Here is a 108,155-nt window from a genome sequence, read left to right as displayed (position 1 = left end):
ACCGCCGCCTCCGTGTCGCGACACTGCTCGTCGCGCTCGTCACGGCCGGGTCTCTCGCGGCGTCGATCGTGCTGACCGCCACGAACCCGGAGCCGGCCTACTTCTGGCCGCACACCCGCGCGTGGGAGTTCGGCGCCGGAGCCCTGCTCGCGCTGACCGGCGCGCGCCTGCCGTCGCGGCTCGCGGTTCCGGCCGCGCTGCTCGGCTGGGCCGCCCTGATCGCCGTCGGCCTGCTGCTGCCCGCCTCGGTGCCCTATCCGGGCCTCGCCGCGGCGCTCCCGGTCGCGGCGACCGCGCTCATCATCGCCGCCCGCGCCGAGACCGGCGCCGTCGGACGTGTGCTGCGCACTCCCCCGGTGCGCGCGCTCGGCACCCTCAGCTACACGCTCTACCTCTGGCACTGGCCGGTCGGCATCCTGCTGCCGAAGGCCGTCGACGGAGCGATCCCGGCCGAGCCTCTCGTCATCGCCGTCGTGTCACTCGCGCTCGCCGCGCTCACGCACGTGCTCGTCGAGCGGCCCGTCCTGGCCCCGCGGATGCGCCGGGTGCGCCCGCGGGTCGTGCTCGCGGCGACCGCGGGCGCGATGGTGCTCGTGCTGGCCGCGCCGGGCGCCGGCTGGGCGGCGATCGCCGGACAGGTCGCCGACGACCGCGGGCTCGCCGGCCGGCTCGCGGTGACGCAGGCCGACTGCTTCGGGGCGGCGGCGATCGCGCATCCCGAGCAGTGCGCGCTGAACGGCGACGCCGCGCTCGGCTTCACGCCCTCGACGCTGACCGCCGAGTACGACATCTCGCCCACCTGGGACGAGTGCCAGGCCCGCGACGACAAGCCGGTCAGCTGCGTGATCGGCGTGCGCGGCGGCACTCGCGTCGCGCTGATCGGCGACTCGCACGCGCACCACTGGGAGTCGGCGCTCGCCCGTCTGGCCGAGGAGCGCGGCTGGGAGCTGCACCTCTTCGTCAAGGGCGGCTGCGAGTTCTCGCACATCGACTGGAGCGACGTGGACGCGGCGGAGAAGCGGCGCTGCGACGCCTGGAACCAGAAGGTGGATGCGGCCCTCGCCGACGAGGACCCCTACGGTCTGGTCTTCACCTCGGCGCGCGCCGACCTGCGCGGGCAGCCGGTCGGGCTCGCCGGCGACGCCCCGGACACTGATTCCGGCACGACCGACGCCGCCGCCCTCGACCCCGACACCGCCGCCGGACGCACCGCGATCGCCGACGCCGGCTACCTCGCCTCCTGGCAGCCGCTGATCGACCGCGGCACGACCGTGCTCGGCATCCGCGACACCCCGGCCGTCGGCACCGGCAACCGCGCGTGCCTCGACGCGAACCCCGACGACGTCGGCACCTGCGAGATCAGCGCCGACCGCGCGTTCGCGGCGACCGACCGGCTGGCGGCGGCCGCCGCATCCACCTCGGGCGCGCACGAGCTCGACCTGACGTCGTCGCTCTGCCGCGACGACTCGTGCCCGGCCGTGATCGGCAACGTGCTCGTGTTCCGCGACTCGCAGCACCTCACCGCGACCTACTCGGCGACGCTGGCCCCTGCGCTCGGCCGGGCCGTGGATGCGGCGCTCGAGTCGCCCGCGCCCTGACGTCCGACGCGTCCTGGTCGCGCGATCGTGCGCCGGTTCGCGCCCGCGCCCTCAGCGCCGCAGCTTGTCGAGCGTGTTCATGTTGCGGCTCGTCAGCCACGGCTTGAAGCGCGCCTTCGCCTGCGCCTTGCCCATCACGCTGTCGAGCGTCGAGCCCTTCTGCACGGTCCAGTAGAGGACGCCGTGCGCGAGCTCGGCCCTCTCGAGCTCGGGGTCGAGGCCCTGGATGCTCTGCTCCAGCTCGGCGCGGGTGTCGGCGTGCTCGGCGATCACGACGTAGTCGTGCCAGCCGTCGCGCCCGCGCTCGAAGGGGTAGTCGTCGATCACCCGCGCGAGCTCGGCGTCGTCGAGCACGTGCACCCAGGCGTCGTAGCCGAAGCGCTCGCGCAGCGCCGCCTCGAGCTCGCTCTTCACGGTCGCGGCCGCCTTGCTCGTCTTGAGCACGACGTTGCCGCTCGCCAGCACCGTGCGCACGCCGTTGTAGCCGAGGCCCTTCACGCACGCGGCCAGATCGGCCATCTTGATGTTCACTCCGCCCACGTTGACTCCACGGAGCAGGGCGACATAGCCGGTCATGCGCTCAGGCTAGGCCCCTCCGCCGACAGACACGGAAGGGCCGGCGGGAACTCTCCCACCGGCCCCTCCGGCCGTTCAGCTGAGCTCAGCCGCCGCGCGAGGCGCAGTCGGCACGAGGTCAGTGGTTGTGACCGGCGTGCTCGTCCTCGTCGGCCAGCGTCGCGTCGGCGCCGATGAGCGGGCTGTCGTCGCCGTCGCCGAGCGCGGTGGCGGTGAAGGCGCTGACGTCGACGGGCTTGCCGTCGGCATCCACGACCTTGGCCTTGCTCAGCACGACCGCGAGGGCCTTGCTGCGGGCCACGTCGGCGACCATGGCCGGGATCTGACCGCCCTGGTCGAGGGCCTTGATGAAGTCGCCGGGCTCCATGCCGTACTGCGCCGAGGCCTGCACCAGGTAGGTGGTGAGCTCGTTCTGCGAGACCTGGATCTCCTCCTTCTCGACGATGCCGTCGAGGAGGACCTGCTGGCGGAAGTTCTTCTGCGTCGACTCGGTGACCTCGGCGCGGTGCTCGTCGTCCTCGAGACGGTTCTCCTGCTCGAGGTGGCGGTGCACCTCGTCTTCGACCATCTTCTCGGGAACCGGGATCTCGACGCCCTCGAGCAGCACGTCGACGATCTGGTCGCGCGCCTGGGCGCCCTGACCGAAGACCTTCGACTTGCCGAGCTGCTCGCGCAGGTCGGCCTTGAGCTCGTCGATCGTGTCGAACTGGCTGGCGATCTGGGCGAAGTCGTCGTCGGCCTCGGGCAGCTCGCGCTCCTTGACGGCGTTCAGCGTGACGGCGATCTGCGCGGTCTCGCCCTCGTGGTCGCCGCCGAGCAGCGGGGCCTCGAAGGTGGTCGACTCGCCGGCGGTGAGGGTGTCGAGGGCCTCGTCGATGCCCTCGATCAGCTCGCCCGAGCCGATCTCGTAGGAGACGTTCGAGGCGGTGTCGACCTGCTCGTCGCCGATCGTGGCGACGAGGTCGAGCTGCGCGAAGTCGCCGGTCTTGGCCGGACGGTCGACGGTCACCAGGGTGCCGAAGCGGGTGCGCAGGTTCTCGAGCTCGGTCTCGACGTCCTCGTCGGAGATCTCGGCGTTGTCGACCTTGAGCTCGAGGCCGTCGTAGGCCGGCATGTCGAACTCGGGGCGCACATCCACCTCGACGGCGATCTTCAGGTCGCCCTGGAAGGTCTTGGCGTCGGGCCACTCGAGCACGTCGGCCTCGGGGCGGCCGATCGGCTTGACGTCCTCGGCCTGGGCGGCCTCGCGGTAGTAGCGGTCGAGGCCCTCGCTCACGGCGTGGTTGAGCACCTCTTCGCGGCCGACGCGCTGGTCGATGATGGGCGGCGGCACCTTGCCCTTGCGGAAGCCGGGGATGCTGACCTGCTCGGCGATGTGCTCGTAGGCGTGCGCGATGGCGGGCTTCAGCTCCTCCGGCGTCACCGAGATGGTGAGCTTGACGCGGGTGGGCGTGAGCTTCTCGACGGTCGTCGTGACCATAAGGGGGTTATCTCCTGCTGTCGGTGGTCTGGTTGGTCGGGGCGACAGGATTCGAACCTGCGGCCTCCCGCTCCCAAAGCGGGTGCTCTAGCCAAGCTGAGCTACGCCCCGCGGATTCCGATCCGCTCGGGGGAACCGCGGTGTCGCTCTCGCTTCACCGCGGGTGCCTGGCATTGCCCGGAAAACGGCCGCGCGACAGTCTAGCGGAGGGGATGCGCGGGTTCCTGCGTGCGCGGAATCGCTGCTTCTCATCGCTGCCGGCTCGGCGCTGACGGCCCGCGTGTGACGCGCCCGGCCGTGTCACGGGTTGCGGATGAGACGCACGTCCGAGGCCTGTCTCGGCTCGCGACCTCTCCTCATCCGAAACGGCGTGCGCCACGCGGCGCTTGTCGCGTCCCGCGCGTCGCTCCCGCGGATGTCGGTGGTGAGGCGCACCCTGTCTGCATGGCCGACATCGACATCCGCGAACTGCGGGCATACGAGCCGTACTGCGTCCGCTGCGGCGAGTCCGGTCCGATCGAGACGAGCAGCTTCCTCGCCTTCGCCTGGGAGCAGTCGCACCAGTGCGCCGAGGATGCACTCGACGCCCGCGACGGCGAGGAGCTCGAGAGCGAGCTGCGCCGCAGCGCCTGAGCTCGCGGGCTGGGTTCGGCACACCGCGCGACTTGCGTCGGCGCTCGGTGACCAGCCCGCTCGATGGCCGACCTGCTCCGTGGGCCCGCGGATTCTCGCGCCGCTTCCGTGCAGTAGGCTGTCTCCCGGTTCCGGCTCGCCCGGAATCACGGGGATGTAGCTCAATGGTAGAGCCTCAGTCTTCCAAACTGATTACGCGGGTTCGATTCCCGTCATCCCCTCCACATCACCATCTCGCCCCGAGATCTCGGCGGCCGGCGACACTCGCTCGGCACCGTCGCGTCACGCCGACCGCGGCTCGCTCGTGATCAGCAGCACGTTGCCATCGGGGTCGTCGATCATCGTCGCGTAGGGCTGGAGCAGGTGGCCCGGCACTCGGCGCTGAACGCCGCCCGCGGCCGGCGCGCCGGCCCAGAGCGCATCCACCGTCGCATCGTCGTCGACGAAGAACTCCGTCACCTGCTGGTACTCGTCGTCGCCGGCGGCCGCCGCCGAACGCTCCCGCGACGGATCGAGACGGCGGGCCGTCTCGTCGGTCGTCAGCAGCAGCGTCACGCCCTCGGCCAGGCGGCAGCTGATGACCGGCCGGTCCGGGTTCGGGTCGGGCACGTCGAGGCCGAGGGCGCGGTAGAACGTCGCCGACCGCGCGAGGTCGCGCACGTACAGCACGACCATTCCGAATCGGATGCTCATAGGGTCTCCTTGATGGTGAATTCCGGTAGATCATCTACCACGGTAGACGAAATGGAGATGGATCGCATGAGCGCCGATCTCGGAGCGCTGCTCCGCCGACTCCTCGACGAGATCGTCGAGCGCGAGACGCCGATCCTGCGCGAACGCGGACTCTCGATGTGGGAGTACGTCGTGCTCACGGCGATCGCGAGCAGCCCCGGCCTCAGCCAGAGCGATCTCGCCGAGCGCAGCCGTCGCGACGCGACCCGACTCATCCGGCACCTCGACGACCTCGCCGAGCGCGGGCTGATCGTGCGCGCGGTCGATGCGGGCGATCGCCGCCGCCGCACGGTCGAACTCTCCCCTGCCGGCGTGGAGCTGCTCGCCGCGACGCGTCGCGACATCCGCCGCATGGAGGACGCGCTGCTCTCGGCCCTGCCCGAGCATGACCGGGATGCGCTGCGCACGTCGCTCGAGGCGGTCACGCGCGCAGAGTGAGCAGCTCCCGCTCAGCGCGCCTGCTCACCGCCGCCCGAGCCGCCTCGCTCAGCCCCGCTGCGCGGCCGCCTCGAGCGTCCTCTGCAGCGTCGCCGGCAGGCGTCCGGCGCCGAAGTCGTAGAAGCGCGCCCAGGTCGGCGTGATCGTGATGCGCACCATCTGCTCGTAGCCGGCGGTGACGGCCTGCTCGAAGCCGGCCACCTCATCCGGGCTCATCGTCTTCGCCGCCGCGTCGATGTACTCGCGCGGGATGCCGTCCAAGGTCTCGAGCGACGCCGGCCCGCGCACGAGCAGCGATTTCGAGTCGGCCGGGCTGTGACCCGAGTCGATCGTGACCGCGACGGACGGCCGCCGCCGCAGCGCCGCGTTCTTCGGGGCGTCGACGATCGTGCAGATCACGATCGCCGTGCCGTTCCAGAGGAAGCCGATCGGGATGACACGGGGCGTGCCGTCGAGCCCGCGGTAGGCCAGGTGCAGCAGCGGCGCCGAGCGCAGCAGCTCCTGCGCTCCCGGCTGCTCGAGCTCGGACCTCATCTCGTCGTCGCGCATGGCATCCCCTTCGATCCGGATGCCGCCCACGCTACGACCGCGGGCCCGCCCGCGCACCCGTGCCGGCTGCACCCGGCCGCCCAGAACGCCGCCTAGTGCGGCGACACCACCAGCTTCACGCCGAAGCCGACGAGCACCGTGCCGGTGACGCGGTCGATGATCCTCGTCGCGCGCGGGTGGCGCAGCCAGCGCGCCGCGAACGACGACGCCGCGATCAGCCCCGCGAACCAGACCGCGCTGAGCAGGTTGTGCACGAGCGCCAGCACGAGACCCATGAGGATCGGCGACGACCCGTGCGGGATGAACTGCGGGATCGTCGCGATGTAGAACACGCCGACTTTCGGGTTGAGCAGGTTCGTGGTCGCGCCGGTCAGCCACGCGCGCAGCAGCGGGTGACGTCCGCGGGTGTCGACCGCGGGCACGTCGGGCTCGGCCAGCCCGCCGCGCCGGAACGTCTTCACGATGAGCGAGATGCCGAGGAAGACCATGTAGAGCGCGCCCGCGAGCGTCAGGAGGCGGTACGCCAGCTCCGACGCGGCCAGCAGCGCCGACGCGCCCACCGCCGCCGCCACGCCCCATACCATCGCGCCCGACGCGATGCCGCCGCCGGTCGCGATCGCGACCGCACGCCCCTTCGTCAGCGCCGAGCGCAGCACAAGGGTCGAGTCGAGCCCGGGAATGATCGTGAGCAGCGCCGCCACCACGGTGAAGCCGGCGATCGCCTGCCAGAAGGTCATGCGCGGAGTCTAGGGATGCGCGGGGCGGGCACAAACGCACGACGCGAGTCGCGCATCCACCCTGCACGGCACCCCCACGGCGCCCCGCGCGTCAGCTCCGATCGGGATGCTTCTTCACCGTGCGCACCGAGCCGTCGCGCTCCCAGTGGGTCCACTCGCCCGAGCGCTTCCCGTGCACCCAGTCGCCCTCGTCCATGAGCGCGCCGTCGTCGTGCCAGCGCCGCCAGCGGCCGTGCTGCGCTCCGGCGACGAATCCACCACGCTGCAGCAGCTCGCCGTTCTCGCGCCACCACGTCCAGTCGCCGGTGAACTCGCCGTCGGCGAACCGCCCTTCCGCCTTCTTCTGGCCGGAGCGGTACCAGTACTCCGCCGCACCGCTCTTCACGCCGTCGGCGTAGTGCTCGACCGAGTCGAGCGACCCGTCGGCGAAGTGGATGCAGTGCTCGCCGTCGCGCGGAGGCTCACCGCCCCGCGGACTCACGCGACGCCCTCGCCCGTGAACTCGCCGGCCGCCGCTCCGGCCCCGGCCCCGGCGGAGCCGTCCGCCACACCTGCCGCGCCGTCGGCCGCGATCGGCCCGGCGATCTCCCACACGTGCCCGTCCGGGTCGCGGAACGCCGCCGTGCGGATGCCCCACGGCCGATCCATCGGCCCGTTGAGCAGCTCGACGCCGCGCGAGCGCAGCAGCTCGGCGCGCGCATCCACGTCGTCGACATCGAGGGTGAACTGCACGCGCACGCCGGCCTCGGCGTCGCCGACCGGCGCCGGCCCGACCAGGTCGGCGGCCTCGCCGACCTGCAGCAGGTTGATCATCGTCGGCCCGAAGACGAACACGACCGAGTTCTCGTCCTCCCAGTGCACCGGCAGCTCGAAGACGCGGCCGTAGAACTCCTTCGCGGCGGCGACGTCCTCGACGAAGAGCGTCACGGCCGGGATGCGGGCGGTCCAATCAGTCATGTGAACACCGTACACATCCGCACCGCGCCGCTCCATCCCCGGGATGCCGAACGCAATTCAGCACGAATCGCCTCCGACGCCCCGCGCCGGCCATCGGGCGCGATTCGTGCTGAATTGCGAAAAGGGGTCGCGCGGATGCGGGTGCGAGGATCGGAGCGTGGATGACGCGGGCGGCACGGCGGGCGGCGACGCCTGCGAGCAGCTCGCCCGCGTGGCCGAGCGCCTGGCCGAGCGCACCGACGAGCCGCACCGCTTCCTGCGCGGGCTCGCCTGGAACTGCGCCGGCATCCGCCTCGACCCGCGCGGCCTGCTCGATCTCGCCCGCGGCGGACGCAACCGCTTCCGCGGCGGCGGCTTCCGCTCCGAGTTCGACGACGGCACGACCGGCCAGGTGCGGCACTTCACCGGCATCGCCGTCGCGCCCGTGCTGATCGGCGAGTCGGCGACCCGGTGGGCGATGCGAACGGTGCTGCGCGACCCCGAGACGAGCGCCGACCACCGGCTGAGCATCGCGGCGCTCGAATTCTCGGCGGCGCTGCGGGAGGCGCGCATCCACCCCGCGGATGCCGGCGCCTGGATCCGCGAGCACCTCGCGACACGCGCAAGGTGAGCCGGGTATGACGCCGAAAAAGATCACGATCAGATAACGGCCGGGGTACGCGAGATGCGAGCGGATCTCGGGCGGATTTCTCGATTTCGACCAGCGGTCAACAAAACGCCAGTTCAGGACCGTGTTATGCGCAGGCCATGACCCCCGAGCGCGGGACGCAGCTCTGTCCGCACTATGGAGGACAGACGCGTCGGGAACGTCTACCCCCTAAGAGGGGGCAAACCCCCCGAAACGGGGGGACGTATATTTCCAACAGCCGTCGAGCTTGTCCCCGCAGAATCGACGGCCACCCCGAAACCCGTATCCCCTTATGTAACCCCGATACATAGGAGCCCCTCCGATGACTCTCGTCACCCCCACCACGACGGCCGCCCCCGCCGGCTGGTACCGCGACCCGCTCGGCCTCCCCCAGCTGCGCTGGTGGAACGGCATGACCTGGACCAACACGATCCAGGAGACCCGCCCGGAGGTGCACATCGGCGACACCGCGTTCGCGAGCGCATCGGAGCCGCTGGTCGGCACCTACGTCGCCTAGCGACACCTGCCCCACAGCTGCAGGCCCGCACCATCGGAGGGATGGTGCGGGCCTGTTGTGTGTGCGGCGTCCGCCGCGCCGGCACGGCGCCGACAGCGCCGCCTCAGCGACGCGGCGTCAGCCCGCGCTCGACTGCAGCCAGGCCAGCACGGCGAGCACCCGTCGGTGGTCCGAGCCCGAATCGTCGAGGCCGAGCTTGCCGAAGATCGCCGACACGTTCTTCTCCACGGCCCCGACGCCGATCGTGAGCGCCGCGGCGACCCCGGCGTTCGTGCGTCCCTCGGCCATGAGCTGCAGCACCTCCCGCTCCCGCCGGGTCAGCGATTCGAGCGGATCGCGGCGTCGCCCGAGCAGCTGGGTCACGACCTCGGGATCGAGCACCGTGCCGCCGTCGGCGATGCGCGTGATCGCCGCATCCAGCTCATCGAGCGAGGCGACGCGGTCCTTCAGCAGGTAGCCGACGCCGCCGGCCCCGGAGCCGAGCAGCTCCTGCGCATAGGCCACCTCGACGTACTGCGACAGCAGCAGGATGCCCACCTCGGGTCGCGCGCGGCGCAGCGCGATCGCGGCCCGCACGCCCTCGTCGCGGAACGTCGGCGGCAGGCGCACGTCGAGCACGACGAGCCGCGCATCCACCTCGCCGACCCGATCGACCAGGTCAACTGCGTCGCCGAGCGCGCCGACGACCTCGTGCCCCGCCTCCTCGACGACGCGCACCAGGCCCTCGCGCAGCAGCACGGAGTCGTCGACGACGAGGATGCGCAGGCCGGCCATGCCCTCCACCGTAGGGGCGGGCACGGCCGGCACGGCGCTCACGGGCGTCGCCGCGCTCACGACGCTCGAGGTCATCGCGTCAGCGGCAGGTGCGCGATCAGCTGAGTGCCGCCGCCGACCGGACTGGTCAGGGTGAGCAGCCCGCCCACACCGCGCAGACGCTCCTCGATGCCGGCGAGACCGTGGCCGGGAACGCTCAGCGCTCCCCCGCGCCCGTTGTCGGTCACGCTGAGATCGAGCCAGCGTTGCTCGGCGGCGGCGTCCGTCGACGCCGCCGGATCGGGCGCGCGCCGCAGCTGCAGCGCCACCGTCACGCCCGCGGCGCCCGCGTGCTTCGCCGCGTTCGTCAGCGCCTCGGCGGCGATGAAGTAGGCGTTGCGCTCGACCTCGGTCGGGATCTCGAGATCGCTCGGCAGCTCGTCGACGAACCGCGTCGGCACGACCGCGCGATCGCAGAGTCCGGCGAGCGCCGCACGCAGGCCCCGATCGAGCAGCAGCGGCGGGGCGAAGCCGCGTGACAGCGCCCGCAGCTCCTCCAGCGCCTCGCGCGACTGGGCGAGCGCCTCGGCGATCAGGGCGCGGCTGCGCTCGGGGTCGGCCTCGAGCTGGCGGTCGGCGGCGGCGAGATCCATCTGCAGGCGCACGAGACGCTGCTGCGGTCCGTCGTGGATGTCGCGCTCGAGCCGGCGCAGCGCCTGCCCCTCGGCCGAGGTGGCGGCCTCGCGCGACGCGGTGAGCGTCTGCACCTGCACGCGCAGCCGATCGCTCGACCAGGCGCCGAGCATCCCCTTCGCCACGGCCCAGTGCATGAGCGTGAGCCCACGGGTGACGAGCGGCAGCGTGGCCAGGAAGAGCAGGCCGATCACGAAGTGAAAGATGCTGTCGAGCACCGGGTTCGGCTCGCCGCCGAGCAGCGCCGAGAGCTGCCCCGCGAAGTTGCGACTGCGGTCGGCATCCGGGAAGGCGAGCACCCAGATCCAGTAGGTGACGCCGCCGATCGCGCTCGCCAGCCAGGTGATGACGATCGACCAGCTCAGCACGCCGAGGACGAGGTTCACGATCATGCCGTGCACCAGGTGCACCCAGTAGTGCGGGTCGGCGTAGGGGCCGAAGACGCGCGAGATCCAGCCGGTCGGGGGCTTGCGCTCCCAGTCGACGCGCGAGATCGCGGGCCGCCCGGCGGCGCGCAGCCGCAGCAGCTCGAAGTCGCCGAGCCCGCGGGCGACGTAGAGCGCCGCCAGCACGATGAAGAAGCCGACGAGCAGGGTGATCATGCCGACGCCGGTCCACAGCAGCGTGCTCAGCAGCGACGTCGCGACCACGACGATCGGCAGCAGCGGCAGCAGGAAGCCGAGCTCGGGCAGCACGGTGCGCCAGAGATCGAGGTACCGGCGGCCGAGGGGCGGGGTGGATGCGGCGGCCGGCGCGGGCGGCACCGGTCCGGCGGGCGCGGCGGCGGCCTCCTGAGGTGGGATGTCGTTCGACAACGTCGTGGTCATGCTCCGAGTCTCGCGAGCGCGCGGGCGTCTGAGAATGACGTGCGCATCCGGGTCCGACGGGGGGATAACCCCCGAAAATACAGGGGTAAGTGGAGCCTCAGCTTGCTTGCGGAATACGTGCAGGTGCGTAGCGTTGACCCCGTCAGCAGGCCGAAACGGCCCCGAGCCTCAGGTTCTGAGGCCGACTGCGAGGAGATGAAGTGACTGACGTCAAGGCTGTTCCCACCACCACTCTCAACCCCGATGCCGTCGCCGGCACCGCCCAGTTCCTCACCCCGATCGTCGTGGGCCTGACCGCCCTCAGCGTCGACGGCAAGCAGGCGCACTGGCACGTGCGCGGCGCGAACTTCCAGGCCGTGCACGAGCTGCTGGACGACGTCGTCGACCACGCCCGCGAGTGGGCCGACACCGCCGCCGAGCGCGTCGTCGCCCTGGGCCTGCCGCTCGACGGCCGCATCCAGACCGTCGCCGCCGCGACCAAGACCCCCGAGCTGGCCACCGGCTTCCAGCAGGCCGACCAGACCATCGCCCAGATCGTCGCGCAGATCGACGCCGTGCTCGTGGATGTGCGCACCGCGATCGACGAGCTCGGCGAGATCGACGCCTCGAGCCAGGACGTCGCGATCGAGATCGCCCGCGGCCTCGAGAAGGACCGCTGGTTCCTCTTCTCGCACATCGCGGCCTGATCCGCAGCGCTCCTCGTCAGAAGGCCCGTCCCGTTCTCGGGGCGGGCCTTCGGCGTGTCCGGGGTGCGGGCGGCGCCGCGAGCCGTTCCGTGCCTCAGAGCGTGCGGTGCGTGAACTCCCCGGCGAGCAGCGTCGCCGCCACGGGCAGCCCGCGCAGCGCATCCCCGGTCGCATCGGCTGCCGCGGCGACCGGATCGGCGTCGAGGATCGCGAGGTCGGCCGGCTGCCCCGCCGTCAGCGAGCTGCGCACCGACGCGGCGAGCGCAGCTGCGAAGGGCACGGTCTGCTCGGGATGCCAGGCCTCGCGCCCGTCACGCGCCCGCGTGACCGCCGCGGCCATCGTGACCCACGGATCGAGCGGCGCGACCGGCGCATCCGATCCGAACCAGAGCCGCACGCCCGCATCCTGCAGCGCGCGCCAGGCGAAGGAGCGCTCGGTGCGCCCCGCCCAGAGCGCGTCAGCGACATCGCGATCGTCCATGGCGTGCTCGGGCTGCACGCTCACCTCGATGCCCAGGCGGGCGAAGCGGGGCAGGTCGGCGGGATCGACGAGCTGGGCGTGCTCCATCCAGCCGCCGCGGCTCAACCCGTCGCGGTCGAGGCTCTCGTAGACGTCGAGCGCGCGCGTGACGGCGAGATCGCCGATGCCGTGGATGGTCGGCACGAGTCCGACCGCGAGGCCCTCGCGCGCCCGTGCCTCGAGCTCCGCGCCCGGGTTGACGGCGAGGCCGTGCGCCTCGGCTCCGGTCATGCCGTCGTAGGCGTGCACGCAGTGCGCCGTGCGGGTGTTGAGCGAGCCGTCGGCGAAGAGCTTGAACTCGCCCCCGACCACGAGGCTGTCGGCGCCGGCGAGCGGGGCGTCGGTGCGCATCCCGCGCTCGATCGCGAGGGCGAGATCGTGCGGATAGACCGCGGCGCGCACCCGGATGCGCGGGAACGCCGCATCGGCACGACGCCGCAGCCACGACCCCGCCGCGTCGGACATCTCGAGATCGCGGATGCCGACGACCCCGCGCTGCGCCGCCGCGGTCACCGCGTCGGCGACCCAGCGATCGGTCACCTCGACCGGCAGCGCGCTGAGCTGAGCGCTCGCGTCGAAGGCGGGCTTCTCGCGCAGCACGGTCCCGGTCTCATCGAGGCCGAGCACCCGCAGTGCGAGCGGGTTCGCCCACACCGTGTGCAGGTCGTGGCTGATCGCCGCGATCGGCTGCGTGTCGCCGAGCAGCGCGGCGTCGAGTGCATCGGGCCAGAGCGCATCGCGGAAGCCGTGGCCCACCAGCACGCTCCCCGACTCGGGCGGCGTGACGCGCGCGTGCTCGCGCAGGATCGCCGCCGCCTGCGCGGCCGTCGTCGCGGCACTCACATCGACGCGGCGCCGCGAGATCGCCCACTGCACGAGGTGCACGTGGTGATCCCAGAGGCCCGGGGTGACGGCGCGGCCGTCGAGATCGAGGCGCTCGGCGCGGGCGGCGTCGGGATGCGCATCCACCTGATCGGTGCCCACCGCGGCGATGCGGTCGTCGACGACGAGGAGGGGCTGCGGGGCTGCGGACGCACCCGCGTCGAGGGATGCCGGTGTCGCCGGGTCGAGCAGGCGCGCGCCGGTGACCAGCAGCGCGCGGGCGGCGTCGCTCACTCGGGCGCTCCGGACTGAGCCGCCTGCTCCGGGGTCTTCGACTTCTCCGCCGCCTCGGCCTGCTCCGCCGGCGCGTCGAGCGCCGCGCGCCGCCGCATCTCCGCGGCGAGCGACGGCTGCGCATAGGGCCCGTCGCCCTCGAGCTCGGCGACGATGCGCTCGTGCACCTCGGGCGCCTTGTTCTGGCTCAGCTTGGCGCGCGCATCCATCCGCTCGACCCGGATGCGGATGCCCACCGTGCCCTTCGAGAGGCGGCGGGCGCCCTCCTCGTCGAGGTCGAGCGAGCGGCCGCCCGGCATGTCCTTCTCGAAGTGGTCGGTCAGGTGCTCGAGCACGCGGTAGTTCTCCTCGAAGCCGAGGATCTCGGGCGTGCCCCAGAGGTGCGCGGTCACGTGGTTCCAGGTCGGCACGTTCTGACCCTCGGGGTACCAGCTCGGCGAGATGTAGCCGTGCGGGCCCTGCACGATCAGCAGCACCTCGTCCGAGCCGAGCCCGTGCAGCTGCTCGTCGGGGCGCCCGACGTGGCTGACCAGCACGATCTCGTCACCCGCCGAGGCCTCCTCGTCGAGCAGGAACGGGTAGTGCGAGGCGACCATGCCGGTCGGCGTCGTCGACACGATCGTCACCCACGGGTTCTCGCGGACCAGCCGCTTCACCTCGTCGCGGTCGAGCAGCAGGAAGTGCGGGGTGTGGCGCATCCGCTCAGGATGCCAGAGTCGGGCGACCTCGCCGCGCAGCCGTCCCGCGTCGCCGATCCGCGCCGATCCCGGTGGATGCGCACCCGGCGCTGCCGCTCAGGCCTGGTCGAGCGGGCACCAGTAGAGCTTGCGCCCCGCCATCTCCTGCATCGCGATCTCGGTGCCGCACACCCGGCACGGCAGACCCGTGCGGTGGTAGACCCAGTGCCGGTCGTCGCGGCTCGCGAGCGCCCGCGCCTTCGCGGCGCCGCGCAGTCCGTCGATCGTGAGCATCTGGCCCGTCTTCACGCCGATGCGCAGCAGGTGATCCCAGTCGGTCCAGAGCGCGCGCAGCACGTCCTCCGGCAGCTCGGCCGCCGTGGCGAACGGCGACAGCCGCGCGCGGAACAGCATCTCGGCGCGGTAGACGTTGCCGATGCCGCTCACGACCGACTGATCCATGAGCACGAGGCCGATCGCCTGGCGCTTGCGGCCGGCCAGCTCGAGGAACCGCCGCTCGCCGCGCACGCGGCCGTCGACGAGCGGATCCGGTCCGAGGCGGGCGAGCACCGCATCAACGCCCTCGCCGTCGAGCACCTCGCACGCCGTCGGGCCGCGCAGATCGGCGACCGCGTGATCCGTCAGCAGGCGCACGCGCACCTGGCCGATCGGCTCGGGCGGGAAGCCCTCGAGCTCGGCGCCGAGCCGCTCGGACTCGGCCATGCGCAGGCGGCGCGGGGCGCCCATCGAGGCAAGCGAGTCGGCGTTGTCGCGCGCCGTGCTCTCGGGGTCGCGCGCGACCGCAGGCACGTCGATGTCGCCCGCGAAGTCCCACGCGCCGTACATGCCCAGGTGCACGCGCAGCCACAGCCCGTTGTCGAACTCGAGGAACATCTGCTTGCCGACCGCGCGACAGCGCACGATCGAGCGCCCGTCGATCAGGCGCGCATCGGCCGCGAAGCGCCCCTGCGGGCTCGACACCGCGACCGGCACGCCCTCGAAATGGCGCGCGAACTGCGCCGTGATGCGGTGGACGGAATGGCCCTCGGGCATGTCAGCGGATGTCGTGGCCGGCGATCGCGGCCGTCGCCTCGTACTCGGCCAGCTGCGCGATGCGACGGGCGTGACGCTCCTCGCCGCTGAACGGCGTCGCGATGAAGAGGTCGATGAACTCGATCGCCTCCTCCACGGTGTGCTGGCGAGCGCCGATCGAGATCACGTTCGCGTCGTTGTGCTCGCGCGCCAGCTCGGCCGTCGAGCGGTTCCACACCAGCGCGGCGCGCGCGCCCTCGACCTTGTTCGCGGCGATCTGCTCGCCGTTGCCCGATCCGCCGAAGACGACGCCCAGCGCATCCACCCCCGCCGCCTGATCGGCGACCACGGCGAGCGCCGCGCCGATGCAGAAGCTCGGGTAGTCGTCGAGCGGGTCGTAGCTCTGCGGACCGTGGTCGACGACCTCGTGCCCCGCCCCGGCCAGGTGGTCCTGCAGCGTGCGGCTGAACTCGAGGCCGGCGTGATCGGTGGCGATGTGGATGCGCATCAGTTCTGTTCTCCTGCGTCGCCGACCTCGGTGATCACCCAGGCTCCGGCGGCGTTCTTGGTCAAGCGGTAGACGTTCGTGTAGCTGTCGGGATCGGTCGAGGAGGAGTCGACCTCGTCGACCGTGACCTCGGCGCCGCCGTCGACGAAGCGCGAGCCCACGACCGAGAAGGAGTAGGCGTAGGTGTCGTCGACGCGGTACGACTTCGCGTCGCTCTCGAAGGCGGCGCAGCTGAAGTCGCCGTTGTAGAGGTCAGAGCGGAACGCGCTCGAGGTGACCTTCTTCAGCGCGGCGCAGTCGGCCTTCTCGAAGGCGCGGTCGAAGCCCTGCACGGCGGCGGCCGGACTTCCGGCGCCGCGGGTCGGGCCGTTCAGCGCGCTGATCGCGAGCGGGATGCCGACGGCGGCCGCGACGACGACGAGCAGCAGCACGAGAGCGAGGATCCACGGCCAGACGCGGCGCCGACGCTTCGGGGCGGTGGGCGGGAGGTGCGGGGCCGTCGGGGGCAGCTGCGGCGCGGCGCCGTAGGCGGGCGGGGCGCCGTACTGCGGCGGGACGGCCGGGTTCTGGGGCGGCTGCGGGAACGGCTGCTGCTGGACCGGCTGCGGCTGGACCGGCGGCTGCGGGGCGTACGGCGGCATCCCGTGCGGCCCCGGCTGGAGCGGCGGGTGCTGGTCGACCATCACGCCTCCTCGATCGCTCGCCAGTCTAGGGTTGGAGCCGGACACGATCCGCACAGATTCAAGGGAGCACTGCGTGCCTGGAGAGAACCTCACCCGCCTCGAAGCCCGCGACCGGAAGGCCATCGTCGACGTCGAGAGCTACGACGTCACGCTCGACCTCACGACCGGCGCCGAGACCTTCCGCAGCACCACCGTGGTGCGCTTCACGGCTCGCGGGGCGACCGAGACGTTCATCGACGCCATCACCCGCACCGTGCACGCGGTCACGCTCAACGGCACGGCGCTCGACCCCGCGGCGGTCAGCGACGGCGTGCGCATCCAGCTGACCGACCTGCAGGAGCACAACGAGCTCGTCGTCGACGCCGACGCGATCTACACCAACACCGGCGAGGGCCTGCACCGCTTCGTCGACCCCGTCGACGGCGAGGTGTACCTCTACTCGCAGTTCGAGGTGCCCGACAGCCGGCGCATGTACGCCGTGTTCGAGCAGCCCGACCTCAAGGCCGCGTTCACCTTCCACGTCACGGCGCCCGCCAACTGGGCCGTCGTCAGCAACTCCCCCACCCCCGAGCCGGTGTTCGCGGGCGAGGGCCGCGCGACCTGGCACTTCGAGCCGACCCCGCGCATCTCGAGCTACATCACCGCGCTCATCGCCGGGCCGTACCAGGCCGTGCACAGCGAGCTGACCAGCGCCAGCGGCCGCACCATCCCGCTCGGCGTGTTCGCGCGCAAGTCGCTGTTCCAGTACCTGGATGCCGACTACATCTTCGAGAAGACCCGCCAGGGCTTCGCCTACTACGAGGAGAAGTTCGGCTACCCGTACCCCTTCGCGAAGTACGACCAGCTCTTCGTGCCCGAGTTCAACGCGGGCGCCATGGAGAACGCGGGTGCCGTCACCTTCACCGAGACCTACGTCTTCCGCTCGAAGGTGACCGACGCGATCAAGGAGCGCCGCGTCGTCACGATCCTGCACGAGCTCGCCCACATGTGGTTCGGCGACCTCGTGACCATGAAGTGGTGGAACGACCTCTGGCTGAACGAGTCGTTCGCCGAGTGGGCATCCACCATCGCCACCGCCGAGGCCACCGAGTGGACCGAGGCGTGGACGACCTTCCAGGCCATGGAGAAGAGCTGGGCCTACAAGCAGGACCAGCTGCCCTCGACCCACCCGATCGTCGCCACGATCGACGACCTCGAGGCGGTGCAGGTCAACTTCGACGGCATCACCTACGCCAAGGGCGGATCGGTGCTGAAGCAGCTCGCCGCCTGGGTCGGCATCGACGCGTTCTTCACCGGCGTCGGGCAGTACTTCCAGAAGCACGAGTTCGGCAACACCGAGCTGCGCGACCTGCTCGTCGAGCTCGAGGCCGCCAGCGGCCGCTCGCTCGACGGCTGGGGCGCGAAGTGGCTCGAGACCGCGGGCGTCAACACCCTGCGCCCGGCCCTGTCGGTCGCCGACGACGGCACCATCGCGAGCTTCGCGATCGAGCAGAGCGCGCATCCCGACTACCCGACGATCCGCCCGCACCGTCTGGCCGTCGGCTTCTACTCTCTGCAGGGCGGCAAGCTCGTGCGCACCCACCGCCACGAGCTCGACATCGACGGCGTCTCGACCGAGGTGCCCGAGCTGGTCGGACTCGCGCGCCCCGAGCTGATCCTGCTCAACGACGACGACCTCGCCTACGCGAAGATCCGTCTCGACGACGTGTCGCTCGCCACCGCGATCGCCCACCTCAAGCACATCGAGGAACCGCTGGCCCGCGCGATCGTCTGGGGCGCCGTGTGGGATGCGACCCGCGACGGCGAGGCCAAGCCGAGCGACTACATCCGCCTCGTGCTCGACAACATCGCGACCGAGACCGAGTCGACGACCATCCGCCTGAGCCTCACGCAGCTGGCGCAGGTCGCCCGCAGCTACGTCGCGCCCGCATCGCGCGACGCCGCGATCGCCGAGGTCGGCGACACGCTGTGGACGCTCGCGCAGGGCGCCGAGCCCGGCTCGGACGCGCAGTTCCAGTTCGTGAAGTTCTTCGCGAACGTCGCCTCGACCCCGGCGCACGCCGAGGTGCTGCGCGCGCTGCAGAACGGCACGACCCGCCTCGACGGTCTCGACATCGACACCGACCTCGAGTGGGAGCTGCTCGAGGGCCTCGTGCTCACGGGCGTCGCCGGCGAGGCCCAGATCGCGACCGCCGAGGAGCGCGACAACACCTCGAACGGCCAGCAGGCCGCGGCCCGCGCGCGCGGCACTGTGCCGAGCGCCGAGGGCAAGAAGGCCGCGCTCGACCGGGCCCTGACCGATGAGCAGATCCCCAACGCGATCCTGCGGATGCTCGGCATGGGCTACCAGCACGTCAACGACCCGGCCGTGCTCGAGCCGCTCGTCGCGCCCTACTTCGACGCACTCGAGTCGATTTGGAAGAGCCGCAGCTACAAGATCGCCGAGTACATCGTGGTGTGGTTCTACCCGAGCGCGCTCGCCTCGCAGGCCCTCGTCGACCAGACGCAGGCCTGGCTGGATGCGCACCCCGACATCCCGGCGCTGCGTCGCCTCGTGCAGGAGAACCTGGCGGGCGTCGAGCGCGCCCTGGCCGCGCAGGCGGTCGACGCGGCCTGAGCCGCGGGGCGCGCCGGCGCGCTCGGCGCGCCTCGCGCGGTCCCCGGCGCGCCCCGCGCGGTCCGCGGCGCCCGCGCCACCCGTCCCGTCCCGGAGGGGCGTCGGCCACGGCCGGCGCCCCTCCGCCGTTCCGGCGCTCTGCTCGCCGCGGCGTGGTCGCCCATCGTGCTCGTCCCTCGTTTCGGATGGGAGCGTTCTCGAAGCCGTAGGAGAGCTCGAGCGCGGCTGTCATCCGAAACCGGGTACGTCGAGCGCCTCGCGCCGGCGCCGGCCGTGCCAGTGATGCTCGTCGCGACGCACGATCTCGAGGACCTGGCGCTCCAGCGCCGGCCAGTGGTGGACGACTCGGGTGAACCCGGCACGCAGAGGGAGACAGCCCATCGCGATCAGCGCCGCATCCCGGCGGCGATCAGATTCCCGCGATTCCGGAGTCGAATGCCACTCGTCTCCATCGAGCTCCAGGACGAGTCGATCGCCGATCAGGAGATCGACTCGGCCGACGCCAGGAAACGGGACCTGCGGGCGGACGCGGATGCCGAGCCGCCGAAGGCGCACACGCGGCAGCGTCTCGAGACCAGATTCGCTCCGGGCGTCGCTGCTCCGCAGCGCCCACCGCCCCTCCGATGTTCCGCTGAGGAACCCCAAGTGCGATCGGGTGATCCGACGCTGATGCAGGGCGGAGTCGATCGAGCACAGCAGCGCTTCTCGCCCCATGCACCGCTGCGCGCACAGCAGCGCGGTGGCGACATCGTCGACGCCGTCGAGCGACGTCCCCTGTCCCCAGTGCACGCGCCGCGCACCCCGGAGCGCACCGCGGGACTGATGCCCGCTCTGGTCGAGCCGTAGGTGCTCGGTCCGCTCGAGGACCCAGACGCCCTTACGCTGCAGTGCGGACGCGCAGGTCAGCGTCGCGCCGAACGCGATCGCCGCCTCGAGCGGCTCGTCGTGCGGACCGCTCGCATACTGCCCGACGCGGAGCCGCCGAAGCATGCCGATGTCGACCGCGCTGCGGATCTGACGTGCCGTCATCCCCCGCGAGCGCAGGGTCGAGGTTGTGTGCAGCGCCGTCATGCCCGTCACCTTGGCGGGATCCCCACGTCGGCGGCGCGGCGGGAGGCGGATCTGTGGAGCGTGCTCCGGTCGAGCACGCGGTGGAGGAGAGCTGGCCGCCGCCTTTCCGGTGCATCGTTTCGGATGGGAACAGCATCCAGCCGTCATGGCGCCCTGCGGTCACCCTCCATCCGAATCGCCTGACATGTGGCCCGACCGGTGCGGCGTTTCGGATGGGGACAGCATCTCGGCCTCATCTCGGCTTGAGGACACCCCTCATCCGAAACGGCGGACGGCGGACGGCGCACGGCGGGCTCGCGCAGGGCGCGGGCCGGGGCGGCGGTCGGGCGGCGCGCAGGCGGGGGTCGTTAGCCTGGGCGGATCATGGATCCGATCGACTGGGCCACGTTCTGGCCCTCCGTGTGGGCTTTCCTGCTGGGCGACCCGCTGCAGATCGTCATCATCATCGTGGTGGCGGTGCTGCTGCGCGTGATCGCGACGTTCATCATCCGCCGGGTCGTCAACCAGATCGTCAGCGGCGTCAAGAAGAAGCAGAAGGTCGACGACACGGCCGCCCTCGGGATCGCAGCCTCCCCGCTCGCGGCGGTGCGCACCGTGCAGCGCACGCGCGCGATCGGCTCGGTGCTCAACAACGTCGTCACGGCGGCGATCGTGATCGTCGCCGCGATCCTCATCGTCAACCAGCTCAACTCGAACGCGACGGCCGCGTTCTCGCTCATCACGGCCGCGCTCGGCGCCGGCCTCGGCTTCGGCGCGCAGAACATCGTGAAAGACGTGCTGAACGGCCTGTTCATGGTCATCGAAGACCAGCTCGGCGTCGGGGATGTCGTCGACCTCGGGCCCGCGACCGGCGTCGTCGAGGCGGTCGGCATCCGCGTCACCCAGATCCGCGACGTAAACGGGATGCTCTGGTACGTGCGCAACGGCGAGATCCTGCGCGTCGGCAACGTCTCGCAGGGCTGGTCGCGCGTGATCCTCGACCTGGCGATCCCCTATGAGGCGGACGTGCCGGTCGTGCAGGAGGCGCTGCTCGACACGGCGGTGAGGATGCAGCAGGAGCCGAAATGGAAGCGCCTGTTCCTCGAGAAGCCCGAGATCTGGGGCATCGAGTCGATCTCGTCGGAGGCCGTCGTGGTGCGCCTCGTCGCGAAGACCCGGCCCGGATCGAAGGACGACGTGGCGCGCGAGCTGCGCGGGCGCATCAAGCAGACCCTCGACAGCCTCGAGGTGCGCACGCCGGCCCTCAACGCGATCACGCTGTCGGGGCTCGAGGGCGCGGCGAGCATCCGCGGGGCGAACCCTCCGAAGACGGCGCCGCTGCCGACGCAGGCCGGCACGGCCGCCACCGGCGCGAGCGGCACCCCCGCCAAACCGGGCCGCGCGCCCAAGAAGGACGGATGATGGCCGAGGACTCCCTGACCCTGCGCTCCGGCGCCGGCGGCGAGCCGGTCGGCGGGAACTTCTGGAACGAGGTCGGCGGGCGCCCGACGTTCGAGAAGCTCGTGCGCCGCTTCTACGAGGGCATCGAGGCCGACGAGGTGCTGCGGCCGATGTACCCGGACGACGACATGGAGGGCGCGGTGCAGCGCCTGACCGGGTTCCTCGAGCAGTACTGGGGCGGCCCGACGACGTACAGCCAGGAGCGCGGCCACCCGCGCCTGCGCATGCGGCACATGCCTTTCAAGGTGAATCCGGATGCGCGCGACCGCTGGCTGAAGCACATGCGCGTCGCGGTCGACGAGCTCGGCCTCTCGCCGCTGCACGAGGGGATGCTGTGGGGCTACCTCGAGCGCGCCGCCCACGCGATGGTCAACACCTTCGAGGAGTAGGCGAGAGCGCCCGAAGCCACGAGCGCGAGAACGAGGAACCGAGAGACGAGCACAACGAAGGGGATGCCCGCCGCGAGTCTCGCGGCGGGCATCCCCTTTCTCGGTCGACAGCGCCCCGAGGACGCCGGACTCAGGCCAGGTCGGCGCGCAGCCCGTCGACGAGCGGCGTCGTCGGGCGGCCGATGAGGCCCGAGAGCACGTCGCTCGCCTCGGCGAGGGTGCCCTCGGCGATGTTCGCGTCGAGCGCGGCGACGAAGCCGGCCGTGCCCTCGTCGAGGCCGATGCCGGTCAGCGCCGACACGTGGGTCGCGGTGTCGAGGTCCTGGTAGGCGACCGGCGTGCCCGTGATCTCGGAGATCGCGGCGGCGAGGTCGGCGTAGGTCCAGGCGACGTCGCCGGCGAGCTCGTAGGTCGCGCCGATGTGCCCGTCGCTCGTGAGCACGACGGCGGCGGCCTCGGCGTAGTCGGCACGGCTCGCGCTCGCGACACGGCCCTCGCCGGCGCTGCCGATCAGGGCGCCCGACTCCGACGCGGGCTTGACCTGGCCGGTGTAGTTCTCGGTGTACCAGTTGTTGCGCAGGATGGTCGCGGGAACACCCGAGACGGCGATGAGCTCCTCGGTCGCCTTGTGCTCGGGGGCGAGGATCAGCGTCGACGAGTCGGCGTGCGGGGCGCTCGTGTAGACGAGCTGCGCGACGCCCGCGGCGACGGCCGCGTCGATCACGGCCTGGTGCTGCGGAACGCGCTTGCCCGGCTCGCTGGCGGAGACGAGCAGCACCTTGTCGGCGCCGGCGATCGCGGCCGCGACGGTCTCGGGGCGGTCGTAGTCGAGCTCGACGGCGACGACGCCCTGGGCGGCGAGGTCGTCGACCTTGGCGAGAGTGCGCGCACCCACGCGGATGTCGGCGGGCGCGACCCCGCGGGCGATGAGCGACTGGATGGCGAGGCGGCCGAGGTGGCCGGCGGCGGTGACGAGGATGGTCATCAGTGGTCCTTTCGAAGCGGTTCCAGCATCCCGGAACCGACGACCTCGCGAGATGCTTCCCCAGCGCGGGTACCCACTTTTGAGTAAGGTACCCGCATGCAGGTAAGTCTTGAGCGTTTCCGGGCCCATCAGCCCGAGATCTTCACGGCGGGCTGCCCCACGCGCGACGTGCTCGACCATGTGACGAGCAAGTGGGGCGTGCTCGTGCTGCTCGCCCTCGGCGGCGGCACGCTGCGGTGGGGCGAGCTGCGCCGCGCGGTCGACGGCATCAGCGAGAAGATGCTCGCCTCGACGCTGCGCACGCTCGAGCGCGACGGCTTCGTGGCCCGGGATGCGCATCCGACGATCCCGCCCCGGGTCGACTACAGCCTGACCGAGCTGGGCGCCGACCTGCTCGAGCACCTCGCGCCGTTCGTGCAGTGGGTGGCCGAGCGCGCGGAGGGCATCATGGCGCCGCAGAGCGCGGGCGGCACCGCCGCGGGACTGACCGCACCGGCCGCCGGCAGCGCGCGCGACTCAGCCGACTGACCCCGGCGGCTCGCTAGGCTCGTCGCACCCGCTCACCCCCGAGAGCGGCGGGAGGACGCGATGCCCCACAACTCCGACGCCATCGTCATCGGTGCCGGCCTGGCCGGCCTGGTCGCCGCAAGCGAGCTGCTGGATGCCGGCCGCACGGTCGTGATCCTCGAGCAGGAGCCCGAGCAGAGCCTCGGCGGTCAGGCCTGGTGGTCGTTCGGCGGCCTGTTCCTGGTCGACTCGCCCGAGCAGCGGCGGCTGGGCGTGCACGACAGCCTCGAGCTGGCACGGCAGGACTGGTTCGGCAGCGCCGAGTTCGACCGCGACGAGGACTCGTGGGCCGAGCAGTGGGCCGAGGCCTACCTGCGCTTCGCGGCGGGCGAGAAGCGCGCCTGGCTGCACGAGAAGGGCGTGCGCTTCTTCCCGGTCGTCGGCTGGGCGGAGCACGGCGGCTACACGGCGACCGGCCACGGCAACTCGGTCCCGCGCTTTCACATCACCTGGGGCACGGGACCGGGAGTCGTCGAGCCATTCCTCTCGCGCGTGCGCCGCGGCGTCGCCGAGGGGCGCGCCGAGCTCCGCTTCCGGCACCGCGTCGACCGGCTGACCGTGCGCGACGGAGCCGTGGTCGGAGCATCCGGCATCCTGCTCGCCCCCGACGCCGCCGAGCGCGGCGCCCCCAGCAATCGGGATGCGGTGGGCGACTTCGCGCTCGAGGCGGGCGCCGTGATCGTCGCCTCGGGCGGCATCGGCGGCGACCCCGAGCTGGTGCGGCGCTCGTGGCCCGAGTGGCTCGGCGACGCACCCGAGGACGGGAACCTGCTGGCCGGCGTGCCCGCCCACGTCGACGGCCGGATGCTCGGCATCAGCGAGCAGGCCGGCGCCCGGCTGGTCAACACCGACCGCATGTGGCACTACGTCGAGGGCGTCGCGAACCACTCCCCCGTCTGGCAGCGCCACGGCATCCGGATCCTGCCCGGTCCGTCGAGCGTCTGGCTGGATGCCACGGGCGCGCGGCTGCCGGTTCCCCTCTTCCCCGGATTCGACACGCTCGGCACGCTCGAGTGGCTGCGCAAGACCGGTCACGACCACAGCTGGTTCGTCGCGACGCGGCGCATCGCCGAGAAGGAGTACGCGCTCTCGGGCAGCGAGCAGAACCCCGACCTCACCGACAAGAGCATCGGCGAGCTGCTGCGTCAGCGTCTGGGCTCGGGCGCGACCGACCCCGTGGAGACCTTCCTCCGCGAGGGCGAGGACTTCCTCGTCGCCGACACCCTCGACGAGCTGCTCGACCGCATGGAGCAGGCCTCGCCCGAGGGGGTGTTCGACGCCGAGGCCGCCCGCGCCGAGCTGCTCGCCCGCGACCGCGAGCTCGACAACTCCTTCGGCAAGGACGCGCAGCTCGCCGCCGTGCGCGACGCGCGACGCTACGTCGGCGACAAGCTCATCCGGGTCGCGAAGCCGCACCGCATCACGGCGCCCGAGAGCGGTCCGCTCGTGGCCGTGCGGCTGCGGGTGCTGACTCGCAAGACCCTGGGCGGCATCCAGACCGACCTGCAGGCGCGGGCGCTGGACGCGGCGGGCGAGCCGGTGCCGGGCCTGTACGCGGTCGGCGAGGCGGCCGGCTTCGGCGGCGGCGGGATGCACGGCTACCGCTCGCTCGAGGGCACCTTCCTCGGCGGCTGTCTGTTCTCGGGACGCGTCGCCGGTCGGGCGATCGCGGCGGCGCTCTGAGGCGTGCGCCCGCCCATGCCGCTCGCGGCATGAACCCGATCAGCGCGAGCTCAGCGCGCGAGCGTCCACGGCTTGCGCTTCACGAGCACGTGCCCGCGCTTGGTCGTGAGGCGCGTCCACGGCCCCGACTCGAACACGACGACCTCGTCGTCGCCCAGGAACCCGAGGCTCAGGGCCGCGAAGCCGGCGCCGCCCGGGATGTGGTCGAGCTCGGCGAGCGGGCGGCTCCAGACCTCGCCGCGCACCTTGCGCACGATCGACTCGCCGACCGCCTCGGGAACCGCGGCGGCGACCTCGGCGATGCCCGCATCCGCGGCCTGCTTGAGCGCCGCCGGGTCGAGCGCGCCGCTGCGGTGCCAGCCGCCGCGCGGCGGCGAGATGGCGGCCCAGGTGACGGTGTGCACCTCGATCGGCGTGGTCACATCGACCGGCGCCGCGAAGTGGTCGGGGTCGCGGCTCTCGAGCTCGGTCGTGGCGCGCTCGAGACGCTGCAGCAGCGAGCGCACGGGCACGACCACGTCGAACGGCTCGGTGTCGCTGAGCGCGTAGGTGCGCAAGCCGAGCACGGTCGGGGTGTCATCGAGCAGGCCCACCGGATAGAGCACGGCGGCGTAGGCGGCGAGCACCCCGCCACCCGCGATCAGGCGCACGGAGCCCTCCTCGATGCGCGCGGCTCGCCCGGCGAAGCTGCGCAGATCCTCGAGCGAGGTCGGGTCGGAGAGGGTGAATGGCTTGCTCATCTGCTCCTAAACTACAAGCCATGAGCGACCCGTTGTCGGCACTCCTGAAGGCGCTCGACCTGACCGACACCGGCGCCCGCACATCCGAGGACATCTTCACCGGCCCGAGCCAGTGGATGCCGCAGGGTCGCGTCTTCGGCGGACAGGTGCTCGCGCAGTCGATCCTCGCCGCCACGCGCACGGTCGCCGACGACCGCACGGCGCACTCGATGCACGGCTACTTCCTGCGCCCGGGCGACGTCGACCAGCCGATCACGTTCTCGGTCGACCGCATCCACGACGGCCGCTCGTTCTCGACGCGGCGCACCCAGGCCTATCAGGACGGGCAGCCGATCCTGTCGATGATCGCGTCGTTCCAGGATGCCGACGAGGGTCTCGACCACCAGGCGCCGGCGCCCGACCACGACCTGCCCGATCCCGAATCGCTGCCGACCGCCGCCGAGGCCCTCGCCGGACTCGATCACCCCATCGCGCGCTTCTGGGGCTCGCAGCGGCCCTTCGACATCCGCCACATCGAGGAGCCGGTCTACCTGCGCGCCGACGGACCGCGGGTCGCGCACCAGGCGGTGTGGATGCGCACGATCGGTCCGATGCCCGACGACCCGAAGCTGCACCAGGCCGCGCTCGCCTATGCGAGCGACTACACGATCCTCGAGCCGACCCTGCGGGCGCACGGGGTGCCGTGGGTGACGCCCGGGCTCAAGATGGCGAGCCTCGACCACGCCATGTGGTGGCACCGTCCGGCGCGCGTCGACGAGTGGCTGCTCTACGCCCAGGAGTCGCCGAACGCGGTCGGCGGGCGCGGACTCTCGACCGGCCGGGTCTACGACCGTGACGGGCGGCTCGTCGCGAGCATCGCGCAGGAGGGCATGATCCGCGTTCCACGGTGACGCGGGCGGCGGCGGGCACCGGACGCCGGACGCCGGCTCGTGACAGCCCCCGGCTCAGCCCTCGACCGCGCCCGCCACGGCGAGCGCGCTGCGCGAGAGGAACGCGACGATCTCCTCCGACGGCATGTCGGTGTCGAGGGCGCTCTCGACCAGCGCCTCCTCGGCGAAGGTGACCCACGAGCGCAGCGCGATGCGCAGCAGCGGGCTGTCGGCCGAGCCGAGCTCGAGCGCGACCGCGACGACGCGCTCGGCCTGCTCGTGGCGCGCCTCGTCGACCACGCGCCGCACCTCCGGGTCGCCCGAGGCGACACCGCGCACGAGCGAGTAGAACGTGCCGCGGTGGTCGCGCACGAAGGCGACGATGCGCGTCAGGGTGTCGTCGAGCCGGGCCTGCGCAGCCAGCTCGGGAACCGGCTCGGTGGCCCGCAGCATGCTGTCGCGCGCCGTGCGCACGAGCTCGCGCCGCAGCCCCGCCTGCGAGCGGAAGTAGTGGAAGACGAGGGCGCGCGACACGCCCGCCTGCGCCGACAGGAACTCGATCGTGACGGCATCGAGGGGATGCTCGGCGAGCGCCGCCACGCCGGTCGCGACAAGCTGCGCCCGACGGTCCTCGGGCGAGAGCCGGGTGCGCCGCTCCGCCTGCATGCGCTCCAGCGTAACGACCGTCACGCTATTGACACCCCGTCAATAGGGGGTATCGTGGCCGACCGACGACGCCGGAGGACCGGCGCCGGATCGATCCACCGGATTTCGGAAACCGCGTCATAGCCGACGCGGAACCCGGTCTCCCAGATGGGTCGACCGGCGCCGACAGGCACCGACCGGCCGGGATCAGCACCGTGGATCAAGGAGGATTCATGCCGTTCCGCCCCTCATTCCGTCGCCCGCAGCTGCGCCGCGACTCGCTGAAGAAGGTCACCCGCAGCCACGCCGGGCGCATCGCACTCGTCTCCGTGCCGGTCGCCGTCATCGCCTCGATCACCCTCGGCGGCGTCGCCCAGGGCGCCGTTCCCGTGTCGTTCGCGATCTCGGGCAGCCAGTTCAAGATCAGCGCCAGCCAGCTCGAGGGCACCGGCTTCTCGCAGTACGCCGGCACCGCCAAGGACACCGAGGGCACCGAGCACCCGGTCGCGATCGCCAACATCAAGCAGGCGACGCTCGCGAACCTGTGCCAATCGGTCGCGACCGACACCCCGCTCGGCAAGGTCGGCGTGCGGATCACCGCCGGCGGCGGCGAGACCCCGGCCAGCGCGACCGACCTGCAGATCGGCATGACCGACCTCAAGGGCGACACGAGCTTCGGCAACGTGCGCATCGGCATCGACGCCTCGCAGGTCAAGACGGATGCCAAGGGCACCGCCGGCGACTTCGCTCAGGACAGCGACACCATCTCGATCAAGAACCTGCAGCAGGTCTCGTGGACGACTCAGGCCAGCGTGTTCACCCTCACCGGGATGCACGTCGAGCTGAGCGACCAGGAGTGCTTCTGATGTCCGCGGGGGGAAGCGCAGCAGACGCGGGGGCCGTTTTCGGGTCGGCCTCCGCGCGCGCCGCGGATGGCGCGGCGGGGCGGGGCGTCCAGAGCCCCGGCCGCCGCGCCGCATTCCGGGCCTGGCGTCGTCGCCGCCCCTTCGTCGGCGGCGTGCTGATGATGCTCGGCGGCGTGGAGCTGTTCTTCTCGGGCCAGCTCGATCTGGGCCGCATCCACGTGCAGCTCGGCATCGAGGGCCTGCAGGCGACCGTCATCCCGCTCGCGATCGCCCTGCTGGGCCTGCTCGCGATGCTCACGCCGGCGCACCGCGTCTTCTACGGCGTGATCGGCCTGGCTCTCGCGCTGTACTCGATCGTCGGCGTCAACCTCGGCGGCTTCATCGTCGGGATGCTGCTCGCCGCGATCGGCGGCATCCTCGTCGTCGCGTGGTCGCCGAAGGACTCGGCGCGCGCGGCCGGACGCTCGCGGGCGAAGGCGGCGTCGCGGGACGGCTCGGCGCGAGAGGACGACGCCGCGCGCGAGGAGCTCGCGTGAGCGGCCGTGGCCGTCGCGACGGCGGGTCGCAGCGCGTCCCCGGTCGTCGCCGCGTCGGGATGATCGGCGCCGCGCTGCTCGGCGTGATCGCGCTGCTCGGCCTCGGTGTCGCGCCCGCGCAGGCGGCCGGACCCGAGCGGGCCGAGTTCTGCATCCCGCTGCTGATGGACTGCTCCGGATCCGGCGGATCCGGGGGTTCCGGCGGATCGGGCGGGTCGACGCCCAGCCCCTCCCCCGGCTCGCCGATCCCGGGTCTTCCGACGGTGCCCGGGCTGCCCGGGTCGGGCGGCTCCGGCTCCGGCGGCACGCCGAGCCCGGCGCCATCGACGCCGGCCGAGGCGATCGCCGATCCCTCCGCGCCCGTGATGACGCTGCCGGCGGCTCAGCTCTCCGGCTCCTCGCTGTCGTTCACCGGCCTGAAGGGGCTCAGCCTGGTGACGGTGCCGCTCGCGGACGGATCCCGCACGCCGGTGCTGAAGCTCGAGGTCGACTCGATCGCGATCGACGACTTCGTGCTCGACGTGAAGCACGAGAAGGGCGGGGATGCGCTGGTCACGCAGTCCGGACGCATGGAGCTGCACGGCCACGTCGTCGTCTACCTCGACTCGCTGAGCGCGACCGGGCCGGGCGGGGAGGGCCTCACGCTGGGAGCGCAGACGCCGCTGCCCGAAGACGAGCTGCCGCCGCAGCTGCTGCGCGTGACGCTCGGCATGGTCGGCGTCACCGGCGATCGCATCAGCTTCACGCCCGTGCACCAGTACTTCGGCTGAGGGGGTGCCCGCGCGGCGGGTCGGCGTCAGGGACGTCGGCCCGCCGCGATCGGCACGGATCCGCTCAGCGCCGCCGGAACTCGATCGGCGCCTCGCTGAACGGCGTCCAGGCGGCGCGCTCCGACTCGGTGATGCGGCGCGGGCGACCGCTCGCCGCATCCACGAGCACGATCGTCGTCGCCGCCTTGGCGTAGAGCACGGGCTCGTCGCCCTCGGGCGCGTGCACCTAGTAGCAGACCTCGAGGCTCGCGCCGCCGAGGTGGCCGAGCCAGAGCTGCACGTCGAGCGGACGCCGCAGATACGGAATCGGCGCGAGGTACTCGACCTCCTGCCGCCCGATCAGCGTCATCGTGGCGGCACCGGGACGACCGTCGAGCACCGCGGTCGTCGCGCCGACGGCGGACTCGGCGCCGTCGGCGTCCGTCGCCCAGAAGGCCTGGATGCGCGCCTCCTCGAGCAGCACGAGCATCGCCGCGTTGTTGACGTGGCCGTAGGCGTCGAGGTCGTTCCAGCGCAGCCGGATCGGCACGTGCAGACGGGTCATGGCGCATCCTCTCGTAACGGAGTCGTAACGACTCTATCCGTCGAGAACCACTGAAAAGACGGGCCGTACCGCCGGTTCCACCCCCGTCCGGGGCACGAATCCGCCCGCCATCGGATTGGCGGCCGCCGCAGCCCCGTTGTTACGGTGGAACGTCTCCTGAGCCGAGAATCACCCCAGAACCACCCATCCGGAGACGAACCGACCAGGTCCGCGACCTCGGGCGCCAGCCCGGATGCGTATGGTGACCCGGCCCCCGGTGGCCCCGCGGCGACGCCCTAGCGAACCGCGATGTGGCTCTGCCGCTGGATGGCCGCCCACCCGGACCGCGATGCAGATGACCGGCTCGCCGGCGCCCGCGCGAGCGGGCTTCTTCGGCGTGCCCGGATCACGGAGCACCACACCGCATGACCACAGCCCCCGCACTCCGCGTGCAGAACCTCTACAAGGTGTTCGGCCGCGGCGCCGAGGAGTCCGTCCGGCGTCTCGCCGACGGCGCCTCGCGCGCCGACATCCCCGGAACCGCCGCCGTCATCGACGCCTCGTTCGAGGTGCAGCCCGGCGAGATCTTCGTCGTGATGGGCCTCTCCGGCTCGGGCAAGTCGACCCTCATCCGCATGCTCAACGGCCTGCTCGACGCGACCTCGGGTCACGTGCACGTCGGCGACGCCGAGCTGACCGGCGCCGCGCCGGCGAAGCTGCGCGAGATCCGCCGCGAGCGCGTGTCGATGGTCTTCCAGCACTTCGCACTGCTGCCGCACCGCACCGTGCTCGACAACGTCGCCTACGGCCTCGAGCTGCGCGGCACGCCCGTCGCCGAGCGCACCCGCCGCGCCGGCGAGGTCATCGAGCTCGTCGGGCTCGCCGAGTGGCGGGATGCGCTGCCCTCCGAGCTGTCGGGCGGCATGCAGCAGCGCGTGGGAATCGCCCGCGCCCTCGCCGCCGACACCGACATCCTGCTCATGGACGAGGCGTTCAGCGCCCTCGATCCGCTGATCCGCCGCGAGATGCAAGACCAGCTGCTCGAGCTGCAGGCCACCCTCGGCAAGACGATCGTCTTCATCACCCACGACCTCAACGAGGCCATGCACCTCGGCGACCGGATCGCGGTCATGCGCGACGGGCGCATCGTGCAGATCGGCACGCCCGAGGACATCCTGACCGACCCGGCGAACGACTACGTCGAGCAGTTCGTGCAGGACGTCGACCGCGCCCGCGTGCTCACCGCGGGCAACGTCATGGAACGCGCCCGCGTCGTGGTGTCGAGCTCCGCCGGTCCCCGGACCGCGCTGAAGACCATGCGCGACGAGCGCGCCTCCGCCGTCTACGTCACCTCGCGCGACCGCCGCCTCGTCGGCATCGTGCGCGACCGGGATGCGGTGCGCCTGGTGCAGCGCGGCGAGTCGTCGCTCGAGGGTGTCATCCGTCCCGCTCCGCACGCCGTCGCGGCCGACAGCCCGCTCATCGACCTCTTCGTGCCCGCCGTCGAGTCGGAGGTGCCGCTCGCCGTGACCGACGCCGAGGAGCGCCTCGTCGGGGTCATCCCCCGCGTGACGCTGCTGGCGGCCCTCGGTCCCGGCACGACCGCGACCGGCGAACTGACGATCCCGGTGCCGCCGACGGTCATCGACGAGGTGCTGGCGACGAGCGAGGCCCGCGCCACGTTCGTCGACGAACAGGATCCGAAGACCGAGGAGGCACGCTGATGGACTGGTTCCGCATCCCCGTGGGCGACTGGGTCGCCGACGGCTTCGACTGGGTCAAGGACAACCTCGGCGGACTGCTCGACGGGATCGACGTCGGTCTCGAGACGCTCGTCGACGGCCTGACCGACGCGCTGACGGCCGTCCCCGTGCTCGTGCTCGTGGTGCTGTTCGCGCTGATCGGCTGGTTCGTGCGCTCGTGGAAGCTCGGCGTCGGCACGCTGCTGTCGATGCTGTTCGTCGTCGCGATGGACATGTGGGTCCCCGCTCTGCAGACGCTCTCGCTCGTGCTCATCGCCACCGTGATCACGATCGTGATCGCCGTGCCGCTCGGCGTGCTCGCGGCACGCAGTCACGTCGCCAGCGCGATCCTGCGCCCGGTGCTCGACTTCATGCAGACGATGCCGGCGTTCGTCTACCTGATCCCGACCGTGATCTTCTTCAGCATCGGCGTCGTGCCGGGCGTGGTCTCGACGATCATCTTCTCGCTGCCGCCCGGCGTGCGACTCACCGAGCTCGGCATCCGCGGCGTCGACCGCGAGAAGGTCGAGGCCGGCCAGGCCTTCGGTGCGACGCCGCGCCAGATCCTGTTCGGGATCCAGCTCCCGCTCGCCAGCCGCACGATCATGTCCGGCATCAACCAGGTGATCATGCTCGCCCTGTCGATGGCCGTCGTCGCGGGCATCGCCGGCGCTGATGGCCTGGGCAAGATCGTCGTCTCGGCGATCTCGACGCTGCAGGTGGGCGAGGGAGTGGAGGCGGGCCTGAGCGTGGTCGTGCTCGCGATCTTCCTCGACCGCGTCACCTCCGCTCTCGGCTCGAGCACGCCCTCGCGCGGCTCCCTGCTGTCGCTGCTGCGCCGCGGGGATCGCGGCCGCGCCGTGGCCCGCGCCGCCTGATCACCGCATCCGACCTGCACCGTCCCTTCGGGGACATCCACCCAGAGAGGAACACCCCATGACGACCTCACGTCTCCGCCGCGGCATCGCGCTCGCGGCCGCCGCATCCGTGGCACTCGGCCTCGCGGCCTGCTCGTCCGGATCGGACGACGCCGGCTCGGACGGCGACCTCGGCACGATCACCCTCGGCTACATCCCCAGCTGGACGGACGGACTCAGCACCGCCTACCTGCTGCAGGACCAGCTGGAGAAGATCGGCTACGACGTCGAGATGAAGGAGCTCACCGAGGCGGCCCCGCTCTACACGGGACTCGCGAACGGCGACGTCGACATCTACCCGTCGGCGTGGCCTGAGGTGACCCACGCGGCCTACATGAAGAAGTACGGCGACGACATCGAGGATCTCGACACCTACTACGACAACGCGAAGCTCACGATCGCGGTGCCGAGCTACACCGACATCGACTCGATCGACGAGCTCGCCGGCAACGCGAAGAAGTTCGACGGCAAGATCTACGGCATCGAGCCGGGCGCCGGACTCACCGGCGTGACGAAGGACTCGATGATGCCGGAGTACGGCCTCGACGGCGACTATGAGCTGGTCACCTCGTCGACGGCCGCGATGCTGACCGAGCTGCAGAAGGCGATCGACGACAAGAAGGACATCGTCGTCACCCTGTGGACGCCGTTCTGGGCGAACTCCTCGTTCGACGTGAAGACGCTGAAGGACCCGAAGGGCGCCATGGGCGAGTCGGAGGGACTGCACTTCCTCGCGACGAAGGGCTTCTCGGACGAGTTCCCCGAGGCGGCCGACTACATCAAGAACATCAAGCTCGACGACGACCAGTACGGCTCGCTCGAGGACACCGTCGTGAACCAGTACGACAAGGGCGAAGAGGCCGACGCGATCGACGCGTGGCTCGCGAAGAACCCGAAGGCCTACACGGGCATCCTCGAGGACTGATCCTCGTGGCGGACTGATCCGCACAGCGAGAAGGGCGGACCCGATCGGGCCCGCCCTTCTTCGTGTCCGGCATGTCCGCCGGGGCGCTCAACTGCGCGCGATCAGCTGCGCGTGAGCTTGCGGTGCACCGAGCGGTGCGGTGCCGCCGCATCCGGACCGAGACGGTCGATCTTGTTCGCCTCGTAGGCCTCGAAGTTGCCCTCGAACCAGTACCAGTTCGACGGGTTCTCGTCGGTGCCCTCGTAGGCGAGGATGTGCGTCGCGATGCGGTCGAGGAACCAGCGGTCGTGGGTGATGACCACGGCGCAGCCGGGGAACTCGAGCAGCGCGTTCTCGAGCGACTGCAGGGTCTCGACGTCGAGGTCGTTGGTGGGCTCGTCGAGCAGCAGCAGGTTGCCGCCCTCCTTGAGCGTCAGCGCCAGGTTGAGGCGGTTGCGCTCACCTCCGGAGAGCACGCCGGCCTTCTTCTGCTGGTCCGGCCCCTTGAAGCCGAACTTCGACACGTAGGCGCGGCTGGGGATCTCGGTCTTGCCGACCGTGATGATGTCGAGGCCGTCGGAGACGACCTCCCACAGCGTCTTCTCCGGGTCGATGTTGGCGCGGCTCTGGTCGACGTAGCTGATCTTGACCGTCTCGCCGACCTTGAGGTCGCCGCCGTCGAGAGGCTCGAGACCCACGATCGTCTTGAACAGCGTGGTCTTGCCGACGCCGTTCGGGCCGATGACGCCGACGATGCCGTTCGGCGGCAGCGAGAACGAGAGGCCGTCGATGAGCTGACCGCGCTCCTCGAAGCCCTTCTGCAGCTTCTTCGCCTCGATCACGACGCTGCCCAGACGCGGGCCCGGCGGGATCTGGATCTCCTCGAAGTCGAGCTTGCGCGTGCGCTCGGCCTCGGCGGCCATCTCCTCGTAGCGAGCCAGACGCGCCTTCGACTTGGTCTGACGGCCCTTGGCGCTCGAGCGCACCCAGTCCAGCTCGTCGGCGAGGCGCTTGGCGAGCTTCGCGTCCTTCTTGCCCTGCACCTCGAGGCGCTGGGCCTTCTTCTCGAGGTAGGTCGAGTAGTTGCCCTCATAGGGGTAGAGGTGGCCGCGGTCGACCTCCGCGATCCACTGGGCGACGTTGTCGAGGAAGTAGCGGTCGTGGGTGATCGCGATGACGGCGCCCTTGTACGAGCTGAGGTGCTGTTCCAGCCAGAGCACGCTCTCGGCGTCGAGGTGGTTGGTGGGCTCGTCGAGCAGCAGCAGGTCGGGCTTCTGCAGCAGCAGCTTCGCGAGCGCGACGCGGCGCTTCTCACCACCGGAGAGCGGCGCGATCGCGGCGTCGCCCGGGGGCGTGCGCAGCGCATCCATCGCCTGCTCGAGCTGCGAGTCGAGGTCCCAGCCGTCGGCGGCGTCGATCTCCTCCTGCAGGGTGCCCATCTCGGCGAGCAGCGCGTCGAAGTCGGCGTCGGGCTCGGCCATGAGCGCCGAGATCTCGTTGAAGCGGTCGAGCTTGCCCTTGATCGCGACGCCGTCCTGGATGTTCTCCAGCACGGTCTTGGTCTCGTCGAGCACCGGCTCCTGCATGAGGATCCCGACGCTGTAGCCGGGGCTGAGGCGGGCTTCGCCGTTCGAGGGCTGGTCGAGGCCGGCCATGATCTTGAGGATCGTCGACTTTCCGGCGCCGTTCGGGCCGACCATGCCGATCTTGGCTCCGGGGTAGAACGACATGGTGACGTCGTCGAGGATCAGCTTCTCGCCGACCTTCTTGCGGGCGCGCACCATGGAGTAGATGAATTCGGCCATGTTCCGATCCTAGTTTCGCGAGGGGATGAGGGCTGACCGTGCCCGGGCGACGGTCAGCACGGGCTGCGCTGCGGCTACCAGTCGATCGCGCGGGTCTGGCCGACGAGGCAGGTGCCGGTGTCGAGCGCGGGCGCTGTGGTGGAGGCGTAGCCGATGTTGCCGTACTGCCCGATCAGGCAGGTGACCCCGAGCTTGACCGAGAACTGGATGTTGTCGGCCTTCAGCCCGACCGCCGTGGTGTCGGCGGTCACCTCCATCGCGGCCTTGTCGAAGCCCGCCTTCACGAGGTCGTCGATGAAGGCGCGACCGTCGAGCGTGCCGCCGGCGGCGATCAGCTTCTGGTTGACGGAATCGAAGTAGGCCTTGTTGTCGGCGGCGTCGCCGGTCGGGTCGAGCTTCGGCGCCGCGGACGCGGACGCCGAGGCGCTGGGCTTCGGCGACGAGCTCGGCTCGGGCGAGGACGGCGTGCAGCCGGCGAGCCCGGTGAGCAGCACTCCGGCGAGAGCGACGGCGGCGGTGCCGGATCCGATCGCGACGCCCACTCGGTGGCGCGCGGTGGCGGTGTGCGGCATGGTCCCCCGTCTCGTCGCGGCATCCGCGCGACGGCGCGGGCCGCGACGAGTCTACGTGCCGGGCCTCGGCGCGCCGCCCTCAGAACGGCAGCGGCACCTCGTCGGTCGCGGCGCCCACCCCGGCCGTGTCGGAGAGTGCTCCGGGCGAGGCCCAGCCGTCCGCATCCACCCCGCCCGCGGCGTCGGCCGACAGCGCGTCGGCCGAGACGCTGCCGTCTCCCGCCGAGCCGACGCCGGCGTCGTCGCCGGAACGCGAGCCGCCGCTCCCCGTGACGCTGCGCGTGTAGACGCTGCTGCCCCAGCTCAGGTCGTGCCCGATCGCCTCGGCCTCGATCTCGACCGACGTGCCCGACTTCTCGTCGGTCGTCCAGTCGCGCAGCTTCAGCCGTCCGGTGACGATGACGCGCTGCCCGGTCTGCAGCGAGAGCTCGGCGTTCGTCGCGAGGGTGCGGAAGGCGGTCACGGTGAACCAGTTGGTGCCGGCGTCGACCCACTTGCGCTCGGCGCGGTCGAAGCGCCGGTGCGTCGTCGCGAGGCGGAACGACGTGATGTCGAGGCCGTCGCCCGTGCTGACGTGGCGGGGCTTGGTGCCCACGAGTCCGGTGAGCGTGATGGTGTCGGTCATGGCGTTCCTCCTGGCTCCGCTGGCTCCGCGCGAGCGGGTTCGACCGCGTCGCCGACGGCGCCGGCCGATCGCGGGTCGGATGCCGGGCCGCTCGTGCCGGGAAGTCCGCCCGGCATCCGATGACCTCAGCCTGCCCGGACGCACGACGACGCCGACCGTCGCGGGGCGCATCCGTGGATGACCCGCGCCGATCGGCGTCTGGGGAGGAGAGGCGGGGACCAGAGTCCCGGCGGGACATCGGAGCCCGCCGAGCCTCAGGTCCTGCGGGCCTCAGTGCTCGCGGAACTCCGGCCAGTCCGAGCCCGGCTTCATCGCGGCGTGCAGCGCGCCCTTCGCGACGTTGAGCGTCGGGTAGACGCCGCGGAACCGGCCGTCGGACACCATCTTCACGAGGAATCCGTCATCGGTGCGGTGGATCGATCCGACCGCTCCGGCGGGGCCGAAGGCCACCCAGGTCTGTCGGGTCATGGTCGAGGTGCTCATGCGGTGCTCCTTCGTCGCAGCGGTCACGCAGTGGGCGCGGAGCGGGGACGTCCGCGTCCTGTGCCGGGCACACTACGCCCGCCGGCGGCGCGGCGACAGGGGTCGCTCCGGCGACGAAGCGGATGCCCAGGTGACGTGCGCGGCCCGGGGCGCCGTCGAGCACAATGGTCGGGATGCTCGGCTCCCCCACCCGCAGATCCCTCCGCCTCGTCGCGGCCGTCGTCGCCCTCGGCGCCGTGGCCGCGCTGACCGCCTGCTCGGGCGCCGGCAGCGATGGCAACGGCGGCACGGCATCCCCGAAACCCTCCGCATCCAGCCGCCCGTCGCCCTCGCCGACGCCCGACCCGATCGCCGACCTGACGCTGCAGCAGCGGGTCGGACTCCTCTTCCTCGTCGGCACCCCGGCGACCGGCGCCGACCCCGCGACGCTCGACGCCGTGACGAACCGCGCCGTGCGCGGCGTCTTCCTGGCCGGGCGCTCCCGGGCGGGAACGGCGGCGACCGCGCAGCTGGTGGCCCAGTTCACCGGCATCGCGCCGGCGACCGGCGACAACGGCATCCCGCTCGTCGTCGCGACCGATCAGGAGGGCGGCCAGGTGCAGGTGCTGCGTGGCCCCGGCTTCAGCGAGATCCCCTCGGCCGTCGATCAGGGGACGACCGACCCGGGCGCCCTGGAGGCATCGGCTCGCACCTGGGGCGCCGAGCTGAAGTCGGCCGGCGTCACGATGAACCTGGCTCCCGTGGCCGACCTGGTCGGCTCGCCGGAGCAGGCCGGGGCGAACCCGCCGATCGGCGGCTACGACCGCGAGTACGGCTACGACCCCGACACGATCGTCGCGCACGCGGGCGCCGTCGCGACGGGGATGCGCGCCTCCGGTGTCGAGCCGGTGATCAAGCACTTCCCCGGGCTCGGCCGCGTCACCGCGAACACCGACACCGCGACCGACGTGGTCGACACCGCGGTGACCGCCGACTCGCCCGACGTCGACGTGTTCCGCCGCCTGCTGCCCACGACGGGGGCGGTGATGATGTCGAACGCGGTGTATCAGAACATCGATCCGAGCGGCCCGGCCGTGTTCTCGTCGGCGATCGTGACCGACCTGCTGCGGAAGCAGCTCGGCTTCCGCGGACTCATCGTGACCGACGACCTGTCGGCGACGGCGCAGCTGAAGGCGTGGGCGCCGGCCGACCGGGCGATCCTCGCGGTGCGCGCCGGCTGCGACCAGCTGCTGGTCTCGGCCGATCCGAGCGTGGCCGCAGAGATGATCGACGCGGTCGTCGCGCACGCGCAGGGCGATCCGGCGTTCGCGAAGCAGGTGGATGCGGCGGCGCGCCGCATCGCGACGGCCCGCAAGTCCTGAGAGCCCGGCGGTCCCGAGCCCGCTTAGCCGCGCCGACCCGGGCGTTCGAGGGTGGCCACGAACGCTCGCCCGCGGCGGCATGTCGCGCGCGTTTCTGACCAGCCCGCACGACCGGCGTTCCGAGAGTGGCCACGAACGCTCGCTCCGCGCAGCGTGTCGCGTGCATTTCTGGCCACCCCGAACGACGGACGATCCGAGTGTGGCCACAAATGCTCGCCTGCTGCGGCATGTCGCGTGCATTCGTGGCCACTCGCCGCGCCCAGCGCATCCGAACGACGGGGCACCCAGCCCAGCGCATCGAACGACGGCGTGCCTCACTCCTCGCGCAGCGCCGTGATCCCGGTCGCGAGCACGTCGACGAGCGCCGCGAAGCTGCGGTCGACGTCGTCGGGCAGGCCGAAGCCGCCGCCGTTCTCGAGCAGCACGAAGCCGTGCAGCGCCGCGCGAGTGGTGCGCACCGCATCCACGGCGCGCTCGGGCGGCAGGCCGAAGCCGCGCAGCACAGCGGCGATCACGTCGACGACCTCGCCGCCGACGCGCACGAGCTCGGGATCCTGCGGCCCGGCGGCTCGCTGCAGCGCGAGATAGAGGCCGGGATGCTCGCGGGCGTAGGAGCGCAGCGCCTCCGCGAGCGCGCGCAGCGCATCCACCCCGGCGACGCCGACGGTCGCCGCGCGCAGCCGGTCGCGGATGTCGATCGCCCCGACGAGCGCCACCTCGGCCCGCAGGGCGTCGAGCGAGCCGATGTGCTTGTAGAGGCTCGGGGTCGCGACGCCGGCACGCTGGGCGACCGCGGCCAGCGTCAGCGCCTCGGGTCCGCCGGGCAGCTCGTCGACGAGCTGGGTCGCGAGCTCGACGACCGCGGCGCGGCTGAGGCCGGCCCTAGGCATCCGTGCCGCCCGTCGGCAGGGCGGTCGCGAGCAGGGCCAGCGTCTCGCGCACGACGATCTCGGGCTGCTGCGCCTGCGCGTAGTGCCCGGCCTCGGCGACGAGCACCGTGCGCGAGCCGAGGCGGCGGGCGAACTCCTCGAGCTCGGCGGCCGGGTCGCGGTAGTCGGGGTCGCCGTCGCCGATCAGCACGACGCTCGGCGTCGCGGCCGGGTCGACGCGGTCGGCGATGGCCTCGACGATGGCGTGATCGAGCTGCAGCGTCAGCTCGCGGAAGGCGCGCAGCCGGCCCGGGCGGCGCAGCGCGGCCGCGAGCGCGGCCCGGTGTTCCGGCAGCCAGTCGGCGCGACGGCCGCGGTTGAGGCTCACGTAGTAGCCGGCCCAGGCGCCGGCGCCCCACGGCCCGGCGAACAGCACCCGGTAGACGCCGTGCAGCAGCGCGGTCGCGATCGCCGGCATCGGCGGGTTGCGCACGAAGGGGCTGATGCCGACGAGGCCGGCCACCGCATCCGGTCGCTCGGCCGCCGCCCAGATCGCGGCCGAGCCGCCCATCGAGTTGCCGATCGCGACGGCCGGCCCGCCGAGCTCGTCGATCAGCGCGAGCAGGTCGCCGCCGGTCTCGGCGTCGCCGTACGACGTGAAGCTCGTGTCGGAGTCGCCGTGACCGCGCAACTCGGTGAGCGCCACGCGGTACCCGGCGGCGACGAGCGGGCCGACGACGTCGCGGTACCCGGCGGCGAGGTCGCCCATGCCGGGCACCGCGATCACGAGGGGTCCGTCACCGTGGACGGTGTAGGCGATGCGCCCCTCGGGACGCTGCAGGAAGCGGGTCTCCGCAGTCAGGCTGATTTCCATAGCCGTAAAGCTAATATAATTAGCCAAAGTTCACCAGACCCGCTTTCGCAGAGCCCGAGCTCAGTGGATGCGCGTCACGACGCCAGCACGTACTGCGCGTAGCTCTTGCGCACCTTGTTGACCTTCGGCAGCGCGACCGCGAGGCAGTAGCCCTGGCCGGGGTTCTTCGCGAAGAAGTCCTGGTGGTACTCCTCCGCCCGCCAGTACTCGCCGAGCGGCTCGATCGTCGTGACGATGTCGCCCTCCCAGATCTCGGCGGCGCGGTCGCGCGCGGCCTCGAACTCGGCCTTCTGCTCGTCGTCGGAGTAGAACATCGCCGAGCGGTACTGCGTGCCGACGTCGTTGCCCTGGCGGTTGAGCTGACGCGGGTCGTGGAGGGTGAAGAAGACGTCGAGGATGACGGAGGAGGGGATCACGGTCTCGTCGAAGGTGACCGCGACGGCCTCCGCGTGCCCGGTCATGCCGGTGCAGACAGCGTCGTAGCTCGGCTCGCGGGTCACGCCGCCGGTGTAGCCCGAGACGACGTCGGTCACGCCCTGGAGGGTGCGGTAGACGGCGTCGAGACACCAGAAGCAGCCGCCGGCGACAACGAAGGTGCGCATGAGAGAACCCAGCCTTTCGATCGGTTCGGGTGATCACCGGGTGCAACGCCCGGCACGAGCATCCTGTTCCTCGCTAGCGTCGACCCTATGAGCTATCTCGCCGACGAGAACCGCTACGACCACCTCGACTACGTGCGCAGCGGCCGCAGCGGCCTGCGCCTGCCCCGCATCTCGCTCGGGCTCTGGAACAACTTCGGTGACGATCGCCCGCTCGCGACGCAGCGCGCGATCGTGCGCCGGGCCTTCGACCTGGGCGTCACGCACTTCGACCTCGCCAACAACTACGGCCCGCCGCCCGGATCGGCCGAACGCAACTTCGGCGCGATCTTCACGCAGGACCTGCGCCCCTACCGCGACGAGATCATCGTCTCGAGCAAGGCCGGCTACGACATGTGGCCCGGGCCCTACGGCGAGTGGGGCTCGCGCAAGAACCTCCTCGCCTCGCTCGATCAGTCGCTCGGCCGCCTCGGCCTCGACTACGTCGACGTCTTCTACTCGCACCGCCCCGATCCCGATACGCCGATCGAGGAGACGATGGGGGCGCTCGCTCATGCCGTGCGCCAGGGCAAGGCCCTCTACGTCGGCATCTCGAATTACGACGCCGACCAGACCCGCGCCGCCGCCGCTGCGCTCGCGGCCGAGGGCGTGCCGCTCACGATCCACCAGCCGCGCTACAACATGTTCGACCGCCGTCCCGAGCAGGGCCTCTGGGATGCGCTGGCCGAGGTCGGCGCCGGCGGCATCGTCTACTCGCCGCTCGCCCAGGGCATGCTGACCGCGCGCTACCTCGACGGAGTGCCCGCCGGATCGCGCGCGAGCGAGGGCCGCTGGATCAGCGAGAGCAACATCTCGGAGACGTATCTCGAGCGCGTGCGCGGGCTCAACGCGATCGCGAAGGAGCGTGAGCAGACGCTGGCGCAGCTCGCGATCGCATGGGTGCTGCGTCAGCCGCAGGTGACGAGCGCCCTGGTCGGCGCGTCCAGCGTCGCGCAGCTCGAGGACACGCTGAAGGCCCTCGACCGCGTCGAGCTGAGCGCCGACGAGCTCGCGCGCATCGAGCCGCTGGCCGTCGACGGCACGGGGCGCTGAGGCCGGGCTGATCGTGCCGGCGTCCCCGCGCTGATCGCACGCCGATCCCGCGCGGAACCTCGGGATGTCGGTGGTCGAACATAGCTTCGAACTATGACGAAGCTCGGACTCCACCCGACCCCCGACTTCCCCGGCACCGCGCGGGCGTGCAGGTCGTGCCGCTCGCCGGCCGACGCTGGCGCGTCACCCGCGGTCAGGGGCAGGTGCTCGGCTACGTCGACCAGGTCGACGTCGTGACGGCCGACGGCGCCGGGTCCGATGCCGCGGCGTCACGCTGGCAGAGCAGGCGGATGCGCGCGGGCACGGCCCAGATGACGGTGCTGGGCGAGTTCGACTCCCCCGGCGACGCCCTCGACATGGTGCGCTGGGTGTGACCGTGACCGGATCGTGTCGTGGCGGATGTGGGCGACGCGCGCCCGCGCGCCCCGGCATCCTCGTCACCCCGACGTAATCTCCCCGCATGCAGTGGTGGAACGACCTCGTCGACTGGTTCTCGTCCGACCAGGGGCAGCTCGTCGTCTTCGGCGCGATCATCCCCTTCATCGCGATCGTCGTGGGCGCGGTCATCGCGGCCGCGATCGGCCGCGGCGCCGTCAAGCGCCTCGTCGGCCAGCGCGACCGCGAGACGCGCTCGGCCGCCGTCGCCGCGCTCATCTCGGCCGGCCAGACCGCCGCCCGCTGGCACAGCCAGCCGCCGCAGACCCGCGAGCACTTCGAGACGCTCGCCGCCGCAGCCGACGTGCAGGTGCGCCTGCTCCCCCTGCCCGGCGCCGCTCTGGCTGCCGACTGGGCCGCGCACGAGCTCGCCGACATGCGCACCAACTCGGTGAGCTTCAGCTTCCAGGCCGACCAGACCCTGGCCGAGTACCGCGACCGCCTCGTCGAATGGCAGGCCAAGCCCGGCCGCGCACGCAAGCTCTTCGCCGCCGACCTCGACCGCTGGCGCTACGACGAGCCGCAGAAGGTCGACCCCGTCGTGCTGCAGCAGCAGGAGTGGGCCGAGAAGCAGTTCACGGCGGCCACGAGCGAGAAGCCCGAGAAGGCGGCCGAGCGCCCCATCGCCGGCACCGCGGCCACGACGGCGACCACGGCCATCCCGATGACCGCGTCGGAGTCCACCACGGCCACCACGACGCGCGGCTTCGAGCGCCCGGCCTCCGCCGACGGCGACGCCGAGAACGTCGAGACCCGCGCCGTCGAGACGACCGAGCCCGCGAAGGCCGACGAGGCCGCCGAGCGCGCCTGATCCCTAGACTTGGGCGGGCCTTCCCCCCGTAGCTCAGTGGATAGAGCATCCGGTTTCTACCCGGCTGGTCGGGAGTTCGAATCTCTCCGGGGGGGCTCCGACGTCGGATCCAAGCCATCCGACGGCGCCGTCGGCATCGAAGAGGATCTGTGACGCGAACGAACCCGATCACCCGCACGGGCGGCACGCCGAGCGGAGCCGCTCGGCCGCATGTCGTCGTGCACGCTCGCGTGGTCGCCGCGCTGCGCATCCTGCTCGCCGCCGCCATGCTCGTGGCGACCGTGCGCTCCTACCTGGATGCGGCGACCGACTGGGTCGCAAACGGCTACCCCGATCGCCTCACGCTCGATCTCAACTTCGCCGCCTACTTCACGATCCAGTCGAACACCGCCGGCGCGATCGTCCTGCTGATCGGCGCCGCCGTGCTGCTGCGCAGGCGACTGCCCGAGCCCGGCTGGCTCACGACCCTGCGCCTGGTCGTGCTCGTCGACATGACGATCACCGGCATCGTCTACAACCTGCTGCTGCGCGGGGTCGCGGTGCACGGCGGCGGCAACGGGCCTGACTGGCCGAGCGAGATCCACCACGTCGTCGCGCCGCTGCTGATCATCGTCGACTGGGTGCTGGCGCCCGGGCGCGGCCGGGTGCCCTGGTCGCGGCTCTGGCTCACGCTCATCCACCCGCTCGCCTGGGCGGCGGTCACGCTCGTGCGCGGTCCGCTGGTCTACGACCAGACGCAGGATCGGCAGAGCTGGTACCCGTATCCGTTCCTCGACCCGGCGCTGAGCGACAGCGGCTACGCCTCGGTCTGGCTGTATGTGGTGGGGATCGCGCTCGGCTTCGCCGCGATCTCGGCGCTGAGCATCCTGGTCACGCGCGTCAGACGGCGCGCGCCAGAGCCACCAGCAGCTGGTTGACGGTCGGCACGCCCTCGGCGCGGTAGACCTCGGCGCCGTCGGACGCCCGCACGATCAGGGTCGGCGTCGAGCCGATGCGATCGGCGTCGGCGGCGTCGGGATGCTGCGCGACGTTGCGCTCGACGATCTCGAGCTGCGGGATCAGCCGCGCCGCCTCATCCAGCACGCCCCGCGCGGCGGCGCAGGGGGCGCAGAAGCTGGAGCTGTAGAAGTCGACGTGCACGACGGGGTCAACGCGGCGAGCGCCGCGGGGATTCCGCTGCGATCTCGGCGCGCCGCGCATCCACCGGCTCAGGCGCCGGCGACGAGCAGGCCGATCGCGGCGACGATGCTGAGCACGGCGATGACGAGCGCGATCGCGATGAGGATGAGGTGCACCTTGAGGAAGACGGTGGCGCGGCCGTTCTCGTCGCGGGCGCGCGGGTCGTTCTTGATGCGCGGGTAGAAGCGCGGCCACGAGACCAGGTTGAACAGGGCGGTCAGCAGCAGCACGACGACGGCGAAGACGGTCACGCCTCGAGCGTAGACGGGCCTCGGCGGCCATCCGGGACGATAGTTAGCAGAGTTATATAACTCGGGTATATACTTTCGCGAGTGAACAGAATCGACACCATCTCGTCGCTCGTTCAGACGGCGCACCGCCTCGGTCGCATCGCCGCCCTCGCCACCGGCAACACCTCGCCCGTCGCCCACTGGCGCACGCTCTCGGTGTTGGAATCCGAGGGGCCGATGCGCGTCGGCGAGCTCGCGGCCGCCTGCCGCGTGACCCAGCCCGGCATGACCCGCCTGCTCGCCACGCTCGTCGAGGAGGAGCACGTCATCCGCGTCGCCGACACGGTCGACTCGCGGGCCTGGCTGATCCGCCTCAGCGACAAGGGCCGCACCGCGCTCGACGCCTGGCGCCATGAGCTCGGCGAGGCCCTCACCCCCATGTTCGACGGGCTCGACGACGACGACTGGGCGGCCCTCGACCGCGCGGCCGACATCCTCGCCAGCCGCACCACCGCATCCACCCTCACGAAAGCCACCGCATGACCACCCACCACGCTCCAGCGCAGACCGGCAGCATCCTCAGGCAGCCCAAGCAGGTGTGGGCCGTCGCCTTCGCCTGCGTCATCGCCTTCATGGGCATCGGCCTGGTCGACCCGATCCTGCCCGCGATCGCCAAGGACCTGCAGGCGACCGAGACTCAGACCGAGCTGCTCTTCACGAGCTACCTGCTCATCACCGGCCTCGCGATGCTCATCACGAGCTTCATCTCGAGCCGCATCGGCGCCCGCGCCACCCTGCTCATCGGCCTGGGCCTGATCGTCGTGTTCGCCGCCCTCGCCGCGCTGAGCGGCAGCGTGGATGCGGTCATCGGCTTCCGCGCCGGATGGGGGCTCGGCAATGCCCTGTTCATCTCGACGGCGCTCGCGACCATCGTCGGCGCCGCGAGCGGCGGCTCGAGCGCCGCGATCATCCTCTACGAGGCCGCGCTCGGTCTCGGCATCGCGGTCGGCCCGCTGGTCGGCGGACTGCTCGGCTCGATCGCCTGGCAGGGTCCGTTCTTCGGCGTCGCCGTGCTGATGGCGATCGCGTTCATCGCGATCACGGTGCTGCTCGGCAAGGACGACAAGGCCTCCCGCCAGCCCACGAAGCTGTCCGCGCCGATCAAGGCGCTGCGCGACCCGGGGCTGCGCACCCTCGCGATCGCCGCGCTCTTCTACAACATCGGCTTCTTCACCCTGCTCGCATGGACGCCGTTCGCCCTGCCCGCCACCTTCACCCCGCTCGACCTGGGCGTCACGTTCTTCGGCTGGGGCCTCGCGGTCGCGATCTCGAGCGTCTGGCTCGCCCCGCTGCTGACGGCGCGCGTGCGCCGCACGACCGCCCTCGCGATCGCCTTGCCGCTGCTGGCCGCGACGCTCATCGTCGCGGGCGTCTTCGCCGGCATCACCGCCGTGCTCGTGGTCTGCGTCATCGTCGGCGGCATCTTCCTCGGCGTGCTCAACACGGTGCTGACCGAGTCGGTCATGGAGGCCACCGACCTGCCGCGCTCGGTCGCGTCGTCGTCGTACTCGGCCGTGCGCTTCGTCGGCGGCGCGATCGCCCCGCCGCTGGCCGCCGCCGTGAAGGCGATCACCGGCAGCGTCGGCATCCCGTTCTACATCGGCGGCGTCTCGGTGCTCGTCGCGACCGGCGTGATCCTGCTCAGCCGCGCGGCGCTGGCCCGCATCGACCGCGAGCCCGAGCCGCCCGCCGTGACCGAGGCCGACGCCATCGGACTCGGCGACGCCGCCTGACCTCCGCCCTCTGAGAATCGCCGAGCCGCGCATCCGCTCGGCTCCCGCTCTCCTCCCCCGTGGCCGGGAATCGCACGTCCTCCCCAGGATCAGCGACTCCCGGCCACGACTCCGTCCCGATCGATAGGGTGATGCCCGTGCCACACGCGGATGTACTGGTCTGGATCGACTGCGAGATGACGGGCCTCGAGCTCGAGATCGACGAGCTCGTCGAGGTCGCGGTCGTCATCACCGACTACGACCTGAAGCCCGTGGATGCGGGATTCAGCGTCGTGATCAAGCCCGACCAGTCGGCGCTCGACAACATGGGCGACTTCGTGCGCGACATGCACACGACCAGCGGCCTGATCGAGGAGATCCCGAACGGCATCTCGCTCGCCGACGCCGAGTTCCAGGTGCTCGAGTACATCCAGCGCTTCGTGCCCGAGGCGCGCACGGCCCCGCTGGCCGGCAACACGATCGGCACCGACCGCTCGTTCCTGGCGAAGTACATGCCCCGCGTCGACAACCACCTGCACTACCGCAGCGTCGACGTGTCGAGCATCAAGGAGCTCTCGCGCCGCTGGTTCCCCCGCGCCTACTTCCAGGCGCCGGCGAAGAACGGCGGCCACCGGGCGCTCGCCGACATCCTCGAGTCGATCCGCGAGCTCGAGTACTACCGCCGCTCTGTATTCGTGGGCGACCCCGGGCCGACCAGCGACGCGGCGAAGGCGGCGTCCGAAGCGGTCGTGTCCGAATGGGCCCCGCGTTTGTCGTAGTATCGTCTGGTTGTGTTCAGATGGAAGCGTCTGAAGCACGCATGGTGGGTGTAGCTCAGTTGGTAGAGCACTGGCTTGTGGTGCCGGTGGCCGCGGGTTCAAGTCCCGTCATCCACCCCATGTCACGTTCAGTCCCCGTCCTCGCCGAATCCGGCGGGGCGGGGACTGACGTGCTTCTGGCCGCCGGCGCGGGCACCGTGACCGGCACCGAGCTCGACGAGCAGCTCGACGTGCTCACCGTGGCCGACTTCTCGACGCCGTGGCTCACGATCGTCTGGAACGACCCCGTCAACCTCATGGCCTATGTCGAGCGGGTGTTCCGCCGCTACTTCGGCTTCCCGCCCGACGAGGCGCACCGGCTCATGATGCTCGTGCACACCGAGGGGCGGGCGGTCGTCGCCTCGGGCCCGCGCGAGGAGATGGAGCGGCACGTCGAGGCGATGCACGAGTTCGGCCTGCAGGCCACCGTGGCCAGGGACGACGCGTGACCGGGATGAGCGGCGCATGACCCGCATCGAACGCCACGACACGGGGCTGCGCATCCACTTCGCCGAGGGCGAGGCGGGGATCCTCGGCTCGCTCGCCCGACAGCTCGGCGCCGTGTTCGACGACGAGGCCGACCCGGCACGAGCGCGGATGCTGCCCTCGGCGTACCCCGACGACGCGGAGGCCGACGCCGAGTTCCGTCGCTGGACGAGCGACGACCTCGTCGATCGCAAGGCCGCGGCCGCGCGCGGCATCGCCGACGCCGTCGGCACCGACGACCCGGCCAGCGCGCCGACGTCGCTCGACCTCAGCGTCGCCGACGCCGACGGCTGGGCGCGTGCGCTGACCGACCTGCGGGTGACGCTCGCGAGCCGGCTCGGCATCGAGAGCGACGACGACCGCGTGCCGAACACGATGACCGGCGCCGTCTACGAGTGGCTCGGCCACCTGCAGTGGACCCTCGTCGAGACGCTCGACGAGCTCGACGGCGTCGAGCCCGCCGCCTCGTCGGACTCGGCCGACCCGGAGGCCCCGGAGGACCCGCGATGAGCCTCGAACTGACCCCGGACGAGTTCGAGACGATCGTCGTCGACGAGCTGGATGCGCTGCCCGACGAGATGGTCGAGGGGCTCGAGAACGTGGTCTTCGTCACCGAGGACCGCCCCGATGACGGCTCGCTCGATCTGCTGGGACTTTACGAGGGCACGGCGCTGACCGAGCGCGACGTCTACGGCTTCGGCGAGCTGCCCGACCGGATCGTGCTCTACCGCGAGCCGCTGCTCGCGATCAGCGAGACGGAAGACGAGCTGCGCGACGAGATCCACGTGACGCTCGTGCACGAGATCGCCCACTACTACGGCATCGACGACGACGAGCTGCACCGGCTCGGCTGGGCCTAGTCGCGCCCGCCTGAACCGTCTCAAGGAGTTCCTGCAACTGGCGTGGCTCGTGAGCAACATGAGTCGCAGGAGTCACAGCAACTCCGTGAGACGGTTCGGATCTGCTCAGCCGGCGGCGCGCATCCACACGGTCGTGGCCGGCGGCAGTTCGGCGCCGTCGACCGGGTCGCTCGCGAGCAGGACCTCGCCAGCGGGCAGCGGGATGCTCGTCTCCCCCATGTTCGCGACGATCAGCCAGCCGTCGGGGCGGCGGAAGGCGAGCACATCGGGGCCGTCGCCGTCGATCCACTCGAGCGTCTCGGCGCCCTGCAGCTCGTGCCGCAGCGCGAGTGCGCGGCGATAGAGCGACAGCGTCGAGGCGGGGTCGCCCTCCTCGGCTTCGACCGAGGAGGCGCCGAACCCGGCCGGCTGCGGCAGGTGCGATCCACCGGCTCCGAAGCCGAACGACGGGCCCGAGGTCGTCCACGGGATCGGGACGCGGCATCCGTCGCGCCCGATCTCGCCGCCGTCCGTGCGGAAGAAGGTCGGGTCCTGACGCTCCTCGGCCGGGATGTCGGCGACCTCCTGCAGTCCCAGCTCCTCGCCCTGGTAGAGGTACGCCGAGCCGGGCAGGCCGAGCAGCACAAGGGTCGCCGCGTGCGCCTTGCGCAGGCCGCCGGCCTCGTCGAGCACGGGCGCCGTGCCGCCCGAGAGCAGCCAGGCGGTGCCCGACTTGACCGTGTCGCGGTCGGGTCCGGTTCCCCGGGCCGGGAGGCCGTAACGGGTGGCGTGGCGCACGACGTCGTGGTTCGAGAGCACCCAGGTGCTGCTCGAGCCGCTCGCCGCCGCCTGCTCGAGGTTGAAGGTGATGATGTCGCGGAACTGCGCGGCGTCGAAGTCGGCCTCGAGCAGGTCGAAGTTGAAGGCCTGCCCGAGTCCGTCGGCGCTCGCGTACCGGGCGCGGCGGGATGCGGCCACCCACGCCTCGGCGACGGCGGTGCGGGGCGGCGTGTACTCGTCGAACACCGCGCGCCACTCGGCGTAGATCTCGTGCACCTCGTCGCGGTCCCACAGCGCGTGCGTGCCGTCGGCGAGCTTCTCGATCTCGGCGAGCTCGGCGGCGCTCGGCAGCACCTCGGGCAGCCCCTTGGCGAGGCCGTGGGCGACGTCGACGCGGAAGCCGTCGACGCCGCGGTCGCTCCAAAAGCGGAGGGTGTGCAGGAAGTCGTCGCGCACCTCGCGGTCGGCCCAGTTCAGGTCGGGCTGCTCGGTCGCGAAGATGTGCAGGTACCACTGGCCGTCGCCGACGGGCTCCCAGGCCGGGCCGCCGAACACCGACTGCCAGTCCGAGGGCGGCAGCTCGCCGTTCTCGCCGAGACCATCGCGGAAGACGTAGCGGTCGCGGGCGCGCGAGCCCTTCGGCGACGCGAGCGCCTCCTGGAACCAGACGTGCCGGTTCGAGCTGTGGTTCGGCACGATGTCGACGATCACGCGGATGCCGGCGTCGTGCAGGGCGGTAACCATCGCGTCGAAGTCGTCGAGGGTGCCCAGGCGCGGGTCGACGTTCCGGTAGTCGTCGACGTCGTAGCCGCCGTCGGCGAGCGCCGACGGGTAGAACGGGCTCAGCCAGACGGCGTCGACGCCGAGCTCGCGCAGGTAGCCGACGCGGCTCGTGACCCCGGGGATGTCGCCGATGCCGTCGCCCGTGGCGTCGGCGAAGCTGCGCGGATACACCTGGTAGACGACGGCCTGGCGCCACCAGTCGGGGTCGACGCCGAGCGGAGCGGCGTCGGATCGGGTGTCGGGCTGAGCCATGCGGCATCCTCTCGTGCGGGGGTCACGTCATCGTGCGGTCACGCGGTGCTTCCACCCTGCCGCATCCGGGCGACATCGCGCACGTCGGCGCCGAAAACGTTTCGGATCAGCTTCCGGCGATGTCGCCGGTCTGCGTCGTGGAGTGGATGCGTCCGTGCGCGACCGGCGGGTAGCCGCCCTCGATCACGAGATCGGCGAGCTCGCGCGGTCGCTCCCGCGCGGCGAACGCCTCCTCCTGACGCGCCCAGCGCTCCCAGTGCGGGGCATAGGCGTCGCCGTCGCGCGCGAGCGCCCGGCGGCGGCGCTCGACGTCGTCGAGGTCGATCCAGACGCCGAGGTCGGCGAGCGCGCGGTTCGCCCGGCTGAGGGCGCCGCAGCCCTCGATCACCAGCGACCGCTCGCCGAGATCAGGCAGGGGATGCCAGGCCGCCGGGCGGTCGGCCTCCCAGTCCCAGCCGGTGAAGCCGGGATCGTCGGCGCGCAGCACGGTCTCGTGCACGGCGCGGCTGCCCGCATCCAGTCCGTCCCAGCCCGGGTAGAGCTCGTCGAGGCTGAGCAGGCGCGCGCCGAGCAGGGGCGCGAGGTCGCGGCCGAGGGTCGTCTTGCCGGCGCCGGAGCGGCCGTCGACGAGCACGACGGGATGCGCGGCGCGCGCCCGGGCCGCGTCGGCGATCCGCGCCAGCACGGCGGCGGCCGCGGTGTCCGCGGTGTCGGCGATCTCAGCCACCGATGAACCGCCAGCTCCCGGTCACCACGGCGGCGGTCACGGCGACCGCGGCCACGAGCGCGCCCACGCCGATCAGCGCGACCTCGGCCCGGCCGAACCGCGAGGGGCGCGCCCAGGTGCGCGGGGTGTCGCCGCCGAATCCGCGCGCCTCCATCGCCGTCGCGAGCAGGCCGCCGCGGCGCAGCGCGAGCACGAGCAGGCCGAAGCACTGCCGCACGAGCGCGCCCGGGCCGCGGTGGTCGCCGAGTCCGCGGGCGCGTCGCGCGAGCGTGATCGCGCGCCAGTCGTCGTGCAGCAGGGCGAGCATCCGCAGCCCGGCGAGCGCGCCGATCACGAAGCGCTGCGGCAGGCGCAGCACCTGCCCGAGGCCGTCGGCGAGGTCGGTCGGGTCGACACCGGCGAACAGTACGACAGCCGGGAGCGCGATCGCGAGCACGCGCAGCAGCGACGCGATCGCGAGCAGCACCGAGCCCTCGGTGACGTGCACGACCGCCCAGGAGAACAGCACGGCGCCCGACGCCTGGCCGTAGAGCAGGATCGTGACCGCGCCGAGCGGCGCGACGATCCAGACGATGCGGGTCACCCGCCAGAAGCGGCGCCAGCCGATGCCGGTGAGCGGCATGAGCAGCAGCTCCAGCGCGAGCGCGACGCCCGCCGACACCGGGTCGATCGTGAAGACGAGACCGAGCACGAGCGGCACCGAGGCGAGCAGGCGCGCGACCGGGTTGACGGCGGCGACGCGCGCCGCGATCGCGCTCACGGGCGCGCCCGATCCTGCAGCGCCACGGGAGCCCCGGCGGAGCCCGCAGCGGGGAGGCGGGTGTCTCCGCCCGCGGTGTCGGGTCCGGCCGCCAGCCGCAGCTCGCGGGCGCCGAGCGCCGCGATCAGCTCGTGATCATGCGTGACCGCGACGATCGCGCAGCCCTCGGCCCGCACCTCGTCGAGCAGGGCGACGAGCTCGGCCCAGCCCGTCGCATCCTGGCCGAAGGTAGGCTCGTCGAGCACCAGGATGCGCGGCCGCGTCGCGAGCGCCGTGCCCACCGACAGGCGCCGCTTCTGCCCGCCCGAGAGGCTGAACGGGCTCGCCCCCGCGAGCGGAGCGAGGCGCAGACGCTCGAGCAGCTCGTCGACACGGGCCTCGATCTCGTCGCGGGGCCGTCGCAGCTCGCGCGGCCCGATCGCGAGCTCGTCGCGCACGGTCGACGCCAGGAACTGGTGCTCGGGGTTCTGGAACACGGCGCCCACGCGCGTGAGCAGCTGCCGCGAGCGCCAGCGCCACGGGCGTGCGCCCGCTCCCGCGGCGAGCCCGTCGCCCGCGCTCAGCTCGCCGGACTCCGGAGGGAGGAGTCCGGCGAGCGTGAGGGCGAGCGTCGACTTGCCGGCGCCGTTCGGCCCGGTGATCGCGAGCACCTCGCCGGCGCGCAGGTCGAGCTCGATCCCGGTCTGCACGGGCGCGCCGCGTCGACGCGCGACGGCGAGATCGCGGGCGACGAGCAGCGGCGCGTCGGCGACCGGGTCGATGGATGCGGTGCCGGGCTCGGCGACGGACACGGTCGCGAACACGGCCGCGGCACGCCGCCCCGGCACCCAGACCCCGCGGGCCGCGAGCATGCCGCCGAGCTCGCCCGCGGCCTGCTCCGGCGTCGTATCGGCGATCAGCCCGCCGCCCGGGTCGATCACGACGACACGCGTCGCGAGCGGCCACCACAGATCCACGCGATGCTCGACGATCACTGCGGTCGCGCCGGTGTCGGTCAGCACAGCGGCCACCGCATTCCGCACCTCGACGGCGCCCTCGGGGTCGAGGTTCGCCGTCGGCTCGTCGAGCAGCAGCAGCTCGGGGCGCATCGCCAGCACGCCCGCGAGCGCGAGCCGCTGCTTCTGCCCGCCCGACAGCTGGTGGGTCTCGCGGTCCGGATCGAGGCGCAGCCCCACGGCCCGCTGCGCAGCGTCGACGCGGCGCCAGATCTCCTCGCGCGGAACGGCCAGGTTCTCGGGGCCGAAGGCGGTGTCGTCGCCGACGCGCGCCATGATCATCTGCGCATCCGGGTCCTGCAGCACGAGTCCGGCGCGACCGCGCGCATCCTGCGCCCGCTCCCCCGCGATCAGCAGCTCGCCCTGCGCCTCCCCGTCCTCGTCGCCGCCGAGCACGCCCGCGAGCGCGGCGAGCAGGGTCGACTTGCCCGACCCCGAGGGACCGAGCAGCAGCACCCGCTCGCCGCGCGCGACGCGCAGGTCGAGGCCGCTGACGGCGGGCGCGCGGCGGCCGGCGTGTCGCCAGCCCCAGCGCCGCGCATCCACGACCCACTCGGCGCCCGACGCGTCCGCGGTCGAGGTGCCGGGGACCGCCGCGGCGCCGACACCGGCACCCGCGTCCGTCCCCGACACCTCCGCACCCGCCATGCTCAGACCTCGGCGCGCAGCTCGCGTCCCGAGGCGAAGCGGCTCAGCACGCCCGTCGCGGCGAGCGCGCGCGTCACGAGCCAGCCCAGCAGGCCCGCGAGCACCGCGCCCGACACGATCGACGACACCAGGTAGGCGATCGAGAAGGTCGGTCCCGATCCGGCATACCAGAAAACCAGGTCGTTGATCGCACCGGCGAGTCCGGCACCCGCCCCCGCCAGCACGGCGACCGGAAGACGCCCCGAGTAGAGGAAGACGAGCAGCACGAGTTCGGCGCCGAGCCCCTGCACGAGGCCCGCCTCGATCGTCGGCAGCCCGCCCCACTGATTGCCGACGAGCGCTGAGACGACCGCGGCGACGACCTCGGTGAAGATCGCGGCGCCGGGCTTGCGGATCACGAGCCCGCCGATGACACCGGCCAGCAGCCACGGGCCGTTGACGAGCCCCTGGATGCCGGGCAGCAGCGGCTCGATCACGGCCTTGGGCGCGAGGTATCCGACATTCCAGGCGAGGAATACGAACCCGAGCGCGACGCCGAGCACGGCCGCGACGACGATGTCGACGACGCGCCACCGCCAGACGATGCGGCGCTTCGGGCGCGCGGGAGAGCCGGCCGGGCCGGGCGAGACGGAGGTGGATGATGCGGTCACTGACGTGCCCCTTCCCTGAAGGTGGGCACGGGATGGGGCGGCGGCGCCGGCCCGTGAGATGCCTCCCTGCGCCGGCATGATCCGGATCAGGTTCGACGGTCGAAGCTTGGAGAAGCTTCCTCTCAGCCCGGCTCACCGGACTCCCGTGTTCTGGGCGCGAGTCTAGCGCGCTCAGTCCTCGCGGATGCGCCCGGCCCCGCCCGCCTGAGCGGCCTCGGTCAGCTGCGCCGTCATCCGCCGCAGCTGCTCGGTGCGCTGCTGCACGTCGCGCACGCCCTTGAGCAGCGGATAGATCGTGGCGAACACGATCATCGGCGCGCGCAGCGCGGGGTTGCGGATCGCGTGCGCCGCATAGGTGCGCTCCCACCGCCCCACGTAGTGGTAGTACTGCCGCGGGTTGTCGTCGAGGCGCCGGGCCGACATCCCCGCCACCAGGTCGGAGTCGTAGACGACCCGGTGTCCGCGCTCGAAGAGGTGGATCGAGAGGTCGATGTCCTCGTGGAACTCGTCGGCCTCGTCGCGGCACACGTGCGCCCGGATGTCGCGCCAGGCGCTCGCCCGCAGCGCCATGTTGCTGCCGAAGAGGAAGTGGTAGTCGTCGGCGAGGCGCAGGATCGCCCGCCGCACGCGGTCGTCGGCGCGATGCCCGAAGCGGCGCAGCGGCATGTCGTAATAGGCCACCGGGCCGGTCGCCGCGCCGACGGTCTCGTCGCTGAAGATGCGCTGCGCCTGCGCCACCCAGTCGGGCTCGAGCACCGAGTCGGCGTCGATGCGCGCCAGCACGTCGCCGGTCGCCGCGTCGAGCCCGAAGTCACGGGTCGGGATGAGGCCCTGCGCCGCATCCTGCTTCAGCAGCCGGACCGGGGCGTCGGGATGCGAGGCCTGCAGCGCCTCGACGATCGCCGCGGTGCGGTCGGTCGAGAGGTTGTCGACGACGAGGATCTCGTGCGCCGGCGTGGTCTGCTCGAGCGCCGCCGCGACGCAGTCGGCGATCGTCGACTCCTCGTTGTACGCCGGGATGACGATCGACACCGACGGCACAGCTGACGCCATGCCCCGACCCTAACCCGCGTCGGGCTCAGGATGCGGGAGCCGGGCGCTCAGGACGACCGGGTCGCCCAGGCCGCGGGTCGACGCCGAGCCGCGGCCACAGCACCTGGCGCATCACGGCCCGCTCCCCCAGCGTCCAGGCGGTCGACGCGGCCAGGTAGAGGGTCGCCGCCAGCGGCACGATCGCGGCGAAGACGACCGTCAGGAACGGCATCCAGCCGAGAACCCGCGCGAGCGTGCCGCTGGCCGCGGCGAGCGCGGGGTCGGCCAGCTGCTGGGCCTGACGCCGGTGGAACCACGCGACCACCGCGATGATCGCGAGCACCGTCACGCCCACCCAGGCCGAGGGGTCGAGCCGCAGCAGCGCGTCGAGCGGGTGCTCGCCGAGCGGCGCTCCGCCGAGGGTCGCCGAGAACAGCGGATTGACGGCGCCGCCGATGCGGGGCTGGGTGAAGACGCCGTAGACCAGGCCGAGCACGGGCGCCTGCGCGAGCGCCGGCAGCATCCCGGCGAAAGGCGACACCTTCTCGTCGCGATAGAGGTCGAGGGTGGCGGCCTGCAGCTTCTCGGGGTTCTTCGCGTGCCGGCGGCGCAGCTCGGCGAGGCGCGGCGCGAGCCGTCGGCGATGACCCTCGGCGCGCACGACCGAGGCGTTGACGGGGATGAGGGCGAGGCGGATCAGCACGGTCACGATCACGATCGCGACGGCCGGGGTGACGAGCGATCCCAGCGCGCCGAGCGCCTGGGATGCGGCCGCGAGCAGCGCGGCCACGACGGGGATGTCGAAGGGGTTCATGGAAGTCGGCTCCTGCCAGAGAAGGGGAACGGGTCGGCGATGACCGACGGGTCCCCTCGCAGCGGACGCACGACGTGCCGGACGATGACGCGCGCAGGCGCCGTCGGGAGACGGCGGAGCGCGTCGCGGCGGAGCGCGATCGAGGTGCTGCGGGCGGACTAGGCGGCCGGCAGGAGCGAGCCCGGGGCTCGCGGGCGCGCGTGACCGCGGGCGTCGGGATGCGACGCGGGCGGGGCGAGCAGCAGCTGCGGGCGACGCGGGCGCGCGGCCCCCTGCGGCGGTGCCGCGGTGGAGCCGGTGACCCGCAGCAGCACGAGGGCCGCGACGACGGCCGCGCCGGCGAGCGAGAGCACGACCAGCAGCGCGAGCGACAGGCCGAGCAGGTCGGCGGCGCCGTCGGCGAGCAGGCCGATCAGCGCGGCGACGCCGCGCACGAGACCGATCTGCTGTTCGAGCACGAGGTCAGGCTAACCCCGGGTGGATGCACGAGAGCCGTGCATCCGGGGCTGTCCGCTCCTGGCGCACTCAGTCGACCGGCGCGGCGAGCAGCGAGACCACGAACTCGCCGCCCTTGGTCGACTGGCGCCCGACCTCCTCGAACCCCATGCGCGCGTGGAACGCGAGCGAGCCCGGATTCGGCGGGTCGACGTTGACCTCGCAGTCGACCTCGCCGAATCCGGCCAGCCGCGCGCGGTCGAAGACGGCCTCGTAGAGGCGCCGGCCCACGCCCTGACCGCGCAGGCGCTCGTCGAGCACGATGCGGTCGACATAGAGGAAGCTGTCGGAGCGCTCGGCGAACCAGCGGTAGTTCTCGCTCGCGTAGTCGAGGCCGGGCTCCATCGCGAGCAGGAAGCCGGCGACCTCGCCGTCGTCCACCGCGACCGCGATGGCGCTCTCCGCGACCAGCGCGCGCATCTCGTCGACACCCGTGATCGGCACGGCCGGATGCGCGGCGTCGTTGATCGCCACGAGCGCGGCCAGGTCGTCGGCGGAGATCGGACGGATGACGGGGGCGCTCACCCGACCACGCTACCTGTCGCGCCGAGGCTCAGGAGTTGACGTGCGCGCGCATCCAGGCGAGGGGCTCGATGGCCTTGCCGCCGACGAGGATGCCGAAGTGCAGATGGGCGCCCGTGCTCGCGCCGGTGCTGCCGACCGCGCCGAGGATCTGCCCGCGCGTGATCACGTCGCCCTTCTTGAGCTTCATGGTGCCGGCGAGCATGTGACCGTAGACGCTCTCGACGACCTCGCCGTCCTGGAAGGTGTGCTTGACCGTGACGTGCCAGCCGAGCTCTCCGCCGGTGCCCGACTCGCTCACGACGCCGTCGGCGATCGCGAGGATCGGCGTACCCATGCCGGGCACCCAGTCGATGCCGTGGTGGTTCGACGAGCAGACGGCGCACGGCGCGGGCCGCGGGCCGAAGTAGCTCGAGATGCGAGTGCTCGGGTCGAGCGGCCACATCACCTGGTCGAGCTGCTCCACCTCGTAGCCGTCGCGCTCGGCCGAGACCGCGCTGACGGCGGCCGGCACCTGCAGCGCCGTGGGCAGGCTCGCGCTGGTCGAGGCGAAGGCCGCGGCCTGACGGTGCGGGTCGGCGGCCGAGATGACGTCGGCGGCGGCGGGCGCCTCGTGCACGCCGATGAGCGCGAGCGAGAACAGGGCCGCGCTGATCGCGACGACCGGGCGCTTGAGGTGCAGGAAGCCGCCGAGGCGCACGTCGGGAACCGGACGCGGGGCTGCCACGGCACGACGACGGTAGGCGGGCGCGGGGGCGACGCGATGCGTGGCGCGGCGGGCTCGGGTCACGTCGTTCTGCTCCTGGTCGGGTTCGGGGCGGATGCGGGCGGCCCGCATTCACGACGGCGAGGGCACGCCGACGCATCCAGGACATCGGCGCGGGGCGACGCGGCGATGTCACGCGGGGACTCCCCCAGCCCGCACGACGCGGTCAGATGCGTCGGAGCCGGGAAGGTCGACATCCAGTGTGCCCCGACCCTCCTGGCAGAAGCCTGACCGGAGCCCGGCGAAGTGCTGGCCCTCTCCTCCCCTGGCACATGCCCGCGACGGAATCCCACAACCCAGGCGACCCCTGATCCCGGCCGCGACCCGGCCGCCCTAGGGTGGCGGAGTGACCGACGCCGCCGCGAAAGCCTCCGCGATCGACCTGTCGAAGCGCGACCTCACGCTCGACATCGCCCGGGTGTTCTGCGTGCTGCTCGTCGTGGTCATCCATCTGCTGATGGTGGGGGTCGGCCGGGATGCGACGGGCGCGCTCGTCGTCTCGCGTCCGCTCGAGAACCAGGCCTGGTTCGCCGGCGTCACCTGGGCCGGCCAGATCATGCCGCTGTTCTTCGTCGTCGGCGGCTTCGCCAGTCTGACCGCCTGGCGCAGTCTCGTGCGTCGCGGCGGATCGGCCGCCGACTACGTGCGCAACCGCGTGCTGCGCCTGGCCCAGCCCGCCCTGCCGCTCTTCCTCTTCTATGTCGTCGTGCTCGGCGGCGTTCAGCTCTCCGGTCTCGTCGATCCCGAGCTGATCGATGTCGTGGCGACCGGCGCCGGGGCGCCGCTGTGGTTCATCGCCGCCTACACGCTGTGCCAGGCGATGGTGCCGGTCATGGTGCGGTTCCACACCCGCGCACCGCGCGCGACGCTGCTGGTGCTGCTGGCCGGGGCGGTGATCGTGGATGCGCTCCGCTACTCGACCGGGATCGACATGATCGGCGTGGCGAACCTGTTCTTCGTCTGGCTGCTCGTGCAGCAGATCGGGTTCTTCTACGCCGACGGCTGGTTCGCCGCCCGGCGGTGGTGGCAGCTGCTGCTGCTCGCGGCCGTCGCCTACGCCTCGCTCGTCCCGATGACGGTCTGGGGCCCCTACGCCGACGACATGCTCACGAACCTCAATCCCCCGACGCTGCCGCTCGTGGCGCTCGGGCTCGCGCAGGCCTGCGTGCTGCGCCTGCTGCGCCCGGCACTCTCGGCCCTCATGCGCACGCGCGGCGCGCGGGCGGTCGTCTTCCTCGTGGGCACCCGACTGATGACGATCTACCTCTGGCACCTGCCGCTCATCATCATCCTGTCGGGCGTGCTGCTGCTCATCCCGGGTGCGAGTCCGCAGCCGGGCACGGCGAGCTGGTGGTGGAGCCGGCCGATGCTCTACCTGGTCGTGCTCGTGGCGCTGTTCGGTCTGTCATTCCTCGTCGGGCGCTGGGAGGCGCCGCGCGAGATCACGGCGACCCCGCCGCTCGCCGTCGTCGTGACGGCGGCCGCGCTGACCTTCGTGCCGGCCTTCGCGGTCATGGAGTGGTTCCTCGACCTCCGCTTCGCGGTGATGGGCTCGATCCTGCTCACCGCGGCGGTGCTGCTGCTCGGCCGCTGGCCCGCGGCATCCACCCGCTCGAGCTCGACGAGCCGGTCCGGCGACGCGTCGACCCGGCCGCCGTCGCCGCTCAGTCGCGCGTGACGCTCAGTCGCGCGTGACGAAGTCGATCAGCTCCTCGACCCGGCCGAGCAGCGCCGGTTCGAGATCCTGGTAGCTGCGCACCCGGGAGAGGATGCGCTGCCAGGCCGCCGCGATGTCGGCCTGGTCGTCGTGCGGCCAGCCGAAGGCGGCGCAGATGCCGTGCTTCCACTCCACGTTCCTCGGGATCGTCGGCCAGGCCGCGATCCCGAGTCGCGCCGGCTTCACCGACTGCCAGACATCGACATAGGGATGCCCGACGATCAGCACATCGGCGCTCTGCAGGCGCTCGGTGATGCGGCTCTCCTTCGAGCCCGGAACGAGGTGGTCGACCAGCACGCCGATGCGGCGCTGCGGGCCCGGGCGCACCTCGGCCAGCACCTCGGCCAAGTGATCGACGCCCTCGAGGTACTCCACGACGATGCCCTCGCCGCGCAGGTCGGCGCCCCACACCTTCTCGACGAGCTCGGCGTCGTGCCGGCCCTCGACGTAGATGCGGCTGGCTCGTGCGACGCGCGCCGGCTGCGGCGTGCGGGCCGCGACCGATCCGGATGCGGTGCGCAGCGCGGTGGCCGAGGCCGGCCCCCGCGGCGCCGGCACGAGCACGACCGGCGCACCGTCGACGAGGAAGCCGCTGCCGATCGGGAACACGCGCACCTTGCCGTGCCGATCCTCGAGCTCGACCGTGCGTCCCTGCATCCGCACGAGCGCGCCGACGAAACCGGAGTCGGCCAGCTCGAGCACGAGCCCGGGCTCGGCCGGCACCTGCCTCGGCGTCACGCGGCCGGCCGAGCGCCAGTCGCCCGAGAGCACATCGGATCCGTAGCGGTCGTTCGGGTCGGGCGGCGGGGTCACCCGGGAAGGCTAGAGCGCCCGCGGCGCCGCGCGGCGGCGGCGCGCCTGCCCGCGGCGCTAACGTGAAGGCGCGGCACCACCGCCTCCCTCTCCCCTCGTCGGAAGGACCACCCATGCCCTCCACCCTCACGCCGTCCGCACAGCACCGGAGCGTCGCCTGATGCGCGCCGCCGTCATCCACGGCGCCCGCTCGGTGCAGATCGAGGAGCGACCCGAGCCGCGCATCCAGGGTCCGCGCGACGCGGTCGTGCGCGTCGTCGCGGCCTGCGTCTGCGGCTCGGACCTCTGGGGCTACCGCGGCGTCCGGCACTCCGAGGGACCGATCGGGCACGAGCTGGTCGGCGTCGTCGAGCAGCTCGGCGACGACGTGACCGACATCGCCGTCGGCGACTTCGTGATCGCGCCGTTCTCGCTCAGCGACGGCAGCTGCCAGGCCTGCCGTCACGGCATGAGCGCCGCTTGCGACCACGCCACGTTCTTCGGCGGCAAGGACGCCGAGGGCGAGCGCGTCGACGGCGCGCAGGGCGAGCGCGTGCGCATCCCCTTCGCCGACAGCTCGCTCGTGGTCGTGCCCGGCCCGATCGACGAGGAGCTGATCCCCCACCTGCTCACCCTCGCCGACGTCATGTCGACCGGGCACCACGCCGCCGTCTCGGCCGGCGTCGGCCCGGGCGACGTCGTCGCGGTCGTCGGCGACGGCGCCGTCGGACTCTGCGCCGTGCTCGCCGCGCACCGCCTCGGCGCGAGCCGCATCATCGCGATGAGCCGCAACCCCACCCGTCAAGCGCAGGCGACCCGCTTCGGTGCGACCGACATCGTCGAGGAGCGCGGTGACGAGGCGCGCGGCGCCGTGCAGGCCCTGCTCGACGGCGACCTCGTGGATGCGGTGCTCGAGTGCGTCGGAACCAAGGAGTCGATGGCGCAGGCCCTCGCGGTCGTGCGCGGCGGCGGCCGCGTCGGCTACGTCGGCGTGCCGGCCGAGGGCACGGAGCTCAAGGTGCAGCAGCTGTTCAGCCGCAACGTGTCGGTGAGCGGCGGCATGGCCCCGGCGCGCGACTACATCCCGACGCTGCTGCCCGACGTGCTCGACGGCACGATCCGCCCCGGCGAGGTCTTCGACCTGGAGCTGCCGCTCGACGAGGTCGCCGAGGCCTACGCCGCCATGGACGAGCGCCGCGCGATCAAGGTGCTGCTCAAGCCCTGACGACCGGCGCTCATGACGGACGGCGTGCGACCCGGGATGTTCCCGGCTCGCACGCCGTTCCTCGTGTCGGGATGCGCGCGGTCTGGACCCGCGGCATCCACGTCTCTCGCGCGGTCAGCAGACCGGCCGCGGAGACGGCGGGATCAGAACCCGAAGTCTCCGAAGTCGCCGCCGAAGTCTCCTCCGCCGAAATCCCCTCCGCCGAAGTCGCCGCCGGAGTCCGCGCTCGCGGTGTCGACGCCGGCGTCGCCGCCCGAGGCGTCGCTCGAGCCCGAGTCCCCCGAGCCGGAGTCGCCCGAATCGCTGGCCGTGTCGCCCGCGCCGCCGTCCCACGGCAGGAACGCGCTGACGAGCGCCGAGCCGATGACGTAGCCCGCGACGGTTCCGAGCAGCGAGCTGCCGATCATGGCGCCCATGCCGGGCCCGCGCTGCTGCTGGGCGTTCTGCCCGACGTAGCGCTGCGACTCCGGGTGCTGGCCGTACCCGGGGCTGCCGTACTGGCCCTGCCCGCCCGCGTTCGCGGCGCTGCTCGCGCCGAAGGCACTGCCCGACATGACCCGCTCCATGCTGCCCGGCTGGCGGAACTCCGCCCGGGTGGCGGCGCGGGCGAGGGTGGCGGGCTCGCTCGACAGCGGGCGCTCGCCCGTGCCGGCGCCGCGGCTCAGCTCCTCGTAGATCATGGCGCGCTGCTCGTCGGTCAGCTTCGCGAAGGCCTCGCGGTGCACCTGCTCGATCGTCTCGGGCGGGGCGGTGCGCAGCAGATAGCGGTAGCGCTCGATCGCGATCTCGTCCTGACTGCGCGCGTCGTGCTGCGGTCGGGGCGCGGTATCGGTCCGTCGGGGTGCGCTGTCGGTCGCGGTGTCCTCGCTGCCGAACAGCCGGTCCAGGAATCCCATCGGTCGTCCTCCTCTTGCCCTCACGCTAGGCGCGAGGGCTGAGGACGCACTGTGCCGATCCTGGGATGACGAGGGGATGCGGTGGGAGTCGCCTGAGCGCCGGCCCGCACCGCTCGACGAGCGCCGCCGGGGGCCGCTACCGGCCCTCGGCTTCCTTCGCCTCCTCCTTCTCGATGAGGGTCAGCGGATCGGTGACGGCCTCGAGCTGCTTGCGCTCCGCATCCACGCCGAAGATGAAGGTGACGATGCCGCCGACGAGCATGATCGCCGAGCCGAGGAAGTAGCCGATCGTGATCGGGCCGCGGTCGCTGCCGTCGCCGATCATGGCGCCGTAGATGAGCGGGGCGAGCGAGCCGAAGATCTGCGCGATCGAGAAGAAGTAGGAGATCGCCTGGCTGCGCACCTCGAGCGGGAAGATCTCGCTGACGGTCAGGTAGGCGGCCGAGGCGCCAGCCGAGGCGAGGAAGAACGCCGCGCACCAGAAGATCGTCTGCGTCACCGCGTTGAGCGCATCCGCCTGGAACAGGATCGCCGACACGGCGAGGATGACGCCCGAGCCGCCGTAGGTGAGCAGCACCATCTTGCGGCGCCCCCAGCTGTCGAACAGTCGGCCGAGCACGAGCGGGCCGACGAGGTTGCCGATCGCGAACGGGAAGAAGTAGTAGCCGGTCTGCGACTTGTCGATGTCGTAGAAGTTCTGCAGCGCGAGCGCGTAGCTGAAGAAGATCGCGTTGTAGAGGAACGACTGCGTGATCATCATGGTCGCGCCGACGAGGGTGCGCTTCGGGTACATCCTGAAGAACACCTTGGCCAGGATGTGGAACGGCACCCGCTCGTGCGACGTGAGCTCGATCGCGCGGTCGTCGCCGACGGGCTCGAGCTTCTTCCCCTGCGCCTCGACCTCCTTCTCGATGCGGTCGACGGTCTCCTCGGCCTCCTTCTCGAAGCCGTGGGTCATCTGCCAGCGCGGACTCTCGGGGATGTGGCGGCGCAGGTAGATGATGATCAGTCCGAGCACCGGACCGATGAAGAACGACAGGCGCCAGCCCCAGTTGTCGACCCAGTCGGAGCCGAACGTGTCGCTGTTGAGGAAGATCAGGTTGGCGGCGGCGCCGAGCGCCGCCCCGCCCCAGTAGGTGCCGTTGATCGCGATGTCGACGTGGCCGCGGTAGTGCGAGGGGATGAGCTCGTCGATCGCCGAGTTGATCGCGGCGTACTCGCCGCCGATGCCGGCGCCGGCCACGAACCGGAACACCCAGAGCACGATGATGCTCGCCCAGTGGTTGTCGAAGTTCGGCGTCACGCCGGCGAGCGCGCTGCCCGCGAGGTAGATCGCGAGGGTCAGGATGAACAGCTTCTTGCGACCCAGCCGGTCGGAGAGCCGGCCGAAGAACAGGGCGCCGACGACCTGGCCGACGAGGTAGACGGTTCCGGTCGCGCCGATCTCGGCCGAGTTCATGTCGAACTCGGTGGCGTAGCCGTTCTGCGAGACGATCTGGATCTCGAGTCCGTCGAGGATCCACGAGACGCCGAGACCGACGACGATCATCCAGTGGAACCGGGCCCACGGCAATCGGTCGAGACGGGCCGGCACGAGGCTGCGGATCGTCCCCTTCCTGCCTGAGCCGGATGCGGCAGCACCCGAGGTGCTCGGGCTGCGCTGGGGGTCGATCGCGTCGGTCATCGTCGCTGGTGTCCTTACCCGTCCGGGTCGGACCCGGGCGACGGCCGCGACGTTACTCCCGGCCGGGCAGCCGGTGTGAGTCTCGCTCAGGCTCTCAGGGAACGACCAGACCGCAGTGGATGAGCTCGATCGTCTCGGCGCGGATCTCGATCAGCACGGCCCGCTCGTCCTGCTCGAGCAGCTGCGCGATCGCGCCGGCGAGCACGCCCAGCGCGAGCTCGCCGTCGGAGGCGCCGACGGCCGCGGAGACGGCCGGCGAGACCTGCAGGCTGCGCCCGAAGCCGCCGCCCTGGCGCAGCACGAGCGCCGACGGGCTCTCCTCGCCGGGCCAGTGGCTGCGCTGCTCGGTCACGTCGGGCGCGACGCGGAAGGCGTGGTCGTCGACGCCGTCGGGGCCGAGCGCGGCGAGCGCGTCGTGCGCCGCGAGCACGGCCGAGAGGTGCGGCCCGAGTCCGGCGGGGTTCTCGCCGAGGGCCTCGGGGATGCGCTCCGCACGCTGCAGCGGCTGATGCGTCGGCGCGCCCTCCGCCGGGCGCCGCAGCAGCACGTAGCCGAATCCGATCTCGTCGACGCCGCGCTCGGCGAAGTCGTCGAGCCAGGCGCCGACGAGCGGTTCCCACTCCGGCCCGCCGGGCTTCGTGCCGCCGTCGCGGATCCACGTCTCGGCGTAGCGCGCGGGGTCGATTCGCTCGCGTTCGATCATCCAGAACTCGAGCCGCGCATCCTGAGCCCAGGCGGCGGCGCGGTTCAGCCCGTCGACGCCGTCGCGGTACTCCCAGTTGCCGAGCAGCTGGGCGACCCCGCCGGGCTCGAGGTGCTCGGCGGCACCGGCCACGACCGCGGCGACGAGCGCATCGCCGACCATGCCGCCGTCGCGGTACTCGTACTCGGGCACTCCCCCGCGGCGCGGCGTGATGACGAAGGGCGGGTTGCTGACGATGCGGTCGAAGCGCTCGCCCGCGACGGGTTCGTAGAGGCTGCCGAGCCGGAACTCGATCGTGTCGACGCCGTTGAGCGCGGCGTTGAAGCGGCCGAAGTCGAGCGCACGTTCGGAGATGTCGGTGGCGACGACCTGGTCGGCGAAGCGGCTGGCGTGCAGGGCCTGGATGCCGCAGCCGGTTCCGAGGTCGAGCACGCGGCGCGCGCGGTCGGGCAGCATGAGCCCGCTCAGGGTGGCGGAGGCTCCGCCGATGCCGAGCACGTGGTCGGTGCGCAGCGCCTGGCCGGTGGCGAGCTCGCCGAGGTCGCTCGCGATCCACCAGGCGGTCACGCCGAGCGCGTCGACGACGGAGTAGGGGCGCAGGTCGATCGCACCGCGCAGCAGTCCGTCGTCGCCGGCCGCGAGCAGCCCGCCCTCGACCGCCGCGGCCGCGCCGGTGGTCGGCAGGGCGGCCGCGACGTCCGCGGCGGCGACGCCGTCGCCGAGCACGAAGAGCCGGGCGAGCACGGCGGCCGGCTCGGTGCGGCCGGCGAGCGCGCGCAGGGCGGGCACCCGGTCGGCGCGCTGCAGGGCGTCGTCGGCGACGTCGCCCCAGAGGCCGCGCATCCGGTCGACCGTGTAGACGGCCCGGTCGAGGTCACGGCGCAGGGGGTCGGCGAGGCTCAGATGCAGCACGCGGCCATTCTCTCGCGGCGCTCGGCGGCGGAGCTCCGCCCGAGTGCCCCCTTCGGGAGAAGGGCTCAGCCGTGGATGACGGAGAAGATGTTGCCGAAGGGGTCGGTGAACCAGGCGATGTCGGGTCCGTGGCCGCGCATGGCGCCGTCGTCGTCCTGCGGCATCCCCTCGTAGCGGATCGGCTCGAGACCCGATTCGCCCAGCTCGCGGATCGCGACGCCCACGTCGGCGACCTCGAGGTTGAGCACGGTGTAGGTCGCCGGCTCGTGGTTCTCCTTGGGATAGAGGATGACGCTGCCGCCGCCGGGCAGGGAGAGGCGCGTGATGCCGCCCATCCCGGCGTCCTCCACGTCGAGGCCGAGGACCCGGCCGTAGAAGTCACGCGCCCGCTCGGGGTCGGAGACCGAGAAGCCGCTGAAGGCGCCGGTGGTGGTCAGCATGGATGCGTCCTCTCGGTCAGACTTCTGAGGGTCACGTGATCGCGGTCGGGACCGGGACGCGCCGTTCGATGCGTCCGAATGGATCGCCGATCATGTGTACGCTGTCAACAATCCCACAGCGAGCGCGGGTCGTCCAGAGTCGGCGCGTCGCCCGTTGCACCACCGCCGAGCCGAGGAGCCGCATGAGCGCACCGCAGCGGTCGACCTACCGCCACGGCGACCTGCGCCAGGCGCTCGTGGGTGCGGGCCTCGAGATGGCGCGCGAATCCGGCCCCGACGCGGTCGTGCTGCGCGAGGCCACCCGCCGGGCCGGCGTCTCGCCCAACGCCGCCTACCGGCACTTCGCCGACCGCACCGCACTGGTCGGCGCCGTGAGCGACGCCGCCCTCGGCGCGGTCGCCGAGGCGATCGAGGAGGAATGGGAGCGCATCGACCGCCGGGGCGACGCCGCCGCGGTCGCGCACGCCGAGCTCGAGGCCGTCGGCATCGGCTACCTGCGTTTCGCCCGCGACGAGCCCGGACTGTTCCGCGCGGCGTTCACGGTCCCCCGCGATCTGGAGTCGGCGCTGAGTCCCGACAAGGCCGGACCCCGCGGACGCACGCCGTTCGAGCTGCTCGGCATCGCCCTCGACGACCTCGTCGCCGCCGGCGAGCTGCCCGCCGAGCGACGGCCGGGCGCCGAGCTGCTCGCCTGGTCGGCCGTGCACGGACTCGCCATGCTCGCGCTCGAAGGGCCGCTGCACGACCTCGATCCGGAGCTCGCGCGCCAGACCGGCCGCCGCGTGATCGGCATGGTCGACCGCGGGCTCTGAGCCGCGGGCTCTGAGGCCGCATCCCACCGCATCCACCCCGGCGCTCGCGCGGGGGCGTGAGTAGGCTGACCCGCACCATGAGGCCGCTGACCGAGTCCGAGATCCGCGAATCGATGGTGAACGCCCCGGCGGGCGAAGCCGCGCGCATGCCCATGCCCGGATTGCACGAGGTGATCTGGGACGAGCGCGAGTTCCTCGGCTGGCGCGATCCGCAGGCGCCGCAGCGCGGCTACGTCGTCTTCTGGAACGACGACGAACCCGTCGGGCTCACCCTGCGCGCCGCCGAATCGCAGCTGCCCGCCGGATCGGCGATGTGCTCGCTCTGCCAGACCCTGCAGCCCGCGAGCCAGGTGCGCATGTTCTCCGCCCGCCGCGCCGGCGAGGCCGGCGAGCGCGGCAACTCGGTCGGCACCTACATCTGCGCCGACCTGGGCTGCTCGACGCTGATCCGGATGCGCGCGCCCGGAACCGAGCTGCGCCACGATCCGGGCGAGGTCGTCGCGCACCGCGCCGCGGGTCTCACGCAGCGTCTCGCCTCCTTCACCGAGCGGGTCGTCGCGGCCTGACGACGCCGCGATCGCGTCGCCTGGATGCGGGTGGCGCGTCGCCTGGACGTCGGCGGACAGTGACGCCGGGCGATCGCGCGCGGGTGCGAGCGTGGGGCCATGACCGACGACGCCGCCACCCCGAACCCCGACGACGACCTCGCGACCGTGCGCCGCATCCTCACCTCGGCCCGCACCGCGACCGTGACCTCGCGCGCCGCCTCCGGCGCCCTGCACAGCCGACCGCTCGCCCTGCTCGAGCACGGCGTCGACGGCACCGAGAACTTCGCGGGCTCGCTCTGGTTCTTCACCGCCGACCCGAGCGAGAAGACCGACGAGATCCGCCGGCATCCCGAGGTCAACGTGTCGGTGGCCGACGGCAAGGGCCACCTGTCGCTCAGCGGGCGCGCGAGCATCGACCGCAGCCAGGCGCGCATCGACCTGCTCTGGAACCCGTGGGCCGAGGCCTACTTCGAGGGCGGGCGCGAGGATCCGGCCGTCGCGCTGCTGCGCGTCGACGTCGACTCGATCGAGTTCTGGGATCTCGACCGCCCGGCGCTGCGTCGCGTCGTCGAAGTGGCGGCGGCGCTGATCGCGCATCGGCCGCCCGAGATCGGCGAGAGCCGCACGGTCGAGCTCTGAGTCACGGCGACGTTCGGCGGAGCGCGCCTCAGTCGACGGGGCGCGCCGCGGCGCCCGTCACGAGCTCACCCGACTGCCGCGCGATGGCCGGCAGCACGCTGCGCATGTAGGGCGCCCAGAAGAGTCGGACGATCAGGTGCACGATCGGGCCGCGGCCGGGCAGCGGGTGGAAGGCGTAGGTCCAGTGGATGCGCGTCCCGCCGGTCTCCTCGGTGAAGACCCACTCGGCGCGTGCCCCCGACACGAGGCGGCCGAACAGCTTCGCGAACCGGCTGAGCTCGTAGACATGGCGGCTTGGCACATCCACCTCGACGACGGTCTCGATGACCGAGCCGCCGTCGGACAGGTGCAGCCGGCGGTGCGCGCCGATCTGATCGAAGGCGGCGGTCTGCTCGCTGACCGAGGTCACCGCCGGCAGCGGGCCGAATCGCGGGTAGAAGGCCGCCGGATCGGTGGCGACCGTCGTGGCGAACACTTCGGCGAGCGGAGCGGCGACCACGATGTCGACGCTCGCGGCAGCCGGGCGACCTGCCATCGGCGGACCTAGTCGAGCTTCTCGAGCAGGTGGAACGGGATGATCAGCGAGATCGCGATCGCGGCCAGACCGCCGGCGAACATCACCAGGTGGTAGGGCTCCGGCACGGCGAAGGCGTAGCCGAACAGGAAGAACGCGCCGACGAAGAGCACGAGACAGACCAGGAACGCGAACACCTTCATGCGGCACAGCCTACCGGCGCAGGGCGGCGCGTCCGGAACCCGCGCGGCGGGCGTTCCACCGGAAGGGCGGATGCGCGAGGATCGATCCGGACCCGACCCGGTGTCGGCACGTCATCGCCACAGGAGGCGCCATGCCCACCTTCCACACGACCCTGTTCCAGATGGGCAACAACGTCGGCATCGAGGTGCCCGAGGATGTCGTGCTCGGCTTCGGAGTCGGCAAGCGCGTTCCGGTGCGGGTCACCCTGAACGGCTTCGGCTACGCCTCGACGATCGCGGTCATGGGCGGGCGCTACCTCATCCCCGTGTCGGCGGCGATCCGCAGGTCGGCCGGCGTCGCGGGCGGCGAGGAGCACGACGTGACCCTCGAGCTGGATGCGGGCGAGCGCACGGTCGAGGTGCCGGCCGAGCTCGCGGCGGCGCTGGAGTCGGCGGGATCGCGCGCGGCCTTCGACGCGCTCTCCTACTCGGCACGCAAGGAGCACGCGCGCTCGGTCGCCGAGGCGAAGGCCGAGGCGACGCGGGAGCGGCGCATCCAGAAGGTGCTCGACAGCCTGGGCTGAGCGGCTCAGCTCGCGGGTCGCTCGCGCACCCACGCGACGAGAGCTCGCGCGACCTCGGGATCGGCGGGCTCCTGCACGCCCACCCGCGTGAAGCCGGCACGCAGCAGCGTCGGCGGCGAGGCCTCGTCGTCGAGGCGCGTGTGCACCTCGACCCGCTCGATCGCCGCATCCTCGAAGCCGAGGCGGCAGAGCGCATCGACGAGCGGGGCGCCGTAGCCGCGCCCGCGGAACTCCTCGGCCACCTCGTAGCTCAGCTCGAGCGCGCCCGCGGCCTCCGAGCGCAGCCCGCCGTCGCCGATCAGCCGGCCGGTCTCAGCGTCGAACGCCCAGTACATCCAGCGCGCCGCCGCCTCGGGCGCGCGCTGCAGCGCATTCGCCACCCAGAGGAACGCGGTGACGTCGAAGGGCCATCCCGCGGGCAGGGGCGATCGCAGCGCCTCCGCGAGCTGGTCAGGATCCCGGAAGTACGCATCGAGCTGATCCAGGGTCGCGGGCTCCAGTCGGATCCGCGAGCCGTCGATGTCGGCCATCGTCGTCATGCTCGCGCAGTCGACGCGCACGGGTCAAGCGCCCCGTGCGGGGTTCACCCGATTCGGGATGCGCGCCCGCGCCCGGGTGCGATCCGCTCAGACCACGCTCCGCTCAGACCAGCGGCGTCCCCCAGCCGCGCGGCCCGTCGGATCCGGCGGCGTAGCTCTGCAGCGGCACCTCGCCCCGCTCCCAGGCGGCGAGCACGGGCCCGACGATGCGCCAGCACTGCTCGGCGACATCGCCGCGCACCGACAGCGTCGGATCGCCCTCGACCAATTCGGCGAGCACCTCGCCGTAGGCGCTCAGCTCGTTGTCGGCGAAGTCGGTGCGCAGCGTCTCCCACTCCAGGTCGAAGGGGTCGCCGCGGCCGTTCGTCGCGAGATCGAGCTCGAGCACGGCCGGCTTCAGCCCGATGCGGATGCGCGCGGTGCGCTTCGGCCCCGACATGCCCGACGGCAGGTGGGGCACGTCGCGCAGGGTGAAGACGATCTCCTGCCGACCGGTGCCGAGCGCCTTGCCCGAGCGCAGCGTGAACGGCACGCCCGCCCAGCGCCAGGTGTCGATCGCGACGGTCATCTCGGCGAGCGTCTCGGTGCGGTGGGCCGCGACGACGCCGGGCTCGTCGGCGTAGTCGGGCAGCGCGCGGCCGCCGATCGTGCCGGCGGTGTAGCGGCCGCGCCGGCTCGTCGTGCCGTCGGGGCGCCAGGGGCGGGTCGCCCGCAGCACCTGGGCCATCGCGCCGCGCAGGTCCTCCGACTCGACCGACGACGGCGGCTCCATCGCCGCGAGGGCGAGCACGAGCAGCAGGTGGCTCTGGATCATGTCGCGCAGCGCGCCGGCGTGGTCGTAGTAGCCGGCGCGACCCTCGAGGCCGAGCGCCTCGTCGGCGACGATGTCGACGCGCTCGACGTTCTGCGCCGACAGCAGCGGCTCGAGCAGCCGGTTGGCGAAGCGCAGCCCGATCAGGTTGAGCACGGTCGACTTGCCGAGGAAGTGGTCGACGCGGAACACCTGCTCCTCGGGCACGAGCGTCTCGAGCAGGCGGTTGAGCCGACGCGCGCTGCCGTAGTCGCTGCCGAAGGGCTTCTCCAGCGCGAGCACGAGCCCCGGCGGCCGGTCGACCTCACGCAGCGCGGCGCAGGCCTTCTCGGCGACGGCCGGCGGCAGAGCGAAGTAGAGGGCGGTGCGCCCGGTCGCGGCGGCGAGCGCGCGACCCAGATCGTCGGCGCTGGTCGCATCGCCGACCAGATAGGTGGATGCGCGCGCGACCCTGCTCGCCCGCGCGCTCGGCGTGCCGTCGAACGCGTCCTCGACCTTGGCGCGCCAGGCGTCGTCGCTCACCTCGGCGCGGTCGACGCCGATGAGCTTCAGGTCGGTTCCGCGCGAGGAGGAGAGCAGCGAGCCGAGCCCCGGCAGCAGCAGCCGCGAGGTCAGGTCGCCGCCGGCGCCGAGCACGATCAGGGTGTCCACGGGAGGGGTCGCCATGCGGGTGACGCTACCCCGCGCGGGTGTCCGGGAGCGCGGGTCTCACGGCGCGCATCCACTCTCACGACGTCGGCGACGGCATCGGCGCCGGGCGGTCGCGCCGGCATCCGGAACCCGTTCCTGGGGATTTCTCTGTGACCCCTGGACAGGGGGTGAGGAGGGGCGTACATTCCCGGTCAACGGTTCGATCGCCAGGGGGGTGGTAGGCCGTGGATCAGGTCTGTGTCTCTCCGACCTGCGACTCACCAGCGCAGGGGGCTCAGAAAGCACCGCATCGGGTGCTCCGGGCGGTTCTGCTCGCCCTCCTGGCGATGGCCGGCGCTCTTCTCGCGGTCGCTCTCGGCGGCGCTCCGGCGCACGCCGACGACGGAGCTGCGACCCCGCCTCCGGCCGGCTCGCAGCCGTCGGGAACGCCCTCGTCGGGCGGCCTCCTCGGCGCCGTCGGCGGCCTTCTGACGGCCGTCACGGAGCCCGTCGGGCAGACGCTCGGCACCGTCGTGAACGCCGTCACCCCGGCCTCACCTGCACCGGCTCCGGCGCCCGCCGCTCCGGCCCCGGCGACCCCGGTCCCGGCCGCTCCGGCGCCCGCCGCACCGGTCGCTCCGGCGCCCGTCGAGGCGGCTCCGACGACCCCGGCGATGCCGGCTCCGACCGCCGATCTCAGCGCTCTGACGACCCCGGTCGCGGGCGTCGTCGACGGCGTGCCGACCCTGCTCGAGAGCGGCCTGACGGGCCGTCTGATCGGCCCCGTCGCCGGAGCTCTCGACCAGACGATCGCGGGCCTTCCGGTGCTCGGATCGCCGCTCTCGGCGCTGCTCGGCTGCAGCCCCGTGGCGTCGCTGACGACCCCGGTGACGGGGCTCGTCGACGGCGTGACGGCCGATCTCGGTCAGGTCACCCGGCCGGTGCTCTCGCCCGTCGCCGACGTCGTGCGCGGCGTCGGATCGGGGCTCTCGACGACACCCGCTGCGCCGGCCCTTCCGGGGGCCGGGGGCACCGGTGCGCTTCCGGCGGCCGAAGCCGCGGCGAGCGCCGTCGCTCCCGGCACGACCGGTGCCGGCGCCCTGCACCTCGCCGCCCGCGATGCGGCGCACGCCGCGGCGACGACCGCCGCCGTGCAGGTCGCCGCGACCCCGCAGCCGGCCGGCCCGGGGCTCCCCGGCGGCCCGGCCTCGCTGCCCGGCGGCACCGCCACGGCGACGGCATCGGCCGGCGGCGCCACGGCCGCTGCGGCCGCCGACCTCTCGACCTCCGCGATCCCGGCGCTCGCCGACCGCGGCATCCGGCTCACCGGCGACGACGCGCTGCCGTCGACGCCCACCTTCGACACCGACTCCTCGCCCGACTGACCTGAGCGGCGACCGCGCCTCCTCCGCGGCACGTGCCCCTCATTCAGCAGTACGGAGCCTCATCGGCTCCGCAGGCAAGGAGTTCCCTCCGTGAACAGAATCGTTTCGCGAGGGCTCATGGGAGTCCTCTTCACCGGCGGCCTGATGGCCCTCGGATGCGGCGTCGCGAACGCCGCAGAACAGCCTTCCACCGATGGCGACGACAGCATCCTCGGCGGATCGCAGGCCCTGATCAGCGTGAACGCGCCGGTCGATGTCAGCGGTCTCTCGCTCTCGGTGCTCGGCGACTCGTCATCGAGTGGCGCGACCACGGCCCCCGCTCCGGCGGCCGAGCCCGCGCCCGACCCCGCCCCCCCGGCCCCCGCGCCGGCCGCGCCCACGACCTCCGGCGACAGCTCGCTGCTCGGCGGAACGCAGGCGCTGGTCACCGTGAACGTGCCGATCACGGTGAGCGGCAACAGCATCAGCGTGGCCGGTGACAGCGCCAGCTCGGATGCGGCGTCGAGTGCCCCGGCACCGGCCCCCGCGACCGGTGACGGCGCGACCACCACGGGCGGCGACGGCGCCGCCTCGGGCACCCAGGCGGTGGCCGGCGTGAACGCGCCGATCACCCTCGGCGGCAACGCGATCAGCGTGCTCGGCGACAGCGCCTCGAGCGAGTCGTCCACCGCGACTTCCGCCCCCGTCTCGACCGCCGCGGGCAGCGCCGCGACGACCGACGGTGCGGACGGCATCGCGGCCGGCACGCAGATCCTCGGCGCCGTCGGGCTGCCGATCACGGTCGGCGGCAACGCGATCAGCGTCGTCGGCGACTCGGCGAGCAGCGGCTCGACGACCGGCACGACGGGCGCTTCGGGTGCGCCCGCCGGCGACGGATCCGACGCCGCGACCGCCGGCCCGGGGGCCTCGACCTCCGGTTCCGACGGGATCGCCTCGGGCACCCAGATCGCCCCGGATGCCGCCGCCCCGGTGACGCTCGGGGGCAACGCGATCAGCGTGCTCGGCGACAGCAGCTCGACCGGCTCCAGCACCGCGGTCGGCGGATCGACCGCGGGCGACTCCGCGGCCGCCGCGCCGACCACCTCCGGATCGGACGGCACGCTGTCGGGCACCCAGGTGACCGGTGACGTGACCGCCCCGGTGACCGTCGGCGGCAACGCGATCAGCGTGCTCGGCGACAGCACCGCGACCGACTCGTCGGTCGGCACCACGACGGGCGACCCGGCCGGCACCGCCGGCTCGGGCGCCCCGGCCTCCACCTCTGGTTCCGACGGCGTCGCCTCGGGCACCCAGATCGCGCCTGACGTCGCCGCCCCGGTGACCGTCGGGGGCAACGCGATCAGCGTGCTCGGCGACAGCGCCAGCACCGGATCGAGCACCGCGGTGACGGGCGGCTCCACGCCCGGCACCGCGGGTGACGCCACCGGCCCGAGCACCTCGGGATCGGACGGCACCGCCTCGGGCACGCAGGTCGTGACCGATGTGGCCGCGCCGATCGTCGCCGGCGGCAACGCCATCTCGGTGGTGGGCGACAGCACCGCGACCGACAGCTCGGTCACGGGCGGCCTGCCCGCCGGTGACGGCAGCGAGGGCGCCACGACCGACGGCAGCGACAGCACCGCCGGCGGCTCGCAGATCGTCCCGGTCATCCGCATCCCGATCATCGCCGGCGGCAACGCCGTCTCGGTGGTCGGCGACAGCGAGACCGAGGGCGTGGAGAGCGACTCGATCGAGTCGATCCCGGGCGAGGACCCGGGCGACGGCACCGACCCCGGTGACGGCACCGATCCCGGAGACGGGTCGGGCACCGGCGACGAGTCGGGTGACGGATCGGGTGACGCCGGCGGCACCGGCGGCGGCATCGTCGCCGCGGCCGACGGGTCGGGCACGCGCACGCTCGCGAGCACGGGCATCGAGGTCGAGACCGCCGTCACGGCGATCGCCCTCCTGCTCGGACTCGGAACCGTGCTGCTGCTGCTCGGCGTCGTCTGGCGCCGCCGCCAGGCCTGATCGCCGCGGACGCCGTCCGCTCGAGGCGCTGAGCGCTCGGGCGGGCGGCTCCCCGCGTGCGATCGGATGACCGCGGCAGAGATCGAGGGGACGTCTGCCGCGGTCGGGGGGAACGCCGTCGGGCAGGCGGAGATGAGCATCCCTGCTCGTCACCGTCTGCTCGGCGGCGCGTCACCGTGTCTGGATACGGTGGTCGGTGGAGCGCGGTCGAGACCGCGCCCGACCGCACCAGGAAGGACCCCCGCAATGGACCCCATCTACACCGCCGTCGCCACGAGCCTCGGCGACGGCCGCAACGGAACCGCGGCGACGAGCGACGGCATCCTGCAGGTGCAGCTCGCCGTGCCGACCGAGATGGGCGGACCCGGCGGAGCCGTCAACCCCGAGCAGCTGTTCGCGCTCGGCTACTCGGCCTGCTTCCACTCGGCCCTCAAGGGCCAGGGCAAGGCCCTCGGCATCCCGGTGCAGGACTCGGCCGTCACGGCCGAGGTCGGCATCGGATCCATCGACGGCGGCGGCTACGGCCTCGCCGTCACCCTGCGCGTCGAGATGGGCGGCGTCTCGCTCGAGGATGCGCGCCGCGTCGCCGAGGCGGCGCACCAGGTCTGCCCCTACTCGAACGCGACGCGCGGCAACATCGACGTGCGCATCGACGTCGAGGTCGGCTGAGCGATCCGCCGACCCGCCGAGGGGGGCTGAGCGCACCGCTCAGCCCTCCTCGTCGTTCAGCGCTCCGCGTCGGCGCCGGGCTCCGGGGCCGGCGCGGGGCCGGCGAGCGGCAGGCGCACCTCGAACACGGTCGCGCCGGGCTCGCTCTCGACGCGCACCGTGCCGTGGTGCGCATCCACGATCGCCTTCACGATCGACAGGCCGAGGCCGGTGCTGCCGGTCGCGCGGGTGCGCGAGTCGTCGCCGCGCACGAAGCGGCCGAACAGCTTCGGCTGCAGCTCGTCGGGGATGCCGGGACCGTCGTCGCTGATGCGCAGCACCGCCTCGTCGCCGTCGGCCAGCACCTCGGCCGTCACGGTCGATCCGGCGGGGGTGTGCGTGCGCGCGTTGGCGAGCAGGTTCGCGACCACCTGGTGCACGCGCCCGGGATCGCCGATCAGCTCGACCTCCTCCTCGGGCAGCTCGAGCAGCCAGCGGTGCTCCGGCGCCGCGACGTGCGCATCGGCCACGGCGTCGGCGACGAGCAGGCCCAGCCCGACCTCCTCGCGGCGCAGGCCGCCGCCCGAGTCGAGCCGGGCGAGCAGCAGCAGGTCCTCGACCAGGCTCGTCATGCGCACCGACTCCGAGCCGATGCGCTCGAGCGAGCGGGTCACATCCGGCGGCAGCTCCTCGGGCACGCGCTGCGAGAGCTCGGCGTAGCCGCGGATCGACGCGAGCGGCGTGCGCAGCTCGTGACTCGCATCCGCGACGAAGCGGGTCAGGCGATCCTCGCTCGCCTGCCGGGCGCGCAGGGCGTCTTCGACGTGACTGAGCATCGTGTTGAAGGCGTGGCCGACCTGGCCCACCTCGGTGCGCGGATCGGTGTCGCCCTCGGGCACCCGCTCGCGGATCTCGGCCTCGCCCGCCAGCGGCAGCTCGGCGACGCGGGTGGCGGTCGCGGCGACGCGGCCGAGGGGCCGGAGTGCGAGGCGCACGACGACGGTGCCGGCGACGCCGGCGAGAAGCAGCGCCGCGAGGGTCACGAGCGCGAAGATCAGCGACAGGTTGAGCGTCGTCTCGGTCACCGGATCCTGCGACTGCGCGACGATCAGGCTGACGCCGTTGCGGGAGCGCTCCGCCGCGCGGAACTCCCCCAGGCCGTCGAGCCGCACGCTCTCGGGGCGGGTCGCCGTGAGTCCCGCATCCACCAGGGTCTGGATCTGCGCCACCGTGAGCGTCTTCTGGGTGCCGGTGTCGTCGACGTACTCGGCGCGGATCACGACGTCGTCGACGATCAGCACGGTCAGGTTGCCGACCCGGCGCTGCGGGCCGGTGTCGGTCTCCGACTCGCCGGTGCCGCCCGTGCCGTCGGCTCCGCCGGTCGAACCGCTCCCGTCGCCGGATCCGGAGCCGGTGCCGTCACCGGAGCCGGTCTGGCCGGTGCCGCCCGGGCTCGGCACGATCACGGGTCCCCCGCCGAAGTTCAACGACTGGCGCACCTGCTCGTCCAGTCGCGAGAGCAGGTTCTGCCGCAGTGCGAGCACGCTGATCGAGCCGACGACGATCGCCAGCACGGCCAGCAGGGCGACGATGCCGACGACCAGCCGGCGCCGCAGCGACCAGGGTGCGCGCGTCATCCCGCCGCGGGCTTGATCGTGTAGCCGACGCCGCGCACCGTGTGGATCATGGGCTCGCCGAGGGTGTCGATCTTCTTGCGCAGGTAGGAGATGTAGAGCTCGACGATGCTCGAGCGTCCGCCGTAGTCGTAGCTCCAGACGCGGTCGATGATCTGCGCCTTGCTGAGCACGCGGCGCGGATTGCGCATGAGGAAGCGCAGCAGCTCGAACTCGGTCGCGGTCAGCTGGATGGGCGTGCCCGCACGGCTGACGTCGTAGGTCTCCTCGTTGAGCATGAGGTCGCCGACGCGCAGCTCGACCTCGGGGTCGCCGGCCACCTTGACGCTGCGGCGGATGAGCCCGCGCAGCCGGGCCACGACCTCCTCGAGGCTGAATGGCTTCGTCACATAGTCGTCGCCGCCCGCCGTGAGACCGGCGATGCGGTCGTCGACGCCGTCTTTCGCGGTGAGGAAGAGCACCGGGCAGTCGTTGCCGTCGTCACGCAGGCGGCGCAGCACCTCGAGGCCGTCGATGCCCGGCATCATCACGTCGAGCACGATCACGTCGGGGCCGAACTCGCGCGCCACGCGCAGGGCGTCGTGGCCGTTGTCGGCCACCTTCGTCTCCCAGCCCTCGGTGCGCAGGGCCATGCGCAGCAGGTCGGAGAGGGATGCCTCGTCGTCGACCACGAGGGCGCGGACGGGGCTCCCGTCGAGACGGACGAAGGGAGCGGGGCGGGATGCGACGGTCGGCATGGGCATAGAGAACTCTCGAATGCTATGCGCCGACTGTGAGCGGGATCGGGCTTCGCTCAGCGTCCGATCGGGGGCAGGTTGGGACGGCATCCGGGCACTCTGTTCACCACCGGGGTCTTGTGGGCGTCGGCGGGGAGGGGGAGCATGAGATCGCATCACATCCCCCGATGAGAGGTCGAGTCATGAGCGGTCTGGACGACATCACCAAGAAGGCGCAGGACTTCCTCGGCAGCGACGACGTGAAGAACGCGCTGAAGAGCGAGCAGGCCGAGGACATCAGCGACAAGGTGCTCGACGGCGTCGCCGACGCGGTGAACAAGGTCACGGGCGGCAAGTTCGAGGAGCAGGTCGACGGCGCGCGCGATGCGGCCGACAAGGCCATCGGCACCGAGTAGCAGCCGTCGATCCGCGCCGCGCGCTCCTAGCTCGCGGCGGGGACCGGCAGCCAGTCGATGACGCGCTGGATCTCCGCATCCCAGAACGACCACTCGTGGTCGCCGGGGCGCAGGTTCCGCTCCACCGGCACGCCGAGCAGCTCGGCCTGCGCGAGGAACGCCAGGTTCTCCTCGATCAGGAAGTCCTGCTCGCCGCACGCGACGTAGAGCGCGGGCAGGTCGCCGACCGCCGTGCGCCCGAGCAGGTGCAGCACGTCGTCGTCGCTGTCGGTCGCATCCCGGTCGCCGAGCACGATGTGCCGCAGCTGCAGGTCGTCGCTCGGCCAGTTCTCGTCGGGCATGCGCCGGGCCCAGCCGAGCGCGCCCGACATGCTGGCCGCGGCGGCGAAGCGCTCGGGATACCGCAGCGACCACTTGAGCGCTCCGTAGCCGCCCATCGAGAGCCCGGCGACGAAGGTGGTCTCCCGCGACGGGTTCAGTGCGAGCATGCCGCCGAGACGTTCGGGCAGCTGCTCGGCGATCCAGGTGAACCAGGCGAGACCGTTCGCCTCGTCGGTGTAGAAGCTGCGGCCGCCCGACGGCATCACGACGGCGAGGCCGCGCTGCTCGGCGTAGCGCTCGATGCCGGTCCAGCGCGTCCAGGCGCTGCCGTCGTCGCCGAGACCGTGCAGCAGGTACAGGGTCGGGTAGCCGCCGGCGGGCGGCGGCGACTCGGGCAGGGTCACGACGACCTCGGTCTGCATCTCGAGCGCGGGAGCGCCGAGGTGGATGCTGAGCACCGCCACGATCAGTACCCCACCGTGAAGCGCTGCCGCCGGTGGGCCGGCTTCTCGAGCTCGTCGACGAACGCGATCGCGTAGTCCTCGCCGCCGATCGTCGAGCGGCCGTCGGCGCCGACGACCAGCTCGTCGAGGCCCGTGCGATAGACGCCGGTGCGCTCCCCCGGGCTGTGCGCGCCGTAGATCTCGGGCGGGCTGAGGAAGAACCAGTCGACGCCGGCATCCGAGGCGCGCAAGGTCTCGAGCACCGCAATCAGCGGCTCGGCTTCGCTGCGCCACTCGTCGGGGAAGCCGTCGTCGATGAGCAGTGGACCGTCGGGGCCGCGCCGCAGCGACGAGGCGCCGCCGACGATGCCGAGCCGCGCATCCACCGCCTGGGCTGCGGCGACGAGCGCCGGCAGCACCGTCGGAAGATCGCCGCCCTCCATGTGGCCGCGGGTCGCGCTGACGATCGCGTCGACATCCTGCGTGATGGTCGCGATCGTGGTGGGGTCGTGCACGTCGCCGGCCACCGCGAGGACTCCCTCGGGGATGTCCGCATCGAGGGTGCGGCGGGCGAGCCCGGTGACGTCGTGCCCGCGGGCGACGAGCTCGCGGGCGATGTTGGATCCGGTGTACCCGGTGATTCCCAGAACGGCGACCTTCATGCTCCTCACGCTACGGCGCGGGAGATGAAGGTCGCCGGGTTGTGATCACTCGGCCAGGATCAGGTAGAGCGCGCGGCGCGCCTCGTCGAGCTTCTCGACGGCGGCCTTGCGCTGGGCCTCGGTGGCTCCGTGGTGGAACTGGCCGATGACGCCCATGAGCTTGCCGATGCTCTCGCCGAGCTCGTGCATCGACTCGGTCGGGCGCGGGGTGCGCTCCCAGGCGGCGTCGATCTGCTCCTGGTTGTCGGCCAGGTAGGCACGGCCGGTCTCGCTGAGCTCGTACTCGGTGCCGCGGCCTTCGCCGCGCGCGACGATGAGCTCCTCGTCGACCAGCTGCTGCAGGGTCGGGTACACCGATCCCGGGCTGGCGCGCCAGGCGCCGTCGGTCTTCTCGGCGATGGCCTTCATGAGGCCGTAGCCGTTGTTCGGGCCCTCGCCGAGCAGCGACAGGATGGCCGAGCGCACGTCGCCCTTGCCGCGACGGCTGCGGCGGCCGAAGGGTCCGGGTCCACCGGGGAAGCCGGGGAATCCGGGACCGGCGAAGCCGGGACCGAAGGGGCCCCCGGGTCCGAAGCCGGTTCCGGCGCCGAATCCGTGGTCGAGCGGTCCGCGGCCGCGACTCTGGTGCGACTCGCCGTGGTGACGGCGGCCGTCGTGGCCGTGGCCGTGCATCTCGTGCGGGTATCGGGCGTCCGGCCCGAAGCGACGGCCGCCACGGCGGCCGAAGGGAATGTCCTCTGCGGGGCTGAAGTGTTCGCGGGTCATGCGTCCACATCCTCTCGTTCGATTGGGTCACGTAACTTCCGTGATGCGTTAACGATATATCACTAATGCATCGCTGTCAACGCTCTCCCGGGATGCGGACCCGGCCGTCACGTCGCCGCCCCTCGCTAGGCTCGCGGCATGGTCGAAGCTCAGAGCCCTCGCGTCGCCGTCTACATCGACTTCGACAACATCGTCATGTCGAACTACGACCGCACCTTCCGCCCGGAGGGTCGCGAGGCCTGGCGTCGCGACAACGCCCGCGCCCACGTGATGGGCTCGGCGAGCGTCGTCGGCGGCAAGCTCAAGCAGGCCGAGGTCGACCTCGGTGCGATCCTCGACTACGGCTCGTCGTTCGGGCCCGTCGTGCTCTCGCGCGCCTACGCCGACTGGTCGGTGCCGGCGAACGCCAGCTACTACGCCCAGCTCACCGACCGCGCGATCGACCTCACCCAGCTGTTCCAGTCGGCGAGCGGCAAGAACGGCGCCGACATCCGGCTCTCGGTGGATGTGGTGGAAGACCTGTTCCGCCTGCCCGACGTGACGCACGTGGTGATCGTCGCCGGCGACTCCGACTACGTCGCGCTCGCGCAGCGCGCCCGTCGCCTCGGCCGCACGGTCGTCGGCGTGGGCGTCGGCGGCTCGACCGGCGCCGCCCTCATCAAGGCCTGCGACGTCTTCACCCTCTACGAGGACCTGCCCGGACTGCTCGACGACGAGATCGACGAGGACGACGACGAGGACGAGGTCGCCGCGGCCCCCGCGGCGAGGGGATCGCGCGGCTCGGCGGCCTCCGCCGCGACCGCGACCGCCACGACGACCGGCACCGGCATCGCCCGCGGCGACGTGAGCTCGTCGGACGACGCCGCCGATGCCGACGACAGCGCGGCCGCGACCCCGCGCATGTCGAAGGCCGCCGCATCCAAGCTGCTCGTGCGGGCCATGCAGCTCGTCGCCGAGAAGGACGACGAGGAATGGCTGCACCCCAGCGAGGTGAAGACGCAGATGCTGCGCCTCAACTCGGCGTTCCGCGAGAAATCGCTCGGCTACGACAGCTTCGGCGACTTCCTCACCTCGCGCCAGGGCCTCGTCGAGATCAAGCCCAAGACGCAGCCCAACGAGCGCCGGCTCAAGCTGCGCCCGCACACGCGCGGGCAGTAGGCGCACCCCGTCGCCGACGGGGTGCGAACGACGAGGGGCGGGGATGCGCGCATCCCCGCCCCTCGCCGTCGAAGCTCAGGCCTGAGCGCGCTCCAGCACGAGCTCGCGCACGCGGGCCGCGTCGGCCTGGCCCTTCATGGCCTTCATGACGGCGCCGATGACCGCGCCGGCGGCCTGCACCTTGCCGTCGCGGATCTTCTCGAGCACGTCGGGCTGCGCGGCGAGCGCCTCGTCGATCGCGGCGATCAGGGGGCCGTCGTCGGAGACGAGCTTGAGGCCGCGCTTCTCGACGACCTCGGCGGCCGTGCCCTCGCCCTCGATGACGCCCTCGATCACCTGACGGGCGAGCTTGTCGTTGAGCGTGCCGTCGTCGACCAGCGCGACGACCTCGGCCACGGCGGCGGGCGAGATCAGCTCGGCCGGCTCGGCGCCCTTGGTGTTCGCGATGCGGGCGATCTCGCCCGTCCACCACTTGCGCGCCTGCGCTGGGGCGACGCCCGCGGCGACCGTCTCCTCGATCTCGACGAGCAGTCCGCTGTTCTTCACGTCGCGGAACTCGAGCTCGGTGAAGCCCCACTCCTCGAGCAGACGGCGGCGGCGCACGACCGGGGCCTCGGGCAGCGCGGCGCGCAGCTGCTCGATCAGCTCGGCCGAGGGCTGCACGGGCAGCAGGTCGGGCTCGGGGAAGTAGCGGTAGTCGTCGGCGTCGGACTTCGGCCGACCCGGCGAGGTCGTGCCGGTGTCCTCGTGCCAGTGGCGCGTCTCCTGCGTGATCGTGCCCCCCTTGGCGAGGATCGCCGCCTGGCGCTGGATCTCGTAGCGCACGGCCCGCTCGACGCTGCGCATCGAGTTGACGTTCTTGGTCTCGGTGCGCGTGCCGAGCTTCTCCTGGCCGCGCGGGCGCAGCGAGACGTTCGCATCGCAGCGCAGGTTGCCGCGCTCCATGCGCGCCTCGCTGATGCCGAGCGCGCGCACGATGTCGCGGATCGTCGCGACGTAGGCCTTGCCGACCTCGGGCGCGCGGCCCTCGGCGCCGAAGATCGGCTTCGTGACGATCTCGACCAGCGGCACGCCGGCGCGGTTGTAGTCGACGAGCGAGTACTCGGCGCCCTGGATGCGGCCGGTGGCGCCGCCGACGTGGGTCAGCTTGCCCGCGTCCTCCTCCATGTGCGCCCGCTCGATCGGGATCGTGAACTGGGTGCCGTCCTCCAGCTCGACCTCGACCGAGCCCTCGAAGGCGATCGGCTCGTCGAACTGGCTGATCTGGTAGTTCTTCGCCAGGTCGGGATAGAAGTAGTTCTTGCGCGCGAAGCGCGAACTCTCGGCGATCGAGCAGCCGAGGGCGAGGCCGAGCGAGATCGAGTACTGCACCGCGGTCTCGTTGACGACCGGGAGGCTGCCCGGCAGGCCCAGGTCGACGGGCGTGATCTGCGTGTTCGGGTCGGCGCCGTGGTTCTCGCCGAAGGCGGGGTTCGGGGCGTCGGAGAACATCTTCGTGCGGGTCGACAGCTCGACGTGCACCTCGAAGCCGAGCACCGGCTCGTAGAGTTCGAGGGCCTTGTCGTAGTCCATGAGTTCGGCGCGGGCCATGCGGTCGAGTCTACCGAGGCCCGAGTGACGGTTCGGCCGCGCCCGGACCGCCCCGGCACCGCATCACGACACCCGCCGAGTGGATGCGCACGCATCGAGTCCCCCCAAATGCTGACTCGACGTCGCATTCGGTTCCTGGCACGGTCGACACATGTCGTTGCCGGAGGTGTTCCTCACGATCCTGATCGCCGTCGTGGTGATCGGGGGCGGCGTCCTCCTCATCCAGCGCTGGCTCACCTGGACCGCCGTGCGGCTGGAGCCCTTCGACGGCGAGAGCGCCGAGCGCGTCGTCTGGCCGTCGCGGGCCGAGCCGCCCCGCGTGCCGAGCCCCGAGACGCTCGCCGCGCGCGCCGCCGAGCTGGCCGAGACCGGCGTCGAGCTCACGACCCGCAGCGCCGCGCTCGCGGCGCGCACCGCCTCGGTTGCCGCCGGCAACGCGCGTCTGCGCGACCTGCGCGAGACGCACACCGAGTCCGCCCGCCGCATCGCGTCCTAGGCGTCAGCGATCAGAGCGCGGGCGCCTGCGCCAGCAGCGGGCCGCCCCAGCGGTCGACCAGCAGCGCCTCGAGGGCCGCGCCCACGTGGTAGAGCCGCTCGTCGGCCCGCGCCGGAGCCATGAACTGGATGCCGACCGGCAGTCCGTCCTCCTCGGCCAGTCCGGCCGGCAGCGAGATGCCGGGCACGCCCGCCAGGTTCGCCGGGATCGTCGTGAGGTCGTTGAGGTACATCGACAGCGGATCGGCGGTCTTCGCGCCGAACTCGAAGGCCGTGGTCGGCGCCGAGGGCGAGACGAGAACGTCCACCTGCTCGAACGCGGCAGCGAAGTCGCGCTGGATGAGCGTGCGCACCTTCTGCGCGCTGCCGTAGTAGGCGTCGTAGTAGCCGGCCGAGAGCGCGTAGGTGCCCAGGATGATGCGGCGCTTCACCTCGGGGCCGAAGCCCTGCTCGCGGGTCGCGGCCATGACCTGCTCGACCGTGCCGCCGCCGGGCGGGGTGACGCGCAGGCCGAAGCGCACGGAGTCGAACTTGGCGAGGTTGCTCGATGCCTCAGCGGGGAGGATCAGGTAGTACGCCGAGATCGCGTACTCGAAGTTCGGGGCCGCGACCTCGACGATCTCGGCGCCGGCCGATTCGAGCAGGTCGAGCGACTCGCGGAAGCGGGCGAGCACGCCGGGCTGGAAGCCCTCGCCACCCGCGAGCTCCGTCACGACGCCGACCTTGAGGCCCTTGAGCGAGCCCTCCTCGGCGCCACGACGGGCGGCCTGCTCGAAGCTGGGCCAGGCGTCGGTGAGCGAGGTCGAGTCGCGCGGGTCGTGGCCGCCGATCACGTCGTGCAGCAGCGCCGCATCCAGCACCGTGCGGGTGACCGGGCCGACCTGATCGAGCGACGAGGCGAGCGCGATCGCGCCGTAGCGCGAGACGCCGCCGTAGGTCGGCTTGACGCCGACCGAGCCGGTGACCGCGGCGGGCTGGCGGATCGAGCCGCCCGTGTCGGAGCCGAGCGCGAGAGGCGCCTCGAAGGCCGCCACGGCTGCGGCCGAGCCGCCGCCCGAGCCGCCGGGGGTGCGCTCGAGGTCCCACGGGTTGCGGGTGGGGCCGTAGGCCGAGTACTCGGTCGACGAGCCCATCGCGAACTCGTCCATGTTGGTCTTGCCGAGCGGCACGAGGCCGTTCTCGCGCAGCTTGCGCACGGGCGTCGCGTCGTAGGGCGGAACCCAGCCCTCGAGGATGCGGCTGCCGGCGGTCGACGGCATGTCGACGGTGCAGAGCACGTCCTTGATCGCGACCGGCACGCCGGCCAGGGTGGGCAGCGTCTCGCCGGCGGCGCGGCGGGCGTCGATCGCCTCGGCCGTGGCGAGCGCCTGCTCGCTCACGTGCAGGTAGGAGTGCACGCTCGGCTCGACGGCGGCGATGCGGTCGAGGTGCGCCTGCGTCACCTCGGCGCTCGAGACCTCGCCCGCGGCGAGCTTCGCCGCCAGGTCGGCGGCGGTCGCCGTGATCAGGCTCGACAGCTCGGTGCCGCTCACTGCTCCTCCCCCAGGATCGCGCTGACCTTGAAGCGGTCGGAGGCGTGCTCGGGCGCGCCGGCGAGCGCCTGCGCGGGGGTGAGCGTCTCGCCCGGCACATCGGCGCGGGTCACGTTGCTCAGCGGGATCGGGTGGCTCGTGGCCGGCACGTCGGGCGTGGCCACCTCGCTCACCTTGGCGACGTTGTCGACGATCGAGCCCAGCTCGCCGGTGAGCTTCTGGATCTCGTCATCGGTGAGGGCGATGCGGGCGAGGTCGGCCAGGTGGGCCACGACCTCGGGCGTGATTTCGGACATGCGTCTCCGTCGCGCGTGAGCTTCAGGGGGAACCGCTCCAGTCTAGGTGCGCCGCGGGATGCGCCTTCCGCGCCGCGGCTCGCGGTCGCCGCCGCCGTGCGCGTGCAGTGCGCGTGCGGCCACCGCGATCACAGGACGGTCGTGACCACGGCGAGCCCGGCGACGAGCACCGTCTCGGCGAGAGCGTCGATCAGGATGCCGCGGCGGCCGGAGCGCATCCACGGCACCTCGGCGAAGCGCGGCACCGCCAGCAGCACGGCGACGGCCAGCAGCGCGATCAGCAGGAACCAGGGCACGAGCCAGAGCTGAGCCCAGGGCACGAGCTGCCAGCTCACGGCGAGCAGCCCTCCCGCCGTGAGGAAGCCCGCGAGCAGCTCGACGCGACTCGCGTAGCCGCCGCGCTCGCGGCGCGAAGCGCCCTCGGGCCCCGGGGCGGCGACCGCCCGCTGGAGCGCGAGCATCACGGTGGCGGCCGCGAACAGGCCGACGACGATGGGCAGCAGACCGGGCATCAGCGCTCCTCCTCCATGATCAGGGCGAAGCCGAGCTCGTCGACTCCCCCGCCCGCGACGTCGCTGAGCACGACGATCGCGCTGTCGCGCTCGCGGTCGACGATGACGATGCTGTGGAACCCGCCCGTCTCGCCGTTGTGCCAGGTGAGCGTGCGCCCGTCGGCCTCGGTCGTGTGCCAGATGTAGCCGATGCGCGACTCGCCGGCCTTCCAGCGGGGCTTCGTCAGGTCGACGGCGTCGCCCTGCGGATCGGGATCGGTTCCCGGCGCCGACCCGTCGAGCACGGCGCGCGCCCATGACTCCATGTCGGTCGCGGTCGAGCGGATGCCGCCGGCCGGAGCGAACGGACCGAGCGTCCACTCGCCGTTCGGCCGCCCCGTGGCGGTGTAGCCCCGCGGCGCGTCGGCGGGCAGCTCGCGGGAGTACTCGGGCAGGGTCGTCGCGTCGAGTCCGAGCGGGTCGAGGATGCGCGTCTGCAGCAGATCGCGGTAGTCGGTGTCCGCGGCCGCCGCGAGCGCCTGCCCGAGCAGCGCGACGCCGAGGTTGGAGTAGAGGTAGGTGCCGCGATCGGTGATCGGCGCCTGACGCGCCTCATCGAGCAGGGTCGCGAGCGGCACCTGGAACGAGTCGCTCGCCGTCAGGGTGCCCCAGTAGTTGCGGCCGAGCGCGGCGAGGTTGCCGGGCTGCACGGGCAACCCGCTGCGGTGCGAGGCGAGCTCGGCGAGCGTCGCGTCGGCGACCGGCGCATCGCCCAGATCGAGCAGCGTGCCGACCTCCTGGTCTTCCGTCACCTCGCCGCGGCGCAGCGCCTCGGCGAACAGCGAGGCCGTGAAGGTCTTGGTGACGGAGCCGATCTCGAACTCGGTGTCGCCGTCGGCGCCCCAGCCGGCGACCGCGGTGCCGTCGCCGTCGATGCGCAGCGCGACGAGGTGGTGGTAGCGCTGGCCGGCGAAGGCCGAGCCCTGACCGGCGACGATCCGCTCGACCTGGGTCGCGAGGGCGTCGTCGGCGCCCGGTCGACCGGCGGACCAGTCCGTGCGCTCGGCCAGGCGCGGCCCCCACGGAGCGAGCACGACGCCCGCGACGAGCACGGCGACGGCCAGCAGCACGGCGATCAGGGCCGTCGGCCGCGGCAGAGCGGCGAGGCGGATGCGCTGGGCGGCGATCGCCGCACGAGCGCTCGGCCGCGGCGCGCGGTCGGACTTCGGGGTGCGGTCGGGCTTCGGGGTCATGCGATCCTCCCGGATGCGGTCAGGATCGCGAGCAGCGGCACGACCCTCTCGGGCGGCACGACGTAGCGGCCGCGGCTGCTCTGCACGAGCCAGCCCTGCGCCACCAGCGGCGTGAGGTGGTGGTAGAGCTGGCCGGTCGAGCCGAGCTCGGCGCGCTCGGTCAGCTCGTGGGTGTCGAGCGGTCCGTCGACAGCGGCGCGCAGCAGCTCCAGGCGCACGGGGTGGCCGAGGGCGGCGAGCACCGCTGCGAAGGGCTCCCAGTCGCGCTCGAGCAGCGCCTCCGCGGTCTGCCCGTACTGCCATTCGACCGGACCGCGCGCCGTGCTGACGGCGCCGGCGAAGACGACGGCGCCGCGCTCGGCCTCGATCGGCGTCTCCCCCGCGTCGACGCCGGCCCCGGTGAGTCGGCGCTTGACGCCGTCGAGGATCCAGAAGCGGTCGTCGGACGCGGATGCCGACGAGCCGGCCGGGGTCGTCGCCGGGTCCCCGATGGATGCGCGGCTCCCGCCGTCGGCGAGCAGCGCCTCCACGGCGGCGAGTCGTCGCTCGAGGTCGGCGAGGCGCGAGGTGTCGTCGGTCACGCATCCACTATTACGCATTTCCGTAATAACGTCAAGAATCGACGGGATCCCGACCCAACGTTCCGCCGCCACCGCGCGTCGAACAGGATGAGAGGACCACGAGGAGGCCTACCGGATGTTCCGACCCACCACGCCCCGCGCACGACTGCTGCTCGGCGCCCCCGCCGCCGCCGTGCTCGCCCTCGGTCTGCTGGCCGGTTGCTCGAGCGGCGACGACGCCGCGTCGACAGACGATGCGAGCTCGTCGCCGAAGCCCAGCGCATCCACCCCGGAGTCCGACTCGGGCGCCGTGATCGACACCGGCATGGCGCGTCTGTGGCCGCTGGCCTCGATCACCGACGCCGAGGGCACGCTCGCCCCGCCGACCGTCTCGGCGACGCTCGACCTGCGCGAGGCCGACAAGGTGAGCGGTCAGGGCGGCTGCAACGGCTTCGGCGCCGACGCGACGCTCGGCGACGGCGGATCGCTCGTGATCGGCCCGATCGTGTCGACCAAGCGCGCCTGCGCCGACCCCGACCAGCAGGCGCAGGAGACGCGCTATCTCGCCGCGCTCGATCAGGTCGACAAGATCGCGCAGAGCGGCGACACGCTCACCCTCACCGGCGGAGGCGTCGAGCTCGTCTACAGCGCCGACACGAGCAAGAGCGCCGGGCCGAAGACCGACGACGACTCCACCGACGACGACGGGACGAGCGCCGTCGTCAACTGACGAGGCGGCTCAGCCGAGAACGCGCGACCCCGCGCCGATGCCGATCAGCGCCAGGTTGCGCATCGCCTCGCCGCCGGTCGTGAAGTAGTCGTTGTGGCTCAGGGTTCCGCTCAGACGCGCGCCCGTGAGCGGATCCTTCGCCCCGTCGACGCCCAGCTTGTGGGCCCCGAAGGAGGCGAGCTTCGGCTGGTTGCCGAACACGCCGGCGTCGCCCACCGGGTCCCAGGCGGCGACGCCGACCCAGACACCGCCGCGCACCGACAGATCGCTCGCGCGCGCGACCGGGCCGCCGGGTGAGCCGAGCATGGCGAGGGCATCCACCTCGACGTCGTCCTCCGACAGCGACAGCATCGCCGCCGTCGTGCCGTAGCTGTGCGAGAGCACCGCCACGAAGGGATGGTCCGACCGGGTCGCGTCGAGACCGCGCAGCGCCGCGGTCAGCGCCTTCTGCCCGGCCCGTGCGTTGTCCATGGCGGCGACGTTGACGAGCGTCGGCGTCGCGTAGCCGATCCACGAGACCACCGCAGCCGTCTCGTCGCCGCGACCGAGGCGCTTCAGCCAGGCCGTCTGCTGCTGCTGCAGCTCGGCGGCGGTCGTCGTCCAGGGCACGATGCGCGCATCCACGCCATAGAACATGCCGGGCACCAGGTAGCTGACGTTGTCGGCGGTCTGCAGATCGCCGACGACGATCACGGCCGTGCCGTCGCCGCTCGGATCGAGGGCGATGAGCTGCCGCGCGACGCCGTCGTCGGTCGCGGCGTCGAGCGCCTCGCGCACCTGCTCGAGCATGTGCAGCCGCGTCGTCAGCTCGGACTGCTTCGCCCGGCCGACACCCGACTGGATGCGCGCCTCGATCTCGCCCGTCGCCGCCGCCAGATAGACGCGGTTGGCCGAGCTGCGCGCCGTGTAGGGCACGCCCTCGAGCGAGCCGACGAGCTGCGGCGCCTCGGCGGTGAGCGCCTTGCGCGCGGCGACACTCGACCCGCTCCACCAGTCGGAGACGGCGGTCGCGGCCGGCGGCGACGCGAGCAGCCTCGGCACCATCTGCGGGTTGTCGGAGATCACCTGGTGCAGCTGGTCGCGGTTCAGCAGCGACAGCTGCGCGAGCTGGGTGGCGCCGCGCAGGGTCGGGATGCGCTCGAGGGCGTCGCGCGTGAGCGTCTGGGCCGGCTGCGGTCCGATGAAGGGCGAGGGGCTCAGGTCGGCGGGGAGCGCCGCGGCGTCGACCCGCGTCACCACGGGAGTCGCGTCGCGAGGTGCGGCCGCGACCACGACGACGGCCGAGCTCGCGGGTACGACGATGGCCTCGGCGACAGGTCCCAGCGTCGCCGAGGTGACGAGAACCGCTGTGACGTCGAACAGCACGGTCGGGTATCCCCTCGGGGTAAGCCACGCCCGGAGATCCGTCCCCGTCACCCCGGCCGCGTGCGGTTCAGGATACCCATCTGTTTGCCCCCATCAGGGGGGAGTTCACGAAAAAGTAACGCGCGCGAGAAATTGACGCGGCGAATCACCCCCGTCAGGGGGTCGACAGGGCGTGGTTCCCTGTCTTTTCAGGCGAGAACGATCACCCGCACGTCACCCGCGGCGGGGTGATCGGGGTACGGATCAGCCTTCCACGATGTCTCCCGCGGCGTCTCCCGTGGCCCCCTCCGCGCCGGCGTCCGCATCCGGCTCGGCGCCGCCCTCCGGGTCGCCTTCGGGCTCGAGCGCCGACGGCCCCTTCTCGACGAGCAAGGCGAACTGCGCCGCGTCGATGATGCGCACCCCGAGGTCTTCGGCCTTCTGCAGCTTCGAGCCGGCGCCGGGGCCGGCCGCGACGAAGTCGGTCTTCTTGCTGACGCTGGATGCCGCCTTGCCCCCGGCGCGGATGATCGCCTCCTGCGCCCCCTCCCGAGTGAACCCCTCGAGGGACCCGGTCGCGACGACCGTGAGCCCGGCGAGCGGGCCGTCCTCGGCAGCCGCGTTGCCCGGACCGGGATGACCGGGCGTCGCCCACTGCACCCCGTCGGCGGCCCAGGTGTCGACGATCTCGCGGTGCCAGTCGACCTCGAACCAGGCGAGCAGCGCATCCGCGATGATGCCGCCGACGCCGTCGACCGCCGCGAGCTCGTCGCGCGACGCCGAGCGGATCGCGTCGAGCGAGCCGAAGTACTGCGCGAGCGCCCGCGCGGCCACCGGGCCGACGTGCCGGATGCTGAGGCCGACGAGCAGGCGCCAGAGCTCCTTGGTCTTGGCCTTCTCGAGCTCGGCGAGCAGCGTGTTGGCCGCCTCGGAGGGGTGGATGACGCGGTGGTCCTTCTTGAGCCCGGCCTTGCGGCGCTCGGCCGCATCCATGCCCTCCGCCTCGGGCGGGTACTCGATGCTGACCTTCTGGAAGGGGGTGCGCGTGCGCAGCGTGCCGTCGTCCTCGGTCTTCTGCAGACCGGTCTCGGCGTCGCGCACGATGACCTCGATGCCGATGATGTCGTCGATCGTGAGCCCGAAGAGCTTCGCCTCGGTCACGAGCGGCGGCGTCGCGGGCACCTCGGGCTGGGTCAGCGCGGCGGCGCCGACCTCGCCGAGCCCCTCGATGTCGAGCGAGCCGCGCGAGCCGATGTGCTCGACGCGGCCGCGCACCTGCGCCGGGCAGGCGCGCGCGTTCGGGCAGCGCAGATCGACGTCGCCCTCCTTCGCCGGCGCGAGCTTCGTGCCGCACTCGGGGCAGTTCTCGGGCATGACGAACTCGCGCTCGGTGCCGTCACGCAGCTCGGCCACGGGACCGAGCACCTCGGGGATCACGTCGCCGGCCTTGCGCAGCACGACGGTGTCGCCGATCAGCACGCCCTTGACCTTCACGACGTCCTGGTTGTGCAGGGTCGCCTGCCGCACCTCGCTGCCGGCCACGCGCACCTTCTGCATGACGGCGAACGGCGTCGCGCGCCCGGTGCGGCCGACGCTGACGACGATGTCGAGCAGCTTGGTGTTGACCTCCTCCGGCGGGTACTTGTACGCGATCGCCCAGCGCGGCGCGCGACTCGTGGCGCCGAGCTCCTCGTGCAGCGCCAGCTCGTCGACCTTGACGACGACGCCGTCGATCTCGTGCTCGACGCTGTGCCGGTTCTCGCCGTAGCGGCGGATGTAGGCGGCCGCACCGCCCGCATCCTGCGTCACCTCGAAGTACGGGCTCGTGGGCAGCCCCCAACCGCCGAGCAGCCCGTAGACCTCCGACTGCGCGGCGACCGGCGGGTCCGGCCAGGCGCCGATGCCATGCACATAGAGCGAGAGCTCCTGGATGCGGGCGAGCCCGGCCTCCAGCTCCATGCCGTCTTTCTTGTCGAGCTGCTGCCGCAGTCCGCCGCTGGCCGCGTTGCGGGGGTTCGCGAGCGCCGGGAAGCGACGCGCGGCGGCGAGCGTCGCCTTCTCCTCGTCGAAGGCGGCGCCCTGCTTCGCGCGGGCCTCGTCGACGACGCGGTCGCGCAGGGTCGCGAGCAGCTCGTTGAGGCGCTGGAAGGCTTCGACGGCCAGGAAGATCTCGCCGCGCACCTCGACGAGGTCGGGATGCCCCTCCCCCTCGAGCCGCTGCGGGATGCCGGGGATGCGCAGCACGGTCGGCGTGACGTCCTCTCCGGTCACGCCATCGCCGCGGGTGGCCGCACTGACCAGGCGGCCGCGCTCGTAGCGCAGGTTGATCGCGAGCCCGTCGATCTTGAGCTCGCAGAGGAAGTCGACCCGCCGGCCGGCGTCGCGCTCGACCTTCGCCGCCCACTCGAGGAACTCCTCTTCGCTGAAGACGTTGTCGAGGCTGAGCATGCGCTCGGCGTGCACGACCGGGTCGAACAGCGACGAGACGCGGCCGCCGACGGTCTGCGTCGGGCTGTCCTGGCTCTGCAGCTCGGGGAACAGCCGCTCGAGCTCTTCGAGGCGATGGAGGAGGCGGTCGTACTCCTCGTCGCTCGCCTCGGGGGTGTCGCGCTGGTAGTAGGCCTCGCGCAGCTCGACGATGCGGGTCGTCAGCTCGTCGGCCTCGCGTTTCGCCGCGGCGAGATCCGCCCGCGTCTCGGCGGGGACCTGCTCCGGTTCGGGGTTCGCGCTGCGTCCTCGTGCCACGGGGTCAGCCTAGGACGCGCCGCCGACGTGGCCGGGGACGCCCGGCGGACCGGGAGGCGCGCATCCCGTCGGTTAGATTTGCAACTCGAGGGTTGCATTAAACGCCACACCGGCAGAGACTCGATTGCGCAACTTACCGGTTGCGCTTCATCGGGGTCAGGAGCAGGATCATGAGCATGACCGTCAACGAGCCGAGCGCGATCGACCACGACGCGTTCACGGTGCGCCGCAGCATCCGCATCGCCGCGGCGCCCGAGAAGGTGTGGGCGGCGATCACCCAGCCCGAGCACATCAGCCGCTGGTTCGGCCAGAGCACCGAGCTCGACCGGCTCGCGGTGGGCGGCGTGGGCTGCTTCCGCTGGGACGACTGGGGCGCCTACCCCTTCGTGATCGAGGAGCTCGATCCGCCGCGCGCGATCGCCTACCGCTGGAGCAACGAGCCCGCGCTCGTCGACTCCGACCGGCCCGACCCGGTGCGCTCGACCGTGTTCCGGTTCACGCTCGAGCCGGTCGACGGAGCCGACGGGGGCGCCGCCGGAACCCTCCTGACTGTCGTCGAGACCGGCTTCGGCGAGCTCGCCGACCCCGCCGCGGCGCTCGAGAGCAACCGCGGCGGCTGGGATGCGGAGCTCGACGAGCTCGTCGCCTACCTCGAGGGGTCGGCGTGACCGAGTCCGGCACCGCGCTCACGGCCGTGTTCGCCGCGCTCGGCGACGACACGCGCTGGAGCATCCTGCAGGCGCTCGGCGAGGGCGACGCCTCGGCGTCGGCCCTGGCCGAGCGGCTGCCGGTCACGCGCCAGGCCATCGCCAAGCACCTCGCCGTGCTCGAGCAGGTCGGCGTCGTCGAGTCGCACCGCGCCGGGCGTGAGCTGCGCTGGCGCGTGATCGGCGCGCGGCTCGGCTCGACGGCGCGCGAGCTCGATCGCGTCGGAACCGAGTGGGACCGTCGTCTGGCCGAGATCCGGCGCATCGCCGAGGAGCTGTAGGCGCGCATCCCGTCGCCCGGCGACAGGTCCGAGATGGATGTCGGCGCCGGCGCGCACACTGAGGGCATGAGCAGCGACGCCCCGACTCCCTCCCGCGTGCTGGAGCGCGCCGTGCCCGCGATCGACGCCGAGGGCCTCAACGCCTACGGCCTGCACGTGCGGATCGGCGACGACGAAGCCGAGCACCGCTGGCGCAGCGACGACCGGGTCAACCTGTATTCGGTGTCGAAGGGCGTGTGCGCGCTCGCGGCGGGCATCGCGATCGACGAGGGCCTGCTGACCGCCGAGACGCGCGTGCCCGAACTGCTCGGCGACCTCGAGCTCGGCGACGGCGTCGACCGGGTCACGGTGCGGCACCTGCTGACCATGACGAGCGGCATCGACTTCAAGTGGTTCGGCGACGAGCGCGTGCCCGGCGACGACCTCGCGCAGGCCATGCTCGGCCGCCCGTCGCGCGGGCCCGGCACGGTGTTCCAGTACTCGGATGCCAGCCCCTACGTCGCGATGCGGATGCTCGGCGCCGTCGTCGGCGACGTGCGCGACTGGCTGCTCCCCCGCCTCTTCGAGCCGCTCGACATCGACAACCCCCAGTGGCACCGCTGCCCGCTCGGCTGGATCGTCGGCGGCACCGGCCTCGAGCTGCGCACGAGCGAACTGGCGCGCATCGGCCGTGTGCTGCGCGACGGCGGACGGTGGGAGGGCCGGCAGCTCGTGACGCCGACCTGGATCGAGCAGATGCACAGCGGCTGGGTCGCGACCGGCGAAGACGCCCCCTTCGCCCGCTACGCGATCGCCGGATGGGAGGACCGCGGATCGGTTTGGCGCCTCGACGGCCGCTACGGGCAGTACGTCGTCGTCGACGCCGAGCGGGATGCCGTGATCACGATCACGGCGCACCAGGAGTCGGGCGATCACCGCCTGGTCGAGCTCGCGCTCGACGCGCTGGATGCGGTCTCAGGCGGGAACTGAGACCGGCGCCGGCGCCGCGCTGACCGTGCGATCGATCGTCACCTGGCCGAGCACGCGCGTGCCGACGTAGACGACGGCGCTCTGCCCGGGCGCGACGCCGTCGAGCGCGGCCTCCGGGCGGATGACGAGCTCCGCTTCCACGACCCGCGCCGTCGCCGGCACCGGCTCGCCGTGCGCGCGCACCTGAACGTGGCAGTCGAAGCCGAGCTCCGCATCCACGGGCGCCTGCCCCGCCCAGCTGAAGCGCGACCCGGCGAGCTCGGCGACGGCGAGCGCCTCCTTCGGGCCCACGACGACCTGATTGGTCGTCGGACGCACCTCGAGCACGAAGCGCGGGCGCCCGTCGGGGGCCGGCACGCCGAGGTTGAGGCCCTTGCGCTGCCCGACCGTGAAGGCGTGCGCGCCGGCGTGCGTGCCGACCTTCGCGCCCGACTGGTCGAGGATGTCGCCCTGCTCGGCGCCCATCTTGTCGGCCAGCCAGCCGCGGGTGTCGCCGTCGGGGATGAAGCAGATGTCGTAGCTGTCGGGCTTCGCCGCGACCGTCAGACCGCGCGCGGCAGCCTCGGCGCGCACCTCGTCCTTCGACGGTGTCGCGCCGAGCGGGAACACGGCGTGCTCGAGCTGCTCGGCCGTCAGCACGCCGAGCACGTAGCTCTGGTCTTTCGCCCAGGCGGCCGCGCGGTGCAGCTCGCGGTGGCCGTCGGCATCCACCCGGATGTCGGCGTAGTGGCCGGTCGCGACGGCGTCGAAGCCGAGCGCGAGCGCCTTCTCGAGCACGGCGGCGAACTTGATGCGCTCGTTGCAGCGCAGGCAGGGGTTGGGCGTGCGGCCCGCGGCGTACTCGCTGATGAAGTCGTCGACCACGTCGTCGGCGAAGCGCTCGCTGAAGTCCCAGACGTAGAAGGGGATGCCGAGCAGGTTCGCGGCGCGACGGGCGTCGAGCGCGTCTTCGACCGTGCAGCAGCCGCGGCTGCCGGTGCGCAGGGTTCCGCGCTGGCGGCTGAGGGCGAGGTGCACGCCGACGACGTCGTGCCCGGCCTCGACGAGGCGCGCCGCCGCCACGGCGCTGTCGACGCCGCCGCTCATCGCCGCGAGGATCCTCATGCCTCCAGGGTAGGCGCGGGGCGCGCATCCCGCTCGCCGCGCTGTCGTCCGCCTCCATGTGCGCAACTCAGGAGAAACGTTCCGAGATGCGGCGTGCGCCTCACCTGGGCGCAGATCTCCTGAGTTGCGTCATCGACTCGGCGAGTGGATTCGGGAGGCGGAGTGGCTCAGCGGCCGAGGGTCGGGATGCGCTGCGCCAGCCCCGCGGAGCGTGCGCGCTCGACGACCCCGGGCAGCACCGCGAGCAGCGCGTCGATCTCGTCGGCGGTCGTGTCGGGTCCGAGCGTGAAGCGCAGGGCGCCGCGCGCGGTCGCCGCGTCGACGCCCATCGCGAGCAGCACGTGCGAGGGCTCGGGCACGCCGGCCTGGCAGGCGGACCCGGTCGACACCGAGAAACCGGCCGCGTCGAGCAGCATGAGCAGGGAATCGCCCTCGCAGCCGTCGAAGGTGAGGTGCGCGTTGCCGGGCAGGCGGTCGACGGGGTCGACAGGGTCCGCGGGGTCGGCCGCGCCCGCCGTCGTGGCGGCCACGCCCACGGGCGCCCCGCGCAGCACCGCGCCGGGAACCGTCGCGAGCACGCCGTCGGCGAGGCGGTCGCGCAGCGCGGCGAGCTGCTCGGCATGCGCGGCGAGCGAGCCCGCGGAGAGCGCCGCCGCCGTGCCGAAGCCGGCCGCGCCCGCCGCATCCTGCGTGCCCGAGCGGCCCCGCTGCTGCGCGCCGCCGTGCAGCAGCGCCTCCACGTCCCACTCCCGCGAGAGCACGAGCGCTCCGATGCCGACGGGCCCGCCGATCTTGTGCGCCGAGACGCTGATCGCGGCGGCGCGCGTGTGGTGCGCATCCACCTCGACCTGACCGTAGGCGGCGATCGCGTCGAGGTGCAGCGGAACGCCCGCCTCCGCGGCGAGCGCCGCGATCTCGTCGACCGGCTGCACCGTGCCGACCTCGTTGTTGGCCCAGAGCGCGGTCACGAGCGCGACGTCGTCGGGCTCGGCGAGCGCACGGCGCAGGTCGTCGAGGCGGATGCGGCCCTCGGCATCCAGCTCGACCCAGTCGAGCACGGCGCCCTCGTGGCGCTCGAGCCACTCGACCGAGTCGATCGTGGCGTGGTGCTCGCCGCACGGCACGACGATGCGCGGGCGCGGCAGCGCAGCCGCCGATGCCGCCAACGACGAAGCCGAGGCCGAGGCCGAGGCCGAGGCCGAGGCCGAAGCCGATGCCCCGCCCCCGTTCCGCGCCCAGAACAGCCCCTTGATCCCGAGGTTCACGGCCTCGGTGCCCCCCGAGGTGAACACGACCTCCATCGGGTCGGCGCCGAGCGACGCGGCGACCTGCTCGCGTCCCTGCTCGAGCACCTCGCGCGCCCGCTGCCCGTCGGCGTGGATCGACGACGGGTTGCCGACCGTGCGCAGAGCGGTCGTGTAGGCGGCCAGCACCTCCTCGCGCAGCGGCGAGGTCGCGGCGTGGTCGAGGTAGACCGTCATGCGTCCTCCGGACTGGGGTCGCGCACGGCCCGTTCGGGGGCGGCCGCCGTGACACGGCTGTAACGCGCGCCGCCCTATCGTAGATCGCATGCCCTCCCCCGATCCGCTGCGCGATCTCGGCGTGCGCATCGGGCCCGACGGCGGCACGCTGCGCGCGTGGAGCGCCTCCGCCACCGGCATGGACCTGCTGCTCTTCGACGAGCGCGACCCCTCGTGGACCACGGCGACGCACAAGATGACCCGCGACGCCGCCGGCGACGGCGTCGACGTGTGGAGCGTCACGACCCCCGACCTGCGCCCCGGCGCCCGCTACGGCCTGCGCGTGCGCGGACCCAAGGGCCAGCGCTTCACGCCCGAGACCGTGCTGATCGACCCCTACGCGCGCGGCCTCGCCCGCACCTCGACGGGCGAGTGGCGCGGCTACGTGCAAGACGACGCCTTCGACTGGGGCGGCGTGAGCAAGCCCCGGGTGCCGCTCGACCACACGGTGCTCTACGAGGCGCACGTGAAGGGCCTCACCAAGCTCAACACCGCGATCCCCGAGCAGCTGCGCGGCACCTACGCCGGACTCGCGCATCCCTCGACGATCGACTACCTGCAGCAGCTGGGCGTGACGACGATCGAGCTGCTGCCCATCCACCAGTTCGTCAGCGAGCAGCGCCTCACCAAGATGGGCCTCGCCAACTACTGGGGCTACAACACGCTCAACTTCTTCACCCCGCACGCCGCCTACGCCTCGCGCGAGGCGCAGCACGGCGGCACCGGCGCGGTGCTGCGCGAGGTCAAGGGGATGGTGCGGCTGCTGCACGAGGCCGGCATCGAGGTCGTGCTCGACGTGGTCTACAACCACACCGCCGAGGAGGGGCCGAAGGGGCCGACGACGAGCCTGCGCGGCATCGACGACCTCGGCTACTACCGCCAGACCGGCGAAGGCCACTACATCGACACGACGGGATGCGGAAACACCGTCGACTACTCCAACCCGGTCGCCCAGCGCCTGGTGCTCGACTCGCTGCGCTACTGGAGCGAGGAGGTGCAGGTCGACGGCTTCCGCTTCGACCTGATGGCCACGCTGGGCCGCAACGGCGGTGCCGAGTTCGAGCGCGAGCATCCGCTGCTGCGCGCGATCCTCGACGACCCGGTGCTGCGCGACCAGAAGATGATCGCCGAGCCCTGGGATGTCGGCATGGGCGGCTGGCAGGTCGGCAACTTCCCCGACGGCTACTCGGAGTGGAACGACGGCTACCGCGACCGCATCCGCAAATTCTGGCTGACCGACATCGCGCACGCCCGCGCGCACGGCACCGCCCAGCACGGCATCGGCTCGCTCGCGGGGCGCATCGCCGGCTCGGGTCACGTCTTCTCGGCCGAGCGCGGCCCGCTCGCCTCGATCAACTTCGTGACCGCGCACGACGGCTTCACGGCCGCCGACGTGGTCGCCTTCGACGGCAAGCACAACCTCGGCAACGGCGAGGAGAACCGCGACGGCTCGAACGACAACCACTCCTACAACCACGGCGTCGAGGGCCCGACCCGCGACCGCGCGGTGCTCGCCGCGCGGCGCAAGGCGATCCGCAACCTGCTCGGCACGCTGCTGCTGAGCGCGGGCGTGCCCATGATCACCGCCGGCGACGAGTGGGGGCGCAGCCAGAACGGCAACAACAACGCCTACTGCCACGACGGCCCGCTGACCTGGTCGCTGTGGGAGCGCGACGACTGGCAGGAGGAGCTGCTGGCCGTCAGCCGCACGCTCACCCGGCTGCGCCGCGAGAACCCGGCCCTGCGGCCGGTGCGCTACGGCCGCTTCGGCGAGACCGTGCCGAGCGCGACGCAGATGGACTGGTACAACGTCGCCGGAGAGGCGATGTCGCGCGAGAACTGGGACGACCCGAGTCAGCGCACCCTGCAGTACCTGGCGGCGTCGACGCCCGAGGTCGAGGAGTTCAACCGCATCCTGCTGATCGTGCACGGCGTCGAGGCGCCCGTCACGGTGACGCTGCCCGAGCACGAGGGCGTCGGCGGCTACACCCTGCTGTGGGACTCGTCGCACGACGACATCTCGGGCCTGACGGCCGAGCACGTGCCGGGCGAGGCGCTCGAGGTCGGGCCGGCGTCGATGCTGCTGTTCCGCGCGCACCCGAAGGGCTGACGGGCCGCGGCCCGGCTGGCAGGCTCCGCCCATGGATGCGCCGCGCTCGCCCGGCTGGTACCCCGACCCCGATCGGGCGGGAGCACAGCGCTGGTGGAACGGGGCCGGCTGGTCGGATGCGCGCCGCGGCATGTCGGGAGCGCCGAGCCGGCAGACGCCCGCGCCCGATGCCGATGCGCCGACGAACGGCGCCGCGGCCGTCGGCGCCGCCCTGTCGTTCTTCGGACTGCTGTTCGTGCCGCTCTCGATCGCGGGATTCGTCGTCTCGATCATCGGCCTGCGCCGCGCGGCACGGCTGCGCGCGGTGGGCGAGAATCCGGCCGGACGGATCCCGGCGCTGCTCGGCGTGATCCTGTCGACGGTCACGCTCGTCGGCACGACACTGCTCGTGCTGTGGATCGGGAGTTCGGCACTCGCGGACTGACCCGGGGCGTCGCGCCGCAGGCCGCGAACGGGGGTATCGCCCGGCCGCTCGCCGTCGCCCGACGCGGCCTAGTCTGTGCTCATGCCTGACAGCTCCGACTCCCCCGGCTGGTACCCGGACCCCGAGACCCGGGATGGCCAGCGCTGGTGGAACGGCGTGAGCTGGTCGGAGGCGCGGCGCGCGGCTCCTTCCGCGTCGGGCACGAGCCCCTACGCCTCGAACGCGCGGCCCGCCGTGTCGGGACCGACCGCGCCGGCCGGTCCCGCCGCGCCGATGCCGCCGGCACCGAGCGCCCCGAGCGCTCCGACCGCACCGTGGGGGCAGAGCCCCGCGACCGGATCGGCCGGTGGGCCGCCGATGCTGGGCCAGCCCTCCGGCGCGAGCACCGGCAACCCCTACGGCGCGAGCACGGGCAACCCGTACGGCCCGCCGGCGTCATCGGCCGGCACTCCGCCGACGCCGCCGAACCCCTACGCCCCGCCCGCCGCCGGATCGCCGTACGGCTCGCCGCAGCAGCCGTCCGGGTACCCCGCACCGGGCTCCTCGCCGGCGCCCGGCGCCTACTACACCCCGGCGGCGACGGGCCGCACCGGCAACACCCTCGCTCTGACCGGCTTCATCTTCGCGCTCGTCGGATTCCTGTTCGGCGTGTTCGCCATCCTGGGCCTGATCATGTCGATCTTCGGGCTGACCCGGGCCAACCAGATGCTGCGCGAGGGGCGGGCGGATGCGCGCCGCGGCCTGGCGATCGCGGGTCTCGTGATCGCGGCGGTCGCTCTGGTCGTGCAGGCGTTCAGCCTGGGTGGCAGCCTGCTGTCGGTCATCCTGGACTCGTGAGCGCGCTGACGAGACGGGCACGGCGGAGCCGGTCGTGAGCACTCCCGCGATCCGCGCGCTCACCGCGGCGGGCATCCCCTTCGCCGAACGCGCCTACGAGCACGATCCGCGCGCGGCGTCGTTCGGCCTCGAGGCCGCCGAGGCGCTCGGCGTCGAGCCCGAGCGGGTGTTCAAGACCCTGCTCGCCGACGTCGACGGGCGGCTCGTCGTCGGCATCGTGCCGGTCAGCTCGAAGCTCGACCTGAAGGCGCTCGCGGCGGCGGTCGGCGGACGCAAGGCCGTCATGGCCGACCCCGAGCTCGCCCAGAAGCGCACCGGCTACGTGGTCGGCGGCATCTCGCCGATCGGCCAGAAGAACGCGCACGAGACCGTCGTCGACGAGACGGCCGAGCTGTGGCCCGCGGTGCTCGTCAGCGGCGGACGCCGCGGGCTCGACCTCGAGCTCGCCCCGGCCGACCTGCTGCGCGCGACGAACGGCGTCGTCGCCGACATCGCGCGCTGAACGCGGCTCACGCCGTCGCGACGAGCCCCAGCTCGGCCGGCGACGCGAGCAGCGGATTGCTCGGCACGACGCGCACCGTGTAGCCGAACGAGCCGGCGCGCGTGAAGCGCACCGTGCCGGTGTAGGTCGCGGGCGAGCCGAGGTCGTGCGACACCAGGGTGAGCGGCAGCCGCTCCACGTCGGCCAGGCGATCACCCTCGCGCGCCCGGCCGTGCACGAGCTCGACGGCGACGTCGTCGGCCGTCAGCTCTCCGAGCTCGACGAAGGCGCGCACCTGCAGCTCCTCGCCGACCTGCGGCGTCGCATCCACCCCGCCCGACTCGACGTGCGCGACGTGCACCTGCGGCCAGGCCTCGCCGACGCGCGCCGTCCAGGCGGCGAGCTCGCGCGCGGGGCGGAAGCGGGTGTCGCTGATCGCGCGCTCGGCGCGCGCGGCCGGCAGGTAGAGGCGCTCGACGTACTCGCGCAGCATCCGGTCGGCCGAGAGCTCGGGCGACAGGGTCGCGAGGGTGTGGCGGATGTCGGCGACCCACTTGCTCGGCACGCCCGCCGCATCCCGCTCATAGAAGCGCGGCGCGATCTGGTGCTCGATCAGGTCGTAGAGCGCGGCCGCCTCGAGGGCGTCGCGCTCGGCGGCGTCGCCGGCGCTGTCGGCCGAGGGGATCGCCCAGCCGTTGCGGTCGTCGTAGTACTCGTTCCACCAGCCGTCGAGGATCGACAGGTTGAGCGATCCGTTCAGCGCGGCCTTCATGCCCGAGGTGCCGCAGGCCTCGAGCGGGCGCAGCGGGTTGTTGAGCCAGATGTCGGTGCCCGGGTAGAGCTTCTGCGCCATGGCGATGTCGTAGTTCGGCAGGAACACGATCCGCTCGCGCACATCGGCCTCGCGGCTGAACTCGACCAGACGCTGGATGAGGCGCTTGCCCTCGTCGTCGGCCGGATGCGACTTGCCGGCGATCACGAGCTGCACCGGGCGCTCGGGATGGGTCAGCAGCGCGCGCAGCCGCTCGGGGTCGTGCAGCATCAGCGTGAGCCGCTTGTAGGTGGGCACGCGGCGGGCGAAGCCGATCGTGAGCACCTCGGGGTCGAGCAGCTCGCGGTGCCAGGTGGGGCGGCCGATGCCGGGGTTCTCGTCGTCCCAGGCCTTGCCGACCCGGGCGCGGGCGTCGTCGACGAGCTGCTCGCGCAGCTCGCGGCGCAGCGCCCACACGGCGTCGTCGCCGAGCTTCTCCGACTGCCAGTCGACGCGGGTGCTGTCGTCGTCGCCGAACACCTCGGCGGCGAGCGCCCGCACGCGGCGATCGGTCCAGGTCGGGGCGTGCACGCCGTTCGTGACCGAGGTGATCGGCACGTCATCCGCGTCGAAGCCCGGCCAGAGGGCGCCGAACATGCCCCGCGACACCTCGCCGTGCAGCTTCGAGACGCCGTTGGCGCGCTGGGCGAGGCGCAGGCCCATGACGGCCATGTTGAAGGTGTCGGGGGTGCCGCCCTCGTAGTCCTCGGCGCCGAGCGCGAGCACGTCGGCGACGTCGACGCCCGGCAGCAGCTCGGTCGAGAAGTAGCGCTGCACGAGGCCGGCCTCGAAGCGGTCGATGCCGGCGGGCACGGGCGTGTGGGTCGTGAAGACGGTGCCGGCGCGCACGGCGCGCAGCGCCTCGGGGAAGGACAGCCCGCCCGAGATGAGGTCGTTGATGCGGTCGAGGCCCTGGAAGCCGGCGTGCCCCTCGTTGGTGTGGAACACCTCGGCGGCGGCGCGCCCGGTCAGCCCGGTGTAGAGCTTGACGGCGCGCGAGCCGCCGATGCCGAGCAGCATCTCCTGCAGCAGGCGGTGCTCTCCCCCGCCGCCGTAGAGGCGGTCGGTCACGCCGCGCAGGGTCTCGTCGTTGTCGGGGATATCGGTGTCGAGCAGCAGCAGGGGCACCCGGCCGACATCGAGCTTCCAGACCCGGGCGACGAGCGCGCGGCCCTCGGGCAGCGCAAGCGTGACCTGAGCGGCCGAGCCGTCGGGGTTGCGCAGCACGCGCATCGGCAGGCCGTCGGGGTCGAGGACGGGGTAGGCCTCCTGCTGCCAGCCGTCGCGCGAGATCGACTGGCGGAAGTAGCCGGCGCGGTAGAACAGGCCGACGCCGACGATCGGCACGCCGAGATCGGAGGCGCTCTTCAGGTGGTCGCCGGCGAGGATGCCGAGGCCGCCCGAGTACTGCGGCAGGGCGGCGGCGATGCCGAACTCGGGCGAGAAGTAGGCGATCGTGGCCGGGGCGTCGTCGCCCAGCGACTGGTACCAGCGCGGCTCGTCGAGGTAGCGGCGCAGGTCGTCGCGCAGCGCCTCGGCGCGGGCCGTGAACTCGCCGTCGGCGGCCAGCTCGTCGAGCCGCTCGGGCGCGACCTCGCCGAGCAGACCGATCGGGTCGCGGCGCACGCGCTGCCAGAGATCCGGGGCGATGTCCTCGAACAGCCGCTGCGTGGGCTCGTGCCACGACCACCGCAGGTTCGCGGCGAGGTCATCGAGTGCCGAGAGCTGGGGCGGGAGCACGGCGCGGACGGTGAATCGACGGATGGCCTTCACCCGCGCAAGCCTAGGGGCACCCAGGGTCGGTCCTCCGACTCCGGGTGCCCCTCAGATGAACAGGTGGATGCGCGACTCAGGCCTGCGCGGCGGCCTCGGCCTCGCGACGCTTGCGGCGGCGCTCGAGCGCGGAGCCGACGAACATCCACCCGGCGTAGCCGAACAGGATGACCGCGGCGATCGGCACGATCACGGCACGGGTTCCGCCGTTGATGACGTTGTTGACCCAGCCGATGAAGGGCACGGCGTACCAGAGCTCACCGCGCACCTGCACCTCGCGCACGGGAGCCGCGTCGGCGATGTCGTTGTTGTCGCCCTGGGTGGTGAAGGTGCGCTCACCGCCGACGGCGCTGTTCACGGCGATGACGCGGTGGGTGACGACCTCGGGCTCGCCCGACTTGAGCTGGTAGGTGATCACGTCGCCGACTCCGATGCTGTCGGCCGAGACCGGCTTGATCACGACGAGGGTGCCGGCGGGGTACTTGGGCTCCATCGACGAGGTCAGCACCGTGTACGGCGTCGAGCCGGTCGCCGCGGGGATCGCGACGACGAGCAGCGCGACGATCGCGACGAACATCAGCAGGGCCGCGCTGACGGCGACGCCGACGTAGTGCAGGGGTCCGCGCTTCTTGGCGGGCTTCGCGGGCTTCGACGCGCTCACGGCGGCGTCGGCGATGACGGGGGCCGCGGTGGGGCTGGCGATGGCGCTCATTCTGTTCCGTTCTCGGATGCCGCTGCCGGCGTGGTGGTGGGAGTGGAGCGGTTCGGGGTGCGCAGTCGATCGCGCAGCAGCACGCCGAGGCCGCCCGCGAGGGCGCCCCCGATCCAGAGCAGCACGATCCACCACTGGTTCAGGTCGGCCGAGTTCCAGGCCGCGGCGAGCAGGTCGTCGGAGGCGGAGCTGGAGCCGCCGGCGAGCGCCGCGCCGTCGTCGTCGCCGGTCTCGGCGAGCGGGGCCGCATCCACGACCCCGCCGGTCGAGCCGGTCGTCGAGGTGCGGCCGCCGTCGCGCACGGCCGAGCCGCCGTCGGCGTAGAAGCCGGGCACCTCGCCGCTGTCGGCGAGGCAGGCGTAGCGGTCGGTGCCGGCGAGGTTGACGCTCGACAGATTCACGACGATGCGGAAGTCGGCCGAGCCGCCCTGACCGGCGCTGCCCTGCAGGTCGCCCAGCTCGGCGAGCGCCGAGATGCGCAGGGCGGCGCCGCTCGGGATGGCCTGGCCCTCGGTCAGCACCGCGCACGGCGCCGCCTCGGAGAGGGCGACCTTGCTGCCCGCATCGCCCGAGGTGCTCGCCGAGACGGTGAGCGCCTCGGAGAGGTCGGCGTCGGTCGACTGCACGTTCGCGATCGAGACGCGCAGGTAGGCGGGGGCGCCCGAGGCGTTGCGCACCCAGAAGTCGCCGCTCTGCGAGCTGCGCGGGATCATGACCGTCGACGGGTCGAACAGCGGCCGGCTGAGCGTCGACGAGAAGTGCACGCCGTCGTCGCTGAGCTGCACGCCCGAGCTCGCCGCCTGCGCGGGTGAGGCGACGGCCACGGCACCCCCAGCCGCCGCGGCCGTCGCGAGGAGGGCGGCGAGGATGCGCATCCCGCGTCCGCCGAACGTCGTCGTCATCGAGCTCACGAGACCGGAGCCGCCTGGGCCGTGCAGGACTGGAAGCCGCCGTTCGAGACCACGACCGTTCCCGTGGCGACCGTCGTCTGCGTGCCGTCGAGGATGCGGAACTGGTACGTGCCGGAAGGGTAGTTCTGGTTCGGCACGGTGAGCTGCGTCGCGTTGGCGTTGCTCGAGCTGTCGGCGGTGTACCAGTAGCTCCCGGCCCAGCCCTGGATGATGTACGGGCCGGTCCCGGCCTCGCTCCAAGCGAAGACCAGCGACTGCCGGTTCGCGGGGATCGTGCACGTGGGCGTCGGGAACTGCACGCGGGTGAGTTGCGTGATCGTGAAGACCTGTCCGACAGCTCCGGTGCAGACCGCCTGCGTCATCTGCGTGCCGGAGCCGCCCGGCGCGGTGAGGCAGAGGCCGCTGTACTTGCTGACGATCTGGTAGGTCGAGCCGCCGCCGATGCTCTGCACCTGCCAGAGCTGGCGATCGGTCGAGACGTCGGTGCGCACGGTGATGCCGGCGCCCGCGGTGAGCGTCGCGCCGTTGTCGACGCGCAGCGGGGTCGCGTTGCGCGGCTTGATCTCGACGAATCCGGGGTTGTTCGCGTCGGGGATGAACTGCCACTGCTGGTTAGTGTTGCCGTGGCAGTCGCTCCACGGGATGACCGTGGTGCCCGTCGCCGTGCCGCTGTTGGCGACGTCGAGGCACATGCTGTTGACGACGACCTTCTGCCAGTAGGAGTTGCTGATGCCGGTCGCCGCCGGGTAGATGCGGCTCGAGCTGCCGGTCGACGTGGCCGTGGTCGTCGCGAGGAACGCGGAGCCGGCCTTCAGCGTGGCGCTGGCCTGCGGCATGAAGTTGCGGCTGCCGGCGGCGTTCGAGTTGGCGGCGGCGTCGCGCGAGACCGAGGAGCGCAGGCAGTAGTAGACGGTGGCGCCAGCGTCGAGGTCGGTGGCCGAGATCGTCACGCCGTCGCCCCAGTTGCCGGCGGCGACGCCGGACCCGGGGATCGCGGTGCTCGAGGTGCAGGCGGCGAGCGAGCCGACGGTCCAGACGCTGAGGCTGGTGGCGCTGGCGAACATGGCTCCGCCCGACGCGCGGGAGAAGGTCGTGCTGAGCGGCATCGCCTGGGTCGACCCCGTGACGGTGTCGTTCTTGACCTGCACGGCCGAGGTGACGACGAGCGTGGAGCTGCCGGCGGCCGAGACGTTCTCGTTCGAGAACGTGAAGGCGCCGAAGTTGCTCGGGGTGACGACGAGCGAGGCGACGGTCGGCGTGCTCGACGTCGTCGTGCTGGCGGTCCAGTAGGCGTAGCTCGCGCCGGCACCGGTGCTGAGCAGCGCGACGACGAGACCGGCGATCAGACCGTGCTTGAGCGGACGGCCGCCGTGCGCATGGGCGGCGCGGGTGAGCGCGCGGCGGATCACGAGGTCACCTGCTTCGCGTCGATCGTGAGCTGGAAGGTGTTCGCGGCGCCCTGAGCGCCGTTCGCCGCGCTCGAGGGAAGCGTCACCTGCACGCAGGCCGGCACGCTGGCGCCCTTCGCGAGCGAGCTCGCGCTGAGGGCGGTGGCGGTCGCGGTCATCGACGTGTAGGCCGTCGCCGCGGCGCAGGTCTTGTTGTACGCGATGGCGACCGAGTAGGGGCTCGGGGTCGCGCCGAGCACGCCCGTCAGCGTCACGGGCGCGGCGCCCGTGTTCGCGATCACGACGTCCTGACGGCCGGTGTCACCGGGCAGCAGGTTGGTCCAGGTGGTGGCCGGGATGCTGCTGATGCTGCCGGACGCGGTCACGGTGACGGCGAGAGACCCCGACGAGACCGTCGAGACGCTGCTCGCCGGGGCCGAGGCGTTGATGAATGCGAAGGTGCCGGCGGCGCCGGTCGAGACGACCACGACGGCGATTCCGATCGCGGCGGCCGAGGCGAGCATGCCGCGCACCGAGGTGCGGGCGGCGCGGGCCAGGCCGGCGTCGACGGCGCGGCGGCCGAGCACGAGAGCGCGGGCGGCGACGGGCGAGGTCGCGCCGCGCAGCGGGTGGCGCAGGCCGGTGAGCCCGAGCGGGCGGGCCATGACCGTGGAACGGCTCAGCGCCGGGCGGGTCGCCGCGGAGCGACGCGCCGCCACGGCGCCGAGCGAGATCCCCGCGCCCAGCAGCACCACCGCGAGCAGCGTCGCCCGGCGGCGCGAACGCGACACGACGGTCGCGCTGCGGCGCACGGTGCGTGCGATGCGGCTCATGGCTTCCCCGTTCGGGTTCGGAGTGCTGTGGGCGGGAACCGACCGGTTCGGGTTCCGGTCGGTGCGGGCCGCCGAGGCGGCCGGTGGTGCAGCCGGGGTCGAGCCCGGCGGGATGCGCGAGGGCGCGGCATTCGGGCGCCGCGCCCTCGCGAGAAGGTCCGCTGCTTAGGAGGCGACCTGCGTCAGCGTGATCGCGTTCGACGCGAAGCCGACGGAGCCGCTCTGCGCCTGGTTGTCGGCGGCGACGTTCGAGACGGTGCCGAAGTCCCACTTGATCTTCGCGGTCACGGTGATGGTGTTGGTACCCGTGCCCGTGACCGTGTAGCGGTCGGGGTTGCCCGAGACCGCGGTGATGCCGGCACCGGTGTTGACGGTGTACGTGGCCGACTGCACGAGTCGCTGCGACAGCGCGTAGTTCGGGTTGGTCGAGACGGCCGAGCCGGTGTACGAGACGGCGCCGTTCGCGAGGCCGAGGTCGAACTTCAGGTTGCTGCCGGTCGCGCTGACGGTGAAGGTCTGAGTGAAGGTGAGCTCGTCGCCGGGGACGGCCGTGTAGCTCGCCGGCATCGTGGCGTTGTTGACCTTCCAGGCACCATCGGTGCCCGACTTGACGACCTTCAGCTGGCCGGCGTTGATCGTGGTCGCGCTGCCGGCGTCGGCCGAACCGGTCCAGTAGGCGAGCGAGCCCGCGCCGCCCATGAGGAGGACGATGCCGGCGGCGCCGGCGATGGCGCCCTTGGTGAGCTTGTTCATTTCGGGTTCCTTCCGTGGCGGATTCGGGCCGCCGACGAGCA

General features: G+C 72.5%; 116 protein-coding genes, 4 tRNA genes, 1 pseudogene and 1 riboswitch (1 of these 122 running past the window's edge). Of the genes and pseudogenes, 52 read left to right on the top strand and 69 right to left on the bottom strand.

Annotation, left to right across the window (positions count from 1 at the left end; translation table 11 throughout):
- On the top strand, positions 1–1,598 hold the 3' portion of the coding sequence (locus tag FJ658_RS14000) for an acyltransferase family protein (RefSeq protein ID WP_141146009.1). The gene continues 643 nt to the left of window position 1, outside the view; the window shows 1,598 of its 2,241 coding nt (coding positions 644–2,241); the start codon falls outside the window, past its left edge; the stop codon is at positions 1,596–1,598.
- Positions 1,599–1,649: 51 nt separating this feature from the next.
- Here the strand turns inward: FJ658_RS14000 and FJ658_RS13995 are convergent, their stop codons facing one another.
- The 3 genes from FJ658_RS13995 to FJ658_RS13985 all read right to left on the bottom strand — a co-directional run bounded on the left by FJ658_RS13995 (position 1,650) and on the right by FJ658_RS13985 (position 3,765).
- Positions 1,650–2,174 (bottom strand): DUF1697 domain-containing protein, encoded by a 525-nt coding sequence (locus FJ658_RS13995; protein WP_141146008.1) that lies wholly within the window; start codon positions 2,172–2,174, stop codon positions 1,650–1,652.
- Positions 2,175–2,292: 118 nt separating this feature from the next.
- Positions 2,293–3,654 carry a trigger factor gene (tig, locus tag FJ658_RS13990; protein WP_141146007.1) on the bottom strand — a complete coding sequence of 454 codons (1,362 nt, stop codon included), beginning with the start codon at positions 3,652–3,654 and terminating at the stop codon, positions 2,293–2,295.
- A 33-nt stretch (positions 3,655–3,687) separates the two neighbouring features.
- A tRNA-Pro gene (locus FJ658_RS13985) sits at positions 3,688–3,765 on the bottom strand.
- A gap of 333 nt (positions 3,766–4,098) precedes the next feature.
- On the opposite strand from FJ658_RS13985, the gene FJ658_RS13980 reads away from it, so the two are divergent.
- Together FJ658_RS13980 and FJ658_RS13975 are read left to right on the top strand one after the other, a co-directional pair.
- Complete coding sequence (locus tag FJ658_RS13980) at positions 4,099–4,287, top strand: hypothetical protein (protein WP_141146006.1); 189 nt, start codon at positions 4,099–4,101, stop codon at positions 4,285–4,287.
- A 150-nt stretch (positions 4,288–4,437) separates the two neighbouring features.
- A tRNA-Gly gene (locus FJ658_RS13975) sits at positions 4,438–4,511 on the top strand.
- Positions 4,512–4,569: 58 nt separating this feature from the next.
- Here FJ658_RS13975 and FJ658_RS13970 read toward each other — a convergent pair.
- The gene (locus FJ658_RS13970; protein WP_141146005.1) at positions 4,570–4,980 is read right to left on the bottom strand and encodes a VOC family protein; all 411 of its coding nucleotides are present in this window, start codon (positions 4,978–4,980) and stop codon (positions 4,570–4,572) included.
- A gap of 66 nt (positions 4,981–5,046) precedes the next feature.
- On the opposite strand from FJ658_RS13970, the gene FJ658_RS13965 reads away from it, so the two are divergent.
- Positions 5,047–5,457, top strand: coding sequence for a MarR family winged helix-turn-helix transcriptional regulator (locus FJ658_RS13965; RefSeq protein WP_219995777.1), 411 nt, complete (start codon positions 5,047–5,049; stop codon positions 5,455–5,457).
- A gap of 48 nt (positions 5,458–5,505) precedes the next feature.
- On the opposite strand, the gene FJ658_RS13960 is transcribed toward FJ658_RS13965, so the two are convergent.
- From FJ658_RS13960 to FJ658_RS13945, 4 genes are all read right to left on the bottom strand, one after another.
- Complete coding sequence (locus FJ658_RS13960) at positions 5,506–6,006, bottom strand: pyridoxamine 5'-phosphate oxidase family protein (protein ID WP_141146003.1); 501 nt, start codon at positions 6,004–6,006, stop codon at positions 5,506–5,508.
- Between the two features lie 92 nt (positions 6,007–6,098).
- The gene (locus tag FJ658_RS13955) at positions 6,099–6,743 is read right to left on the bottom strand and encodes a LysE family translocator (protein ID WP_141146002.1); all 645 of its coding nucleotides are present in this window, start codon (positions 6,741–6,743) and stop codon (positions 6,099–6,101) included.
- A gap of 91 nt (positions 6,744–6,834) precedes the next feature.
- On the bottom strand, positions 6,835–7,224 hold the full coding sequence (locus FJ658_RS13950; protein WP_141146001.1) for a toxin-antitoxin system YwqK family antitoxin: 390 nt from the start codon (positions 7,222–7,224) through the stop codon (positions 6,835–6,837).
- The gene (locus FJ658_RS13945; RefSeq protein ID WP_141146000.1) at positions 7,221–7,700 is read right to left on the bottom strand and encodes a VOC family protein; all 480 of its coding nucleotides are present in this window, start codon (positions 7,698–7,700) and stop codon (positions 7,221–7,223) included. Before FJ658_RS13945 ends, FJ658_RS13950 begins: the two co-directional genes overlap by 4 nt.
- A 157-nt stretch (positions 7,701–7,857) precedes the next feature.
- Here FJ658_RS13945 and FJ658_RS13940 point away from each other — a divergent pair, with 157 nt between their 5' ends.
- Both FJ658_RS13940 and FJ658_RS13935 read left to right on the top strand, forming a co-directional pair.
- Positions 7,858–8,310, top strand: a complete 453-nt coding sequence (locus tag FJ658_RS13940; RefSeq protein ID WP_141145999.1) for a hypothetical protein — start codon at positions 7,858–7,860, stop codon at positions 8,308–8,310.
- Positions 8,311–8,650: 340 nt separating this feature from the next.
- The gene (locus FJ658_RS13935) at positions 8,651–8,845 is read left to right on the top strand and encodes a DUF2510 domain-containing protein (protein ID WP_141145998.1); all 195 of its coding nucleotides are present in this window, start codon (positions 8,651–8,653) and stop codon (positions 8,843–8,845) included.
- A gap of 117 nt (positions 8,846–8,962) precedes the next feature.
- On the opposite strand, the gene FJ658_RS13930 is transcribed toward FJ658_RS13935, so the two are convergent.
- A complete protein-coding gene (locus FJ658_RS13930) occupies positions 8,963–9,619 on the bottom strand; it encodes a response regulator transcription factor (RefSeq protein WP_141146183.1) in 657 nt (218 codons plus the stop codon).
- A gap of 71 nt (positions 9,620–9,690) precedes the next feature.
- Positions 9,691–11,118: a sensor domain-containing protein gene (locus FJ658_RS13925; protein WP_141145997.1), complete on the bottom strand. Its 1,428-nt coding sequence runs from the start codon at positions 11,116–11,118 to the stop codon at positions 9,691–9,693.
- Between the two features lie 200 nt (positions 11,119–11,318).
- Between FJ658_RS13925 and FJ658_RS13920 the strand changes: the two genes are divergently transcribed.
- Positions 11,319–11,804, top strand: coding sequence for a Dps family protein (locus FJ658_RS13920; protein WP_141145996.1), 486 nt, complete (start codon positions 11,319–11,321; stop codon positions 11,802–11,804).
- 94 nt (positions 11,805–11,898) lie between these two features.
- Here the strand turns inward: FJ658_RS13920 and FJ658_RS13915 are convergent, their stop codons facing one another.
- From FJ658_RS13915 to FJ658_RS13895, 5 genes are all read right to left on the bottom strand, one after another.
- On the bottom strand, positions 11,899–13,440 hold the full coding sequence (locus tag FJ658_RS13915) for an amidohydrolase family protein (RefSeq protein WP_141145995.1): 1,542 nt from the start codon (positions 13,438–13,440) through the stop codon (positions 11,899–11,901).
- Positions 13,437–14,138 (bottom strand): FMN-binding negative transcriptional regulator, encoded by a 702-nt coding sequence (locus FJ658_RS13910; protein ID WP_141145994.1) that lies wholly within the window; start codon positions 14,136–14,138, stop codon positions 13,437–13,439. Before FJ658_RS13910 ends, FJ658_RS13915 begins: the two co-directional genes overlap by 4 nt.
- Positions 14,139–14,234: 96 nt before the next feature.
- Complete coding sequence (locus FJ658_RS13905) at positions 14,235–15,170, bottom strand: Fpg/Nei family DNA glycosylase (protein WP_141145993.1); 936 nt, start codon at positions 15,168–15,170, stop codon at positions 14,235–14,237.
- A gap of 1 nt (position 15,171) precedes the next feature.
- Positions 15,172–15,657 carry a ribose-5-phosphate isomerase gene (locus FJ658_RS13900; protein ID WP_141145992.1) on the bottom strand — a complete coding sequence of 162 codons (486 nt, stop codon included), beginning with the start codon at positions 15,655–15,657 and terminating at the stop codon, positions 15,172–15,174.
- Positions 15,657–16,340, bottom strand: coding sequence for a hypothetical protein (locus FJ658_RS13895; protein ID WP_141145991.1), 684 nt, complete (start codon positions 16,338–16,340; stop codon positions 15,657–15,659). The genes FJ658_RS13900 and FJ658_RS13895 overlap by 1 nt, the downstream gene beginning before the upstream one ends.
- A 73-nt stretch (positions 16,341–16,413) precedes the next feature.
- Between FJ658_RS13895 and pepN the strand changes: the two genes are divergently transcribed.
- Positions 16,414–18,957 (top strand): aminopeptidase N, encoded by a 2,544-nt coding sequence (pepN, locus tag FJ658_RS13890; RefSeq protein WP_141145990.1) that lies wholly within the window; start codon positions 16,414–16,416, stop codon positions 18,955–18,957.
- Positions 18,958–19,185: 228 nt separating this feature from the next.
- Here pepN and FJ658_RS13885 read toward each other — a convergent pair whose 3' ends face one another.
- Entirely contained in the window at positions 19,186–20,028 is an 843-nt protein-coding gene (locus tag FJ658_RS13885; protein ID WP_141145989.1) for an endonuclease domain-containing protein, read from the bottom strand.
- A 363-nt stretch (positions 20,029–20,391) separates the two neighbouring features.
- On the opposite strand from FJ658_RS13885, the gene FJ658_RS13880 reads away from it, so the two are divergent.
- Both FJ658_RS13880 and FJ658_RS13875 read left to right on the top strand, forming a co-directional pair.
- Positions 20,392–21,429, top strand: a complete 1,038-nt coding sequence (locus FJ658_RS13880) for a mechanosensitive ion channel family protein (protein WP_141145988.1) — start codon at positions 20,392–20,394, stop codon at positions 21,427–21,429.
- Positions 21,429–21,857, top strand: coding sequence for a globin (locus FJ658_RS13875; protein ID WP_141145987.1), 429 nt, complete (start codon positions 21,429–21,431; stop codon positions 21,855–21,857). The genes FJ658_RS13880 and FJ658_RS13875 overlap by 1 nt, the downstream gene beginning before the upstream one ends.
- A 130-nt stretch (positions 21,858–21,987) precedes the next feature.
- Here FJ658_RS13875 and FJ658_RS13870 read toward each other — a convergent pair whose 3' ends face one another.
- The gene (locus tag FJ658_RS13870; protein ID WP_141145986.1) at positions 21,988–22,842 is read right to left on the bottom strand and encodes an SDR family oxidoreductase; all 855 of its coding nucleotides are present in this window, start codon (positions 22,840–22,842) and stop codon (positions 21,988–21,990) included.
- 96 nt (positions 22,843–22,938) lie between these two features.
- Here FJ658_RS13870 and FJ658_RS13865 point away from each other — a divergent pair, with 96 nt between their 5' ends.
- On the top strand, positions 22,939–23,370 hold the full coding sequence (locus FJ658_RS13865; protein WP_141145985.1) for a helix-turn-helix domain-containing protein: 432 nt from the start codon (positions 22,939–22,941) through the stop codon (positions 23,368–23,370).
- A 60-nt stretch (positions 23,371–23,430) separates the two neighbouring features.
- On the top strand, positions 23,431–25,092 hold the full coding sequence (locus tag FJ658_RS13860) for an FAD-binding dehydrogenase (protein ID WP_141145984.1): 1,662 nt from the start codon (positions 23,431–23,433) through the stop codon (positions 25,090–25,092).
- 50 nt (positions 25,093–25,142) lie between these two features.
- Here the strand turns inward: FJ658_RS13860 and FJ658_RS13855 are convergent, their stop codons facing one another.
- Positions 25,143–25,832, bottom strand: a complete 690-nt coding sequence (locus FJ658_RS13855) for a hypothetical protein (RefSeq protein WP_141145983.1) — start codon at positions 25,830–25,832, stop codon at positions 25,143–25,145.
- Positions 25,833–25,852: 20 nt separating this feature from the next.
- Between FJ658_RS13855 and FJ658_RS13850 the strand changes: the two genes are divergently transcribed.
- Entirely contained in the window at positions 25,853–26,722 is an 870-nt protein-coding gene (locus FJ658_RS13850; protein ID WP_141145982.1) for an acyl-CoA thioesterase II, read from the top strand.
- 54 nt (positions 26,723–26,776) lie between these two features.
- Here the strand turns inward: FJ658_RS13850 and FJ658_RS13845 are convergent, their stop codons facing one another.
- Complete coding sequence (locus FJ658_RS13845) at positions 26,777–27,367, bottom strand: TetR/AcrR family transcriptional regulator (RefSeq protein WP_141145981.1); 591 nt, start codon at positions 27,365–27,367, stop codon at positions 26,777–26,779.
- A gap of 212 nt (positions 27,368–27,579) precedes the next feature.
- Here FJ658_RS13845 and FJ658_RS13840 point away from each other — a divergent pair, with 212 nt between their 5' ends.
- Genes FJ658_RS13840 through FJ658_RS13830 form a run of 3 tightly spaced genes read left to right on the top strand, consistent with a single transcriptional unit; the run spans position 27,580 to position 29,518 of the window.
- Positions 27,580–28,212, top strand: a complete 633-nt coding sequence (locus FJ658_RS13840) for a DUF6230 family protein (protein WP_141145980.1) — start codon at positions 27,580–27,582, stop codon at positions 28,210–28,212.
- Entirely contained in the window at positions 28,212–28,748 is a 537-nt protein-coding gene (locus FJ658_RS13835; protein WP_141145979.1) for a DUF6114 domain-containing protein, read from the top strand. The genes FJ658_RS13840 and FJ658_RS13835 overlap by 1 nt, the downstream gene beginning before the upstream one ends.
- On the top strand, positions 28,745–29,518 hold the full coding sequence (locus FJ658_RS13830; protein ID WP_255447746.1) for a hypothetical protein: 774 nt from the start codon (positions 28,745–28,747) through the stop codon (positions 29,516–29,518). Before FJ658_RS13835 ends, FJ658_RS13830 begins: the two co-directional genes overlap by 4 nt.
- 64 nt (positions 29,519–29,582) lie before the next feature.
- Here the strand turns inward: FJ658_RS13830 and FJ658_RS13825 are convergent.
- Positions 29,583–30,062: pseudogene (locus FJ658_RS13825) on the bottom strand (acyl-CoA thioesterase).
- 404 nt (positions 30,063–30,466) lie between these two features.
- On the opposite strand from FJ658_RS13825, the gene FJ658_RS13820 reads away from it, so the two are divergent.
- Genes FJ658_RS13820 through FJ658_RS13810 form a run of 3 tightly spaced genes read left to right on the top strand, consistent with a single transcriptional unit; the run spans position 30,467 to position 33,625 of the window.
- Positions 30,467–31,765, top strand: a complete 1,299-nt coding sequence (locus tag FJ658_RS13820) for a glycine betaine/L-proline ABC transporter ATP-binding protein (RefSeq protein WP_141145978.1) — start codon at positions 30,467–30,469, stop codon at positions 31,763–31,765.
- Complete coding sequence (locus FJ658_RS13815; RefSeq protein ID WP_141145977.1) at positions 31,765–32,661, top strand: proline/glycine betaine ABC transporter permease; 897 nt, start codon at positions 31,765–31,767, stop codon at positions 32,659–32,661. Before FJ658_RS13820 ends, FJ658_RS13815 begins: the two co-directional genes overlap by 1 nt.
- A 58-nt stretch (positions 32,662–32,719) precedes the next feature.
- Positions 32,720–33,625 (top strand): glycine betaine ABC transporter substrate-binding protein, encoded by a 906-nt coding sequence (locus FJ658_RS13810; RefSeq protein WP_141145976.1) that lies wholly within the window; start codon positions 32,720–32,722, stop codon positions 33,623–33,625.
- 101 nt (positions 33,626–33,726) lie between these two features.
- On the opposite strand, the gene ettA is transcribed toward FJ658_RS13810, so the two are convergent.
- The 4 genes from ettA to FJ658_RS13790 all read right to left on the bottom strand — a co-directional run bounded on the left by ettA (position 33,727) and on the right by FJ658_RS13790 (position 37,089).
- Positions 33,727–35,409: an energy-dependent translational throttle protein EttA gene (gene ettA / locus FJ658_RS13805; protein WP_141145975.1), complete on the bottom strand. Its 1,683-nt coding sequence runs from the start codon at positions 35,407–35,409 to the stop codon at positions 33,727–33,729.
- A gap of 74 nt (positions 35,410–35,483) precedes the next feature.
- Positions 35,484–35,981 carry a hypothetical protein gene (locus tag FJ658_RS13800; protein WP_141145974.1) on the bottom strand — a complete coding sequence of 166 codons (498 nt, stop codon included), beginning with the start codon at positions 35,979–35,981 and terminating at the stop codon, positions 35,484–35,486.
- Between the two features lie 79 nt (positions 35,982–36,060).
- The gene (locus FJ658_RS13795) at positions 36,061–36,606 is read right to left on the bottom strand and encodes a single-stranded DNA-binding protein (protein WP_141145973.1); all 546 of its coding nucleotides are present in this window, start codon (positions 36,604–36,606) and stop codon (positions 36,061–36,063) included.
- Between the two features lie 270 nt (positions 36,607–36,876).
- Entirely contained in the window at positions 36,877–37,089 is a 213-nt protein-coding gene (locus FJ658_RS13790; RefSeq protein WP_141145972.1) for a methyltransferase, read from the bottom strand.
- Between the two features lie 173 nt (positions 37,090–37,262).
- On the opposite strand from FJ658_RS13790, the gene FJ658_RS13785 reads away from it, so the two are divergent.
- Entirely contained in the window at positions 37,263–38,450 is a 1,188-nt protein-coding gene (locus tag FJ658_RS13785; protein ID WP_255447745.1) for a glycoside hydrolase family 3 N-terminal domain-containing protein, read from the top strand.
- 314 nt (positions 38,451–38,764) lie between these two features.
- Here the strand turns inward: FJ658_RS13785 and FJ658_RS13780 are convergent, their stop codons facing one another.
- From FJ658_RS13780 to msrA, 3 genes are all read right to left on the bottom strand, one after another.
- On the bottom strand, positions 38,765–39,340 hold the full coding sequence (locus FJ658_RS13780) for a TetR/AcrR family transcriptional regulator (RefSeq protein ID WP_141145970.1): 576 nt from the start codon (positions 39,338–39,340) through the stop codon (positions 38,765–38,767).
- Positions 39,333–40,193, bottom strand: coding sequence for an alpha/beta fold hydrolase (locus FJ658_RS13775; RefSeq protein ID WP_141145969.1), 861 nt, complete (start codon positions 40,191–40,193; stop codon positions 39,333–39,335). The genes FJ658_RS13780 and FJ658_RS13775 overlap by 8 nt, the downstream gene beginning before the upstream one ends.
- Positions 40,194–40,267: 74 nt before the next feature.
- Entirely contained in the window at positions 40,268–40,795 is a 528-nt protein-coding gene (gene msrA, locus FJ658_RS13770) for a peptide-methionine (S)-S-oxide reductase MsrA (RefSeq protein ID WP_141145968.1), read from the bottom strand.
- 87 nt (positions 40,796–40,882) lie between these two features.
- Between msrA and FJ658_RS13765 the strand changes: the two genes are divergently transcribed.
- The 5 genes from FJ658_RS13765 (at position 40,883) to FJ658_RS13745 (ending at position 44,047) form a co-directional block, all read left to right on the top strand.
- Positions 40,883–41,884, top strand: coding sequence for an aldo/keto reductase (locus FJ658_RS13765; RefSeq protein ID WP_141145967.1), 1,002 nt, complete (start codon positions 40,883–40,885; stop codon positions 41,882–41,884).
- Positions 41,885–42,030: 146 nt separating this feature from the next.
- Positions 42,031–42,258 carry a hypothetical protein gene (locus FJ658_RS13760; RefSeq protein ID WP_141145966.1) on the top strand — a complete coding sequence of 76 codons (228 nt, stop codon included), beginning with the start codon at positions 42,031–42,033 and terminating at the stop codon, positions 42,256–42,258.
- Between the two features lie 86 nt (positions 42,259–42,344).
- Complete coding sequence (locus FJ658_RS13755; protein ID WP_181408460.1) at positions 42,345–43,130, top strand: hypothetical protein; 786 nt, start codon at positions 42,345–42,347, stop codon at positions 43,128–43,130.
- Between the two features lie 22 nt (positions 43,131–43,152).
- A tRNA-Arg gene (locus tag FJ658_RS13750) sits at positions 43,153–43,225 on the top strand.
- A 54-nt stretch (positions 43,226–43,279) separates the two neighbouring features.
- Entirely contained in the window at positions 43,280–44,047 is a 768-nt protein-coding gene (locus FJ658_RS13745) for a Pr6Pr family membrane protein (protein WP_141145965.1), read from the top strand.
- Here the strand turns inward: FJ658_RS13745 and FJ658_RS13740 are convergent.
- Both FJ658_RS13740 and FJ658_RS13735 read right to left on the bottom strand, forming a co-directional pair.
- Positions 44,010–44,270, bottom strand: coding sequence for a thioredoxin family protein (locus FJ658_RS13740; RefSeq protein ID WP_370454809.1), 261 nt, complete (start codon positions 44,268–44,270; stop codon positions 44,010–44,012). The two genes, FJ658_RS13745 and FJ658_RS13740, sit on opposite strands and share 38 nt — an antisense overlap.
- Positions 44,271–44,338: 68 nt before the next feature.
- The gene (locus FJ658_RS13735) at positions 44,339–44,560 is read right to left on the bottom strand and encodes an SCO4848 family membrane protein (RefSeq protein WP_141145963.1); all 222 of its coding nucleotides are present in this window, start codon (positions 44,558–44,560) and stop codon (positions 44,339–44,341) included.
- A gap of 81 nt (positions 44,561–44,641) precedes the next feature.
- On the opposite strand from FJ658_RS13735, the gene FJ658_RS13730 reads away from it, so the two are divergent.
- The 7 genes from FJ658_RS13730 to FJ658_RS13700 all read left to right on the top strand — a co-directional run bounded on the left by FJ658_RS13730 (position 44,642) and on the right by FJ658_RS13700 (position 48,475).
- Positions 44,642–45,082 (top strand): MarR family winged helix-turn-helix transcriptional regulator, encoded by a 441-nt coding sequence (locus FJ658_RS13730; RefSeq protein WP_255447744.1) that lies wholly within the window; start codon positions 44,642–44,644, stop codon positions 45,080–45,082.
- The gene (locus FJ658_RS13725; RefSeq protein ID WP_141145961.1) at positions 45,079–46,332 is read left to right on the top strand and encodes an MFS transporter; all 1,254 of its coding nucleotides are present in this window, start codon (positions 45,079–45,081) and stop codon (positions 46,330–46,332) included. The genes FJ658_RS13730 and FJ658_RS13725 overlap by 4 nt, the downstream gene beginning before the upstream one ends.
- A 131-nt stretch (positions 46,333–46,463) precedes the next feature.
- Positions 46,464–47,090: an oligoribonuclease gene (gene orn, locus FJ658_RS13720; RefSeq protein WP_141145960.1), complete on the top strand. Its 627-nt coding sequence runs from the start codon at positions 46,464–46,466 to the stop codon at positions 47,088–47,090.
- A 44-nt stretch (positions 47,091–47,134) separates the two neighbouring features.
- A tRNA-His gene (locus FJ658_RS13715) sits at positions 47,135–47,210 on the top strand.
- 50 nt (positions 47,211–47,260) lie between these two features.
- A complete protein-coding gene (clpS, locus tag FJ658_RS13710; RefSeq protein ID WP_181408459.1) occupies positions 47,261–47,578 on the top strand; it encodes an ATP-dependent Clp protease adapter ClpS in 318 nt (105 codons plus the stop codon).
- Between the two features lie 16 nt (positions 47,579–47,594).
- Entirely contained in the window at positions 47,595–48,125 is a 531-nt protein-coding gene (locus FJ658_RS13705; protein ID WP_141145958.1) for a DUF2017 family protein, read from the top strand.
- On the top strand, positions 48,122–48,475 hold the full coding sequence (locus tag FJ658_RS13700; protein ID WP_141145957.1) for a metallopeptidase family protein: 354 nt from the start codon (positions 48,122–48,124) through the stop codon (positions 48,473–48,475). The genes FJ658_RS13705 and FJ658_RS13700 overlap by 4 nt, the downstream gene beginning before the upstream one ends.
- A gap of 105 nt (positions 48,476–48,580) precedes the next feature.
- On the opposite strand, the gene FJ658_RS13695 is transcribed toward FJ658_RS13700, so the two are convergent.
- The 10 genes from FJ658_RS13695 to FJ658_RS13650 form a co-directional block, all read right to left on the bottom strand.
- The gene (locus tag FJ658_RS13695; RefSeq protein ID WP_141145956.1) at positions 48,581–50,269 is read right to left on the bottom strand and encodes a glycoside hydrolase family 13 protein; all 1,689 of its coding nucleotides are present in this window, start codon (positions 50,267–50,269) and stop codon (positions 48,581–48,583) included.
- A 106-nt stretch (positions 50,270–50,375) separates the two neighbouring features.
- Positions 50,376–50,996, bottom strand: coding sequence for an ATP-binding protein (locus FJ658_RS13690; protein ID WP_255447742.1), 621 nt, complete (start codon positions 50,994–50,996; stop codon positions 50,376–50,378).
- Positions 50,989–51,756, bottom strand: a complete 768-nt coding sequence (locus tag FJ658_RS13685; RefSeq protein ID WP_141145955.1) for an energy-coupling factor transporter transmembrane protein EcfT — start codon at positions 51,754–51,756, stop codon at positions 50,989–50,991. Before FJ658_RS13685 ends, FJ658_RS13690 begins: the two co-directional genes overlap by 8 nt.
- Positions 51,753–53,399: an ABC transporter ATP-binding protein gene (locus FJ658_RS13680; RefSeq protein ID WP_141145954.1), complete on the bottom strand. Its 1,647-nt coding sequence runs from the start codon at positions 53,397–53,399 to the stop codon at positions 51,753–51,755. Before FJ658_RS13680 ends, FJ658_RS13685 begins: the two co-directional genes overlap by 4 nt.
- 2 nt (positions 53,400–53,401) lie before the next feature.
- A complete protein-coding gene (locus tag FJ658_RS13675; RefSeq protein ID WP_141145953.1) occupies positions 53,402–54,049 on the bottom strand; it encodes an ECF transporter S component in 648 nt (215 codons plus the stop codon).
- A gap of 46 nt (positions 54,050–54,095) precedes the next feature.
- Positions 54,096–54,197: riboswitch (TPP riboswitch) on the bottom strand.
- A gap of 23 nt (positions 54,198–54,220) precedes the next feature.
- Entirely contained in the window at positions 54,221–55,102 is an 882-nt protein-coding gene (locus FJ658_RS13670; RefSeq protein ID WP_141145952.1) for a glycosyltransferase family 2 protein, read from the bottom strand.
- A 25-nt stretch (positions 55,103–55,127) separates the two neighbouring features.
- A complete protein-coding gene (locus FJ658_RS13665) occupies positions 55,128–55,895 on the bottom strand; it encodes a YidC/Oxa1 family membrane protein insertase (RefSeq protein WP_141145951.1) in 768 nt (255 codons plus the stop codon).
- Between the two features lie 158 nt (positions 55,896–56,053).
- Positions 56,054–56,353, bottom strand: coding sequence for a hypothetical protein (locus FJ658_RS13660; RefSeq protein ID WP_141145950.1), 300 nt, complete (start codon positions 56,351–56,353; stop codon positions 56,054–56,056).
- Positions 56,354–56,420: 67 nt separating this feature from the next.
- The gene (locus tag FJ658_RS13655; RefSeq protein WP_219995776.1) at positions 56,421–56,915 is read right to left on the bottom strand and encodes a GNAT family N-acetyltransferase; all 495 of its coding nucleotides are present in this window, start codon (positions 56,913–56,915) and stop codon (positions 56,421–56,423) included.
- 28 nt (positions 56,916–56,943) lie between these two features.
- Positions 56,944–57,702: a M23 family metallopeptidase gene (locus FJ658_RS13650; RefSeq protein WP_181408457.1), complete on the bottom strand. Its 759-nt coding sequence runs from the start codon at positions 57,700–57,702 to the stop codon at positions 56,944–56,946.
- Between the two features lie 322 nt (positions 57,703–58,024).
- Between FJ658_RS13650 and FJ658_RS13645 the strand changes: the two genes are divergently transcribed.
- Positions 58,025–59,356 (top strand): acyltransferase, encoded by a 1,332-nt coding sequence (locus FJ658_RS13645; RefSeq protein ID WP_141145948.1) that lies wholly within the window; start codon positions 58,025–58,027, stop codon positions 59,354–59,356.
- A 3-nt stretch (positions 59,357–59,359) separates the two neighbouring features.
- Here FJ658_RS13645 and FJ658_RS13640 read toward each other — a convergent pair whose 3' ends face one another.
- Positions 59,360–60,208, bottom strand: a complete 849-nt coding sequence (locus FJ658_RS13640) for a DUF3097 domain-containing protein (RefSeq protein WP_141145947.1) — start codon at positions 60,206–60,208, stop codon at positions 59,360–59,362.
- Between the two features lie 160 nt (positions 60,209–60,368).
- Between FJ658_RS13640 and FJ658_RS13635 the strand changes: the two genes are divergently transcribed.
- On the top strand, positions 60,369–61,412 hold the full coding sequence (locus FJ658_RS13635) for a zinc-binding dehydrogenase (protein WP_141145946.1): 1,044 nt from the start codon (positions 60,369–60,371) through the stop codon (positions 61,410–61,412).
- Positions 61,413–61,555: 143 nt separating this feature from the next.
- On the opposite strand, the gene FJ658_RS13630 is transcribed toward FJ658_RS13635, so the two are convergent.
- The 4 genes from FJ658_RS13630 to FJ658_RS13615 all read right to left on the bottom strand — a co-directional run bounded on the left by FJ658_RS13630 (position 61,556) and on the right by FJ658_RS13615 (position 66,047).
- Positions 61,556–62,308: a hypothetical protein gene (locus FJ658_RS13630; protein WP_141145945.1), complete on the bottom strand. Its 753-nt coding sequence runs from the start codon at positions 62,306–62,308 to the stop codon at positions 61,556–61,558.
- Between the two features lie 136 nt (positions 62,309–62,444).
- Positions 62,445–63,992: an MFS transporter gene (locus FJ658_RS13625; protein WP_141145944.1), complete on the bottom strand. Its 1,548-nt coding sequence runs from the start codon at positions 63,990–63,992 to the stop codon at positions 62,445–62,447.
- A 94-nt stretch (positions 63,993–64,086) separates the two neighbouring features.
- Entirely contained in the window at positions 64,087–65,607 is a 1,521-nt protein-coding gene (locus FJ658_RS13620; protein WP_255447740.1) for a methyltransferase, read from the bottom strand.
- Between the two features lie 65 nt (positions 65,608–65,672).
- Positions 65,673–66,047: a VOC family protein gene (locus tag FJ658_RS13615; protein ID WP_141145943.1), complete on the bottom strand. Its 375-nt coding sequence runs from the start codon at positions 66,045–66,047 to the stop codon at positions 65,673–65,675.
- Positions 66,048–66,229: 182 nt separating this feature from the next.
- Here FJ658_RS13615 and FJ658_RS13610 point away from each other — a divergent pair, with 182 nt between their 5' ends.
- From FJ658_RS13610 to FJ658_RS13600, 3 genes are all read left to right on the top strand, one after another.
- Positions 66,230–66,859, top strand: coding sequence for a TetR/AcrR family transcriptional regulator (locus FJ658_RS13610; protein WP_141145942.1), 630 nt, complete (start codon positions 66,230–66,232; stop codon positions 66,857–66,859).
- A gap of 77 nt (positions 66,860–66,936) precedes the next feature.
- The gene (locus FJ658_RS13605; protein WP_141145941.1) at positions 66,937–67,425 is read left to right on the top strand and encodes an FBP domain-containing protein; all 489 of its coding nucleotides are present in this window, start codon (positions 66,937–66,939) and stop codon (positions 67,423–67,425) included.
- A gap of 99 nt (positions 67,426–67,524) precedes the next feature.
- Positions 67,525–68,046 carry a pyridoxamine 5'-phosphate oxidase family protein gene (locus FJ658_RS13600; protein ID WP_141145940.1) on the top strand — a complete coding sequence of 174 codons (522 nt, stop codon included), beginning with the start codon at positions 67,525–67,527 and terminating at the stop codon, positions 68,044–68,046.
- A 28-nt stretch (positions 68,047–68,074) separates the two neighbouring features.
- Here FJ658_RS13600 and FJ658_RS13595 read toward each other — a convergent pair whose 3' ends face one another.
- Positions 68,075–68,581 (bottom strand): SRPBCC family protein, encoded by a 507-nt coding sequence (locus FJ658_RS13595; RefSeq protein WP_141145939.1) that lies wholly within the window; start codon positions 68,579–68,581, stop codon positions 68,075–68,077.
- A gap of 8 nt (positions 68,582–68,589) precedes the next feature.
- The gene (locus FJ658_RS16190) at positions 68,590–68,763 is read right to left on the bottom strand and encodes a hypothetical protein (protein WP_181408456.1); all 174 of its coding nucleotides are present in this window, start codon (positions 68,761–68,763) and stop codon (positions 68,590–68,592) included.
- A 131-nt stretch (positions 68,764–68,894) separates the two neighbouring features.
- Here FJ658_RS16190 and FJ658_RS13590 point away from each other — a divergent pair, with 131 nt between their 5' ends.
- The gene (locus FJ658_RS13590; protein ID WP_141145938.1) at positions 68,895–69,326 is read left to right on the top strand and encodes a YdeI/OmpD-associated family protein; all 432 of its coding nucleotides are present in this window, start codon (positions 68,895–68,897) and stop codon (positions 69,324–69,326) included.
- A gap of 5 nt (positions 69,327–69,331) precedes the next feature.
- Here the strand turns inward: FJ658_RS13590 and FJ658_RS13585 are convergent, their stop codons facing one another.
- Positions 69,332–69,856 carry a GNAT family N-acetyltransferase gene (locus FJ658_RS13585; protein ID WP_181408455.1) on the bottom strand — a complete coding sequence of 175 codons (525 nt, stop codon included), beginning with the start codon at positions 69,854–69,856 and terminating at the stop codon, positions 69,332–69,334.
- A gap of 112 nt (positions 69,857–69,968) precedes the next feature.
- Positions 69,969–71,342 carry a glucose-6-phosphate dehydrogenase gene (locus FJ658_RS13580; RefSeq protein WP_141145936.1) on the bottom strand — a complete coding sequence of 458 codons (1,374 nt, stop codon included), beginning with the start codon at positions 71,340–71,342 and terminating at the stop codon, positions 69,969–69,971.
- A gap of 278 nt (positions 71,343–71,620) precedes the next feature.
- Here FJ658_RS13580 and FJ658_RS13575 point away from each other — a divergent pair, with 278 nt between their 5' ends.
- From FJ658_RS13575 to FJ658_RS13565, 3 genes are all read left to right on the top strand, one after another.
- Entirely contained in the window at positions 71,621–72,691 is a 1,071-nt protein-coding gene (locus FJ658_RS13575) for a hypothetical protein (protein ID WP_141145935.1), read from the top strand.
- A gap of 90 nt (positions 72,692–72,781) precedes the next feature.
- Entirely contained in the window at positions 72,782–74,701 is a 1,920-nt protein-coding gene (locus FJ658_RS13570) for a chaplin family protein (protein ID WP_141145934.1), read from the top strand.
- 246 nt (positions 74,702–74,947) lie between these two features.
- Positions 74,948–75,370 carry an organic hydroperoxide resistance protein gene (locus FJ658_RS13565; protein ID WP_141145933.1) on the top strand — a complete coding sequence of 141 codons (423 nt, stop codon included), beginning with the start codon at positions 74,948–74,950 and terminating at the stop codon, positions 75,368–75,370.
- 56 nt (positions 75,371–75,426) lie between these two features.
- On the opposite strand, the gene FJ658_RS13560 is transcribed toward FJ658_RS13565, so the two are convergent.
- Positions 75,427–76,986, bottom strand: coding sequence for a cell wall metabolism sensor histidine kinase WalK (locus FJ658_RS13560; RefSeq protein ID WP_141145932.1), 1,560 nt, complete (start codon positions 76,984–76,986; stop codon positions 75,427–75,429).
- The gene (locus FJ658_RS13555; RefSeq protein ID WP_181408475.1) at positions 76,983–77,720 is read right to left on the bottom strand and encodes a response regulator transcription factor; all 738 of its coding nucleotides are present in this window, start codon (positions 77,718–77,720) and stop codon (positions 76,983–76,985) included. Before FJ658_RS13555 ends, FJ658_RS13560 begins: the two co-directional genes overlap by 4 nt.
- A 182-nt stretch (positions 77,721–77,902) precedes the next feature.
- Between FJ658_RS13555 and FJ658_RS13550 the strand changes: the two genes are divergently transcribed.
- The gene (locus FJ658_RS13550; protein WP_141145930.1) at positions 77,903–78,115 is read left to right on the top strand and encodes an antitoxin; all 213 of its coding nucleotides are present in this window, start codon (positions 77,903–77,905) and stop codon (positions 78,113–78,115) included.
- Between the two features lie 26 nt (positions 78,116–78,141).
- Here the strand turns inward: FJ658_RS13550 and FJ658_RS13545 are convergent, their stop codons facing one another.
- Genes FJ658_RS13545 through FJ658_RS13535 form a run of 3 tightly spaced genes read right to left on the bottom strand, consistent with a single transcriptional unit; the run spans position 78,142 to position 80,213 of the window.
- On the bottom strand, positions 78,142–78,900 hold the full coding sequence (locus tag FJ658_RS13545) for an alpha/beta hydrolase family protein (protein ID WP_255447739.1): 759 nt from the start codon (positions 78,898–78,900) through the stop codon (positions 78,142–78,144).
- A 2-nt stretch (positions 78,901–78,902) separates the two neighbouring features.
- Positions 78,903–79,541 (bottom strand): NAD(P)-dependent oxidoreductase, encoded by a 639-nt coding sequence (locus tag FJ658_RS13540; RefSeq protein ID WP_141145929.1) that lies wholly within the window; start codon positions 79,539–79,541, stop codon positions 78,903–78,905.
- Between the two features lie 45 nt (positions 79,542–79,586).
- Entirely contained in the window at positions 79,587–80,213 is a 627-nt protein-coding gene (locus FJ658_RS13535; protein ID WP_141146177.1) for a PadR family transcriptional regulator, read from the bottom strand.
- 231 nt (positions 80,214–80,444) lie between these two features.
- Here FJ658_RS13535 and FJ658_RS13530 point away from each other — a divergent pair, with 231 nt between their 5' ends.
- Entirely contained in the window at positions 80,445–81,464 is a 1,020-nt protein-coding gene (locus FJ658_RS13530; RefSeq protein ID WP_141145928.1) for an NYN domain-containing protein, read from the top strand.
- Between the two features lie 75 nt (positions 81,465–81,539).
- Here the strand turns inward: FJ658_RS13530 and gatB are convergent, their stop codons facing one another.
- Positions 81,540–83,054: an Asp-tRNA(Asn)/Glu-tRNA(Gln) amidotransferase subunit GatB gene (gene gatB / locus FJ658_RS13525; protein ID WP_141145927.1), complete on the bottom strand. Its 1,515-nt coding sequence runs from the start codon at positions 83,052–83,054 to the stop codon at positions 81,540–81,542.
- Positions 83,055–83,205: 151 nt separating this feature from the next.
- Between gatB and FJ658_RS13520 the strand changes: the two genes are divergently transcribed.
- Positions 83,206–83,550, top strand: coding sequence for a hypothetical protein (locus FJ658_RS13520; RefSeq protein WP_141145926.1), 345 nt, complete (start codon positions 83,206–83,208; stop codon positions 83,548–83,550).
- A gap of 10 nt (positions 83,551–83,560) precedes the next feature.
- Here the strand turns inward: FJ658_RS13520 and gatA are convergent, their stop codons facing one another.
- The 5 genes from gatA to FJ658_RS13495 form a co-directional block, all read right to left on the bottom strand.
- Positions 83,561–85,081: an Asp-tRNA(Asn)/Glu-tRNA(Gln) amidotransferase subunit GatA gene (gene gatA, locus FJ658_RS13515; RefSeq protein WP_370454806.1), complete on the bottom strand. Its 1,521-nt coding sequence runs from the start codon at positions 85,079–85,081 to the stop codon at positions 83,561–83,563.
- The gene (gatC, locus tag FJ658_RS13510) at positions 85,078–85,377 is read right to left on the bottom strand and encodes an Asp-tRNA(Asn)/Glu-tRNA(Gln) amidotransferase subunit GatC (protein ID WP_141145925.1); all 300 of its coding nucleotides are present in this window, start codon (positions 85,375–85,377) and stop codon (positions 85,078–85,080) included. The genes gatA and gatC overlap by 4 nt, the downstream gene beginning before the upstream one ends.
- Before the next feature lie 128 nt (positions 85,378–85,505).
- A complete protein-coding gene (locus tag FJ658_RS13505) occupies positions 85,506–85,889 on the bottom strand; it encodes a hypothetical protein (RefSeq protein ID WP_141145924.1) in 384 nt (127 codons plus the stop codon).
- Positions 85,889–87,121, bottom strand: a complete 1,233-nt coding sequence (locus FJ658_RS13500) for a serine hydrolase (RefSeq protein ID WP_141145923.1) — start codon at positions 87,119–87,121, stop codon at positions 85,889–85,891. Before FJ658_RS13500 ends, FJ658_RS13505 begins: the two co-directional genes overlap by 1 nt.
- Entirely contained in the window at positions 87,118–87,702 is a 585-nt protein-coding gene (locus FJ658_RS13495) for a helix-turn-helix transcriptional regulator (RefSeq protein WP_219995775.1), read from the bottom strand. Before FJ658_RS13495 ends, FJ658_RS13500 begins: the two co-directional genes overlap by 4 nt.
- Before the next feature lie 115 nt (positions 87,703–87,817).
- On the opposite strand from FJ658_RS13495, the gene FJ658_RS13490 reads away from it, so the two are divergent.
- On the top strand, positions 87,818–88,411 hold the full coding sequence (locus FJ658_RS13490; RefSeq protein ID WP_141145921.1) for an META domain-containing protein: 594 nt from the start codon (positions 87,818–87,820) through the stop codon (positions 88,409–88,411).
- 9 nt (positions 88,412–88,420) lie between these two features.
- Here FJ658_RS13490 and FJ658_RS13485 read toward each other — a convergent pair whose 3' ends face one another.
- Positions 88,421–89,776, bottom strand: coding sequence for an alpha/beta hydrolase (locus FJ658_RS13485; RefSeq protein ID WP_141145920.1), 1,356 nt, complete (start codon positions 89,774–89,776; stop codon positions 88,421–88,423).
- A gap of 243 nt (positions 89,777–90,019) precedes the next feature.
- Complete coding sequence (gene ligA / locus FJ658_RS13480; RefSeq protein ID WP_141145919.1) at positions 90,020–92,500, bottom strand: NAD-dependent DNA ligase LigA; 2,481 nt, start codon at positions 92,498–92,500, stop codon at positions 90,020–90,022.
- 176 nt (positions 92,501–92,676) lie between these two features.
- Between ligA and FJ658_RS13475 the strand changes: the two genes are divergently transcribed.
- From FJ658_RS13475 to FJ658_RS13465, 3 genes are all read left to right on the top strand, one after another.
- Positions 92,677–93,168 (top strand): SRPBCC family protein, encoded by a 492-nt coding sequence (locus tag FJ658_RS13475; protein WP_255447738.1) that lies wholly within the window; start codon positions 92,677–92,679, stop codon positions 93,166–93,168.
- A complete protein-coding gene (locus tag FJ658_RS13470; protein WP_255447737.1) occupies positions 93,165–93,488 on the top strand; it encodes a metalloregulator ArsR/SmtB family transcription factor in 324 nt (107 codons plus the stop codon). The genes FJ658_RS13475 and FJ658_RS13470 overlap by 4 nt, the downstream gene beginning before the upstream one ends.
- Before the next feature lie 66 nt (positions 93,489–93,554).
- Complete coding sequence (locus FJ658_RS13465) at positions 93,555–94,457, top strand: serine hydrolase (RefSeq protein ID WP_141145917.1); 903 nt, start codon at positions 93,555–93,557, stop codon at positions 94,455–94,457.
- Here the strand turns inward: FJ658_RS13465 and mnmA are convergent.
- Entirely contained in the window at positions 94,443–95,561 is a 1,119-nt protein-coding gene (gene mnmA, locus FJ658_RS13460; RefSeq protein WP_141145916.1) for a tRNA 2-thiouridine(34) synthase MnmA, read from the bottom strand. The two genes, FJ658_RS13465 and mnmA, sit on opposite strands and share 15 nt — an antisense overlap.
- 167 nt (positions 95,562–95,728) lie before the next feature.
- Complete coding sequence (locus FJ658_RS13455; RefSeq protein WP_141145915.1) at positions 95,729–97,042, bottom strand: cysteine desulfurase family protein; 1,314 nt, start codon at positions 97,040–97,042, stop codon at positions 95,729–95,731.
- 88 nt (positions 97,043–97,130) lie between these two features.
- On the opposite strand from FJ658_RS13455, the gene glgX reads away from it, so the two are divergent.
- The 4 genes from glgX to ybaK all read left to right on the top strand — a co-directional run bounded on the left by glgX (position 97,131) and on the right by ybaK (position 100,954).
- Positions 97,131–99,191: a glycogen debranching protein GlgX gene (glgX, locus tag FJ658_RS13450; protein ID WP_141145914.1), complete on the top strand. Its 2,061-nt coding sequence runs from the start codon at positions 97,131–97,133 to the stop codon at positions 99,189–99,191.
- A 31-nt stretch (positions 99,192–99,222) separates the two neighbouring features.
- Positions 99,223–99,615 carry a DUF2510 domain-containing protein gene (locus FJ658_RS13445; RefSeq protein WP_141145913.1) on the top strand — a complete coding sequence of 131 codons (393 nt, stop codon included), beginning with the start codon at positions 99,223–99,225 and terminating at the stop codon, positions 99,613–99,615.
- Between the two features lie 81 nt (positions 99,616–99,696).
- On the top strand, positions 99,697–100,452 hold the full coding sequence (locus FJ658_RS13440; protein ID WP_141145912.1) for a DUF2510 domain-containing protein: 756 nt from the start codon (positions 99,697–99,699) through the stop codon (positions 100,450–100,452).
- A gap of 34 nt (positions 100,453–100,486) precedes the next feature.
- Positions 100,487–100,954 (top strand): Cys-tRNA(Pro) deacylase, encoded by a 468-nt coding sequence (gene ybaK / locus FJ658_RS13435; RefSeq protein ID WP_141145911.1) that lies wholly within the window; start codon positions 100,487–100,489, stop codon positions 100,952–100,954.
- A 7-nt stretch (positions 100,955–100,961) separates the two neighbouring features.
- Here the strand turns inward: ybaK and glgP are convergent, their stop codons facing one another.
- The 6 genes from glgP to FJ658_RS13405 all read right to left on the bottom strand — a co-directional run bounded on the left by glgP (position 100,962) and on the right by FJ658_RS13405 (position 108,114).
- The gene (gene glgP / locus FJ658_RS13430) at positions 100,962–103,517 is read right to left on the bottom strand and encodes an alpha-glucan family phosphorylase (RefSeq protein WP_141145910.1); all 2,556 of its coding nucleotides are present in this window, start codon (positions 103,515–103,517) and stop codon (positions 100,962–100,964) included.
- A 76-nt stretch (positions 103,518–103,593) separates the two neighbouring features.
- Complete coding sequence (locus FJ658_RS13425) at positions 103,594–104,229, bottom strand: signal peptidase I (protein WP_141145909.1); 636 nt, start codon at positions 104,227–104,229, stop codon at positions 103,594–103,596.
- Positions 104,226–105,131, bottom strand: a complete 906-nt coding sequence (locus tag FJ658_RS13420) for a hypothetical protein (RefSeq protein WP_141145908.1) — start codon at positions 105,129–105,131, stop codon at positions 104,226–104,228. The genes FJ658_RS13425 and FJ658_RS13420 overlap by 4 nt, the downstream gene beginning before the upstream one ends.
- 5 nt (positions 105,132–105,136) lie before the next feature.
- Positions 105,137–106,549 carry an RICIN domain-containing protein gene (locus tag FJ658_RS13415; protein WP_141145907.1) on the bottom strand — a complete coding sequence of 471 codons (1,413 nt, stop codon included), beginning with the start codon at positions 106,547–106,549 and terminating at the stop codon, positions 105,137–105,139.
- On the bottom strand, positions 106,546–107,361 hold the full coding sequence (locus FJ658_RS13410; protein ID WP_141145906.1) for a hypothetical protein: 816 nt from the start codon (positions 107,359–107,361) through the stop codon (positions 106,546–106,548). Before FJ658_RS13410 ends, FJ658_RS13415 begins: the two co-directional genes overlap by 4 nt.
- A 165-nt stretch (positions 107,362–107,526) precedes the next feature.
- On the bottom strand, positions 107,527–108,114 hold the full coding sequence (locus FJ658_RS13405) for an alternate-type signal peptide domain-containing protein (protein WP_255447736.1): 588 nt from the start codon (positions 108,112–108,114) through the stop codon (positions 107,527–107,529).
- Positions 108,115–108,155 lie beyond the last annotated feature (41 nt).

Origin of the sequence: Schumannella sp. 10F1B-5-1, assembly GCF_006517535.1 — a bacterium.
Lineage (GTDB): Bacteria > Actinomycetota > Actinomycetes > Actinomycetales > Microbacteriaceae > Schumannella.
The sequence above is the reverse complement of the archived record's forward strand: the minus strand, read 5'-3'. Positions and strand labels throughout refer to the sequence as shown.

Bases quoted from the DNA above. Each gene is read 5' to 3' on its own strand.
- FJ658_RS13995 (WP_141146008.1), bottom strand. From the start codon at position 2,174: ATGACCGGCTATGTCGCCCTGCTCCGTGGAGTCAACGTGGGCGGAGTG.
- tig (WP_141146007.1), bottom strand. From the start codon at position 3,654: ATGGTCACGACGACCGTCGAGAAGCTCACGCCCACCCGCGTCAAGCTC.
- FJ658_RS13980 (WP_141146006.1), top strand. From the start codon at position 4,099: ATGGCCGACATCGACATCCGCGAACTGCGGGCATACGAGCCGTACTGC.
- FJ658_RS13970 (WP_141146005.1), bottom strand. From the start codon at position 4,980: ATGAGCATCCGATTCGGAATGGTCGTGCTGTACGTGCGCGACCTCGCG.
- FJ658_RS13965 (WP_219995777.1), top strand. From the start codon at position 5,047: ATGAGCGCCGATCTCGGAGCGCTGCTCCGCCGACTCCTCGACGAGATC.
- FJ658_RS13960 (WP_141146003.1), bottom strand. From the start codon at position 6,006: ATGCGCGACGACGAGATGAGGTCCGAGCTCGAGCAGCCGGGAGCGCAG.
- FJ658_RS13955 (WP_141146002.1), bottom strand. From the start codon at position 6,743: ATGACCTTCTGGCAGGCGATCGCCGGCTTCACCGTGGTGGCGGCGCTG.
- FJ658_RS13945 (WP_141146000.1), bottom strand. From the start codon at position 7,700: ATGACTGATTGGACCGCCCGCATCCCGGCCGTGACGCTCTTCGTCGAG.
- FJ658_RS13935 (WP_141145998.1), top strand. From the start codon at position 8,651: ATGACTCTCGTCACCCCCACCACGACGGCCGCCCCCGCCGGCTGGTAC.
- FJ658_RS13930 (WP_141146183.1), bottom strand. From the start codon at position 9,619: ATGGCCGGCCTGCGCATCCTCGTCGTCGACGACTCCGTGCTGCTGCGC.
- FJ658_RS13925 (WP_141145997.1), bottom strand. From the start codon at position 11,118: ATGACCACGACGTTGTCGAACGACATCCCACCTCAGGAGGCCGCCGCC.
- FJ658_RS13910 (WP_141145994.1), bottom strand. From the start codon at position 14,138: ATGCGCCACACCCCGCACTTCCTGCTGCTCGACCGCGACGAGGTGAAG.
- FJ658_RS13905 (WP_141145993.1), bottom strand. From the start codon at position 15,170: ATGCCCGAGGGCCATTCCGTCCACCGCATCACGGCGCAGTTCGCGCGC.
- FJ658_RS13900 (WP_141145992.1), bottom strand. From the start codon at position 15,657: ATGCGCATCCACATCGCCACCGATCACGCCGGCCTCGAGTTCAGCCGC.
- FJ658_RS13895 (WP_141145991.1), bottom strand. From the start codon at position 16,340: ATGGTCGACCAGCACCCGCCGCTCCAGCCGGGGCCGCACGGGATGCCG.
- FJ658_RS13885 (WP_141145989.1), bottom strand. From the start codon at position 20,028: ATGACGGCGCTGCACACAACCTCGACCCTGCGCTCGCGGGGGATGACG.
- FJ658_RS13880 (WP_141145988.1), top strand. From the start codon at position 20,392: ATGGATCCGATCGACTGGGCCACGTTCTGGCCCTCCGTGTGGGCTTTC.
- FJ658_RS13875 (WP_141145987.1), top strand. From the start codon at position 21,429: ATGGCCGAGGACTCCCTGACCCTGCGCTCCGGCGCCGGCGGCGAGCCG.
- FJ658_RS13870 (WP_141145986.1), bottom strand. From the start codon at position 22,842: ATGACCATCCTCGTCACCGCCGCCGGCCACCTCGGCCGCCTCGCCATC.
- FJ658_RS13865 (WP_141145985.1), top strand. From the start codon at position 22,939: ATGCAGGTAAGTCTTGAGCGTTTCCGGGCCCATCAGCCCGAGATCTTC.
- FJ658_RS13860 (WP_141145984.1), top strand. From the start codon at position 23,431: ATGCCCCACAACTCCGACGCCATCGTCATCGGTGCCGGCCTGGCCGGC.
- FJ658_RS13855 (WP_141145983.1), bottom strand. From the start codon at position 25,832: ATGAGCAAGCCATTCACCCTCTCCGACCCGACCTCGCTCGAGGATCTG.
- FJ658_RS13850 (WP_141145982.1), top strand. From the start codon at position 25,853: ATGAGCGACCCGTTGTCGGCACTCCTGAAGGCGCTCGACCTGACCGAC.
- FJ658_RS13845 (WP_141145981.1), bottom strand. From the start codon at position 27,367: ATGCAGGCGGAGCGGCGCACCCGGCTCTCGCCCGAGGACCGTCGGGCG.
- FJ658_RS13840 (WP_141145980.1), top strand. From the start codon at position 27,580: ATGCCGTTCCGCCCCTCATTCCGTCGCCCGCAGCTGCGCCGCGACTCG.
- FJ658_RS13835 (WP_141145979.1), top strand. From the start codon at position 28,212: ATGTCCGCGGGGGGAAGCGCAGCAGACGCGGGGGCCGTTTTCGGGTCG.
- FJ658_RS13820 (WP_141145978.1), top strand. From the start codon at position 30,467: ATGACCACAGCCCCCGCACTCCGCGTGCAGAACCTCTACAAGGTGTTC.
- FJ658_RS13815 (WP_141145977.1), top strand. From the start codon at position 31,765: ATGGACTGGTTCCGCATCCCCGTGGGCGACTGGGTCGCCGACGGCTTC.
- FJ658_RS13810 (WP_141145976.1), top strand. From the start codon at position 32,720: ATGACGACCTCACGTCTCCGCCGCGGCATCGCGCTCGCGGCCGCCGCA.
- ettA (WP_141145975.1), bottom strand. From the start codon at position 35,409: ATGGCCGAATTCATCTACTCCATGGTGCGCGCCCGCAAGAAGGTCGGC.
- FJ658_RS13800 (WP_141145974.1), bottom strand. From the start codon at position 35,981: ATGCCGCACACCGCCACCGCGCGCCACCGAGTGGGCGTCGCGATCGGA.
- FJ658_RS13795 (WP_141145973.1), bottom strand. From the start codon at position 36,606: ATGACCGACACCATCACGCTCACCGGACTCGTGGGCACCAAGCCCCGC.
- FJ658_RS13790 (WP_141145972.1), bottom strand. From the start codon at position 37,089: ATGAGCACCTCGACCATGACCCGACAGACCTGGGTGGCCTTCGGCCCC.
- FJ658_RS13785 (WP_255447745.1), top strand. From the start codon at position 37,263: ATGCTCGGCTCCCCCACCCGCAGATCCCTCCGCCTCGTCGCGGCCGTC.
- FJ658_RS13780 (WP_141145970.1), bottom strand. From the start codon at position 39,340: ATGCCTAGGGCCGGCCTCAGCCGCGCCGCGGTCGTCGAGCTCGCGACC.
- FJ658_RS13775 (WP_141145969.1), bottom strand. From the start codon at position 40,193: ATGGAAATCAGCCTGACTGCGGAGACCCGCTTCCTGCAGCGTCCCGAG.
- msrA (WP_141145968.1), bottom strand. From the start codon at position 40,795: ATGCGCACCTTCGTTGTCGCCGGCGGCTGCTTCTGGTGTCTCGACGCC.
- FJ658_RS13765 (WP_141145967.1), top strand. From the start codon at position 40,883: ATGAGCTATCTCGCCGACGAGAACCGCTACGACCACCTCGACTACGTG.
- FJ658_RS13755 (WP_181408460.1), top strand. From the start codon at position 42,345: ATGCAGTGGTGGAACGACCTCGTCGACTGGTTCTCGTCCGACCAGGGG.
- FJ658_RS13725 (WP_141145961.1), top strand. From the start codon at position 45,079: ATGACCACCCACCACGCTCCAGCGCAGACCGGCAGCATCCTCAGGCAG.
- orn (WP_141145960.1), top strand. From the start codon at position 46,464: ATGCCCGTGCCACACGCGGATGTACTGGTCTGGATCGACTGCGAGATG.
- FJ658_RS13705 (WP_141145958.1), top strand. From the start codon at position 47,595: ATGACCCGCATCGAACGCCACGACACGGGGCTGCGCATCCACTTCGCC.
- FJ658_RS13700 (WP_141145957.1), top strand. From the start codon at position 48,122: ATGAGCCTCGAACTGACCCCGGACGAGTTCGAGACGATCGTCGTCGAC.
- FJ658_RS13695 (WP_141145956.1), bottom strand. From the start codon at position 50,269: ATGGCTCAGCCCGACACCCGATCCGACGCCGCTCCGCTCGGCGTCGAC.
- FJ658_RS13680 (WP_141145954.1), bottom strand. From the start codon at position 53,399: ATGGCGGGTGCGGAGGTGTCGGGGACGGACGCGGGTGCCGGTGTCGGC.
- FJ658_RS13670 (WP_141145952.1), bottom strand. From the start codon at position 55,102: ATGGCGTCAGCTGTGCCGTCGGTGTCGATCGTCATCCCGGCGTACAAC.
- FJ658_RS13665 (WP_141145951.1), bottom strand. From the start codon at position 55,895: ATGAACCCCTTCGACATCCCCGTCGTGGCCGCGCTGCTCGCGGCCGCA.
- FJ658_RS13635 (WP_141145946.1), top strand. From the start codon at position 60,369: ATGCGCGCCGCCGTCATCCACGGCGCCCGCTCGGTGCAGATCGAGGAG.
- FJ658_RS13630 (WP_141145945.1), bottom strand. From the start codon at position 62,308: ATGGGATTCCTGGACCGGCTGTTCGGCAGCGAGGACACCGCGACCGAC.
- FJ658_RS13625 (WP_141145944.1), bottom strand. From the start codon at position 63,992: ATGACCGACGCGATCGACCCCCAGCGCAGCCCGAGCACCTCGGGTGCT.
- FJ658_RS13615 (WP_141145943.1), bottom strand. From the start codon at position 66,047: ATGCTGACCACCACCGGCGCCTTCAGCGGCTTCTCGGTCTCCGACCCC.
- FJ658_RS13610 (WP_141145942.1), top strand. From the start codon at position 66,230: ATGAGCGCACCGCAGCGGTCGACCTACCGCCACGGCGACCTGCGCCAG.
- FJ658_RS13605 (WP_141145941.1), top strand. From the start codon at position 66,937: ATGAGGCCGCTGACCGAGTCCGAGATCCGCGAATCGATGGTGAACGCC.
- FJ658_RS13600 (WP_141145940.1), top strand. From the start codon at position 67,525: ATGACCGACGACGCCGCCACCCCGAACCCCGACGACGACCTCGCGACC.
- FJ658_RS13595 (WP_141145939.1), bottom strand. From the start codon at position 68,581: ATGGCAGGTCGCCCGGCTGCCGCGAGCGTCGACATCGTGGTCGCCGCT.
- FJ658_RS16190 (WP_181408456.1), bottom strand. From the start codon at position 68,763: ATGAAGGTGTTCGCGTTCCTGGTCTGTCTCGTGCTCTTCGTCGGCGCG.
- FJ658_RS13590 (WP_141145938.1), top strand. From the start codon at position 68,895: ATGCCCACCTTCCACACGACCCTGTTCCAGATGGGCAACAACGTCGGC.
- FJ658_RS13585 (WP_181408455.1), bottom strand. From the start codon at position 69,856: ATGGCCGACATCGACGGCTCGCGGATCCGACTGGAGCCCGCGACCCTG.
- FJ658_RS13580 (WP_141145936.1), bottom strand. From the start codon at position 71,342: ATGGCGACCCCTCCCGTGGACACCCTGATCGTGCTCGGCGCCGGCGGC.
- FJ658_RS13565 (WP_141145933.1), top strand. From the start codon at position 74,948: ATGGACCCCATCTACACCGCCGTCGCCACGAGCCTCGGCGACGGCCGC.
- FJ658_RS13560 (WP_141145932.1), bottom strand. From the start codon at position 76,986: ATGACGCGCGCACCCTGGTCGCTGCGGCGCCGGCTGGTCGTCGGCATC.
- FJ658_RS13555 (WP_181408475.1), bottom strand. From the start codon at position 77,720: ATGCCGACCGTCGCATCCCGCCCCGCTCCCTTCGTCCGTCTCGACGGG.
- FJ658_RS13550 (WP_141145930.1), top strand. From the start codon at position 77,903: ATGAGCGGTCTGGACGACATCACCAAGAAGGCGCAGGACTTCCTCGGC.
- FJ658_RS13540 (WP_141145929.1), bottom strand. From the start codon at position 79,541: ATGAAGGTCGCCGTTCTGGGAATCACCGGGTACACCGGATCCAACATC.
- FJ658_RS13535 (WP_141146177.1), bottom strand. From the start codon at position 80,213: ATGCACGGCCACGGCCACGACGGCCGCCGTCACCACGGCGAGTCGCAC.
- FJ658_RS13530 (WP_141145928.1), top strand. From the start codon at position 80,445: ATGGTCGAAGCTCAGAGCCCTCGCGTCGCCGTCTACATCGACTTCGAC.
- gatB (WP_141145927.1), bottom strand. From the start codon at position 83,054: ATGGCCCGCGCCGAACTCATGGACTACGACAAGGCCCTCGAACTCTAC.
- FJ658_RS13520 (WP_141145926.1), top strand. From the start codon at position 83,206: ATGTCGTTGCCGGAGGTGTTCCTCACGATCCTGATCGCCGTCGTGGTG.
- gatC (WP_141145925.1), bottom strand. From the start codon at position 85,377: ATGTCCGAAATCACGCCCGAGGTCGTGGCCCACCTGGCCGACCTCGCC.
- FJ658_RS13505 (WP_141145924.1), bottom strand. From the start codon at position 85,889: ATGCCCGGTCTGCTGCCCATCGTCGTCGGCCTGTTCGCGGCCGCCACC.
- FJ658_RS13500 (WP_141145923.1), bottom strand. From the start codon at position 87,121: ATGACCCCGAAGCCCGACCGCACCCCGAAGTCCGACCGCGCGCCGCGG.
- FJ658_RS13490 (WP_141145921.1), top strand. From the start codon at position 87,818: ATGTTCCGACCCACCACGCCCCGCGCACGACTGCTGCTCGGCGCCCCC.
- FJ658_RS13475 (WP_255447738.1), top strand. From the start codon at position 92,677: ATGACCGTCAACGAGCCGAGCGCGATCGACCACGACGCGTTCACGGTG.
- FJ658_RS13465 (WP_141145917.1), top strand. From the start codon at position 93,555: ATGAGCAGCGACGCCCCGACTCCCTCCCGCGTGCTGGAGCGCGCCGTG.
- mnmA (WP_141145916.1), bottom strand. From the start codon at position 95,561: ATGAGGATCCTCGCGGCGATGAGCGGCGGCGTCGACAGCGCCGTGGCG.
- FJ658_RS13455 (WP_141145915.1), bottom strand. From the start codon at position 97,042: ATGACGGTCTACCTCGACCACGCCGCGACCTCGCCGCTGCGCGAGGAG.
- glgX (WP_141145914.1), top strand. From the start codon at position 97,131: ATGCCCTCCCCCGATCCGCTGCGCGATCTCGGCGTGCGCATCGGGCCC.
- FJ658_RS13445 (WP_141145913.1), top strand. From the start codon at position 99,223: ATGGATGCGCCGCGCTCGCCCGGCTGGTACCCCGACCCCGATCGGGCG.
- FJ658_RS13440 (WP_141145912.1), top strand. From the start codon at position 99,697: ATGCCTGACAGCTCCGACTCCCCCGGCTGGTACCCGGACCCCGAGACC.
- FJ658_RS13425 (WP_141145909.1), bottom strand. From the start codon at position 104,229: ATGAGCGCCATCGCCAGCCCCACCGCGGCCCCCGTCATCGCCGACGCC.
- FJ658_RS13420 (WP_141145908.1), bottom strand. From the start codon at position 105,131: ATGACGACGACGTTCGGCGGACGCGGGATGCGCATCCTCGCCGCCCTC.
- FJ658_RS13410 (WP_141145906.1), bottom strand. From the start codon at position 107,361: ATGAGCCGCATCGCACGCACCGTGCGCCGCAGCGCGACCGTCGTGTCG.
- FJ658_RS13405 (WP_255447736.1), bottom strand. From the start codon at position 108,114: ATGAACAAGCTCACCAAGGGCGCCATCGCCGGCGCCGCCGGCATCGTC.